Origin of the sequence: Candidatus Pantoea soli, assembly GCF_007833795.1 — a bacterium.
Lineage (GTDB): Bacteria > Pseudomonadota > Gammaproteobacteria > Enterobacterales > Enterobacteriaceae > Pantoea > Pantoea soli.
This window is the reverse complement of sequence record NZ_CP032702.1, coordinates 2,814,381-2,929,723: the sequence shown is the minus strand read 5'-3', so window position 1 is coordinate 2,929,723 and position 115,343 is coordinate 2,814,381. Positions and strand designations below refer to the sequence as shown.

The window sequence follows — 115,343 nt, the reverse complement described above, 5'->3', positions numbered from 1 at the left end:
TTGATATCCATTAAATCGTGCCAGCGGTGTGCCAGGGCGCTGCGCGTGGCCATCTTAATCACCGGAATAGCCGCCAGACCGTAAGGCGTGCCGCGGCCGGTGGTAAACACCTGCAATGTCATGCCGGACGCCATCTGCTGCGTGCCGCAGACAAAATCGCTGGCGGGCGTGGCGGCAAAAATCAGTCCGCGCTGCGTCGGACGCTGGCCGGGTGACAGCACTTCCACAATCGGGCTGCGGCCGGATTTGGCAATCGAGCCGAGCGCTTTTTCCACCACGTTGGCCAGGCCGCCTTTTTTATTGCCCGGCGAGGGGTTGGCGCTGCGGTCGGTTTGTCCCTGGCTGAGATACGCGTCGTACCAGGCCATCTCTTCCAGCAGCCGTTTGCCCACCGCTTCGTTCACCACGCGCGGTGTCAACAGATGAATGGCATCCCGCACCTCGGTCACTTCCGAGAACATCACGGTGGCACCGCAGCGTACCAGCAGATCTGCGGCAAATCCCACGGCCGGATTCGCCGTGACGCCGGAAAAGGCATCGCTGCCGCCGCACTGCAGGCCCACCACCAGCGCCGCGGCCGGGCAGGTTTCGCGCTGACGCTGATTAAGTTTCTGCAAATGGCGCTCTGCCACCTGCAGAATCTCATCCACCATCGCCCCAAAGCCGACGTGTCGTTCATCCTGCAAACGCACGATATCGCGGTCATCCAGTGAAATCGCCTGCACATCCGGCGTGCCTGTCAGTAGCCGCTCCGGCTGTAATTTTTCGCAGCCCAGGCCGACCACCATTACTTCGCCACCAAAATTCGGGTTCAGCGCCAGGTTATGAATGGTGCGAATCGGCACCACGGCGGCCGGGGCATTGATCGCCACGCCGCAGCCATAAAGATGATTCAGCGCCACGACGCCATCGACATTGGGATAGCGCGGCAGCAGGTCGCGTTCAATGATCTGCACGACATAATCCACCACGCCCGCCACGCAGTGCACGCTGGTGGTAATGCCCAGCAGATTGCGCGTGCCCACGCTGCCGTCGGCGTTGCGATAGCCTTCAAAGGTATAGCCTTCCAGCGGCGGCAGCGCAGGGGGCACCTGCGTAGCCAGGGGCAGGGTGTTCAGCGGCGGCGCGTCAGGCAGCGCCACCAGCGACTCGTCAATCCAGCTGCCGCGCGCGATCGGGCGCAGCGCGGTGCCAATGATCTCGCCATAGCGCACAATAGCCCCGTGCAGGGCGATATCACTCAGCGCCACTTTATGCCCCTGCGGCACATGCTCAACCAGCTGCAGCCCGTCGTCGAAGCGCGTACCGGCAGGAAGGCCCCGATCGTTGACCACAATCGCCACGTTATCGGCGTCATGCACCTTAATATAGAGCGGTTTTTCTGTCTGAGGTCGGTTCATTGCTTACCTTCCGGTTCGTCGCGCCGGACTGTGCGGCGCGCCTGAAATGCCTGTCGTCACGTCATCGTTATTTTGCCAGCCCCAGTATAGGCAGCGGGTCACCGCCTGCGCATTGTGCAACTGACCGGCTTTAAGGCGGTTTCAGTGCAGACATTGGGGGCTTTTACCAAATACAAGTGAAGGGAATCACAAAGTGCGCCTGCGCTGTGTGTTTTTTCACCGTTTTGCCGCCGTTATGCGGGGTTCCGTGAGCCACGCCGCAGCCTTATGTGCAGATGCCATAAAATTCGTTCTGCACAACGCCGAAACTCGGGCTTTCTTCCACTGTTTCGCCGCCGGGCTGTTCCTATACTGATTGCCGTTCTTCGACGTTTGGTTATTCGTCACGACGCATCATCGTTTGCCATAACAACAATCGCCGTGTTTAACCCAACATCATTCTGATACCCAACGCGATGTGTATGCAGTCAGAGTGAAAGTAGCGTTCGCTATATTTCAGGAGTGCATCATGAATAGTTACAGCCAGACAGCGGAAGCGGTGCAGAAGCGGACCAACGCCCGCTACTGGATTGTGGTGATGTTATTTATCGTCACCTCATTCAACTACGGTGACCGTGCCACCATCTCCATTGCCGGCTCCGCCATGTCAAAGGAAATCGGCCTCGATTCGGTTGGTCTCGGTTACATCTTCTCAGCTTTCTCATGGGCTTACGTCATCGGGCAAATTCCTGGTGGCTGGCTGCTCGATCGGTTTGGCTCCAAACGCGTCTATTTCTGGAGCATCTTTCTCTGGTCGCTGTTTACCCTGCTGCAGGGCTTCGTCGATCTCTTCAGCGGCTTTGGCATTGTGGTTTCGCTGTTTCTGCTGCGCTTTATGGTCGGGCTGGCAGAAGCGCCCTCGTTCCCGGGGAACAGCCGGATTGTGGCCGCGTGGTTTCCGGCGCAGGAGCGCGGCACGGCGGTCGCCATTTTTAACTCAGCGCAATATTTCGCCACTGTGATTTTTGCGCCAATTATGGGTTGGCTGGTGGCCGAAGTGGGCTGGGCGCATGTGTTCTGGTTCATGGGTGGGCTGGGCATCATCCTGAGCTTTATCTGGCTGAAAGTGATGCACGACCCCAACACCCATCCGGGCGTGAACAAAGCGGAACTGGAGTACATGGAGCAGGGCGGAGCGCTGATCAACATGGATGCCAGAAAGGCGGAGCGCAAAGTGAGCTGGGACGAGAAATGGTTCCAGATCAAACAGCTGCTTTCAACCCGCATGATGTGGGGCATTTATCTGGGGCAGTACTGCGTTAATGCGCTGACTTACTTCTTCATTACCTGGTTCCCGGTGTATCTGGTGCAGGCACGCGGCATGTCCATCCTGAAAGCAGGTATGGTTGCGTCTATTCCGGCCATCTGTGGCTTCCTGGGCGGCGTGCTGGGTGGCGTGATCTCCGATTACCTGATGCGCAAAACCGGCTCGCTGAATATTGCCCGTAAAACGCCGATTGTGCTGGGCATGCTGCTCTCTATCAGCATGGTGATGTGTAACTACACCGAAACGGAATGGGTGGTGGTGCTGTTTATGGCGCTGGCGTTCTTTGGCAAAGGCATTGGCGCGCTGGGCTGGGCGGTGATGGCGGATACCGCACCGAAAGAGATCAGCGGCCTGAGCGGCGGCCTGTTCAATATGTTCGGCAACTTCTCTGGCATCGTCACGCCGATTGCCATTGGCTACATCATCGCCACCAGCGGCTCATTTGAGGGCGCGCTGATCTACGTCGGCATTCACGCCTTTGTTGCCGCCTTCAGCTTCCTGGTGATAACCGGCGATATCCGGCGAATCGAACTTAAACATCGGGCATAAGGAGATCGCATGAATACGCAAAGTACCCCGGTTATTACTGAGATGCAGGTGATCCCGGTGGCCGGTTACGACAGCATGCTCCTGAATATCGGCGGTGCGCACAACGCCTGCTTCACCCGTAACATTGTGGTGCTGACCGACAGCGCCGGGCATACCGGCGTGGGGGAAGCGCCAGGGGGCGAAACCATTTACCAGACGCTGATGGCGGCGATCCCACTGGTCAAAGGCCAGCAGGTGGCACGCATGAACCGTCTGGTGCAGCAGGTGCATAAAGGCAACCAGTCGGCGGATTTCGCCACCTTCGGCAACGGCGCCTGGACCTTTGAACTGCGCGTCAACGCGGTGGCGGCGCTGGAAGCCGCGCTGCTGGATCTGCTGGGGCAGTGCCTCGGCGTACCGGTGGCCGAGCTGCTCGGCCACGGCCAGCAGCGTGAGGAGGTCACAGTGCTGGGCTATCTGTTTTATATCGGCGATCGCCGTAAGACCGACCTCGGCTACCTGAGCGGTGAATCCGCCAGCCACGCCTGGTATCACCTGCGCCATCAGGAAGCGCTGACGGCAGAGGCAGTGGTGCGCCTGGCGGAGGCGGCGCAGGATAAGTACGGTTTCAAAGATTTCAAACTCAAAGGTGGCGTGCTGCCCGGTGAGGAGGAGATCGCGACGGCGGTGGCCCTGAAAAACCGCTTTCCTGATGCGCGCATCACCGTTGATCCCAACGGCGCCTGGCATCTGGCGGAAGCCATCGCGCTGTGCAAAGGCATGGGCGATGTGCTGGCGTACGCAGAAGATCCGTGCGGCGCCGAGCAGGGCTATTCCGGACGCGAGGTGATGGCGGAGTTTCGCCGCGCCACCGGCCTGCCGGTCGCCACCAATATGATCGCCACCAACTGGCGGGAGATGAACCATGCGGTGATGCTCAATGCCGTCGATATCCCGCTGGCCGATCCGCACTTCTGGACGCTGAGCGGTGCCGTGCGCGTGGCGCAGCTGTGCGATGACTGGGGCCTGACCTGGGGCTGCCACTCCAATAACCATTTTGATATCTCGCTGGCGATGTTCACCCATGTGGGTGCGGCCGCGCCGGGCAATCCCACCGCGCTGGATACGCACTGGATCTGGCAGGAGGGCGAACAGCGCCTGACCAAAGCCCCGCTGCAGATCCGCAATGGCAAAATCGCCGTACCGGATAAACCCGGGCTCGGCATTGAGCTGGATTGGGATCGCCTGCAGCAGGCCAGTGCGCTTTATCACTCGCTGCCGGCCGGCGCGCGCAATGACGCCACGGCGATGCAGTATCTGGTTCCCGGCTGGTCGTTCGACCGCAAGCGTCCGGCGTTTGGGCGCCGTCATACATAAGGAGCAGGAAATGAGTCAGACACCGAAAATCACATCCATGCAGGTCATTCCGGTGGCCGGTTACGACAGTATGCTGCTCAACCTGAGCGGTGCCCATGCCCCGTTTTTTACCCGCAACATCGTCATCATCAAAGATAACGCCGGTCAGACCGGCGTCGGGGAGATTCCGGGTGGTGAAAAGATTCGTCAGACGCTGGAAGATGCGGCAGCGCTGGTGGTGGGCAAAACCGTGGGAGAGTACAAAAACGTGCTGAACCTGGTGCGCAGCACCTTTGCCGATCGCGATGCCAGCGGACGCGGCAACCAGACGTTTGATCTGCGCACCACCATTCATGTGGTGACCGGCATCGAGGCCGCTCTGCTCGATTTGCTGGGGCAGCATCTGAACGTGAACGTCGCCTCTCTGCTGGGCGAAGGGCAGCAGCGCGATAGCGTGGAGATGCTTGGCTACCTGTTCTACGTGGGCGATCGCAAAAAAACCGCGCTGCCGTATCAGAGCCAGGAGCAGGATAAGTGCGACTGGTATCGCCTGCGCCATGAAGAGGCGCTGACGCCGGAAGCGGTCGTCCGCCTGGCGGAAGCGGCGTACGAGAAATATGGCTTTAACGATTTCAAACTGAAAGGCGGCGTGCTGCGCGGCGGTGAAGAGGCCGAGGCGGTGACGGCGCTGGCCAGACGTTTCCCGCAGGCGCGCATCACGCTTGATCCGAATGGCGCCTGGTCGCTGAATGAAGCGATTCTGCTTGGCAAGCAACTGAAGGGCGTGCTGGCGTATGCAGAGGATCCCTGTGGCGCGGAGCAGGGCTATTCGGGACGTGAAGTGATGGCGGAGTTCCGCCGTGCCACCGGCCTGCCTACCGCAACCAACATGATTGCGACGGACTGGCGGCAGATGGGCCATACGCTGTCGCTGCAATCGGTGGACATCCCGCTGGCCGATCCGCACTTCTGGACGATGCAGGGCTCGGTTCGCGTGGCGCAGATGTGCCATGACTTCGGACTGACCTGGGGCTCACACTCCAATAACCATTTTGATATCTCGCTGGCGATGTTTACCCACGTCGCCGCGGCCGCACCCGGCGCGATCACTGCCATTGATACCCACTGGATCTGGCAGGAGGGCAATCAGCGTCTGACCAAAGAGCCATTCCGCATCAAAGGCGGCATGGTGCAGGTGCCGCAGAAGCCGGGTCTCGGCGTTGAGCTGGATATGGATCAGGTTATGCAGGCGCACGCGCTGTATCAGAAGCACGGGCTGGGCGCGCGCGATGACGCCCAGGCGATGCAGTTCCTGGTGCCGGACTGGCGATTTGATAACAAGCGTCCGTGCCTGGTGCGCTGATATTCTGCGGCTCGCCGCGGGCGAGCCTGTGCTGACTGACTGGAGCAAAGAACATGAGCAATGCCTGGCCGAATACCTTTCGCCGCCGTTTACTGGCCGGCGACACCCTGATTGGCAGCTGGTGCGCCCTGGCCAATCCACTCACCACCGAAGTGCTTGGACTGGCCGGCTTTGACTGGCTGGTACTGGACGGGGAACACGCTCCCAACGACATCACCACCTTTATTCCCCAGCTGATGGCGCTGAAAGGCAGCCGCAGCGCACCCGTGGTACGTCCTCCCTGCAACGAACCGATCATCATCAAACGTTTGCTGGACATCGGCTTCTACAACTTTCTGATCCCGTTTGTGGAAACCGCAGACGATGCGCAGCGTGCGGTGGCCGCAACCCGCTATCCGCCTGCGGGTATCCGCGGCGTTTCGGTTTCGCACCGCAGCAACATGTACGGCACGCTGCCGGATTACAACGTCACCATCAACGACAACATCAGCGTCATGGTGCAGATCGAAACCCAGCAGGCGGTGGACAACATTGATGCCATCGCTGCAGTGGAAGGCGTGGACGGCATATTTGTCGGGCCAGGCGATCTTTCGGCGGCGCTGGGGTATCTCGGGCAGCCGGCCCATCCGGAGGTGCTGAAAGTGATTCGCTACGTGTTTGACCGCGCCCGTTCCGCGGGCAAACCGGCGGGCATCCTGGCGCCGGTGGAAGCCGATGCACGCCGTTATCTGGAATGGGGTGCCAGCTTTGTGGCGGTAGGCAGCGATTTGGGCGTGTTCCGCCATGCAACCCAGGCATTGTGTGACAAATTCAGGCAGTAACTGACGAAGAGGAAAGGCAATGAAAATTGGATTTATCGGCCTTGGCATCATGGGCAAACCGATGAGTAAAAACCTGGTGAAAGCCGGTTACACGCTGGTGGTGCGCGACCACCATCCCCACAACGAGGCCGAACTGGCTGAGCTGGGCGCAACCGTGGCCAAAACGCCCCGCGAGGTGGCGGAACAGGTTGATGTGGTCATCACCATGGTGCCGAACTCACCGCAGGTGAAAGAGGTGTGTCTGGGCAGCAACGGTATTATTGCCGGAGCAAAACCGGGGCTGGTGGTCATCGACATGAGTTCGATTGCGCCGCTGGCCAGCCGCGAAGTGCATGATGCGCTGGCGGAAAAAGGTATCCGGATGCTGGATGCGCCGGTGAGCGGCGGCGAACCCAAAGCCATTGAGGGCACGCTCTCGGTGATGGTGGGGGGAGATAAAGCGGTGTTCGATCAGTGCTACGACATCATGAAAGCGATGGCCGCGTCCGTGGTGCACACCGGCGACAGTGGAGCGGGCAACGTTACGAAACTGGCTAATCAGGTGATTGTGGCGCTGAATATCGCGGCGATGTCCGAAGCGCTGTCGCTGGCGACCAAAGCGGGCGTCAATCCGGAACTGGTTTATCAGGCGATTCGCGGCGGCCTGGCGGGCAGCACGGTGCTGGATGCGAAAGCGCCAATGGTACTGGATCGTAACTTTAAGCCGGGCTTCCGAATTGATCTGCATATCAAGGACCTGGCTAACGCGCTGGATACCTCCCACGAGATTGGCGCCCAGCTGCCGCTGACGGCGGCGGTGATGGAAATGATGCAGGCGCTGAAAGCCGACGGACAGGGTACGTCCGACCACAGCGCGCTGGCTTGCTATTATGAGAAGTTAGCTCACGTTGAGATTACCCGGTAGGACATGCGTCCGGCCTCTGCGGATGCCGGACCGCTGACTGCCTTAGCCGGACGGCCTGCCGTCACCTACGCGCTCGGATTGCCTATGAAAATTGTCATCGCACCGGATTCATACAAAGAGAGTTTGTCAGCCCTGGAAGTGGCTACCGCGATTGAAGCAGGATTCCGCGAAGTTTTTCCTGCTGCCGAATACGTGAAAATACCGGTTGCCGACGGCGGAGAGGGCACGGTAGAGGCGATGGTGGCCGCCACGCAGGGCAAGCTTGTCCGGCTGACGGTCACCGGACCGTTAGGCAAACCGGTGGACGCCTTTTATGGTCTGGCGGGCGACGAGCGCACCGCGTTTATCGAGATGGCGGCGGCCAGCGGGCTGGAGCAGGTGCCGACGGCGCAGCGCGATCCGCGTGTCACCACCTCCTGGGGCACCGGCGAACTGATTAAAGATGCGCTCGATCGCGGCGTGGATCACATTATTATCGGCCTCGGCGGCAGCGCCACCAACGACGGCGGCAGCGGCATGGTGCAGGCGCTGGGCGCGCGCCTGCTGGATGCGCAGCAAAATGAGATTGGCTATGGCGGCAGCGCGCTGTCTCAGCTGGCGCACATTGATATTTCGGCGCTCGATCCGCGTATTAAGCAGTGCCGGATCGAAGTGGCCTGCGACGTGACCAACCCGCTGACAGGTGCAAAAGGCGCCTCGGCGATTTTTGGTCCGCAGAAAGGGGCCACACCGGAGCTGGTGCAGCAGCTGGATGGGGCGCTGGCGCACTACGCCGGTATTATTCAGCGCGATCTCGATCGGGATGTGCTGCACCTTGCTGGTGGCGGCGCAGCCGGCGGCATGGGTGCCGCGCTGCACGCCTTTTGTCAGGCGGAACTGCGGCGCGGGATTGAGATTGTAACGGAAGCGCTGGGGCTGGCGGAGCAGGTGAAAGATGCCGATCTGGTGATCACCGGCGAAGGCCGGATCGACAGCCAGAGCATCAACGGCAAAGTGCCGATTGGCGTAGCGCAGGTCGCCAGACGGTTTAATAAACCGGTTATCGGTATTGCCGGCAGTTTGACCGCCGATGTTGGCGTGGTGCATGCGCACGGGCTGGATGCCGTTTTCAGCGTGCTGTACAGCATCTGCACGCTGGAAGAGGCGCTGGAGAGCGCTGCGCAGAACGTGCGTCTGACCGCCAGAAACGTGGCCGCCACCCTCAGGGCCGGACAGAGCCTGTAAGGCAGCGCGCCGGGGATTTTCCGCCCCGACGCTGCGCCGGTTCACTGCGCCGGCTGCGAATGGATATCAGCAAGGCGGGAGAGATCGCGCCGCTGCGGTGTCGGCAGGGGGCTGGCGGTGAGGTGCCGCCGGTGACCGGCGGTAACCTGCCGGTTCCTGACGGCGGCCCGCCGTGGCCGCGCTGGCTCAGGCTGAACCCAGCACCTTTCGCGCTTCGCGCGCCACGTTTGCCAGCTCGTCGGTCAGCTCCAGCAGCTCCGGCTCCAGCGCCGCGATATCGCTTTCCTGATGCAGACTCTTCTCCAGCTGATGGCACAGCTGTTTCAGCCGCGGCACGCCGCTGTAGCTGGCGCTGCCGTGCAGCTTATGGATGATCTCACGCAGCCCGGTGACGTCATTGGCTGCCATGCACTCTGCCACGCGTGTCTCCACTTCCGGCAGGAAATCCAGCAGCATCTGCAGCAGGTCACGCGCCAGATCCGGTTTACTGGCTGCCTGCCGCAGCGCCAGCCGCCAGTCCAGAGACGGCGCTATCGCCGACGGCAGCGCCGGGACGGCTGAAACGTTGGGGGCATAGCGATGCAGCAGCTGGCTGAGCTTGGCTTCATCAATCGGTTTTGCCAGATAATCGTTCATGCCGGCGGCAATCAGCTGTTCACGCTCGCCGTCCAGCGCGTGTGCCGTTACCGCCACAATCGGCGTGCTGGCATGCAGCGGCAGGCCGCGGATGATTTCACTGGCACGGATGCCGTCAATATCCGGCATCTGAATATCCATCAGAATGATATCCAGCTTGTGCAGCCGCGCTTCGCGGATCGCCTGCTCCGCGTTGTCGCACAGAATGATGTGCTGCACCTGCTCCTCCAGCAGGGCGCCAATCAGCTTGAGGTTGGCCGGATTATCATCCACTGCCATCACCGTCAGCGGCTGACGGTCGCTATGCGGCGCGGCATCGCTGTGACGCATGTTCAAATCCAGCAGCATCGGCAGCAGACGCGTCAGCGAAACCGGTTTTGCCAGACACCCGGCGATGCCACGCGCGCGCAGGTCATCCGCAAACAGCATCATTTCGCTCGGCAGTGCCAGCAGTACGGAGTCCGCATGGCTGCGCAGACGCTTAATCAGCGCATCCGGCAGCGTGGCCGGGTGCGGATCGCTAACCGGCAGGCCCATCAGCAGCAGCGGGAAAGGCGTCTCAGGCAGATCCTCCAGACGATTGAAATGCTGTACCTGCAGCGGCGTGATGCTCAGCATCTCCTGGACCGCTTTCGCCACCGCCGGATGCGGTTCGATATACGCCAGCGGCGTCGGCTGCAAATCGTCGAGCACGCGCGGGATAGCCGGCGCGTTGGGGTTAAGATCGAGGTGCACATGCACCCAGAAGCTGGAACCCTGATCCTGACGACTGTGGAAGGCAATTTCGCCGCCCATCTCCTGCACCAGTTTCTGGGTAATCACCAGGCCAAGGCCGGTGCCGCCGTGGCGCCGCGTAATGCTGGCATCTGCCTGGCGAAACGCCTGAAACAGCTGAGACTGCTGCTCCGCAGAGATGCCGATGCCGGTATCGTGCACCTGAATCTCCAGCCCGGCGCGCGTCGCGCTCAGGCTGCGCAGCTCAACGCGCAAATCGATGTGGCCGCGCTCGGTAAATTTGATGGCATTGCCGATCAGGTTGATGAGGATTTGCTGCAGCCGCAGCGGATCGCCAATGACGTTATCCGGCACCTGCTTCTCCAGGCACACGGTGATCTCCAGTCCTTTTTCATGGGCTGAGGGCGCCAGCAGCACCAGCGTCTCATCCAGCGTGGCGCGCAGCGGAAACGGGATCGATTCCAGCACCAGCTTACCGGCTTCCAGTTTGGAGAAGTCGAGCACGTCGTTGATAATGCTCAGCAGGTTATTGGCGGAGCGTTCAATGGTGCTCATGTAGTCACGCTGGTTGGTGCTCAGCCGGGTTTTCAGCATCTGGCGGGTAAAGCCGATTACGCCATTCAGCGGTGTGCGCAGCTCATGCGACATATTGGCCAGAAACTCTGATTTGATGCGGGCCGCCTCCTGCGCGCGCTTCTTGGCCAGATCCAGCTCCACGTTCTGAATCTCCAGCTGCTCCAGCGTTTCGCGCAGATCGTAGGTTGCCTGATCGATATTCTGCTGCATCTCTTCGTGATAGGCGGTGAGCGACATCGCCATGGCGTTGATGCCGTTCTTCAGAATGCTGAGTTCACCCAGCATATACCCCTCCACGCGGCTATCCAGCTGACCACGGCGGATGCGGTCCACGGTTGAGACCATGTTGCGAATCGGTCCGGTGACGTCGCGCATCAGGCGGTAGGCAAACAGCATGGCGATACAGAGGCAGAACAGCAGCAGCAGGGTGGCAACAAACACCTCTTTGTATTGCTCCAGCCGGACCGACTGCAAATCCAGTTCAATGGCCACATAGCCCAGCGGATTGCCCGCCGGTTTGGCTTCCTCCTCCGGCGACTCATCACCGGCATAGCGCTCAGAAAGGATGGGCGTGCGCAGCACCATCAGCGTGCCGTGCCGCTCGGCAGAAACGCCTTCCGGCAGCACAGAGATATCCTCTTTCTGCAGCAGCGCCAGGTCCTGGTGATTATTCGAGGTCACATAGACATGATTGTTGTTGTCGAAAACGGTAATGGCACGGACAATATCGGAATGACGGCGGTGCAGCAGACTAACCAGATCGCGGATGGCATCCCGGTTGTGCCACGTCATGCTGTATTCGCTGGAGACCGCCAGCGGTTCGATGATATTGGCACCGGCATCGCGCACCTGATGCTGTAACTCGTTGTAGCGGTGTACCACGAAAAACGTACTGAGCAGCAGGCCAATCATCAGCGTGGGTGCCAGTATCAGAATCATCATTCGCGCCCGCAGGCTGTATTTCGTCATAATTGTGGGCCTGGCGACTCCTGGCATTTTATCCCTGTGCACATCCCGCTGGCGGCTGCGCACCCATTCAACACTGAGAACGTATAACACTATGGCGCAATTCTACTCCGCAAAACAGCGTGTGACGACAAAGCAGCGGATCACCGTCACCATCAGCGAACTGGATCCCTTTGGCCAGGGCGTGGCACGCCACAACGGTAAAGCGCTGTTTGTCAGCGGGGCACTGCCGGGTGAGCAGGCCGAGGTCACGGTGACTGAAGATAAGCGTCAGTTTATGCGGGCAAAAGCGCATCGCATCCTGCAGCCATGTGCGCAGCGTGAAACGCCGCGCTGTGGCCACTTTGGCGTATGCGGCGGCTGCCAGCAGCAGCACGCGGCGGTGGCGTTGCAGCAGGCGAGTAAAGCGCAGGCGCTGAGCCGCATGCTGAGTCAGGAGGGCGCACCGCCGGTTTCGGTTGATACCATCATCAGCGGGCAGCCGTGGGGCTATCGCCGCCGCGCCCGACTGGGTCTGCAGTGGCAGCCCCGGCAGCAGCGCCTGCTGATGGGATTCCGCCAGGCGGCCAGCAACGATCTGGTGGCGCTGCGGCAGTGCCCCATTCTGGTGCCCGAACTTGAGGCGCTGCTTCAGCCGCTGCACCAGTGTCTCAGCAGCTTAAACGCCGTAAGACGTCTCGGCCATGTGGAGCTGGTGCTGGCCGATAACGGTCCGCTGATGGTGCTGCGCCATCTTGATGCGCTGTCCGCCGCCGATCGTGAAAAACTGGAACGCTTTTCGCATGAGCACCGGCTGATGACCTGGCTGGCAGACGGCAGCGACAGCTTACAGCCGCTGCAGGAAGCGATGCCATTTTACCGTTCGTTCGATTTGCAGCTAACCTTCAGCCCGCAGGATTTCATCCAGGTTAACGATGCGGTCAATCAGCAGATGGTGGCCCAGGCGCTGGCATGGCTCGATCTGCAGCCTGACGATCGCGTGCTCGATCTGTTTTGCGGGATGGGCAACTTCACATTGCCGATAGGAAAGTTCGTACAAAATGTAGTGGGTGTGGAGGGTGTAGCAGCATTAGTCCGTCAGGCAGAGTATAATGCTCAGCTTAACAATCTAAGAAATGTCTGCTTCTTCCAGCACAATTTAGAGGAAGAGGTCTCGCGCCAGCCGTGGGCGGCGCAGGGATTTAATAAGGTGTTACTGGATCCGGCGCGCGCCGGGGCCGCGGGCGTGATGTCGCATGTCGTTAAACTTGCGCCAGAACGCGTGGTCTATGTTTCCTGTAACCCCGTAACGCTTGCCCGCGACAGTCAGACATTACTGTCAGCGGGCTACCATCTGGAAAGGGTCGCGATGCTGGATATGTTCCCGCATACCAGTCATCTCGAATCCATGGTGTTGTTCAGCAAAACATAAGCGACGCTTAACGTCGCTATGGCAGGAGAGGATATGGTTGCGGTCAGAAGTGCGCATTTAAATACGGCAGGGGAGTTTGCCCTTGACCAGTGGATAGCCAGCCTGAATATCAGTAATCCCCAGTCGTGTGAGCGGCTGGCGGACGCATGGCGCTACTGTGAAGCCGAAACGCGCGACCATCCCGATCAGGCTCTGCTGCTGTGGCGCGGGATTGAGATGGTGGAGATCCTCACCATGCTCAGCATGGATATCGACAGCCTGCGTGCCGCGCTGCTGTTTCCGCTGGCCAATGCGGAGGTGGTCAGCGAGGAGGAGCTGGAAAAATCCTTTGGTAAAGGCATTGTCTCGCTGGTGCACGGCGTGCGCGATATGGACGCTATCCGCCAGCTGAAGGCGATCCACAACGACTCCATGGCCTCTGCGCAGGTGGACAACGTGCGCCGGATGCTGCTGGCGATGGTGGAAGACTTCCGCTGCGTGGTCATCAAGCTGGCTGAGCGAATTGCGCACCTGCGTGAGATGAAAGATGCGCCGGAAGATGAGCGCGTGCTGGCGGCGAAAGAGAGCACCAATATTTACGCGCCGCTGGCGAACCGCCTTGGCATCGGACAGCTCAAATGGGAGCTGGAAGATTACTGCTTCCGCTATCTGCACCCGGACGAATACAAACGCATCGCGAAGCTGCTGCATGAGCGGCGGATCGATCGTGAGCAATATATCGATAATTTTGTCGAGAACCTGCGCAAAGAGATGCAGAAAGAGGGCGTGCGCGCAGAAGTATACGGCCGCCCGAAACACATCTACAGCATCTGGCGCAAGATGCAGAAAAAATCGCTGGCGTTTGACGAGCTGTTCGACGTGCGCGCGGTGCGTATCGTCGCAGAGCGCCTGCAGGATTGCTACGGTGCGCTGGGCACGGTACATACGCTGTATCGTCATCTGCCGAGCGAGTTCGACGACTATGTCGCCAATCCTAAGCCCAACGGCTATCAGTCTATCCACACGGTGGTGCTGGGGCCGGAAGGCAAAACCGTTGAGATTCAGATCCGCACCCGCCAGATGCACGAAGACGCTGAGCTGGGCGTCGCCGCACACTGGAAATACAAAGAGGGGCCGACGTCGGGCAACGCGCGCGGCGCGGCGGGCCACGAAGAGCGCATCGCGTGGCTGCGCAAGCTGATCACCTGGCAGGAAGAGATGGCCGATTCGGGCGAAATGCTGGAAGAGGTGCGCAGCCAGGTGTTCGACGACCGGGTCTACGTGTTTACGCCGAAAGGTGACGTGGTAGATCTGCCGGCCGGCTCCACGCCGCTCGACTTTGCCTACCATATCCACAGCGATATTGGTCACCGCTGCATCGGGGCCAAAATCGGTGGCCGCATTGTGCCCTTTACCTATCAGCTGCAGATGGGCGACCAGATTGAGGTAATTACCCAGAAGCAGCCCAACCCCAGCCGCGACTGGCTCAACCCCAATCTGGGCTATATCACCACCAACCGCGGCCGCTCAAAAATTCACGCCTGGTTCCGCAAACAGGACCGTGACAAGAATATTCTTGCCGGCCGGCAGATACTGGATAACGAGCTGAGCCAGCTGGATATCAGCATGCGTGAAGCCGAAAAAATCCTGCTGCCGCGCTATAACGTCAGCTCACTTGATGAGCTGCTGGCGATGATTGGCGGGGGCGATATCCGTCTGAATCAGATGGTTAACTTCCTGCAGGCCAAACTGCATAAGCCCAGTGCGGAAGAGGAAGACCGTGAAGCATTGCGTCAGCTGACGCAGAAGTCGCAGCATGCCGCCTCTTCGCGCAAAGAGAGCGGGCGCGTGGTGGTAGAAGGGGTCGGGAATCTGCTGCACCATATTGCGCGCTGCTGCCAGCCGATTCCCGGTGACGATATCGTGGGCTTTATCACTCAGGGCCGCGGCATTTCCATTCACCGCGCGGACTGCGACCAGCTGAGCGAGCTGATCTCCCACGCGCCGGAACGGATTGTTGACGCGGTATGGGGCGAAAGTTACTCCAGCGGCTATTCGCTGGTGGTGCGCGTCACCGCTAACGATCGCAGCGGATTGCTGCGCGATATCACCACCATCCTGGCGAATGAAAAAGTTAACGTGCTGGGCGTTTCCAGCCGCAGCGATACCAAAAAACAGCTGGCGACCATCGATATGGACATCGAAATTTACAACCAGCAGGTACTGGGACGCGTGCTGGCGCGGCTGAATCAGGTGCCGGATATCATCGACGCGCGCCGTCTGCACGGATAACGCGGCCTGCCGTCTGCGGCGGCGCGTGCACCGCCCAAGGTGCCGCGCCGCAGCCCGCTGCGCGGTGTTGCTTTCTGCCTGCGCGGCTCCTGCCATGCGTCCTTTTTTCCGGGCTTGCGGCGCAGGGCGGGGATGAGGGTACAATCGCCTTTTTCCTCACGCCTTAAGGACACCCCCATGACCGCTGTAAACCGCCTGCTCTCTATCATGCAAACCCTGCGCGACCCGGCGCGCGGTTGCCCGTGGGACTGTCAGCAGACCTTCACTTCTATCGCCCCCTACACGCTGGAAGAAGCCTATGAAGTCATTGATGCCATCCAGCGGGCAGATTTTGATGACCTGCGCGACGAACTGGGCGACCTGCTGTTTCAGGTGGTGTTTTATGCGCAAATGGCGGAAGAGCAGCAGCGCTTCAGTTTTGACGACATCTGCCACGCCATCAGCGACAAGCTGGAGCGCCGGCATCCTCACCTCTTTGGTGATGCGCAGGTCAATTCTGCGGCGGAAGTCGGGCAAAACTGGGAAGCCATCAAGCGCGGTGAGCGCGTGGAAAAAGCGCAGCATTCGGCGCTGGACGACATTCCCAAAGCGCTGCCTGCCCTGATGCGGGCGCACAAAATCCAGAAACGCTGTCAGAGTGTCGGCTTCGACTGGGACAGCCTGGGCCCGGTGCTGGAAAAAGTGCATGAAGAGATCGATGAAGTGATGCACGAGGCGCAGCAGGCAGTGGTCGATCAGCACAAGCTGGAAGAGGAGATTGGCGATCTGCTGTTCGCCACCGTCAATCTGTCACGTCATCTTGGCAGCAAAGCGGAGATTGCCCTGCAAAAAGCCAATGATAAGTTCGAGCGCCGCTTCCGTCAGGTGGAAGCGATCCTGCGCGAGCAGGGGCGGGACAATGCCACACTGGACGAGATGGAAGCGGCCTGGCAGCAGGTTAAAGCGCGCGAGCACAAGGCCTGAGTGATACGCACCATGCTGGTGATTATTCCAGCACTGCGCATAAAGTAGCCGCTTACGCTTACTCGATTCAGCTTCGCGGCAACTTTGTGACGTGCGTCAACATTCTGCAACGATCTATCCAGTATGTTACGGGATGCATAGCGTGGGAGGATGGTGTGATTCATCAATTGTGGCTGCGGACGACTTCGGGTATACTGTTTTCCCGTCCTGGTTATTCCACCGTCTTTAAACCTAAACTCTCAGGTTCAGCATGACAACGAATTATATTTTTGTGACCGGCGGGGTCGTTTCCTCTCTGGGCAAAGGCATTGCCGCAGCCTCCCTCGCAGCCATCCTTGAAGCACGTGGTCTGAATGTGACCATCATGAAACTCGATCCGTACATCAACGTCGATCCGGGTACCATGAGCCCTACGCAGCACGGTGAAGTATTCGTCACCGACGACGGGGCCGAGACCGATCTGGATTTAGGTCACTATGAGCGCTTCATCCGTACCCGCATGTCGCGCCGCAACAACTTCACTACGGGTCGTATCTATTCAGAAGTGCTGCGCAAAGAGCGTCGCGGCGACTATCTGGGTGCCACGATTCAGGTGATCCCCCATATCACCAACGCCATCAAAGAACGCATTATTGAAGGTGGCGAAGGTCATGACGTCGTGCTGGTGGAAATCGGCGGAACCGTGGGCGATATCGAATCACTGCCGTTCCTGGAAGCGATTCGTCAGATGGCGGTCGATGTTGGCCGTGAACACACCATGTATATGCACCTGACGCTGGTTCCGTATATGGCAGCGGCAGGTGAGGTGAAAACCAAACCGACCCAGCACTCGGTAAAAGAGCTGCTGTCGATCGGTATTCAGCCGGATGTGCTGATTTGCCGCTCCGACCGCGCCGTACCGGCCAACGAACGTGCCAAAATTGCGCTGTTCTGTAACGTGCCGGAAAAAGCGGTTATCTCGCTGAAAGACGTGGATTCCATCTATAAGATTCCGGGCCTGCTGAAATCGCAGGGGCTGGATGATTACATCTGCAAGCGCTTCAACCTCAGCGCCCCGGAGGCCAACCTGGCCGAGTGGGAGCAGGTGATTTATGAAGAAGCCAATCCAGGCGGCGAAGTCACCATCGGTATGGTGGGCAAATACGTTGAGCTGCCGGATGCGTATAAATCCGTGATCGAAGCGCTGAAGCACGGTGGTCTGAAAAACCGCGTTACCGTGAACATCAAGCTGATCGATTCGCAGGATGTGGAAACGCGCGGCGTGGAAATCCTGAAAGATCTGGATGCGATTCTGATCCCCGGCGGCTTCGGCTATCGCGGCGTCGAAGGCAAACTGCTGACCGCGCAGTACGCCCGTGAGAACAACATTCCTTACCTGGGCATCTGCCTCGGCATGCAGATTGCGCTGATGGAGTTCGCGCGCAACGTGGCCGGGATGGAAGGCGCCAACTCAACGGAATTTGTGCCAGACTGTAAATACCCGGTCGTTGCGCTGATCACCGAATGGCGTGACGAGAACGGCAACGTGGAACAGCGTTCCGAGCAGAGCGATCTGGGCGGTACCATGCGCCTGGGTAGCCAGCAGTGCCAGCTGACCCCGGAAAGTAAGGTGCGCCAGCTGTACGGTTCAGACGTGATTACCGAGCGTCACCGTCACCGTTACGAAGTAAACAATCTGCTGCTGAAGCCGATTGAAGCGGCGGGTCTGCACATTGCAGGCCGTTCCGGCGACGATCAACTGGTAGAGATCATTGAGATCCCGAACCATCCGTGGTTTGTAGCCTGTCAGTTCCACCCGGAATTCACGTCGACCCCGCGTGATGGTCATCCGCTGTTCGCGGGCTTTGTTAAAGCCGCGCAGGAGCACCAGAAGCGTTTAGCGAAGTAAAAGTTTAACGAACAGCGCGCGAACTTTTCGCGCGTTGTTTGTCTTAGGATTGACTAACTTGTACTGAGGAAAATCGAATGTCCAAAATCGTTAAAGTCATCGGTCGCGAAATCATCGACTCCCGTGGCAACCCGACTGTAGAAGCAGAAGTGCATCTGGAAGGCGGTTTCGTTGGTCTGGCTGCGGCGCCATCAGGTGCATCAACCGGTTCCCGTGAAGCACTGGAGCTGCGCGACGGTGACAAGTCTCGCTTCCTGGGCAAAGGCGTAACCAAAGCAGTTGCAGCGGTTAACGGCCCGATTGCTGACGCGGTAAAAGGCAAAGATGCAAAAGACCAGGCGAACATCGATAAGATCATGATCGAGCTGGACGGTACTGACAACAAATCCAACTTCGGTGCAAACGCCATTCTGGCGGTTTCCCTGGCCGCTGCGAAAGCTGCTGCTGCCTCGAAAGGTCTGCCGCTGTATGCACACATCGCAGAACTGAACGGCACCCCAGGCAAATACTCTATGCCACTGCCCATGATGAACATCATCAACGGTGGTGAGCACGCGGATAACAACGTTGATATCCAGGAATTCATGATTCAGCCAGTGGGCGCGAAAAACGTGAAAGAAGCCATCCGTATGGGTTCTGAAGTTTTCCACAACCTGGCAAAAGTGCTGAAAGCCAAAGGCATGAACACCGCAGTGGGTGACGAAGGTGGCTACGCGCCAAACCTGGGTTCAAACGCCGAAGCGCTGGCCGTTATCGCAGAAGCAGTAAAAGCGGCAGGCTACGAGCTGGGCAAAGACATCACCCTGGCGATGGACTGCGCGGCGTCTGAGTTCTACAAAGACGGCAAATACGTGCTGGCGGGCGAAGGCAACAAAGCCTTCACTTCTGAAGAGTTCACGCACTTCCTGGAAGACCTGACCAAACAGTACCCAATCGTCTCTATCGAAGACGGTCTGGACGAGTCAGACTGGGAAGGCTTCGCTTACCAGACCAAAGTGCTGGGCGACAAAATCCAGCTGGTGGGCGACGATCTGTTCGTGACCAATACCAAAATCCTGCGTGAAGGTATTGAGAAGGGCATCGCGAACTCTATCCTGATCAAATTCAACCAGATCGGTTCTCTGACCGAAACGCTGGCCGCGATCAAGATGGCAAAAGACGCCGGCTACACCGCGGTGATTTCACACCGTTCAGGTGAAACCGAAGATGCGACCATCGCTGACCTGGCGGTCGGTACCGCTGCAGGCCAGATCAAAACCGGTTCCATGAGCCGTTCTGACCGCGTAGCCAAGTACAACCAGCTGATTCGTATTGAAGAAGCGCTGGGTGACAAAGCCCCGTTCAACGGTCTGAAAGAAGTAAAAGGCCAGGCGTAATCGCCTGATGATGCGGCGTTAAGGCCGCATTGCCTGAAGGAAAGCCCCGCCTGGTGCGGGGCTTTTGCTTTTTATGGCACGAAGCGGCGGTGAAGCGGCAGAAAAAATCTGCCATAATCGGCGCCTTCAATTTCTGACGTGAGTAAAAAATGTTCTACCCGATTAACGAAATGTTCCAGACACTGCAGGGCGAAGGGTTTTATACCGGCGTGCCGGCCATCTTTATCCGTTTACAGGGATGTCCGGTCGGATGCAGCTGGTGTGACACCAAACATACCTGGGAGAAGCTGGCTAATCGGGAGACCTCACTCGGCGATATTCTGGTGAAAACCGTTGAGAGCGATGCCTGGGGCAGCGCCGATGCCGCCACGCTGATCGACACCATTGCCCGTCAGGGCTGGACGGCGCGCCACGTGGTCATCACCGGCGGTGAGCCAGCGATCTTCGATCTGCGTCCGCTGACTGACGCGCTGGAAGCGGCGGGTTTCCAGTGCCAGATTGAAACCAGCGGCACGCATGAAGTGCACTGCTCGGCAGGGACCTGGGTCACGGTGTCGCCAAAGGTCAATATGCGCGGCGGCTACGATGTATTGCCCCAGGCGCTGCAGCGCGCGGATGAGATCAAACATCCGGTGGCGCGCGAGCGCGATGTGGAAGCGCTGGATGCTCTGCTGGCCGGCCTGCACGATACAAAGCCACGCATTGTGGCACTGCAGCCGATCAGCCGTGGCGAGGCGGCCACCCGCCTGTGCATTGAAACCTGCATCGCCCGCAACTGGCGTCTTTCGATGCAGACGCACAAATACCTGAATATTGCCTGACGCGACTGCGGCGCACCGGTATCGTGCGGCGTGGCTGGCGGCGCAATGCACAACACATTGCGCCGCTGCCTCCGGATTACTGCTTCGCTTTATACGCGTCGAACGCCTGTTTGATTTCGGCTTTCGCTTTCGCCGCGTCTTCAAATCCATTCAGCTCTACCTTTTTACGTCCCTCCGGCAGCTGCTTATACACGCGGAAAAAGGCTTCGAGGCGCGCCCGTTCCATCTGCGGCAGGTCGCTCATCTCTTTAATGTCGTCGTAAGTCGGGTCAATCTTACTGGCGGGCACCGCCACGATTTTATCGTCCACTTCGCCGCCGTCGATCATCTTCAGCACGCCAATCGCCCGCAGCTTGATCAGCGTACCCGGCTGTAGCGGGGCGCGGCTGTAGAAAATCACATCCAGCGGATCGTTATCGCCGCCCAGTGACTGCGTCAGTGAACCGTAGTTAGCCGGATAGGCCACCGGCATCGACTGAAAGCGATCGGCGACGATAAAGCCGGTGCGGGCATCGGTTTCGTATTTGATGGTGCCACCCGCCGGGATTTCGGTGACGGCATAGAACTCCTCCGGCACGTTGGCGGGCTGCGGGAAATCAAGCACGTTTTCAGCCTGAACGGCAGCAGAGGCAGCCATAAAAATGGCAAACAGGGAAAGGCGGTGCAGCAGGTTCATTGTTGATTCTCTTGTATTTTAAAAAGAGACAACAACGTAGAAGGCGTAAATGACAAACAGATGAATGCAGGCAGCGCGGGCCGGGGCGCCAGGCCATCCCCGGTGTAGAATGCTGTCACTGACCGGGGTGGATTAAGCAGGCCTGCGCGCCGCGTGGCGAGGCCGCGGTTAACCTTTGTAGACGCAGCCCGCAGTGCAGGTTTCTTTGATCATCACCGCGCTCAGTTCCGGCAGTACCGGCTTCATCTCATCCCAGATCCATTTGGCCAGCACTTCGCTGGTGGGATTTTCCAGACCGGGAATATCGTTGAGATAGTGATGATCCAGGCGCTCATACAGCGGCTTGAACGCTGCCTTAAGTTCGGCAAAATCCATTACCCAACCGGTATACGCATCCACTTCACCGGTAATTTCCAGTCGCACCAGAAACGAATGGCCGTGCAGGCGACCGCATTTGTGCCCTTCCGGCACGTGAGGTAAGCGGTGGGCCGCTTCAAACTGGAACTCTTTAAACAGCGTGGTAGACATAATGGCCTCAGACGAAAAAACCGCTGAAGTCTACCTGAAATGCAGATTTTTCGCACCCGTTGACCAGCAAAAGGGCATTTTCCGCCTTTAATCGCAGGCGTGTTTATCATAAAAGCATGAATATAAAGCGTTTTGTTTACCACTTTTGCCGATTGATATTACCCAAAAAACCTCTTAGTCGTTTTGGTTATTTAATATGTCGAACCCTTATTTAATCGTTAATATACAGGCCGGTAACCTACCCACTCTTCCGCCGCTTCCCGGTACGGATTTCTGACACTGGAATTTTCAACGCGATGACGACTCAGGCACCCCCAGCAATGCTTCCGCTATCACCGGAGCAACTTACGCGCTTACAGGCGGCGACCACCGATTTCAATCCGACCCAGCTGGCCTGGCTCTCCGGTTACTTCTGGGGCATGGTCAATCAGGCGCCCGGCACCACGGCGACAGCCGCACCGGCACAGACCGCGGCACCCGGCATTACGCTGATCTCTGCGTCGCAGACCGGCAACGCGCGTCGCCTCGCGGAGCAGCTGCGTGACGATTTGCTGGCGGCAAAACTGAACGTCAACCTGGTCAACGCCGGGGACTACAAATTCAAGCAGATTGGCCAGGAGAAACTGCTGGTTATCGTCACCTCTACCCAGGGCGAGGGCGAGCCGCCGGAAGAAGCGGTGGCGCTGCACAAATTCCTGATGTCGAAAAAAGCGCCGAAAATGGATGGCGCAGCCTTTGCCGTATTTGGTCTGGGCGATACCTCGTATGAATTTTTCAGCCAGGCCGGTAAGGACTTTGACAACCGTCTGGCTGAGCTGGGCGCAGAGCGCCTGCTGGATCGCGTGGATGCGGATGTGGAATACAGCGAGCTGGCCAGCGCCTGGCGTTTACAGCTGACCGATATCCTGCGCGCGCGCGCGCCTGCTGCCTCTCCGGCGCAGGCCGCAGCCAGCGCCACCGGCAGCGTCAATCAGGTGGACAGCAGTCCTTACACCAAAGAAGCGCCGCTGACCGCTACGCTGGCGCTGAACCAGAAAATCACCGGCCGCGACTCAGACAAAGATGTGCGCCACATTGAGATCGATTTGGGTGACTCGGGCCTGCGCTACCAGCCAGGCGATGCGCTGGGCGTGTGGTATGAAAATGATGCCGCGCTGGTGCAGGAGCTGCTGCAGCTGGTCTGGCTGAAAGGGGATGAACAGGTTGAGGTGCGTGGCACCACGCTGCCCCTGGCTGAGGCGCTGCAAAAACATTTTGAGCTGACGGTCAACACCCCGCAGATCGTCGAGCAGTACGCGGCGCTGTCGCGCAACGAGTCGCTGCTGGCGCTGGCGGGTGACAAATCCAGACTGCAGAGCTATGCGCAAAGCTTCCCGATTGTCGATATGGTGCGTCAGGCGCCGGCTGAACTGAATGCAGAACAGCTGACCGGCCTGCTGCGTCCGCTGACGCCGCGCCTCTATTCTATTGCCTCGTCGCAGGCGGAGAGCGAAAACGAAGTGCACATTACCGTTGGTGCGGTGCGCTACGAAATTGATGGCCGTCCGCGCGGCGGCGGTGCCTCCACCTGGCTGGCCGATCGTCTTGAAGAGGACGGGGAGATTCGCGTCTTTATCGAGCACAACGATAACTTCCGCCTGCCTGCCAGCCCGGACACGCCGGTCATCATGATTGGGCCAGGCACCGGCATCGCGCCGTTCCGCGCCTTTATGCAGCAGCGTGACAACGACGGCGCAGGCGGTAAAAACTGGCTGTTCTTCGGCAACCCACACTTCACTGACGATTTCCTCTATCAGGTGGAGTGGCAGAAGTATGTCAAAGACGGGCTGCTGACCCATATTGACCTGGCATGGTCGCGCGACCAGGCTGAAAAGGTCTACGTACAGGATAAAATCCGCGCCAGAGGGGCGGAAGTGTGGCGCTGGATTGAAGAGGGCGCACATATTTACGTCTGCGGTGACGCTAACCGGATGGCGAAAGACGTCGAGCAGGCATTGCTGGATGTGGTGGTCGGGCACGGTGGCATGGATCGTGAAACGGCTGATGAATTTTTAAGTGAGCTGCGCATCGCGCGCCGTTATCAGCGAGACGTTTACTAATGAGCGAAAAACACCCAGGGCCGCTGGTCGTTGAAGGCAAGCTTTCTGACGCAGAGCGTCTGAAAAAAGAGAGTAATTATCTGCGCGGCACCATTCTGGAAGATCTGGATGAGGGGCTGACCGGCGGTTTCACGGGCGATAACTTCCTGCTGATCCGCTTCCACGGCATGTATCAGCAGGACGATCGCGATATCCGCGCTGAGCGTGCGGCGCAGAAGCTGGAGCCACGTCACGCCATGATGCTGCGCTGCCGTCTGCCCGGCGGCGTCATCACACCGACGCAGTGGCTGGCCATTGATAAGTTCGCCGCAGAGAAAACCCTCTACGGCAGCATCCGCCTGACCAACCGCCAGACTTTCCAGTTCCACGGCATTCTGAAGAAGAACGTGAAACCCACGCACCAGATGCTGCATGAAGTCGGGCTGGATGCGCTGGCTACCGCCAACGACGTCAACCGCAACGTGCTGTGCACCTCTAACCCGGTAGAATCCGAACTGCATCAGCAAGCCTGGGAGTGGGCAAAGAAACTCTCTGAGCACCTGCTGCCGCAGACGCGCGCCTATGCAGAGATCTGGTGGGATCAGGAAAAGGTGGCGACCACCGATCAGGAGCCGATCCTCGGTGAAACCTATCTGCCGCGTAAGTTCAAAACCACGGTCGTGGTGCCACCACATAACGATGTGGATCTGCACGCCAACGATCTGAACTTTATCGCCATTGCCGAGAACGGCAAGCTGATTGGCTTTAACCTGCTGGTGGGCGGCGGCTTGTCCATTGAGCATGGCAACAAAGCGACCTACGCGCGCACCGCCAGTGAGTTTGGTTTCCTGCCGGTAGAGAAAATCCTTGATGTGGCGGCGGCAGTAGTGACCACGCAGCGCGACTGGGGTAACCGTACCGATCGTAAAAACGCCAAAACCAAATACACGCTGGAGCGCGTTGGGGTAGAGACGTTCAAAGCTGAAGTGGAAAAGCGTGCCGGCCTGACATTTGAACCGATTCGCCCCTACGCCTTTACCACGCGCGGCGACCGGATCGGCTGGGTGAAAGGTATCGATAAAAAATGGCACCTGACGCTGTTTATTGAGAACGGTCGTCTGCTGGATTATCCCGGTCGTCCGCTGAAGCGCGGCATTGCGGAAATCGCGAAAGTGCATCAGGGTGATTTTCGTCTCACCGCGAACCAGAACCTGATCGTAGCCGGCGTGCCGGAAGCGCAGAAAGCGCAGATCGAAGCCATTGCCCGCGAACATGGACTGATGGATGCGATTACGCCGCAGCGTGAAAACTCCATGGCCTGCGTGGCGTTCCCGACCTGTCCACTGGCGATGGCGGAGGCAGAGCGTTTCCTGCCGTCGTTTGTCACTAAAGTGGAAGAGATCATGCATAAACACGGCGTGGGCGACGAACACATCGTATTACGCGTGACCGGCTGCCCGAATGGCTGTGGCCGCGCCATGCTGGCGGAACTGGGGCTGGTGGGCAAAGCGCCAGGGCGTTACAACCTGCACCTGGGCGGTAACCGTATCGGTACGCGAATTCCGCGTATGTACCGTGAAAACATCACTGAAAATGAGATCCTGGCCAGTATTGACGAGCTGGTAGCGCGCTGGGCGACAGAGCGTCAGGCGGATGAAGGCTTCGGTGATTTTGTCATTCGCGCCGGTATCATTAAGCCGGTTGTCGATCCCGCCCGTGATTTCTGGGACCCGGAGGCAGTATGACCTTACCCGATCTCGCTACGCTTAACCGCGGCAGCAAAGTCGATCGCATTATGGCGCTGGCGGAAAGCAACGTGCAGCTGGAAAAACTTTCCGCTGAGCAGCGCGTAAGCTGGGCGCTGGAAAACCTGCCGGGCGCGTTTGTGCTGTCGTCCAGCTTCGGCATCCAGGCCGCGGTGCTGCTGCATATGGTGACGCAGCAGCGGCCCGATATTCCGGTGATCCTGACCGATACCGGCTATCTGTTCCCGGAGACCTATCGCTTTATTGATGAACTGACGCAGCAGCTGAACCTGAACCTGCAGATCTTCCGCGCGGAGACATCGCCCGCCTGGCAGGAAGCGCGCTACGGTAAGCTGTGGGAGCAGGGCGTGGAAGGCATTGAGCAGTATAACCAGATCAACAAAGTGGAACCGATGAACCGTGCGCTGGAGACGCTGGAGGCTGGCACCTGGTTTGCCGGCTTACGGCGCGATCAGTCCGGCAGCCGCGCCAGCCTGCCGGTGCTGGCGGTCCAGCGCGGGGTGTTCAAAATTCTGCCGATTATTGACTGGGATAACCGTCAGGTGCATCAGTACCTGAAGCAGCATGGTCTGAAATACCATCCGCTGTGGGACGAAGGCTATCTCTCGGTGGGCGACACCCATACCACACGCAAATGGGAACCCGGCATGGCGGAAGAAGAGACGCGCTTCTTTGGCCTGAAACGTGAGTGCGGGTTACACGAAGGATAAGTGTGCAGAGCGGCTAAGCGGCCGCATCTGCTGACGGACTCCGGACGTGCAGCCGTGCACGCCCGGATTCAGAGATCTTTTAACCCGGCAAACGCCCCGGCAGCGCGCGTGACATTCACCTTTGTGACCTCATAATGCGCCACGGCGACAAACGGATCTTCTGCCAGAATCCCGTCCAGCCGCGCGCGATCCATCTCTTTTACCAGCAGCATGCCACCGGTGCGCGGATCCTTACGCCCTGCAGCAATAAAGTCACCACAGGCAAAATAGCGATCCAGCCAGTCGATATGCGGCTGCAGCAGCGCTTCCACTTCGTCGATCGGGCGGAAATAGTTCAGATACACCACGTACATGGTTGCTCCTCAGAGTGTCGGATTGGCGAGTTCGCGCAGCAGCGGCAGCAGAATACGCACGCTGTCGCGGGTGCGCTGCGTTATGCGGCTTGGCAGCCAGCGGTCAAGATAGGTCAGGTTGTCACGCGCCGTCTGATGGCGCACGCTGCCATCCGGGAAATGCGGCGAGCGGGCGCGCTGCTGCTGACCATCTTTGTTGCCCAGCGTCCAGTTGGCCGCCGTGACATCCAGCAGCGGTATACCGGCTTTATCAAACGGATTAAGGCCGGGATAGTCGCGTGCCGTCAGCGTATGGCTGGCAGCGGCAATACCGTATTGATGGGCAAGATGCAGCGCGCGCGCGCTGGTCTGCTTGCGTACCGCTGAAGGGGTGTTCATGCCGCTGTTGAAATAGAGGTGATCGCCGGTAATAAGGCTGTTGAGGTCAATGACCAGCAGCGTATCTTTCTTCTCCTGCGCGCTCATGCGGGCCAGATAATCATCCATACCGTGCAGCCCGGCTTCGCCGGCGCTCAGCGCAACAAAACGTACGCCGTAATGCAGCGGGGCGCGGCTCAGCTGCTGCGCCAGCTCCAGCATCACGCCCAGACCGGAGGCGTTATCATCCGCGCCCTGCAGACGCAGCCCGCCGAGATTGCTGTCAGCGTCATGGCGGCTGAGCGGCGTCCAGGTATCCAGATGGGTCACTATCAGGATCTCCTGCGGCACGCTGCCGGCGCGGGCGGCGATCACGGAGGTGGCGGTTACTTTATGCTGTCGCGTTTCGCCGCGTTTTTCCTGCCAGACATAGCCGGTGTTGAACTGACGGGTATTACTCTGGTACCCCATTTGCGTGAACTGCTGCTGCAGATAATCGGCGTTCATCAGTTCGGCCGGGCTGCCGCTCATGCGGCCTGGGAAGTAGGTGGCGATATGGCGCAGCTGCTGTTCAGCAAACTGACCCGGCGCGGCCAGCGCCGCACAGGGCAATCCGCCGCACAGCAGCAGAGCCAGCGCGCTGCGGCGGAGCGTGGCAAAAATCGTGGTTATCATGACATCCCGTCAGGCTGAAAAAATTCTGAGTTAGTATGAAACTGTGACCTGCTTTGCACAAATTGATTCGCAGTGAAACATCAGCAATATCATTTGTTAAGCACAAATTGTTATCAGCAATCCCGGTGCGTTATTCCATTCGGTAACTACTAATGCCAATTCGTAATTTCATCTGCCAGAAGGCGGGGACGTATAGTCGCGTTAACTTATTGTAAAACTGACAAGGTTAACGTGGATTATCTGCCCCTGTTTGCCGATCTCAAAAATCGTCCGGTACTGGTTGTCGGTGGCGGTGAGATCGCTGCGCGTAAAATTGAATTACTGCGTCGTGCCGGAAGCCGTGTGCAGGTGGCGGCGCGTGAGCTGGGTCACGAACTGCAGGCGCTGCTGGCGGTCGGGGCCATTGAATGGATTGCGCGCAGCTTCGACCCGGCACAGCTGGACGGCGTATTTCTGGTGATCGCCGCCACCGATGACAACGCGCTCAACGCCGAGGTCTTTGAGGCCGCTAACGCGCGCCACAAGCTGGTGAACGTGGTGGACGATCAGCCCAAATGCAGCTTCATTTTCCCTTCCATTGTCGACCGTTCCCCCTTAGTGGTGGCGATCTCCTCCAGCGGCACTGCGCCGGTGCTGGCACGTCTGCTGCGGGAAAAAATCGAAGCCCTGCTGCCGGCTAACCTCGGCCAGATGGCAGAGCTGGCCGGGCAGTGGCGCGACAAAGTGAAGCAGCGCTATCGCCGCATGTCCGATCGCCGCCGTTTCTGGGAACGCGCCTTTAACGGGCGCTTCGCCAGTGAGGTGGCGGCGGGCAATATTCAGCAGGCGCGGCAGACGCTGGATCGCGAGCTGGAAAACAGCAGTGATAACCAGGGCGAAATTACGCTGGTAGGTGCCGGCCCGGGTGACAGCGGCCTGCTGACGCTGCGCGGCCTGCAGGTGATGCAGCTGGCCGATGTGGTGCTGTATGACCATCTGGTGAGCGACGAGGTATTAGAGCTGGTGCGCCGCGATGCGGATCGTATCTGTGTTGGCAAACGCGCCGGCGCACATTCGGTGCCGCAGGAAGAGACCAACCAGCTGCTGGTGACGCTGGCGCAGCAGGGCAAACGCGTGGTGCGCCTGAAAGGGGGCGATCCGTTTATCTTTGGCCGCGGCGGTGAAGAGCTGCAGGCGGCAAAAGCGGCTGGCATTCCCTTCCAGGTGGTGCCAGGCATTACCGCCGCAGCAGGCGCCACGGCCTATGCCGGTATTCCGCTGACGCACCGCGACCATGCGCAGAGCGTGATGTTTATTACCGGACACTGCCGTGCGGACGGTGACGGCATTGACTGGCCTTCGCTGGCACGCGCTCGCCAGACGCTCGCCATTTATATGGGCACGGTGAAAGCGGCAGAAATTGCCAGCGGACTGATTGAACACGGCCGCAGCCCGGCGACGCCCGTTGCGGTGATTGGACGCGGCACGCGGCAGGATCAGCAGGTGCTGACCGGCACGCTTGAACAACTTGAGGCGCTGGCAGCCGCCGCGCCGACGCCAGCGCTGTTAGTGATTGGCGAAGTGGTGAATTTGCACGGGCAGTTAGCCTGGTTCCAACATTCGGCACAGCAGGGGGCTCGCGAGTCCGCCGTTGTTAATTTGGCTTGAGGAAAAATTATGGACCAAAATCGTCTTACTCATCTGCGCCAGCTGGAGGCAGAGAGTATCCATATCATCCGCGAGGTGGCGGCCGAGTTCAGCAACCCGGTGATGATGTACTCCATCGGCAAAGACTCCTCGGTGATGCTGCATCTGGCGCGTAAAGCCTTCCACCCGGGCACGCTGCCGTTTCCGCTGCTGCACGTTGATACCGGCTGGAAATTCCGTGAAATGTATGAGTTCCGCGACCGTACGGTAAAAAATATGGGCGCCGAGCTGCTGGTGCATCGCAACCCGGAAGGCGTGGCGATGGGCATCAATCCGTTTGTGCACGGCAGCGCCAAGCACACCGATATCATGAAAACCGAAGGCCTGAAGCAGGCGCTGAACAAATACGGCTTTGACGCTGCGTTCGGCGGCGCGCGTCGTGACGAAGAGAAATCACGCGCGAAAGAGCGTATCTACTCCTTCCGCGACCGCTTCCACCGCTGGGATCCAAAAAACCAGCGCCCGGAGCTGTGGCATAACTACAACGGCCAGATCAACAAAGGCGAGAGCATTCGCGTCTTCCCGCTCTCCAACTGGACCGAACTGGATATCTGGCAGTACATCTTCCTGGAAAACATCGAAATCGTGCCGCTCTACCTGGCCGCCCCGCGTCCGGTGCTGGAGCGCGACGGGATGCTGATGATGGTGGATGACGACCGCATCAATCTGCAGCCGGGTGAAGTGATCAGGCAGCGGATGGTGCGTTTCCGTACCCTCGGCTGCTGGCCGCTGACCGGCGCAGTGGAATCCGACGCGCAGACGCTGCCGGAGATCATTGAAGAGATGCTGGTCTCCACCACCAGTGAGCGGCAGGGGCGCGTTATTGACCGCGATCAGGCCGGGTCGATGGAACTGAAAAAACGTCAGGGTTATTTCTAAGGAGACGCAGATGAATACCATTATTGCACAACAGATTGCCGAACAGGGCGGGGTGGAAGCCTGGCTGACCGCGCAACAACACAAAAGCCTGCTGCGTTTCCTGACCTGCGGTAGCGTGGACGATGGCAAAAGTACGCTGATTGGCCGTCTGCTGCATGACACCCGGCAGATTTATGAAGACCAGCTCTCTTCACTGCACAACGACAGCAAACGTCACGGCACCCAGGGAGAAAAACTCGATCTGGCGCTGCTGGTGGATGGCCTGCAGGCCGAGCGCGAGCAGGGCATCACCATTGATGTCGCTTACCGTTACTTCTCCACCGAGAAGCGTAAATTTATTATTGCCGACACGCCGGGACACGAGCAGTACACCCGTAACATGGCCACCGGCGCCTCCACCTGCGATCTGGCGATTCTGCTGATCGATGCGCGTAAAGGCGTGCTGGATCAGACCCGCCGTCACAGCTTTATTTCAACGCTGCTGGGCATCAAACATCTGGTGGTAGCGATCAACAAAATGGATCTGGTGGACTACCGTCAGGAGACGTTTGAGCAGATCAAACAGGATTACCTCGATTTCGCCGCACAGCTGCCGGAAGATCTGGATATCCGTTTTGTGCCGATGTCTGCGCTGGAAGGGGATAACGTTGCCAGCCCGAGCACCACCATGCCGTGGTACAGCGGCCCGACGCTGCTGGACGTACTGGAAACCGTTGAGCTGAAACGCGTGGTCGATCATCAGCCGATGCGCTTCCCGGTGCAGTATGTGAACCGGCCGAACCTCGATTTCCGCGGCTATGCCGGGACGCTGGCCTCCGGCGTGATCGCCACCGGACAGCGGGTGAAGGTGCTGCCTTCCGGCGTGGAATCCACCGTTGCGCGTATTGTCACCTTTGATGGCGATCTGCAGGAAGCGGCTGCCGGCGAGGCGATCACCCTGGTACTGAAGGATGAGATCGACATCAGCCGCGGCGATCTGCTGGTGGATGCCAGTGCCGACCTGCAGCCGGTGCAGTCGGCGACCGTTGACGTGGTGTGGATGGCAGAGCAGCCGCTGCAGCCCGGCCAGAGCTACGAGGTCAAAATCGCCGGCAAGAAAACGCGCGCGCGGGTGGAAAAAATCCTGCATCAGGTAGAGATCAACACGCTGGAGAAACGCGCTGCGGACAACCTGCCGCTGAACGGTATCGGGCTGGTGGAGATCACCTTTGACGAGCCGATGGTGCTGGATGCCTATCAGCAGAATCCGGTCACCGGCGGTATGATCTTTATCGATCGTCTGAGCAATGTCACTGTGGGTGCCGGTATGATCAATCAGCCGCAGCACGAAGCACGCGCGCCATCCAGCCAGTTCAGCGCCTTTGAGCTGGAGCTGAATGCGCTGGTGCGCCGTCACTTCCCGCACTGGCAGGCACGCGATCTGCGCGATCTGACGGGCGAACAGTAATGGCGCAGCACGACGAAAACGTAGTGTGGCACGACCATCCGGTCACGCGCGCAGAGCGGGAGCAGCAGCACGGCCATCAGGGCGTGGTGCTGTGGTTTACCGGGCTTTCGGGCTCCGGTAAATCCACCGTTGCTGGTGCGCTGGAGCAGGCGCTGCACCGGCTGGGCGTCAGCACCTATCTGCTGGATGGCGACAACGTGCGGCACGGTTTGTGCCGCGATCTCGGCTTCAGCGACGCAGACCGCAAAGAGAACATTCGTCGCGTTGGCGAAGTGGCGAAGCTGATGGTGGATGCCGGTCTGGTGGTACTGACCGCCTTTATTTCACCGCATCGCGCCGAACGCCAGATGGTGCGCGACCTGCTGGAAGAAGGGCAGTTCATTGAGGTGTTTGTCGATACGCCGCTGGCCGTATGTGAAGCGCGCGATCCCAAAGGACTGTACAAAAAAGCGCGCGCCGGTGAGCTGCGTAATTTCACCGGTATCGACAGCGTCTATGAAGCGCCGGAGGCCGCGGAAATCCAGCTGGAAGGGGAACAATTGGTTACAAAACTGACCGGCCAATTGTTAGACCTGCTGCGCCGCCGCGATATCATCAGATCCTGAACCGACAGCGGCAAACGACGCAGGTTTGCCGCGCTTTAGCGTCAACAGGATCTCTATGCAGAACGTAACCCCCATGCTGGCCCGCAAAGATGATCGTCACCCGGATGAGCCCCGCTCATCGCTGCCGGGCGGCGTGACAGGCTTTCTCTCCTACTGGTGTGCGCTGGGCATTCCGTTCCTGCTCTACGGCTCTAACACGCTGTTCTTTTTCCTCTACACCTGGCCCTTTTTTCTGGCGCTGCTGCCGGCTTCGGTGCTGATTGGCATTGTATTCAGCCAGCTGCTGCGCGGACGGCTCTTCTGGTCAGCGATTCTGACCGCGCTGGCGGTCGTGTGCCTGTTCTGGCTGCTATTCTCCTTTCTCTCCGGCTGGTGACCCGCTGCTGATGTGCAAACGCATCGGCAGGTTACAAAAGTTTACCTGCTGCCCGCGGCTGATTGTTACCCCAGCGGGGGCAGATAAATCTGCTTGCGGTCCATTTTCGCTGCCGCAGTGGAGTCCGGCGTCAAGTTATGGGATGATTGAGCCGTTTTTCAGGGGGCGGGGATGGGAAAACTGACGTTACTGCTGCTCGTGCTGCTGGGATGGTTGCAATACTCTCTGTGGCTGGGCAAGAACGGTATCCATGATTACACGCGCGTCAATGAAGACGTGGCGTCACAACAGGCGAATAACGCCAAACTAAAAGCGCGAAACGATCAACTGTTTGCCGAAATTGACGATCTCAATGGCGGTTCAGAGGCGATTGAGGAACGCGCACGCAGCGAGCTGGGCATGATTAAGCCTGGCGAGACTTTCTATCGTCTGGTACCAGACCAGAACAAACGCAATGCGCAATCTGCGCAGAACCAATCACGATAATTACATGAATCAGCTCTCTTCCTCTGCGGACGTCATCGCCGTCGTGCCGGCGGCTGGTGTGGGCAGTCGCATGCAGGCGGCCTGTCCGAAACAATACCTCACCATTGGTCAGTTGACCCTGCTGGAGCACAGCGTGGCACGCCTGCTGGCGCATCCGGCTGTCAGACAGGTGGTGGTGCCGGTCAGCCCTGACGATGGCTGGTTTGACACGCTGCCGTTAGCGCAGGACAGCCGCGTGCTGCGCGTGACCGGCGGCGACACGCGCGCCGAATCGGTACTGGCTGGCCTGCAGGCGATCCGCCACAGTGCGTGGGTGCTGGTTCATGATGCGGCACGCCCGTGCCTGCACCCGGACGATCTGGCCCGGCTGCTGGCAGTGCGCGAGCACAGTAAAACCGGCGGCATTCTTGCCGCGCCGGTGCGCGACACCATGAAGCGCGCTGAGCCGGGGAAACAGGCGATTGCGCATACCGTAGAGCGTGACGATCTCTGGCACGCCCTGACGCCGCAATTTTTCCCGCATGCGCTGCTGACCGCCTGCCTGACGCGGGCGCTGACCGAAGGCGCGACCATCACCGATGAGGCTTCCGCGCTTGAGTACTGCGGCTATCATCCAGCGCTGGTCAGCGGACGCAGCGACAACATCAAGGTCACGCGGCCAGAAGATCTGGCGCTGGCCGCCTTCTATCTTACTCAGATTCAGTTAAAGGAGAGCGCATGATGCGTATCGGTCACGGTTTTGACGTTCACGCTTTTGGCGGCGAAGGTCCGTTAGTGATTGGCGGGGTGCGTATTCCCTTTGAACAGGGCTTTATTGCGCATTCAGACGGTGACGTGGCGCTGCATGCGCTGACCGACGCGCTGCTTGGCGCGGTGGCGATGGGGGACATCGGCAAACTCTTCCCGGATACCGATCCGGCGTTCAAAGGTGCCGACAGCCGTGGCCTGCTGCGTGAAGCCTGGCGCCGGATTGCGCAGAAGGGATATCGCATCGGCAATGTGGATGTGACGATTATCGCGCAGGCGCCGAAAATGCTGCCGCACGTGCCGCAGATGCGTGTCAACATTGCAGAGGATCTCGGCTGTCATATGGATGCGGTCAACGTAAAAGCGACCACCACCGAAAAGCTGGGCTTTACCGGTCGCGGTGAAGGCATTGCCTGTGAGGCGGTAGCGCTGCTGGTGAAGGCATGAGTGCACTGCATTACCTGCACGGTGCACCGCGCGCCAGCGGTATTATCAAAGCCCGGCCGGAAGATTTCGTGGTCATTGAAGATCTGGGTTATCCCTATGATGGCGAAGGGGAACAGCTGCTGGTGCGCATCCGCAAGATCGGCTGTAACACCCGTTTTGTGGCTGAAGCTATCGCGAAATTTCTCGGCGTTCCGCAACGCGATCTCAGCTATGCCGGGATGAAAGACCGTCATGCTGTCACCGAGCAAACGCTCTGTTTCCGCGTGCCGGGAACGGCGATGCCGAATCTGGCAGGCTTCCGACTGGAGGGCGTTGAGATTCTGCAGGTCATTCGCCATAAGCGCAAACTGCGTACCGGTGCGCTGGCGGGAAATGCGTTTCGTCTGGTGGTGCGCGAGGTGTCCGATCGCGCTGACGTGGAGCAGCGGCTGCAACGCCTGCAGCAGCAGGGTGTCCCCAACTACTTTGGCGAGCAGCGTTTTGGCCGCGGCGGCAATAACCTGACGCAGGCGAATTTATGGGCGCAGGAGCAGTTTCGCCCGCGCGATCGCAGCATGAAAGGCCTGCTGCTGTCCGCTGCGCGCAGTCACCTGTTTAACCAGATAGTCAGCGCCCGTTTGCAGCGTGACGGTGCACTGAATCGCGTGCAGGCGGGCGATGCCCTGCAGCTTACCGGGCGCGGCAGCTGGTTTGTCGCTCAGGCTGAAGAGCTGCCTGTGCTGCAGCAGCGGGTTGATCAGCATGAACTGCGGATTACCGCACCGCTGCCCGGCCGGGGTGAGCCGGGTGTTCAGGGCGACGCGCTGGCGTTTGAACAGCAGCAGCTGGCGTCATCCACCGTTCTGCTGGGGCTGCTGACGCGCGAACGCGTGGATGCGGCGCGCCGGGCGGCTCTCGTGGTGCCTGACGCGTTGCATTGGCGCTGGACGGACGCGGCCACGCTGGAGATGCAGTTCTGGTTACCCGCCGGCAGCTTTGCCACCAGCGTGGTGCGTGAACTGCTGAGCAACGGGGCCAGCGCGCCGCTCGGCGACGAGTAACGGCAGGCAGGCTGCCGCCTCGCCTGTGCGCCTTCTGCGGCGGGTCGCGGCTGCGTATTGTTGCAGCAAATGCCGGCCGCGGCGTGATTTACGCCTACCACTTCCCGCGCCTCACCGCTAGAATGCAAACATCCTTGTGCCGCCAGCTTCCCTCTGATTGCACCATAACAGGTGCACCTCTGACGCGGGCTGGCGGGCTGAGGACCGGTTAATGAACAAAGGTCAGGACCAGATGCGGATACTGCTCAGCAACGATGATGGAATTCATGCTCCCGGCATTCAGACGCTGGCTCGCGCCCTGCGTGAGTTTGCGGAAGTGCAGGTCGTCGCGCCCGATCGCAATCGCAGCGGCGCATCAAATTCTCTGACGCTGGAAACGCCCCTGCGTACCTTCACCCATGAAAATGGCGATATCGCGGTACAGATGGGCACGCCGACCGATTGCGTGTTCCTCGGCGTTAACAAGCTGATGCAGCCGCGGCCGGATATTGTGGTCTCGGGCATTAACGCCGGCCCTAACCTGGGCGATGATGTGATTTACTCCGGCACGGTCGCTGCCGCGATGGAAGGGCGTCATCTGGGCTTGCCTGCGCTGGCGGTATCGCTGAATGGCCATCAGCACTACGCCAGCGCGGCCGCAGTGACCTGTACGCTGTTGCGGGCGCTGTCGCACGCTCCGTTACGCACCGGGCGGATCCTGAATGTTAACGTGCCCGATTTACCGCTGGAGCAGATTAAAGGTTTTCGCGTTACCCGCTGTGGCAGCCGTCATCCGGCCGATCAGGTCATCTGCACTGAAGACCCGCGCGGTCAGCCGCTGTACTGGATTGGCCCGCCGGGGCAGAAACTGGATGCCGGTCCGGATACCGATTTTGCCGCCGTGGAGGCGGGCTATGTTTCGCTGACTGCTCTGCACGTGGACCTGACGGCGCACGCCGCGCAGACAGTATTAAGTGACTGGCTGACCGAGGCTGAGGTAAAACTGGCATGGTGAACCGGCGCATCGAGACGCTTTTAGCACAGCTACGTGCCCAGGGCATTGACGATGAGCATCTGCTGAAAGCGATTGCCGATGTGCCGCGCGAACGGTTCATCGACGAAGCCTTTGAACACAAAGCCTGGGAAAACGTGGCGCTGCCGATTGGCAATGGCCAGACTATCTCACAGCCCTACATGGTGGCGCGCATGACCGCGCTGCTGGAGCTGAATCCGGACTCGCGCGTGCTGGAAATTGGCACCGGGTCCGGCTATCAGACCGCTATCCTCGCGCATCTGGTTAATCACGTCTATTCGGTTGAACGCATCAAAGGGCTGCAGTGGCAGGCCAAGCGCCGTCTGAAGCAGCTCGATCTGCATAACATTTCTACCCGGCATGGCGATGGCTGGCAGGGCTGGGCCGCGCGCGGTCCGTTCGATGCCATTATTGTCACTGCCGCTCCCCCCGAAATTCCGACTGCGCTGATAGCGCAACTGGGCGATGGCGGCAAAATGGTGCTGCCGGTTGGCGAGGATCAGCAGGTGCTGAAGCGCTTACGCCGTCAGGGTAAGGACATCACGGAAGAGATCATCGAGCCGGTGCGCTTTGTGCCGCTGGTGCAGGGCGATCTGGCCTGAGCGATTCCTACGTATTTCTTCACAATCGTTACGTGGCATGGCGCAGTTGATATTGTTACTATCCTTGTTAATCAATGCAAAAGACCGCCATTGCCGTTTTGTGCAGTGAATAATGCGGTTATATCCGTTACACAGTTTCATCCAGGATTGCCATCACGGGGGATCAATGAGCACGGGAAGCACAGTATTTCAATTACGCCGTCTGGCGGCACTTTCACTGGTCGGTTTTTGGCTGGCAGGTTGCAGCTCAGGGGATAACACGCAGGCTCCTATCAGCCAGATTGGCAGCAATAATGCCGACAGCGGCATGGCTTCCGCCCCTGCAGGTGGCATGTCCGGTGGTGGCATGCTCTCACCGCAAAACAGCACGGTCCCGGCAATGCCGCACGGTGGAATGTTAAGCGGCGGTACACCTTCGCCAGCACCGTCCGGTGGAATGATTAGTACCAGTAATAATGTAGTGACGGAAAACGGGCGTATTGTGTACAACCGTAATTATGGGAATATTCCGAAAGGAAGCTACGGAGGCGAGACCTACACCGTCAAACGTGGTGACACGCTGTTCTATATTGCCTGGATTACCGGCAACGATTTCCGCGACCTGGCACAGCGCAACAATATTCAGGCGCCTTATGGCCTTAGCGCAGGCCAGACCCTGCAGGTTGGCAACGGCAACGGCCAGACTATTACGGGTGGAAACGCCATCACTGCCGCCGACGCCAGTCAGGGCGGAGTGCCTGGGACAAATGCCCAGACACAAATTAAATCCACCCCTGTTGCACAGCAACCTGTTATTACGTATTCTGATGATTCGGGTTCGACAGGCGGGAAAATGCTGCCGTCGAAAGGGGCAAATAATGTGGCAACGACCACAGCTCCGGTTACCGCACCGCCCACAGTCAGCAGCACAACCAATAGCACAACACCGGTGGGAAGCTGGCGTTGGCCGACTGATGGGAAGATTATCGATAACTTCTCCGCTGCGGAAGGCGGAAACAAAGGTATCGATATCGCCGGTTCGCGTGGACAACCTGTTGTCGCCACTGCTTCAGGAAGGGTGGTGTACGCAGGCAACGCGCTCCGCGGGTACGGTAATTTAATCATCATCAAACACAACGATGATTACCTGAGTGCCTACGCCCACAACGATACCATGCTGGTCCGGGAACAACAGGAAGTTAAGGCGGGGCAAAAGATCGCTACCATGGGTAGCACCGGAACCAGTTCTGTAAGATTGCATTTTGAAATTCGTTACAAGGGGAAATCCGTAAACCCGTTGCGTTATTTACCGCAGCGATAATCCGGCAGAACCTTTGGTGTTCTGCCCTTGGATCACGGGTAGGAGCCGCTTATGAGCCAGAATACGCTGAAAGTTAATGAGTTACACGATGATGCGGAATTCGAGGAGAACGGAGCTGAGGTTTTTGATGAGAAGGCTCTCGTTGAGAACGAACCTGGTGATAACGAAGTAGCGGAAGAAGAGTTGTTGTCACAGGGTGCGACGCAACGCGTGCTGGATGCGACGCAGCTTTACCTCGGCGAGATTGGTTACTCTCCTCTGTTAACGGCGGAAGAAGAAGTCTTTTTTGCCCGTCGTGCACTGCGAGGTGACATCCCTTCTCGTCGCCGCATGATTGAAAGTAACTTACGCCTGGTGGTGAAAATTGCCCGTCGCTACAGCAATCGTGGTCTGGCCCTGCTGGACCTGATTGAAGAGGGTAATCTCGGCCTGATCCGTGCCGTAGAGAAGTTTGACCCGGAACGCGGGTTCCGCTTCTCAACTTACGCCACCTGGTGGATTCGTCAGACTATTGAACGGGCAATTATGAACCAAACCCGTACAATTCGCCTGCCGATTCATATTGTTAAAGAGTTAAATGTTTACCTGCGTACCGCGCGTGAACTGTCGCATAAGCTTGATCATGAGCCGAGTGCGGAAGAGATCGCTGAGCAGCTGGACAAGCCAGTTGATGACGTGAGCCGTATGCTGCGTCTCAACGAGCGTATTACCTCGGTTGATACACCACTGGGTGGTGATTCCGAGAAAGCGCTGCTGGATATCCTGGCCGATGAGAAAGACAACGGTCCGGAAGACACCACTCAGGACGATGATATGAAGCAAAGTATCGTCAAGTGGCTGTTTGAACTGAATGCCAAGCAGCGTGAAGTGCTGGCACGTCGTTTCGGCCTGCTGGGCTATGAAGCGGCAACGCTGGAAGATGTTGGTCGTGAAATCGGGTTAACCCGTGAGCGCGTCCGCCAGATTCAGGTTGAAGGTCTGCGTCGTCTGCGTGAAATTCTGCAGACGCAGGGTCTGAATATCGAAGCACTGTTTCGCGAATAAGCCATAACCAGTGACAAAAACGGTGACCTCAGGGTCACCGTTTTTTTTATGCCTGGCTTCCGGCGGCGAGGCCGGGGCGGGGCTGTCAGCGCCGCGCCCGGCAGCAGGTTATAACAGCGTTTTAAGCCGATAAATCCACTCCAGCGCCTGTTTGGGTGTCAGGCTGTCCGGATCCAGCGCCTCCAGAGCATCCACCGCCGGCGAGGTTTCCGCCACCAGCAACGGCAGCTGCGAGCCCTCAACCGTAGACGCCGCTGAACTGCCTGACAGCGCCTCCAGTTCTTTCAGCTTATGACGGGCGCGCTTAATCACCTCTTTTGGCACGCCGGCCAGTGCCGCTACCGCCAGACCATAACTTTTGCTGGCGGCACCGTCCTGCACGCTGTGCATAAAGGCGATGGTGTCGCCATGTTCAACGGCATCCAGATGCACATTCACCACACCTTCCATTTTTTCCGGCAGCGTGGTCAGCTCAAAGTAGTGGGTAGCAAACAGCGTCATGGCTTTGATGCGGTTAGCCAGGCTTTCTGCGCAGGCCCACGCCAGTGAGAGGCCGTCATAGGTTGACGTGCCACGGCCAATTTCATCCATCAGGACCAGACTGTTTTCAGTCGCGTTATGCAGGATATTGGCGGTTTCCGTCATTTCAACCATGAAGGTTGACCGACCGGAGGCCAGATCGTCCGCCGCGCCCACACGGGTGAAAATGCGGTCGATAGGACCAATCACCGTTTCTTCTGCCGGCACGTAGCTGCCAATCCACGCCATCAGCGCAATCAAGGCGGTTTGACGCATGTAAGTACTTTTACCGCCCATATTGGGACCGGTAATGATCAACATGCGGCGCTGCCGGGAGAGCGACAGCGGATTGGCAATAAACGGTTCTTTCAGCACCTGCTCGACCACCGGATGGCGGCCTGCGGTAATGCGAATTCCGGCTTTTTCCTGCAGTACCGGACGGCAGTAGTTGAGCGTCCAGGCGCGCTCTGCCAGGTTGGCCAGCACATCCAGCTCAGCCAGCGCTGCGGCACTGAGTTGCAGCGCTTCAAGGTGCGGCAGCAGGCGATCGAACAGCTCATCATAGAGGCTTTTCTCCAGTGCCAGCGCTTTGCCCTTCGACGTCAGGACTTTGTCTTCGTACTCTTTCAGTTCGGGGATAATGTAGCGTTCCGCATTCTTCAGCGTCTGCCGGCGCACATAATGAATCGGCACCAGATGGCTCTGGCCACGGCTCACCTGAATGTAGTAGCCGTGCACGGCGTTAAAGCCCACTTTCAGCGTATCCAGCCCCAGCTTTTCCCGCTCGCGGATTTCAAGACGATCGAGATAATCGCTGGCACCGTCGGCCAGCGCCCGCCACTCATCCAGCTCGGCGTTATAGCCCGGCGCAATAACGCCGCCATCTCGCACCAGCACCGGCGGTGATTCGATAATGGCCTGTTCCAGCAGTTCACGCAGTTCATGGAACTCGCCCATCTGCGTACGCAGACTGACCAGCTGAGGGGCGCTGACCCCGGCAAGCAGGCTGTTCAGTTCGGGCAGCTGCTGAAAGGCATGACGCATGCGCGCCAGATCGCGCGGACGCGCCGTGCGCAGCGCCAGACGCGCCAGAATGCGCTCCAGATCGCCCACCTGCCGCAGCACTGGCTGAAGGTCCTGGCTGAGGCTCTGCAGTTCAGCAATGGATTCCTGACGGCGATGAATAGTGTTTACGTCGCGCAGCGGCATGTGCAGCCAGCGTTTCAGCATGCGGCTGCCCATGGGCGTCACGGTCTTGTCCAGCACCGCGGCCAGCGTATTTTCCGTGCCGCCGGCAAGGTTCTGCGTGATTTCCAGATTACGGCGTGTGGCGGCATCCATAATCACGCTGTCCTGCTGGCGCTCCATGCTCAGTGAACGAATATGGGGCAGGGCTGTACGCTGCGTATCTTTGACATACTGCAGCAGGCAGCCGGCAGCGCGCAGCGCCAGATGGGCCTGCTCTACGCCAAAGCCGCTCAGATCGCGCGTGCCAAACTGCAGGGTTAACTGCTGACGTGCGGTATCAATTTCAAACTCCCACAGCGGGCGACGACGCAGGCCACGACGTTGATCGATCAGCTGCATGGCCTGAAAATCTTCCGGATAGAGTAGCTCGGCCGGATTCGTGCGCTGCAGTTCAGCCGCCATGGTTTCCACATCGCCGGGTTCACTCAGGCGGAAGCGACCGGAGCTGATATCCAGGGTGGCGTAGCCGAACCCGCGCTGGCTCTGAAAAATGGCGGCCAGCAGGTTGTCCTGGCGCTCCTGCAGCAGGGCTTCATCGCTGATGGTGCCGGGCGTGACAATGCGCACGACCTTGCGCTCAACCGGACCTTTGCTGAGTGCCGGATCGCCAATCTGCTCACAGATAGCGACAGACTCGCCCAGCTGAACCAGTTTCGCCAGGTAACCCTCAACCGCATGATAAGGCACACCTGCCATGGGAATCGGTTCACCTGCCGAGGCGCCGCGTTTGGTCAGCGAGATTTCCAGCAGCTGCGAAGCGCGTTTGGCGTCATCGTAAAACAGCTCATAGAAATCACCCATGCGATAAAACAGCAGGATGTCAGGATGATCGGCCTTCAGGCGCAGGTACTGCTGCATCATTGGGGTGTGGGCGTCGAAATTTTCTGGTGTACTCATCGGCTTATGATGTCCATTCTATTAAATTTTAATGAGTTAGTGATATTTATTGTTCTCATTGAGTTTCACTTTGTCTCATTTAATCTCATGAAATCCTACATTTAAATGTAGGTTAAAGTGTAGCTTGCCAACCTATAGCCTGGTAAAATATGGCTACTTACAGCACAACCTACATTTCGTTTCATAAATGCGTAGGGAGCATGATAACGGAGTCTTTATGGCAGGAAAACAAGAGGCAAAGCCACTGTCGTTTAAAGCGATTGAAATGATGAAACCAGGTGACAAAGATAAAGCTGATATTGGCGAAAATCGTGGTTTACGTGTCTCGTGTGGTGCTACTGGTGTTAAGTCTTTTTTCTACCGTTACACGAGCCCTGTGACTGGAAAACTTGCTCAGGTCAAAATTGGCAACTTCCCGCAGACTTCTCTCGCCGCTGCACGTCTTAAACTCAACGAATTAAAGCTCCTCCGTCAGGAAGGCCGGTGTCCTGCATCAGAACTCAAGCAGGAAAAACAACTTCGTGCAATCGAGGCTGAACAGGCCAAATTACCTGAATTAACTGTGCAGGGATTAGTTGAACTGTATCTTACCGAGCGTATTGAGGATCGTAAAACGAAGGACGGGAAGATCATTCCCGGAGCCAGAAAGCCGAAAGGGCAGGCCGAGGCCCGTCGTACTCTCTATGGCGACGCCGTTAAAAGCTTAGGAACACGAAATGCTGCTGAGATTACGCGGCAAGATGTAATTAATTTAATCAATGGTATTGTAGCCCGAGGTGCAACCGTACAGGCTGGTAATGTTCTAAGGGAACTTTCACTCGCTTATGAGTTTGCAATTGGCTTGGGGCGCTTTGATGAAAGGTTTGCTAATCCAGCATTGTTAGCAAAATCCAGCTTACGACAGACGAGAATCAAACTCACAAATGGTCGTAGAACACGGGTACTGAGTGAGGACGAGCTTGCAAAATTCCTTAAATGGCTTCCGGGTTCGGCTTATACGGCAACGATCAAAAACGTGTTACGTCTGACTCTCTGGACTGGATGTCGTACCGGTGAAGTCTGCAATATGGCATGGAAGGATGTTGATCTTGAAAAGGGGACCATTCATCTGAGAGAAACTAAAACAGGGGTAGAGCGCTACGTACAGTTATCTGATCAGGCGATCGACTTTCTCAAGATACTACGCCTTACCTCTGACAAATATCTATTTCCTTCGCAGGCTACTAAGAAGCCAATCCAGCAGAAGTATCTAACTGAAAACTCATGGCGTTTACGTGAAAGCGGTCAAATGCTTGATATACTTCATTGGACGCCCCATGACTTGCGGCGTACAGTACGAACGGGGCTATCTCGCTTACAATGTCCAAATGAAGTTGCAGAGGCTGTGCTGGGTCATACACGTGGCGGTGTTGAAGGGATTTATAATCTTTATAAGTATGATGCGGAGTGTCGGAAGTGGTTGCAGGTATGGGCTGATTATTTAGATTTTTTGTCTAAAACGGTGGTTGAAAATAATTAGTTAATCACTTTTTTGACTTATCTTATTATTTTATTAAAGTGAATTAAATAGGAAGAATGTTTATATGAAAATATTTTTGAACGGAAAAAATAAAATAAATTTAAAGAATTATATATTATTGCAAGCTACTGATTGGGATGATTACTCCTATAAGTCTACATTTTTGTTGTCATTTTTTTATGAAGATAATTTAGTACCAATTGGTGAACTGAAAATTATTGATAACACTTTAGAGATCGGACGCGTGCAGTTTGATAATGGGTGCGATAAACTCCCTGATAATTTCTGTTCCCTCGGGCAAAGTAAGCAATATTACTTAAACATTAGAGGGTTAGGCCTTCAATATGAGAAACTGATTCTTGAATCATTGAATGATTGTGCTTATGATAAAATCATTTTTGATGCATTTAGTGAGTTGTCGCAATTTAAAACATCCGCAGTTCGCTTTAGCCCAGCAGAACAGGCCTTGGAATTTGCTAAGAAAATGTTTAATAGACAAGTAGATACTAATGATGAAAATTGTCATGTGTTTGACTTTTCGACCACCCTGAAAGGATTTTCGGCTCCCTATGATCTAAGTTTTTATTTCCAGGAGCAGAAAACGAGTATTATACCATCTAATATAAATGTAATTATTGGGAGAAATGGAACAGGTAAAACACAACTTCTTTCTGATATAGCACGTACAATTTCAGGTTACGGCTTCGATGACAAAATTGAGCTTATAAAGGCTAGGGAAAAGAGGTTTAATAACACAAAGCCAGATTTTGGGAATGTAGTGGTTGTATCTTATTCAGCATTCGACAACTTTGAAATTCCGGGTAAAAATGAAGCTGAGCAAAAAGAGATTGAAGAACAAGGGCATATATTTGGCTATAAATATTGCGGCCTTAGAGAACGAGTGGAAAATTCAACTGAGTATAGGCTGAAAAATATTTCCGAGATTACCAATGAATTTAAAGTTGCTTATGAAAAAATTATACTCGAAAAAAAAATTGAACAATGGAATGAATGCATAAAACCTATTATTTCCGATCAGTCATTTTCTGAATTAGATCGAAATGTTTTGTTAGAAAAATTTGATAGGCTTAGTTCAGGTCAGAAAATTGTTTTATCCATTTTGGCAAATATATTTGAACATATAGAAGACAATTCATTGGTGATAATTGATGAGCCAGAGACGCACCTTCATCCGTCTCTTATCGCTTCATTTATGCACTCAATTAGATCTATTTTAACTCACTTCAACTCATATTCTATCATAGCTACCCATTCTCCTGTGATTTTACAGGAAACACCATCAAAATTTGTTCAACTTTTAAGAGGTAATTATCTTAAACCTAAGGTTGGGAAACTAAAAAAAGAATCGTTTGGAGAAGAAATATCCAACCTAACTGAGGATGTCTTTAATGTTTCTTTTGAAGAGTCTAATTTTTACTCAATTTTATCAAAGCTTTCTTCGGAAGGGTATACACTAAAAGAAATCGAAGTAATGTTTGGCAAAAAACTAGGAATGACTGCAAAGTCATTTCTTACAAATTTAAATTAATGGTGGAGCTATGAGAAATATACCTCTGCCAATCGAAAACGATAAAAACAATCTTGACCTTATAGTCGAGGATAAAACTGATAAATATGCCACCCCTATCCGTAATATTATATCTAGAATAAAAAATGCATACGATAGCTATGAAGCCAATAAACTTAGCTTAGAAAGCTTGCGACCAATAGGGCTATCTACTGAAGAAAGTGATTCTATTTTACATGCTTATAACGTTAAAACTAAAACATTTAAAATAATCTCTGCGAGATTATTTAATCCAGACTTGCCGGATTTTGATGAATGTCCTTATTGCGGGATCAGTGAGCCCAGTACATTAGACCATTACCTTCCTAAAGAAAGTTACCCTGAATTTTCAGTATTATCAAAAAATCTTATACCTATATGCTCAGTCTGCAATACAATATACAAGAAGTCTAAATTTTTATTGAACAATGAAAGAATATTCATACACCCATACTATGATATTTTCCCAAATGAGAGATTTATTAATATTTCTATTGTTGTGGGTAATAAAATACAATTAGATTTTTCTTCGCTAGGATATGCTGGGTATGCTTATTTTTCTGGGATTTTTGCAAGGCATTTTTCTAACCTTAACCTTAGAGCTAGATTCAAAAGAAAATCAGCTTCGGAAATTTGTAGGATGAGAGCTAGTTTGATTCGTGTTTATAGCAGAAGAGGAGCATATCAAGATGTATCATCTTTGTTATTGTCTCAGTCAAATGATTTTAAAGATTCATATGGAGTCAACCATTGGAAGGTGATCTTGTATTTAGAATTATCTCGGAATGTTGACTTTTGCAATAATGGCTTTGTGAAGGATGTTGAGTAAATATATATGCTCTGTATTGTTTAGATATAGAGCATATATTTCACTTAAGTACGCGGTATACTATGGTGTGATGAGATGTGTAAAAATTTTCGCAAAAGGTTCTGGTGATTATTTTATCTGAAACAAATATTTAAAGTTGGTTAAAAATGTTACAAACCAGATACATTTATATAGAACAGACCTTTCCCCTCATCAGTTTTTTGAACCCGGTAGGTGATCGGCAAAGAATTTTTCAGCCCTGGTTTTGTGAATGTTAAATCAGCAGCACACTGATAAACGTCAAGGCCTGATTCATGGCTTATTGTTCTGACATTTTCCACTGTAATCCGCACATCCTTATCCAGTGTCATGGCTTTCTCTATTGTCTTTCTGGCAATATCCACGACCAGTTTTTTTGCATCATCACTACCGCATTTTGGCGTTTTCTCGCCACAGCCAGCCAACAACAAACTAGCTGTTATTAATACCAGAAGTATTGTTCTTTTCATTTATAGTTCCTTCGTTAATTAATGATACTTTTATTTCTTATTAAACAGGCCATTCATAGCACCTGTCGCAGAAGACCCGCAGTATCCTTCGCAACCACGAGTCATCACGCTGGTTTTCCCATTATTCATCTCACTGAGCACGGCAACACACTGGCTGGTTTTGTCATTCCAGATCCAACGGCGTTTCTGATTCTCACCAGCAGCTATTTGTTGTGCTGTACCGTCCATGTTGCAGGTCCCTGAGCCGTCTTTGGTTGATGCGTTGATGCTGAATTCCGCATTACCGTTCCCAGGTTTTAGCGTTAAGACAGCACCCGGCTTAGCGTATTGAGCTGCGATTGCCGGGAGGGCTAAGGCTGTCAGTACTAATGCAGCAACTATTCTTTTCATCATTAAATATCCTGTTAGCTGATACGAATGTTTTTGGTGATTTTCCCAAGTGCCAGCGGCCTGCGTTTTTCCACAAAGAAATACACAACGTTGCAAGCGGATTTACGGTGATTCCCCCGACCGAGAGAGGGCCAGTTACGGAAAGATTCGATCTGTTCTTCTGAATAGGGCGTGTCAGAGAAGTCAAACAGTACAAGCAGTGCTTTGCCGTCGTGCTTCATCAACTTCTTCACTTCCGTGCTGTTGACGGTTGCGGAGACATTGGAACGAGCTGCTGTTGGCTTACGGACTGCAAACTCAACGGCCACATCGTCAATCACAAAGTCAATGAAACCATGCCCGGATACCGTTCCTGGTAGCCTGCTTTTGACTTCTGGCGAGACGTAATCCGCAAACCAACCCAGTAAATAGCAACGTACTAATGGCAAAAGTTCCCGCTCGCTACATTCATTCAGACGCAGTGTTTTGACAAATTCACGCCAGTAAAGGGAGCTGAAAAAGTACTCAAAGCAATCCGTTATCTCAGTAATGGTGGTTGCCACAATGTTCCCCTTTTTTGTCCACCTTTGTTCTAAGGCTCATCTGCTGGTCACTCAGCTCGCCAGCCTTAGTCTTTTTGCTCTATAAGTGAGTATTTATTGGATTTTAAGGTCATTAGTGATGTTCATGCAAGAGTAAAAAAGACCCAAACTTCCGCTTATGGACGGACGGGAGAATAAATGATGGTTAAACTGGTGGCAGATTCAGCTGATAAGCTGGTGGGACAGCGTATTCAGAGCAGACGTAAAGAAGCCGGGTTAACCGCAGCTGAACTTGCAGAAATTATCGATATATCTCAGCAACAACTTTCCCGCTATGAACGAGGAACGAATAAGATCAATGTTGCGCATTTAGTTAAAATTGCAATGTCTCTAAAGACACCAATAAGTTGGTTCTTTATTGATTGCATGGAGAATCTGAATGTTTCTAATATCCCGCCTGACTATCTATCTGGGCTCGATAAAGAATTAAAACAACGACTCGATCAAGTCTGGAACAAATTGGATTACGGCAAAAGGAAAAGCCTTCTCCTGTTTTTAGATGAATTCATAAAATAAATTTAAAATTAGTTTCTGTGTGAAATTATTTGTTTTATGAATATATTCCTGGTAAAATGTCATTACTGGATAGTGTCATATTATTCAGTAACTGATGCATAAACTAATAGCCAACTTAGCGTTTCATTTTATATCCCTTCTGGCGGGAGGACGTCCATCGTCTGAAAATTCAGTATGGGTTAGGTTTAATTAGTATTTGTGTCATCAGCCCAAACGCATATTTACCGGAATAAATACAATGAATATTATCCGTCAGGAAGGGCTGTCCATGCCCGTAAGTCAGGAACTCATTAATATTATACTGGCTGAACTCAGTAAAAAGCCGCCAGTTAAACCGAATATTCGTGCTGTCACATTGCTGTTCAAAGATATCAATTACAGCGCTGAAAATGGTGGGTTTCATCCGGTCGAAATAAGGCTTATCTCCCGCAATGATGAATGGTATTTCGACTACATTACTGACTTCAAATATATGGGAACAGATCCGGAGCTCGAAAAGGAAATCGATATCAGCTGGAGCCAGCGCTATGTCTTCCTGTCCTATGCCGGTGATTTACCCCCAGGGGAAGGGCGCGACATTTTTGCGCTCTGGCAGAGAAACTTCGTTCATTACCACTTCCTGAATATCTACACCCTCACCGTTATGTGGGAAAGCTAATCCCGCCACACTGACAGCTAATTATTGATGGAGACATTATCTGTGACTGCTAACAGAGGGATACACGCGTCTGTACAGGGAGAGCTTGACTGTCTTTGCGGTGCGTACTGTGTGGTGAATATGCTGAGCTGGCTGTATGACGGTCGGGTGAAACGAAAACCACTCATGAACCGACTTCTTCTGGCCTATCAGCAACGCTGGCCTTTGCATGAATGGCTGACCGAAGGGATAGATGAAAACCGGCTCGACTGGCTGATTGCGCAGGTACTCCGGAAAGGTCACTACCACCGCCAGTTTCCGGTCCAAATCAGCAAACCTTTCGAGGGAAGTCGCGGCCTTGTGGAAGGGCGGGTTTTCAGTGAAATGAGGCGGTTTCTGGCGGTCACAGACCACTCCCGCCTGATTATGCTCAGCGACCAGTTTCACTGGTCCCTTGTCACCAGAATGGACGAAGAAACGCTCTGGTTCTTCGACAGCAACGGGCGAACCTCCATGCCCCGCAAAGCCTTCTCCTTACGTGCTGGCGCGACCCGCCGCCAGCTGTTTCCCGAAGCCATTTACTTCATCGAACGGGAGTTCTGAACATGACGACGTTTACCCTGCGTGAAACCCGCATCCTGGACCAGGCCCGCAACATTATCAGCCGGTGCTACCAGCGTGGCGTCCAGCTTTGCTCTCCTGATGATGTACGGCGGTGCGTGATGTATGAAATGGCCCTGCTGGAGCATGAGGAGTTTGGCATCATCCTGCTCGATAACCAGCACCAGTTTCTGCATCGGGAAATGCTGTTCCGGGGCTCGTTAAATACGGTCAGCGTTCATCCCCGGGAGGTAATCAAGCAGGTACTCAGGCATAACGCCGCCGCTGTCATCCTTGTGCATAACCACCCCAGCGGCGAGGCTGAACCCAGCAAGTGCGATATCCAGATAACTAAGCGGCTGCAGGAGCTACTGCAAATGCTGGATGTGCGGTTGCTGGACCACTTTATTGTGGCCGGGGCTGAGACGGTGTCACTGGCTGAACGAGGGCTGGTGTGATGCAGACAGTTACCTGGTTTAATACATGTTATAGCAGGTTAAACGCATGAGAAGGGCTGCGCTGCGCCAGGTCTCGCCGGTAGTGGAAACCATGCTGGATGCCTATATCAGCGGTCTTGCCCCGTCGGGACGGCGGGGTATCACCAGCCTGTTAAACCGTAGTGCCAGCATACTCAAACGCGGTGCGGATGCGGCCAGTTATCCCTGGGAGCAACTTAGCTTCGCCGCTGTAGCTAAAGTACGTGCGGCACTGCTGGATGGCGGTTACGCCGTGTCATCGGTCAACATGGCACTGTCAGCACTCCGGGGCATTGCGCAGACGGCCTTTAACCTCAATTGCCTGGAGGCGGACACCCTTGCCCGTATCCGCGCAGTTAAGCGCGTCAATGGCGATAACCAGCGTAAGGGCAGGGCACTCAGCCGGGAGGAGGTTCGTGCACTTGTTCAGGCCGCTAAACGGCATCCGCAACGTATCCGCTGCTGTCGTGATGTCGCCATTGTAATGGCCCTATGCGGTGCGGGTTTGCGGGCCGGGGAACTGGTCAGCCTTGAACGCCGGGACTATGACAATGGCATCCTTACAGTGAGGCAGGGGAAGGGGCGTAAATACCGTGAGATACACGTGGCGGCAGCGGTAGATAAAGCCATCCGCGCATGGATTACAGCCAGTGGCGCGAAAGAGGCCGGGGATGCCTTGTTTAACCGTATTCAGCGCAACGGCAGGGTTGCCAGCCAGCCGCTGACAACGACCGGTTTAACCGGCATCCTGGAGCAGTTACAGCAGAACTCTGGCATAGCGCGTTTTACACCTCATGACATGCGCAGGACTTTCATTACGCGCTTGTTAGAACAGGGCGTGGATATTAACACTGTACGCCAGCTGGCAGGGCATAGTGACATATCCACGACTACTCGCTATGACTGCCGTGGGGATAAGGTAAAAGTCAGAGCCAGCCGACGCATTCAGTGCTACTAGAACACTCCCTTCTCTTACTCAATAATTAGCGGCTACCGTCGAAGCGAGCAGGTGCGGGACTGGCGGTGATTTTGATGTAATGCTTCAATGCCGGTGGACGCGAAACGCCCCGTGGATCGCCGATGAACGGGAGTTTCATAAAGGGCATCGCTGGTATTTCAACCCGCCATGTTGTATCACCAATAAAGCTGAATTCAACTGCATTAGGTTGTATGTTCAGGTCCGTAAACGATCCTGTCAGATATGCGCCACCCAACGTCAGTATCTCTTTCACACCCTCATTCAGATCGAGCAGTGCTATTTTAAGCGCTTCTTCATAGGGAACGTCATCGGTAAGAAATAACAGCAGCCGTTTATCATCAACCTGAACAGCAGCTTCTATCACCTGTACAGGAACCATAATGCCCGTACCTTTTCCTCCAATCAGGACTTCATATTTTCCCATTGATGTCGATGTAGGTTCTTCCCTGAGCTGAAGTGTAACGTTGTCCAGTAGATTAAACATAGTTAGTCCCAGAATCCGCTGATTTCCCATGCGGCAATAGCACCGCCAACAAAAGCACCAATAACCACGCAGACAGGTGCGCCAGGACCACACATCAGCCCCGCCAGCGCTCCTCCACCCCACGCACCTGCAATCCCGGCGCTACTGATGGCAAGTTGCCGTTGAGTTTCGAGAACTCTGTCCTCAGCTTCATAGATCTGGTAAACAGCTACTGCAAGCGAAAGGAATATCAATCCGCGTCCGGCACCGGACAAACGCTGCATTTTAATATTTACTTCATGGTTGGACTTGCCGGCCGATTGCACCACGGCGCTGTAAACCGCGTTTTTCTGTGAAACAGAAAGATTATTAAAGTTAACTTTGTCGCCGTACACCGCCTTTGTTTTATAGGCTATCAGTTCATTCAGCGTCTTGCCCTGAGCCTTCATTTTTGCGCCAGTGCTTTGCCTACAGGTGTACTTCGGTAGCGGATGAGCTCCATCAGAAGGTTACGCGTCTGGTTCGCTTCTTCTGCCGCTTTTTCCCAGCTAATGATGCCGCGTGAAGCTTTGTCGTAAAGATCATCAGACATAGCTTTGATGCGGCGTGAGTACTCAAGTCTGAGCTTTGGATCAACATACAATACGCCCGAAGCAGCGTTCACATCGCCCTGTAGCGTTGCGATTGCCTGGTCTAGCTTTTTCTTTCCTTCACCATCAAGAGATGCAAGTAAAGCAGTATCCATAGCGCTTTCACCTTGTATGTGTAGATCTAAAAATAGTAGCAACGAAGCGATGGATTTGAAATGGCTTATGGGAGACTATCAAATGCCAGGAAATCTCAAACTACAGTCATTCCTTGTCCCCCAAGGGATTCGCACGTGTTCTTCGCTTTTTGAGCTGGTTGTCCTAGCCGTTCTAACGACTGCTACGGACTCCTGGAGCTCTTTTTCTCTGGGATCGTTTGTTCAACTTATCTAAATATTGTCTTAGAAGTTCGCCAGGCTGTGACCCATCCGCAAATAGCACGCGGACATCTCTTTTTTCCCAACGCGATATTTTGAAATTAATAGCGGTCAACGGTTTTGTTGAATACAGATCATCAGGAGTGGGATAACCAGCTTGATTTAAATAAGCAACGATCTCTGTAAGAGATTTGCCCTTGTCCTTCATTGTCGTAATCCGCTGAAAGATGTCATACAGTGCTTGTGCTTTAACCGTTTTCGGTGGCGGCAAAGCATCATAGATAGGGGGCATCGCACGCGATTTCTCCAGAATATTGTAAGTAGCTTCAATGCAATAACTTAATGTCTGGTTTAATGGGTCTCCGCTCTTTTTCCCTTCTCTAGCCCATTCCGGATAAAGCACAGAAGCGATAAATTGCAGCTTTCGTAGCGAATCTGCTCCAATCTTAGGGTAAATTGGGATTAAATCCTTTTCCTGCATGTAACTTATCCTTTCTGTAGATGATCATATCTGTTTATTCGTTAATGAATACTCTGCATCGCCCACCAAGAAGTTGGAAGAAAAAAATACTCGATATTATGTGATGCAAATCACAAAACGTTGATATTTTTTTAGGGCCAATAATTCGAGCCTTCAATAGGCAAACGATTGCTAATAGAAGGGTTTGAAACTCCTTTCTTTTTAATTACAGGAGTGTCTCAAAACCATGCCGTAGGATCTTCCTGTCAGATTTCAGGAGGAACCATGGCAATAAAACGCTTGTTGAAAATTCACGAGGTTTTGCACCGTTGCAGCATATCAAGATCGTCACTTTATCGCTTGATGGCTAAAGGATACTTCCCATCCCAGGTTCTATTATCACCCGAAGGACGCGGAGTCGGTTGGCTTGAAGAAGATATTGAAGGCTGGATCGCCAGTCGTAAACCTGTCAATGAGGTGAAGTTTAAATGAAAACATACAGGAATTATCCACGTAATGTTACAACCCAAATGGCCTTCCGCCCAGAACTGGAAAAGCTGGCAAAGAAGATCCGTGAGGTAATGCCGAACTTCGAAACGAAAGAAGATGCTCTAAAAGAAAATGCAATACGCGTGGGTACGTTACGTTCAGCTGGCCGGAAACTTGACAAGAAAGTTTGCCAACAACTGGCTGACAAACTGGAAAGTTGTTCTCCGGAAGAGCCATGCGGAAGTATGGCATGCAGTATTTGCCAGCATATTCGTCGATTAATTCATATTCCTGGATGGCAATCTTATATCGAAGAGCATCAGGATGAGTATGTTGCTGTAACGCTTATTTCTTACGTAGATATGGTACCAAATAAAAAATTATTAGGCTGGGATTTCGATGCGATGAAAGAGCGTTATCGTAAGGCTATTTCTCGTATCGGATTTAGCTTGCCAGTTATTGGTGGTTTCGAAATGGACTACCACAACTACAGCCACGCTCCAGAAACGAGTCACTGGATGCCACATTTCCATCTATTGGTTCCCAATGAACCAGAAAAAATTGAGAGGCTGCATCACTACATGCTGAGGGGTAAAAATCTGCATGCTCGTAATGGACGCAAGAATCGACCTTTCAGGAAAGATCGTATTGATAACCCAGTTCGAGCATTGAGTTACTGCATATCAGGAATATGGATGGAGCACGTATGGTTTCGTAACGAAGAAAAGGAGGTGAAGAAACGCCGTAACCCAATACGTATAAGCGATGAGCGTATTTTTGCCAAATCACTTGTGAAGCTTGATCGCATGAGCGATGGACAACTCACATTTGGGGTAAATGTCCAGGCTATGCGGAAGAAGATATCAAGTTGATGCCACTAACTCGCTGGTTAGACGCATCGGGAGCATGAGCTGAGCCTATTATACGCATAACACTGTTTAGTTTTTATCTAACCTGGCAATGTAATTAGAAATAGCAATCATCAAAAGTGATTTGGTGATTGGCGTGTTTTCCCCAAAAATAATTAGGATATGATAATGACGGTAAGAAAGAATTTACCTGTGCGGTTGATTGCGCTTTCTGAAATGAAATCTAATATACATTCCTATCGTATAGTGAAGGTTAAAAATTGTTATAGTAATAAATTTCGGACAATTTTAATTCCTTCGCGGTTGGTTTATGATAAGCGAAAACTTATAGAGGTATTACTCAATAACGGGCTTGCTGCGGATCTCGACGTGAAAGAAATGAACGAAGTATTTGATGAGATAAAGCGTACCCCAAATATCTCTGTTCCGCTGCTAATTCGTCCTGGTTTTTTCGAGCAAAAAGGCGAATTATGTTATGCAACAGGAAATGGAAAAATTATTGGTGATTATGAGGGGTTATCACCGAGACCTTACCCCGAAACTAAATCATTTAAAAATGACTGGCATCGTAAAGGTCGTCTGGTGGAATGGCAAGATAATGTTGCAACCGCTGCTATTCATAGCCCTCAGATTATGTTGTCATTATGTAGCTCCATTGCCGGTTTTTGTACCTTTTATATAAATATAGAATCAGGAGGTTTCCACATATATGGTGATAGTTCTAAAGGAAAAAGCACAGCTGTAATGGTTGCAGCTTCTGTTTATGGTGGAAGCGAATATGTTAGTGACTGGAATACAACAGAAGCTGCATTTGAAGAGTTAGCTGAATCCCGCAATCATTCCTTAGTTCTGCTGGACGAACTTGTTATGATTGATACAAGTGCTAAGGATTCTGCGCAAAAAAGGCAAAAGCTTGTTTATGCATTGGCATCCGGCCACGGAAAAGCGCGTTCAGGTAGCTATCAATCAAACAAAGCAGAATGGCGGCTTACTGTAGTCAGTAATGGCGAAAGTGCAATGGAACAGCACGCACTTGAGGGTGGTCAGAACAGGAAAAATGGAGAAAAGGCACGTCTGGTGGATGTTCCGGCAGACAGCGGCTACGGGATGGGGCTTTTCAGAACTATACCTGATGATCTATCTCCAAGCACGTATGCTGAAAGTATCATTGAGGCATGCGGACTTTATCATGGAATTGCTGGACCACTGTTTGTCAAAAAACTTCTTAGGAAAGATAAGTCTGTAGTTACTGCACTGCTTGAGGAACGAATGCAGCGTTTTTTAAATGCTATGAAAGTTGACGGTAATAATGGTCTGGAAAAGCGAATAGCTAAGCGTTTTGCATTTTCTTTCGCCGCTGGAAGTCTTGCTGCAAAATTTAAAATATTTCCATTTGGTGATGATGTAATCATGGAGGCAATCGCTTTTTGCTATATGAAAGCAGTTAGCGATGGCTCTGTTTTAAATGATTTTTTTAGCGAGAGATTGGAGTTTGAATTAAAAAATGCAACTTTCCAACCTTGTTACGAAAACTTGGATTCCAACGATTTAAACGATAAAAATGTTATTGAATATGAATTCAAAAATAAGAAGGATGATAGTAAAATAAAAGTACTGGCGGTAAAGGCGTCTTTCTTTAAAGAAAACCTTTTAGTTTCTTATGATTTGGCGATCTCTATCCTGAAAAAGCAAGGAAAGTTGCTACCAGATGCCTCGGGAAAGGCTACGCGACAAATAAATCACAAAGGTAGGAACTTAAAAAGGCGTTATTGTCTCATTATGTAAAATACCAGAAGAATTTTTATATTTTGATATGCCATCCGAGATTTTATATTGGATGGCATATCATTTTAACTGTTTTAATTAACACCCAAAGCTTTATATACCGCATCAACCGGGTCTGAGTAAAAGCTGACCTGGAACTTCGTAAATAGCTCTGTTGGCACTGTAGGGATGTCCATTGCTGATGCCATAGGTAGCAATACGCGCTTCGCGCCGCTATCAAATGCCACCTGAAGGCATGCGGCCAGATCCTGCACCGGGTTAATTACACCGCCAAGCGTCATGTTACCCAGCACCACCATTTGTTCTTGGACAGGTTTAGCCAGCAACACTGAACAGAAAGCAATCAGTGCCGCAAGGCTGGTTGATATGCTTGGGCCGGTACTATGGAGTTCCACAGCATGCAGATGATATTCATGGTCCGAGAATTTTGCACTGGCACTGATACGGCTTAGATTTCCTTTGAAATAATCAAAGCCCACGCGGATAGCTTCTTTAGCGGCTGTGTTTGAACCAATCCCGGAAACCGAATGTTTACCATTTCCGGCGGTCATCTGTGTTTCGAATCGATACAGCCCGGTCATGTTACTTTCGGCCTGGGTAACCAAGTGGACAACGCCGGGTTTTGGCATACCCGCAGGGATGAGCTCACTGCCACCTTGTTCCGGCACGCTAACAAAAAACTCTTCCAGCGTTTCGTTATCGATATAGCTAAAGTTCACATCAAAAAATTCCAGCCCACCCAGTTTTTTAAGCTGTTCTTTGACGCGACGGCGGGCTTCCAGCGCGTATGTAAGGCAAACACGCACGTCCTCTTTGCTATAACTGCCGTGAGGATGGAGTAGCTTGAGTAATCCCGAAACGGTACGGCGGACGGCGATCACATCACGTTGATTAAGGTTGTTACCCAGTTTAAAGAATTTATCAATTGCATCGGAAAAGCTGCGCTTACGCATCTCCCGCATATATTCAGCGAGATAATCGGTAATCAGCCCGTAGCGATTGGTAAAGAATTCCGGGCGCATTTTCGGGATCTCCCAGCCAGGAATATAGGCATGGAAGCGATCGAAAAATGCGGTATCGATCATTGCTGCCGGGAACGGAGCCAGCAGATGACTGGTTTTAACCAGCGTATCTACGCTCTGGTTGATATTACCGACAAACACCATAGAAGCTTTGCCTTCGATGGAATCTCTGCCACGGGAAAAAGAACCGGATGCCATGTAATCTTTCATGATTTGCACGCCGTCCCGGTCTTTAAAAGTGATCCCGGCGACTTCATCGAATGCGACGACATCCCACATGCCCACTAAACCTACCTGCCGGCTGGCCATGTTATAGAACAGGTTGGCTACGGTCGTTTGCCCACCGGAAACCAGCAATGAGTTTGGCGAACATTCTTTATAAATATGGCTTTTACCTGTGCCGCGAGGTCCAAGCTCACAAACGTTGTAGTTATTTTCTACAAAAGGGATCATGCGGGTGATCAGGTGCCACTTTGTTCGCTGCTCAATGTTGGCAGGCTCCATACCCACTGAACGTAGCAGCACGTCGATCCACTGATCGCAACTAAAGTGAGTCCGCGCGTTGAAGACTTCATCCATATCCATATTGGGCATCTGGATAGGTTTCAGTGTCATCAGTGAGAAAGGCGAAGTTTTTTGCCCTTCCTCGAAGTAATAGTTAACGGTGATCATGCACCAGATACCGCCAGTCAGCAGTTTCTCGTTATCTTTGACCATCTGGGAAGGGACCAGCGCATCTTTAATGCCAAGGTTGGAAAGCTGGGCTTCGTAAACATCTTTCTTCTGGTTCAGTCTTACTGAAACTTTGTCGATGATTTTGTAAGAGCCACGCTCGCGGATCAGTGATTTCACCTTCTCCGCTTCATCCGGGCGAACATAGTTATCAGAAAGGATACGCTTAACGTTCTGCAAACCTTGCTCAACAATACTGTCATCATCGGATGCGCAATACATACCGAGCAGGTACTCCAGTACGTAGACGGGGACGTTCGCTCCTTCTTTGAGTTGCTTCGTCAGATCCTTACGTACCACACGCCCCCGAAAATGCTGGTTCAGTAATGCATCCAGGTCTTGCCCTTCGGTTGAGACGAGTTCCCCTTCGGATACGGCTGGAATGGGTAAATCATTATGGTTTTGCATATCGCCTCACTTAAAAGAAATCATCCTGAAACGCCAGATCGATAATGACAGGGTACTTCTGATAACCGGTTTCGGTTTGCGCATCTTCCAGCATCAGCCAGTACTGATTCCGCCGATTAAAGTTCGCGCCGATTAGCTTTAACGTGACATCGCGCACTCGTTTGTCCATGGCGTCGTTATCACTGTCGAAGCTCACTTTCTCTTTACCCGACACGACATTATTTGCTTCATCAACGATAAAGATATTTAACGTTCGGGGTTCGTAAAATTCACCAACAGGATGTGTCTGAAGCAGGCTCACTTTATCAATATTGTTCACCAGCTTGATCACGGGATGGTAAGCAACAATATCGACCGGGCGACGCTGCGGTTGTTTTTCTGCGGCTGTTTTTTGCAACGCTTTTACCTGAAGCACAGGGACGCAGACTTCCTGCAACATGGCACCACCGTGAACAAAACGCGCGCCGCCGGAAAAGTGGAAACGCTGCACGCCTTTTGGCAACAGGAATTCACTCTCATCCGCAACACCAGCGGTATCAGCCAGTTTACCTTTCCAGCAAAAATCGTCGGCAGGGAGCTGATGGCCGATAATAAAACGCTTGTGGTTTTTAATCGTATTTTCCGGCTTGATAGCCAGAGTCGTTTTATCCTGCGTGGAGAGCTGTTGTTGCTGGAACAAAAAGCCATGATCGGCGGTGACAATAATACGCGTGGCATGGAGACGGTTAATGACGCGGGTCACCAGATCTTTTAATTCGTCAACTGCGCTACGGCACGCTTCGAAAGTTTTCTCTTCCGTTGATGCACTGTCTCCCATCGCATCGATGGTGTTATGCCAGATGTAGACGACCTCAGCATCACGAATAATATCCCGGCCTTCCTGATTCTTCCATTTCAGCAGGTCGTCGGATTTTACCCCCATCCCTTTAAATTTTTTCAGGATAGTATCTCTGTTGGGTATGCCGGAAGTCGACAAGCCATCGGCATAAACAATATCGTTGTTACCTTTCTGGTAACTTAATTGCTCATGCGGCAGCAATGCCGCCATGCCTAACTGGGTATAGCTTGGTAATACGCCGGTCTGGGAACGCAACTCCGCGCTAAAGCGCTTCTCTTTATTGATCTGGTTGCTTAGCTCTTCGGCAACTTCATAACGCAGCGCATCTGAAATGATCACGAAGACACGCTTGATCTGCGGGTTATTAAATTGCGGTCTGACAACCTCTTTGTAAAAGTCCTGCTGCCGGGGAATGCCGGGAATGCGCCACTCCTGTATGCGTTTTTCAGCTTCCAGCACTTTATTCCAGCTGCGGCTCAGCTCCGCCAGATACCAGTTGGAATAGAGCGCTTCGATATAATCATCCAGGCTTTTAAGGATCATTGCGCCTTTACTGTGTACTAACAGCGCAGATTCGTTAAACAGGCGATAGGCCTGATCGAAGCGGAACAGCTCTTCACAATAGGCTTTCCAGAAGGTTGCGCTATCCGGATAGTGGAAACCATCAATATAGCGATTACGTAAATGCAACAGGCGCTCTGCCTGGCGCAGCGCATCGTAGATGGCGTAATACTCCTGCCGCGTCTGACACCAGTATTTGCTCTGGCGCTCGGAAAGTAATTTCTTAAAGGCTTCGCGATCCAGCGTGGTGCTCTCTTCCTGTAACTGGGTAACCAACGCACGGATAATCGTCTGCTCAATACTTTCTGTGGTTTCGCATTCATGCAGAACGTAGGGAGAGCTCTGACGATAGTGATCTTCGGGATGTAGTGCTTCTTGTATCCACCGGGCGCAGTAATCGTAGGCCGCTTTATAGCGACGGTCGGCGCGCCAGCTCACCATAAACGCTAATGCTGAGGCCCGGCCTGATGGTGTGAGCAGGACATTTTTCTCCAGCCATTCGCGCTGTTGCGGATCGGCCTGCGCAGACAGGTCGGTGCAAAATAATTTCAGGATCAGGTTTTCCAGTGACGGTTGTTCCGTCTGATAACCCAGCTCATCGTGCGCTATTTTCCATAATACACTGTCGAGATCGTGGCGCTTGAGCATCGCCTGGGTGTTTTCCAGCTCACTGTCGTCATCTTGTTGCTGGTTCACATACTGATTAATCAGGCTGAACAGGATATCCTCTGTTTTAAAGGATTTAGCTCCCGCAATGACAGCCAGCATTTTTTTATCCAGTGAATCTTCTGTTTCCTGTTCGGTGATCCACTGCTTCAGAGCCTGCGGGCGTTTGCCTTTAAAAAATGATTTACGACGTTGAATATGATCCCGCAGGCTAAGCTGCGGAATACCTAATGCATTAAGCGTAATCGCCGCAAAGTCGGCATGAAATTCCGTGCTGTAAAGTCGGATATCACGCAGCCAGTCAAGCTCCGGAGATGGTACATCATGCGGGAACCACAGCAGGAACTGCTGCTCAGGTTCGTCAATTTCAATACGTTTTTTAGTTGCCAGCTGCGAGGCGTTGCTTATATTGAGCAGAGTGACGTTTTCAAGCGCCAGTTGATCAAGCTCTTCAACAAAACGTTGGTCAGGATCGTGCCAGAAAACGATGCGATAGTCGGTGAATTTTGCTTTAATTCCGGCAATAAGTTCCTGATTTTGCAAGGTCACAATCCCATGTTGTTACAGTGAATCCAGTGTAGAAAAACAGAACTACGATGCGTACGAGTTCTGACTTTATATATGAGCGTTGGGTTTGTCTTTCATGACATCACGCATCAGCATTTTATCATGATCTGCTGCCAGGGTTGAGATGAATAAGTAAAGCACCACCGGTGGTATACCGATGGTGCAAGGGAGATTAGATAATTTCAGGTGCGTTACCGGTAATAGCTTTGACATCGGCTAACAGATCGCCAAATTTGCCGTAGTTAACCTTTACGCCATCATCCAGATCGAGGGTGATGCGCATATCAGCGTAGTGGCGTAAGCGGTCATCGAAGCTTCGCAGTTCGTTAAACTTCTTGTTTAAGCTATCGCGTTCGCGCTTCAGCCGCGTCGCTTCGCCACCGGAAGATGTGTCGATCTGCTCATTCAGACGATCGATATTCGCCTGATAACGCGCCAGAAGTGGCACTACGTACTCGGTACGCATTCTCGCCAGCGTCGCGTCATTATAACGATGCAGATAGACCAGGCACTCAAACGCTTTTTCTTTACCGGAGCTAAACAGCCAATAGATCGGGCGTTTTTTATACATCTTCAGATGATCTTTCCAGAACTGTGTGGAAAGGTAACGACGAATGGTATCCAATGCAGATTCGCCTTTTTTGGGGCTGATGGCATACAAACAGAGGCTTTCGGCAATAAATTCGAGGTTTTCCTGCAGGTGTTCTTCGCCCCAAACGGTAAGGACAAACTCTTTAACGCGGGAGGTCACATCGTCGTCAAACCAGGCATCATCCATTAGCGGCAGTATACCATCGTCATCAGCGGGGAAGGTTTTGTATGCACCTTCGGCGACAAGATCGGCAAAGCCTTGGTTGCCTTCGTGAGCATAGATCAGGCCTTCGCGATCGAGGGAGTAGCGACCCATCATGCAGCCGATGGAGTAAGAAATAATCTCAACAGTATTATCCGAAACTAAGCGGGAATTTAATTCGGCATCATTAAGGTTTTCGCCGTATCTATAATAAGGATTGGATAGAAGTGTAATATCACTCTTATCTATAGAAACACCAATTTCTTCTTGTAATGAATATTGTTCAACAAATAAGTAATTGTTTTCTTCCTCTAGATAAATACATTTTTTCATTATTTTGTCAGCTTGGTCTCTCCAAGCCAAGTATTCATTTTTCATCGATGGGCATTGTGTTTTATGACAAACGATGTGGCCTTTATAATCCCAAGATAGCTCATGCGAGTCCCAGTCTTTTTTATATATATCTAATATTTCTTTTGTGTTATTTTTTATTTCTTCTTCTTTGCTTTTTTGCAGCGAGATGAAAGGTATTCGTGAGATATCTCCGATGTTAAAATTCATTGTGGGGCATAAAAATGACAGGAATGACTGAGCGACCTTAGAGTTCATATAGGCAAGTAGTATTAGGTTGTCTTTTGAAAAGGCCATAGGCCCCTTTCCTTCAAATATTCCATATTCATCATGATACCTCATAGAGAATTTTCCGGAAGAAATGTCATTCCAAGTTAACCCCGGCTGAAAGTAGTGGTTAGGGTTTCTTATAACTGCACCTGGATAATTTTTTAGATCTGCACCATTATTTTCCCAATTGATAATATTTATTTTATTCCCAAACCAACGACGAAACTCTCCACCTTTAGTAAGTGGATACCATTTTTTTTGACTGGATATGTTTTTTTTCTTTTCAGTGTTTATTTTGCTGTAAGATACTTCATACCAGTTTCTTAGAAATAAATCATTATTTCCTGTTGATAAGCCTTTTTTTGCTTGAGCAATTTTACCAAAAGGCTTGCCATTTAAGAACATGTTTTTGAATGAGTCTTTAATCCAATAAGCTATTGGATTTCCAGGTATTTTTTTGAGCTCAATTGTGTTTGAACTTTTCAAGCGATCATTTTTTATTGGGAATGATTTTGGGAATCCTTTTTCATTTATGTCATCGTTTTCAATATATGAAAACGACCCATTATAAGCTGGAATATAATTTTTTCGAAAAACTGTCGCGTTTGTTCCAAAGGCAATTTTCATCACGCCATTGCTCATATGTACCATCGTCTCAATAGTGTAATTATCAAGAATATTTGCACGCATGTTTTCAAAACTGGAAAGGAACATCCATGAATGCATTGTCACCATTGAGTTGAAACCAGCTTTTTTTAACCATAGGAAACCACGCTCAATAAACATCGCAAACAAATCAGATTTACTATTCGGGAAATTGTTTCTGGCGAAATCTTTTAGTTCGCTGTTCATTCCCTTACTACCCATATACGGCGGGTTCGCCACTACCGCATCATAGCGTTGTGCCAGTATCCACGCTTGCTGAATATACGGAATAAATGCCTTCGCCGCTGCCCTTTGCTGAATATCGCCTTCCTGCTCCAGTCGATAGAGAGCATCCAAAAAGGTTTTCAGTTCTGCTTCTTCCTCATGCGGCACCTGAATAAGCGACCCCAGCGTTTTGGCATGGACAAATAATTTCAGTGTGCGCATCAGCAGCTGATATTCCGGGCTGTCTGTATGCGCCAGCTCGGTATTGTCGGCAAACATATCGCCGATAGTGCCGGTCTGGCTTTGCTGATGAAAGTTCAGCTGCTGCCACAGTTTAGCGATATCCAGATGCAGGCTCTCCTGCAGGGAGAGAATATTCAGTCTTACCTCGCGAGAGAATATCCGGCGGTCATCCTGACGCGCCATCATCATTAAGGCAAAGCCGGAAAGCTGGGCGGCGCGATCGTCGATATCAAGGCCGAAGATATTATTTTCCAGGATCAGCTGCGGAATATCACGCCCACGGTAACCGCGCTCTTCATAAATATTTTTCAGCACATTGTAGGCTTCAATAAGAATATGTCCGGAGCCGCAGGCCGGGTCGATTACTTTGATGCTTTCCGGTTCAATACTGGACGGGGTAATCGTTGCCAGCTGCGCCAGAACTTCCGGCGTTTGTTCCGCAGGCTCAATATAGTAAGCCATTTTGCTTTTCAGCGGCGAATCCGGGTAGGTCTGTAACCACTGGCGACCGACAGAGTTCTGCACCAGATACTGCACGATCCAGTTCGGCGTAAACAGCTGGGTGGCGGCAGGGATATCTTCGCTTTTTACCACCTTGCCGATAACCGCATCTTTTTTCTCGGAGATATAGAACTGATACAGCCAGCCGATCACTTCGACCTGATCCCAGTCTTCTGGCGGGATATCGTCCACCAGATTACGCAAGATAGAGTCGGTACGGGTCAGGTTATCCGGCAGCAGCAGTTCAGCTTCATCGTCAACTGCCTCAAACAAAAACGGCATGGCGCGATGCAGCGCATGGCACTGGCCCAGCAGTAGCTCGCGATAAAGGTCCTCATCCTGATTACCGGAAAGTTTCATCTCTACCAGACGTGCTTTGTCGAGCCCCAGGCTTTCGGCCACTTCCGGCACATGATCCAGCACCTCAAAACCCGTTGGGTTATCAGGGTGGGATAATACGTGGAAACCGTGATCGAGATAGCCGTGCCGTTCCATATAACGGATTGCGCACAGGCGGTTAAACCAGGTATAGGCGCTGCGCTCGACCAGCACATCAAAACCCTGTTCGCGTGCGCATTTCGCCAGTTTTTCACGGCGGGGGAGGGATGATTTGTGATAGTCAAACTGCCCGTAACGCACCGTCTCGCCAATGATTTCAGCATCAACAACCTGTAAGTGACCTTTTTTATCTATGGTGATACCCAGCGTCGTGAGCTTATCGATCACCGCATCACGGAATTGATTACGTGCCTTCGGGGCATATTTTTTGATGTTATTGGTGTTCATAGAAAATCCTGCAAAGGGCAGCAGGACGCTGCCCTGAAATGGGTTTACTGAAGGCGAATACGATCGCCAGCTTCAATGGTTGCCAGCAGCGTTTTACGCAGCGTTTCCAGGGCTTTTTCGACCTGTTCGGCCGTTTCCAGCACCTCGCTACCCGTCGCTTTGCGCATTTCACCCGATACATTTACCAGGTGAGTTTTCTTCGGCACCGGCTGGATAGCGGCTGGTTTCTCAGCGGTATAGGGTTGCTGCGGTTCAGCTGCATGTTTCGCCTCATTTGCCGCGCGCAGCTGTGCTTGCTGTTTTTTGCGTAGCTCATCGATCCACTGGTTGACCTGTTTGTCCGCTTCCGTTTGTAACGCAATAGTTTCATGCTGTTCGGCAAGGATTTCAGGAATGGAGTGATTCTCTTCTGCACGCTTACGCGCTTTTTGCATCGGCAACAGAACGCGGTTTTGCAGCTCCGCAGTGGCATGCGCTTCAAGCAACCGCTGGCGGGTTTCTTCAATACGCGTATCGATACGCTCTAATGCATGCATGCGGTGCTGTTCAACAAGCTGTTGGTTAACACGCTGCACCTGCTCAATAAGCGGCGTAATACGGTTCAGATGTTTATAGGGCTCTGGCATCTGCCAGATGCTTTCCAGCTCAGTGAGTGCTTTTAACGCATCAGCATCTTTTTCCAGCGCGCTACGGTTGGATTTAAAGCTGCCCTGTAATGCGGCTCCCAGCTTCTGCCAGGTGTTAAACTGCTTGCGGTAGAAGTCGACTAGGTCTTCACGATCTTCACTGAAATCCAATAGTGCATCAGCCTGGGTCGTGACCTTTTCAACCAGCGCGAAGTCTTCTTTCTCATTCAGTATCGAGTTGAGCAGACGCAGGCCTTCATCAATCTCCTGTTTGCCTGGGTTGTTGCCCCCTTCGGCTTTGGCTTTGAAAACATCCAGCTCTTGTTTCCATGCACCTAGCACAGAACGAATATGTTCAACCAGCGCCGGTTCTTCACGTTCATTAAACGGCTGTTGGGCCACGTCCGCCATGATTTTGGCGGCTTTGAGGATCTGCGCTTCATCGTGGCGGCGAATTTTATGCAGACGTAGCTCGCTATGGCGGCGGCTGTTATTAAAGAGATCCCACGCCTGTTTTAATTCGAGATTGTTATTCTGCTGGCTGAAGCTGATTTTGCGTTTTTGCGCCAGTCGGGCCACCAGCAGTTTAACTTCATCTTCTGGCCAGCCATAAGGGCGACGCGCAAAATGGTTGAGCACATCACGCAGGTAAACCGGCTTGTGGTAATCAATACCCATACTGATCCAGTTTTCCACTTCGCGCAGGGCGTCGCGATTGGATTCTTCCATCTCGCCCAGATTCAGCTCCGTATCATTTTCCACCGTCAGAAAGGCATGGATCTCACGGTTAATATCGCCGTTAAAGGGGTGCAGCATTTTCAACTTGCCGAACGTGTTTTCAATCACATACCGGTAAGCTTCATCCACAATACTGTTTGGCGTGGAGGATTTTTTCGGTAAGCGTTCACCAATCGCCCACAGTTCCGCCTCAGCCAGCAGGGACTCTATCTGTACACGTAACATTTTTTCACGCGCGTTATTTTCGCGTGCTTTCTCAGACAGCAGGCTGGCTTGCTCAGGACGTTGACCCGCATTGTCTTTGAGGAATTTCTCCGTCTGCACAACGAGATCGATGTCAGTCCAGACGCGGGAATCTTCAGGCAGACGAATCAATACACAACCATTTCCTTCTGCGGTATACGGGCGGCAGGCTGCATCACTGCTGTAAAAATCATACGTAGGATCTTTAGGTGTAATAATCTTCACCACCAGATCGTTAAGCATTGCGCCGTCTAGCGGGTGACCGTTGAGGAAACGGCTAATATCGAAGTCTTGCCTGTTTTCCGGGTAGCGGTAGCGCTTATTCTTCAGAATGTCATCAAAGATGATTGATGCGAGCTTTTTATTGATCGCTGAAAAATCCACTTCAACGTTGCGGATTTCGTTTTCAATCTCTTTCTCTTCGTTGGTCAGGAAGACATATTTATCTTCCACACGGGCAATCAACATCTCCCGTTCCAGCTTATTCAGGCTATTCTCAACGCGACGGCGCAGCTCAACCTTGTCGGTATCAATCTTATCAATTGAGAGCGTAACCAGGTTATCGAGAGTACTTTTCAGCACATCGACATAACGGATCAGGAACAACGTTTTCAGCAGGTTACCATCAAACTCGTCAAGCACGCCATTTTGACAGGCCTGGGTAATGGTCCGGCTTACCGCCGGTTCCAGGAAACTTTCAATGGCTGCGTAGAAGCGCCAGAACGGCACTAGGGAGTCGAGACCTTGTATGGAAATTTGCTGGGCTGCAGTCTGGAAAGCTTCCAGTTGCGAACGTTCACCCATTGCTAACTGTTTGCCGGCAGCACCTTTGGTGCGGATGGACTCAAATACTTTTTGCAGAATCTGGTAATGCCACGGGACAAACGGGTAGTTATCAATAAACTCTTCTTCACTGGTATACGGGCGCAGCGAAGCTGTTGTCGTTGGATCAAACGCCAGCTGGTTACGCAAAATATCGCCTTTCTCCTGCCACACTTTCGCCAGCGCAGCTTTTGCCGCATCGGTTTTTACCAGCAAACGTTTCTGGATAACTTCCGAGGTGTTGGAACTGGAAAGCTGCAAACGTGTGGAGAAACGGCCCTGAATTTTAGAGAAATCTTGCCCGTCGCGACTGCTCATACCGCCAATGGCTGCATTGATATCTGCCTGCGAGGTAACAATCACCCACGCGCGCCCGCCGCAGATCACACCGAGGTTTTCGGTAATGGTCTGCAACTTAAGCATCATCTGTGTGTTTTTACCGATGAACTGGCCGACTTCATCCACCATAAAGAGAAGGTTTTTACCGTTCTCATCCAGCCACTCTTTTACCCACTGGCAAAAATTATTGATATCCAGCGGGAAATTTTTATCCAGCTGTTCAACCCACTGGCGTGAGGCATCAATACTTTGTCCGGTTGCCTGACTTAAGGCCTCAGCCATCTCATCGCTTATGAAGTAGTAAGAGTCGCGCTCATCTTCCCAGCTCGAGCCGTTGATCTTTAGAAAAGCTTCTTTAAACGTTTTGTACTGACCGCGTTTATCCAGCTCGCGCTCAAGATGAGCAATATGCGGGAAGTCTGCGCAATAACCGACGCGCTCGTTAAACACTTTCAGGAAGACTTTAAGGATGGCGTCTTCTTTATCATCGACATTGGCGCGGGAATCGATATTGAACAGGATGACTTCGGTAGGGTGATGCACTGCTTTATTGATATCAGCCAGAAACAGCGCATCTTTGATTTTGTCTGCGAAGAAGGAGTAGGCATCGCGTTCTGAGCCATCGTGGTTGACTTTTCTGTTAGACAGCAAATACGAAAGAATCTTGATAAAGTGTGACTTACCGGAGCCGAAGAAGCCTGAAACCCATACGCCAATTTTATTCTCCATTCGAATACGCTCCGGGCCTGTTGCCGGAACATATGATTCGAAGAAGTGGCGCAGGTGGCCTTCTAACTCGCGGGTAATAACGTATTCATCAAGCTCTATCCACGCGCTGGCATCATCTGTCTGTTCGGCTTTTACGACGCCATTAATGTTACGTTTTAATGGTTTTTCAAAAATCTGTTCAATATCCATGCTGTGCTCTTCAATGAGGATTCAATGTTGCCGCTGGTCCATGCTCGGGCACCAGTCTGAAGGCGCGATAATAATTACGTGAATCAATACCTGCTAAAGGAGAAAGGTCATAGCCGCTGTAAGTGCCAGGGTAGAACATCAATAAAGGAGTGAAACCCATAACATCCTGCAATGCGCTCATCAGTTCATGCCCACGAACTAACGGCCAGGCATTCCCCATACCGGTAAGAATGACGAATTCCTGTGCAGGAAGATCGACTTTCTGGGCAATATAATCGGCAATTTTTTTCTGATTAAGTGGGCCGGCAAGCTGCTTTTTCAGAGCCTCCGGGCCGACTTTCACTTCTTGCTGACAAACGCGTTCAAACAATCCGCGCTCGGTCAACATATCGATAATGACCTGAAAAACATTAAGGTGCGTAAAGTGGTGATCCTTTTCCAGGTTACGCAGCAGGTATTTCAGATGCTCACGAACCTGCAGTTCATACTGCGCAGGGTAATCAAAGATCCAGAAACCAATCTCATTACCTGAGCCATTATTTTTAAGAAAACGATCTTCCTCAATGCGGCTCTGAATCTGTGAAAGGCGGTAGTCAAGAACGGGATCGATCACCGTTTACCCTCCAGAATAGAAATCAAATCCTGTTGCCCAAGGCGTTGCAGCACTTCTTTAGTTTCCGGCAATAAAAAAAGTGGCTGCAGATTGCGACGGCGCGGTGTATCGAGATAACCCACCTCAGCAAGCGCTTTCACAAGATTGTTACCCATTTTAGTAATGGATGAGTCTGAGTAACTGGTAAGCACTGGGTACTGGCGTATGTGGTTAGTAACAAATTCACTCCAGCTATCACTTGGCAATTTCTCTTTAAATTGCCTGCGCAGGTCATTCACCGTTTCGTCCAGAAAATCTTTCACTATTGGAGAGTGCAATATCAGGGCGATAAACAGTAGTTGAACACGTTCCCGCTCACTCCCTTCCGCAATCAACCTCCATGCGCCTTTATCCAGCATCATCAAGCGCAACCGGATCGTGGTTGCATAACGTTTTGCAGTATTAGAGGAGGAAGCCTGAAGGATGTTCTGCTCAACGATCTGTTGTTGCCAGCTGTTTTCATCCGGGTCGGACAACATCAGTTCCGCAATGACACGACTCTCCTTGCTCATCAGCGGCCCGCCCAGCAGGTCCCCAATCCATTTTTTGTCGTTATTCATCATTATCATTACCCCCAGAAAACTGCAAACCAGCCCGCAAAAAACAAAGAGAGATTGTAATGGTTAGGCGGGGGGATGTCATGGTGTGAATAGCAAGGAAACTACAGAGATTGACTGGCATTTTTAGCCATCAGGCACAGGAAAAGTCAAAAGATGTGCTGCTCATTATACGAAATTTTTATCGTTAAAAAGGTCTGAACCAGTGCGGAGCACCCTGGTGGTTTTGCTCACACTCTGTTGTCAGAGAAGCAGCGTTTACCGAAGTCGTTACCAGGGGCATGCAGTTCTCTGTCATCGTTGATATAATGTAATCAGTGAATTTGTTAATCAGGAGTCGCTATGAGCAACAACAAAAAAACGCAGGTAGGTTATGTAAAACCGTCTCGTACAGACATTGTGCGTTCTGTGGCGACGTCAACGGCTGTTGAAACAGGCCAGCCTTCCGCCAGGGTTGAAGCTTCGCTGGAAGCCGCACGCAAAAAGTTCGCCCATCTTCGCCTTGCCTAATCCTTTCTTAATGCCTTACTGACCCAGTGTTTCATCGGCTCGTAGTCCATTGATAGGCCTGCATGAATAGCCGATATATACTGGGTTTTGTTTTGCTCCCAGCTTTGATAATCCAGCGGTTTGTACCCTCCCTGAACGGCCATCACGTCGGCTAGCAGTCGCGACAGGCGTCCATTTCCCTCTCTGAATGGGTGGATGAGTATCAACTCGACATGAGTTATGGCGATAGCGGTGATGAGTTGTTCTTCGTCCATACCGCTACATGGCGTGTATTGAGCCAGATACTTGCTGTCGAATTCGTTCAGCAGTTTTGGCAACTGCGCTGAGGGGGCAAACATAAAGCCGCCTTTGCTGATATTGACTGTTCTTTCGTGTCCAGCCCACTCGTAGATGTTACCTAACCAGCGGCGGTGCCAGCTTTTTAGCAGGGCTACGCTGAGCTGTCCTTCCGGGAACTGTTCTTCAAAAACGGACTGGTAGAGTTGTTCTAACAGGACAAGTTCAGCCTCATTCATCTCATCAGAAGTAGCGATTCCCAGCTTGTTAGCCAAAACTTGCTCGCCGGATTCTTTCTCATACTGGCCTTCACTGCTGGATACATGGTATCGGCTCATGGAGATGCCCTGTGTTATTAGAGGGATGGAAAAACAGAGGGATTATAATGCTGGATGAGGACAGCAAACAATAATCGTAAAATCAGACACTTAAATAAGTGTAGGTTAAAATGTAGCTTTTATAATTTAGTGGAAAATAACCGTTATTAATCAGTTACATCACACCAATGCATCATGGGCGTATGGGCGCTGAAGTCCATCGGCTCTGCTCCTTTCATCGTGTTCTCACTCACTCTGTACTCTTTTCCTTACCGGGGCTGGTCAGTGCAGCCGGGATACACCGTTACCCCACGGGCAGATAACGAAAGGGCAGATGTTACCATTTTTGCGGCGGCGGCTTCACCCGACACTGGCATTTCTGGCTGCTGACCATAACAAATTGCCGGGCGCAGCAAAAACCCCATTCTGCAGCAAAAAGTAAAGTCTGGAACGGTATCGCAAAATGGTGCGCTAAGCGGGAAGCATCCCACGAAAACGGATGTAAATTTAATACATTGCTCTGTAAGTCGTTTCGCTGAACGATTACCATGACGGCTTCTGGTTTTACCTGGCTGATGGATATCCGATGCGTTTTAAGGTTGCTCTTCTTCCGCTAATTTGTCTGCTTGCTGCCTGCAGCAGCAAGCCCGCCCCTCAGCAGCAGGCCGCCGTTGTGCCGGCCCCGAAAGGGGGATTCCTGCTTGAGCCTTCACATGCTATTCAGCCGATGTTTGGCGATTTTGCCGGCAATCCGGCGGCTGAACAGTTTATCGACCAGATGGTGACAAAACACGGCTTTAATCGCGACCAGCTGCATGCCGTCATTGGCCAGGCAAAACGTCTTGATTACGTGCTGCGTCTGATGGACCAGCAGGCACCCTCCTATACTCCGCCAGCCGGACCAAATGGTGCCTGGATTCGCTACCGTAATAAATTCATTACGCCGGACAACGTGCAAAACGGGGTCGCTTTCTGGAATCAGTATCAGGATGCGCTGCAGCGTGCGCAGCAGGTATATGGCGTGCCGCCGGAAATTATCGTCGGCATCATTGGTGTGGAAACGCGCTGGGGCCGGGTGATGGGGAAAACCCGTCTGCTGGATGCGCTGGCGACGCTCTCGTTCAGCTATCCACGCCGCGCGGCGTATTTCAGCAGTGAGCTGGAAACCTTCCTGCTGATGGCCCGTACTGAACAGGATGACCCTCTGGATCTGCGCGGTTCATTTGCCGGGGCGATGGGGTATGGGCAGTTTATGCCTTCGTCCTATAAGCAGTATGCTGTTGATTTCAACGGGGACGGGCACATTAACCTGTGGGATCCGGTGGACGCCATTGGCAGCGTCGCCAACTACTTTAAAGAGCATGGCTGGCGCGCTGGTCAGACCGTGGCCGTGCCCGCCAGCGGTCAGGCTCCGGGGCTGGAAAACGGCTTTAAGACGCTCTATCCGGTCAGCACACTGGCGGCGAATGGTCTGTCACCGCAGGGATCGCTGCAGGGGAACAACCAGGCCAGCCTGCTGCGTCTTGACCTTGGCACCAGCTATCAGTACTGGTACGGCCTGCCAAACTTTTACGTGATTACGCGGTACAACCACAGTACACATTACGCCATGGCGGTGTGGCAACTGGGCGAAGCGGTCGCGAAAGCGCGTCAGGGTGGCATGCTTTAATGCTGTCCATATAAAGTGTGAGGGTATAAGATGTCGCCTCTTTTGCGGCGTCATCTTTCCGCCGCTTTATCTCTGAGGACCATTATGAGCGCTTTACCCGCATGCCCGGCCTGTCAGGCTGATTACACCTGGCAGGATGGCGAAAACCTGAATTGCCCATCCTGCGGACACATCTGGTCTGCCAGCCAGACTGACAGCAGCGATGCCCTTGTCGTACGTGACGCCAACGGTAATTTGCTGGCCGATGGTGACAGCGTGACGGTCGTAAAAGATCTGAAAGTAAAAGGCAGTTCCTCCACGCTGAAAATCGGTACAAAAGTAAAAGGGATTCGTCTGGTTGAGGGCGACCACAACATCGACTGCAAAATCGATGGCTTTGGTCCGATGAAGCTCAAATCAGAATTTGTGAAAAAGAACTGATGCCAGGACGGCGCTTCAGCCGTCCTGATACCCCTTCGCGTTATATTTCTTCTGGCTGCCGTGCGTAACCGTGACGGCGCCCATGCTGGCGCATGTCGCACATTTCTCTTCCCGTTATCCTGATAAATGAGAGTAAGGTGAAGCTCTTGTCACTCTACAGGAGCGTTGCCATGCAAGACTGGAACCCCCAGCTGTATCGTCAGTTTGAATCAGAACGTACCCGGCCCGCGCGCGAGTTGCTGGCGCGTATCCCGCTTGATGAGGTTCACACCGCCGCCGATCTGGGCTGTGGTCCCGGCAACAGTACGGAACTCCTGGCGCAGAAATGGCCGCACGCGCGTATCACCGGTATCGACAGCTCAGAAGCCATGCTGATGCAGGCACGTGAGCGATTACCTGACTGTGAGTTCCAGCTGGCGGATATCCGCCGCTGGCAGGCAACGCAGCCGCAGCAGGTGATTTATGCCAACGCGTCTCTGCAGTGGCTGACCGATCATCCTGTACTGTTGCCGCATCTGGTCAGCCAACTGGCCGGGGGCGGGGTGCTGGCGATTCAGATGCCGGATAACCTGGATGAACCTTCCCACCGCGTAATGCGCGAAACTGCCGCGCTGGCACGCTGGCAACCCTGTATTCCGGCAGAGACCGCAGAGCGTAAGCGCTTGCTTTCTGCCGATCGCTACTATGATTTATTAAGTGATGCAGGTTGTCAGGTAGATATCTGGCGTACCACCTACTATCACCCCATGGCGGATGCACAGGCGATTATTACCTGGCTGCGCGCCACCGGACTGCGTCCGTACCTGGCAAGCCTGGATGAGAAGCAGCAGAGCGACTTTCTGCATGAATATCATCAGGCATTAACCTCGGCCTATCCGGCGCGCAGTGATGGTCAGGTTTTGCTGGCCTTCCCGCGTCTGTTTATGGTGGCGGTGAAAACGCGCTGAAGATGCCGGAACCGGGCGCGCAAAAAAAGCCGCGCGCCGTTGAAAAGAGCTTTTTGCCGCACCATTTACTGTTAACGTTAAGCGCCAGAACAGGAGAGGGCGATGAACGATCAGGCACTACAGCGGTTAAGCCGGCAGATTGGCGAACAGTTGACACAACGGCAGGCTACCGTGACGGCAGCAGAATCCTGCACCGGAGGCTGGATTGCCAAGGTGTTTACCGATATCAGCGGCAGCTCTGCCTGGTTTGAGCGCGGCTTCGTGACGTACAGCAATGAAGCCAAGCAGCAGCTGGTGGGTGTGCAGGCCGGCACGCTGGCACAGTACGGCGCAGTCAGTGAGCAGACAGTACAGGAGATGGCCAACGGCGCACGCAAGGCTGCCGGTGCGGACTATGCGATTGCCGTAAGCGGCATTGCCGGGCCAGACGGCGGCACGCCTGAAAAACCTGTGGGCAGCGTCTGGTTTGCCATTGCGGGACCGGCGCAGCGTACGGTCACGCAACTGCAGGTTTTTAAAGGCGATCGTGACGCGGTACGGCGCCAGTCAGTCGGCTTTGCCCTGCAGACGCTGCTGGATGAATTTCTGACAAATTAAGCTTGATACTGTATGACTATACAGTATAATTAGCACCAACAGAACGAGCGGGCATCTGACCATGCCGGCTCACCCGGGCACGATTAGGAGTGAAAATGGCGATTGACGAGAACAAACAGAAGGCTTTAGCTGCCGCGCTGGGCCAGATTGAGAAACAATTTGGTAAAGGCTCCATCATGCGCCTAGGTGAAGACCGCTCGATGGATGTTGAAACCATTTCTACCGGTTCACTGTCTCTGGACATTGCGCTGGGCGCTGGCGGCCTGCCAATGGGTCGTATCGTTGAAATTTACGGACCTGAATCGTCCGGTAAAACCACGTTAACACTGCAGGTGATTGCGGCTGCACAGCGTAAGGGCAAAACCTGTGCCTTTATCGATGCTGAGCATGCGCTTGATCCGGTATACGCTAAAAAGCTTGGTGTCGACATCGATAACCTGCTCTGTTCACAGCCGGATACCGGTGAACAGGCGCTGGAAATCTGTGATGCGCTGGCACGCTCAGGTGCCGTTGACGTTATCATCGTCGACTCCGTGGCTGCCCTGACGCCAAAAGCAGAGATTGAAGGCGAAATCGGTGACTCACATATGGGCCTTGCGGCGCGTATGATGAGCCAGGCGATGCGTAAGCTGGCAGGTAACCTGAAGCAGTCCAATACGCTGCTGATCTTCATCAACCAGATTCGTATGAAAATTGGTGTGATGTTTGGTAACCCGGAAACAACCACCGGCGGTAACGCTCTTAAATTCTACGCTTCTGTGCGTCTGGATATCCGTCGTATCGGCGCGATTAAAGAAGGCGATGAAGTGGTGGGCAGCGAAACCCGCGTAAAAGTGGTGAAAAACAAAATCGCTGCGCCGTTTAAACAGGCGGAATTCCAGATCATGTACGGCGAAGGCATTAACACCTTCGGTGAGCTGGTTGACCTGGGCGTGAAACACAAGCTGGTAGAGAAGGCCGGTGCGTGGTACAGCTATAACGGCGACAAAATCGGACAGGGTAAAGCGAACGCGACAAACTTCCTGAAAGAGAATCCGGCGATTGCCAATGAAATCGACAGCAAGCTGCGTGAAATGCTGCTGACCGGTGCCACAGCGGAAGCGGGCGCGGCGGAAACCTCCGCTGACGAGTACGAAGCCGCCAGCGAAACCAACGAAGATTTCTGATATATCCAACGGGAGCAGCGATGCTCCCGTTTTGCTTTTTCCCGCCTGCACTTCCTCTCGCTGTTTTCCTGTTTTACCCTGCATGCCAGTCATAACAAGGTGTAACTTATGTCAACCCCATCTCCAGCGGCACCGGTGCCGACATTTTCCCGTTTGCTGGATCGCGCCATGCGGATACTTTCACAGCGCGACCACAGCCGGGATGAACTGAAACGCAAGCTGCAGCTCTCCGGACAGCGCGCAGCGTATCTGAATCAGCAGGAAAACGTGCCCATTCCGGACGAACTGCTGGAAAAAGTACTGGACTGGTGCCAGGAAAACAGCTGGCTTAATGACCAGCGCTTTACTGAGCGCTTTATTCAGAGCCGGGCCCGCAAAGGTTATGGTCCGCAGCGGGTCAGAATGGAGCTGCAGCAGAAGGGGATTGATCGCGAAGCGATCAATCAGGCGCTGGCGGAAACGGAGGTTGACTGGACCCGGTGCGCGGCAGATGTCGCCCGGCGTAAATTTGGTGAGCCGCTGCCGCAAAGCTGGGCGGAAAAAAGCAAAGTTCAACGCTTTCTGATGTCGAAGGGCTTTATGATGGAAGATATTCAGGCGATTTTCAGAAATATTGACGACTGAAAGCGATGGGGGTTTTACTTCCCATTGAAGAAAATTTATCTTATTCCCACTTTTTGTTCCTTAGTCAGCGGTGGGCCGGACGCATGCGGTTTGCCAGCGAAAGGGAACGTTCGTTAGCGTGATTCCAGGAATTTTATGAGCAAGAGCACTGCTGAGATCCGTCAAGCGTTTCTCGACTTTTTTCATAGCAAGGGACATCAGGTTGTAGCCAGCAGCTCCCTCGTACCAAACAACGACCCGACGCTGCTGTTTACCAATGCGGGGATGGTGCAGTTTAAAGACGTCTTCCTGGGTCAGGATAAGCGTGACTATGCGCGCGCCACGACGTCACAGCGCTGCGTACGCGCCGGTGGTAAACATAACGATCTGGAAAACGTGGGCTATACAGCACGCCACCACACCTTCTTTGAAATGCTGGGCAACTTCAGTTTTGGTGACTACTTCAAGAAAGAAGCCATTGCTTATGCCTGGGAACTGCTGACGGGTGAGCAGTGGTTTAAGCTGCCGAAAGAGCGTCTGTGGGTGACCGTGTATGAAACCGACGACGAAGCTTTCGACATCTGGGCTAACGATATCGGCGTACCGCGTGAGCGTATTATTCGCATCGGCGATAACAAAGGCAGTGCGTATGCCTCAGACAACTTCTGGCAGATGGGTGATACCGGCCCCTGCGGTCCCTGCACGGAAATCTTCTACGATCACGGCGACCATATCTGGGGTGGCCCGCCGGGCAGCCCGGAAGAAGATGGCGATCGCTATATCGAGATCTGGAACATCGTGTTCATGCAGTTCAACCGTCAGGCGGATGGCACTATGGAGCCGCTGCCTAAGCCTTCTGTTGATACCGGTATGGGGCTGGAGCGTATTGCTGCGGTACTGCAGCACGTTAACTCCAACTACGAAATTGACCTGTTTGCGAAACTGATCAAGGCAGTGGCCGAGGTCACTGGCGCGACCGATCTGAGCAACAAATCGCTGCGCGTTATTGCAGACCACATTCGTTCCTGCGCCTTCCTGATTGCTGACGGCGTCATTCCTTCGAACGAAAACCGGGGTTATGTGCTGCGTCGCATCATTCGCCGCGCTGTGCGCCACGGTAACATGCTGGGTGCTAAAGAAGCCTTCTTCTATAAACTGGTTGCGCCGCTGATTGAGGTCATGGGCGCTGCCGGCGACGATCTGAAGCGCCAGCAAAAGCACGTAGAAAATGCGCTGAAGAATGAAGAAGAGCAGTTTGCCAAAACCCTTGAACGCGGTCTGGCGTTGCTGGATGAGGAACTGGCTAATCTGAAAGGCGATACGCTGGATGGCGAAACCGTGTTCCGCCTCTATGATACGTTCGGTTTCCCGGCGGATCTGACGGCGGATGTCTGCCGCGAGCGTAACCTGAAAATCGATGAGGCCGGCTTCGAAGCCGCAATGGAGCAGCAGCGCCAGCGTGCCCGTGAAGCCAGCGGTTTTGGCACCGATTACAACAGCGTCATCCGCTTTGATACAGCGACCGAATTTAAAGGTTATGATCATCTGCAACTGGATGCGACCGTGCAGGCGCTGTTCGTTGATGGCCAGCAGGTTGAGCAGATTAGCGCGGGCCAGGATGCGGTAGTGATCCTCAACGAAACGCCATTCTACGGCGAATCGGGCGGGCAGGTGGGCGATACCGGCGTCCTGACCGGGCAAAATGCTGAATTTAGCGTGCAGGACACGCAAAAGTATGGCAAAGCCTTCGGCCATATCGGTAAGCTGAACCACGGTCAGCTGCGCGTCGGTGATAACCTGCATGCGCAGGTGGATGAAGAGCGTCGGGCGCGTATCGTGCTGAACCACTCTGCAACCCACCTGATGCATGAGGCGTTACGTGAAGTGCTGGGCGATCATGTTGGCCAGAAAGGTTCTCTGAACAATGATAAATATCTGCGTTTCGACTTTTCACACAATGAAGCGATGAAGCCTCAGCAGATTCGTGAAGTGGAAGATCGTGTTAACGCGCAGATTCGTCGTAACCTGCTGATCCAGACTGATGTAATGGATCTGGAAGAGGCGAAAGCGCGTGGCGCGATGGCTCTGTTCGGCGAGAAATACGAGCAGCGTGTTCGCGTGGTGAGCATGGGCGAATATTCGGTTGAGCTGTGTGGCGGTACGCACGCCGCGCGTACCGGAGATATCGGTCTGTTCCGTATTCAGTCTGAATCCGGCACGGCAGCGGGCGTGCGTCGTATTGAAGCGCTGACCGGTGAAGCGGCGATCGCACAACTGCATGCGCAGAGCGATCAGCTGCACGACATCGCTCAGGTGGTGAAAGCCAACAGCAGTAACCTGAACGAAAAAGTACGCGGACTGGTGGATAACGTACGCGCACTGGAAAAAGAACTGCAACAGCTGCGCGATCAGCAAGCGGCGCAGGAAAGCGCTTCACTGAGTAGCAAAGCGGTTGACGTTAAAGGCACGAAACTGCTGGTGAGTGAACTCAGCAATGTCGAGCCGAAAATGCTGCGTACGATGGTGGACGATCTGAAAAATCAGCTGGGGTCCGCAATCATCGTGCTGGCAACCGTTGCAGAAGGGAAAGTCTCACTCATTGCCGGCGTGACCAAAGATCTGACCGACCGGGTAAAAGCGGGCGAGCTGATTGGGGAGCTTGCTGCGCAGGTAGGCGGTAAAGGCGGCGGACGTCCTGATATGGCACAGGCTGGCGGGACGGATGCACAGGCACTGCCGGGTGCGCTGGCAGGGGTTCAGGACTGGGTAAGCAACCGGCTGTAACGAAATAATATTAAGCATCGAGACGAGCGCCGGGACAGTTGTTCCGGCGTTTTTTAACGCGATGAACACCAGGTAATGACAAAGTCCGGTCGATGTAGTGTATTTCGGCTAAACTAATTATCAGCGGAATGTATTGGCATGGCGATACACAATGGTGTATTTGTCATAGGCATTGTTCAGCGGTATATGATGGATATGGCCGGGAACCCGAACAGGCCCGACTCTTTTAATCTTTCAAGGAGCAAAGAATGCTTATTCTAACTCGTCGAGTTGGTGAAACCCTCATGATTGGCGATGAGGTAACTGTAACGGTGCTGGGTGTTAAAGGTAACCAGGTCCGTATTGGCGTCAACGCGCCCAAAGAAGTTTCGGTGCATCGCGAAGAGATCTATCAGCGTATTCAGGCCGAAAAAACTCAAGCCACGGGTTACTAACGTATTCAGCGCCTCGCTGTATAGCGAGGCGCTACCCTTTTTGCCTCTCTTCCTCTGACTTTCTTCCCTTTCCGCCAGGTTTCTTTCTCACTGATTTGTTTTCCGTACCGGGCTTTTACTGTTGATTACTCACCCTTTTTGCTGGTAAATCACCCTGATTGTGCGTCATTTGCGCAGTTGAACGCATGTCAGGAAAAAGTCGGGAAAAATTGTTTGACTTATAAGTCCGGGAAAGTAATATGTGCGCCACGCAGTGCCGATGAGCAGAAACAACGTTCAGCAGCACGGTTCGCAAGAACGCGTAAGGTGAGGTGGCCGAGAGGCTGAAGGCGCTCCCCTGCTAAGGGAGTATGCGGTCAAAAGCTGCATCCGGGGTTCGAATCCCCGCCTCACCGCCATTTTCCGATGCATCCATAGCTCAGCTGGATAGAGTACTCGGCTACGAACCGAGCGGTCGGAGGTTCGAATCCTCCTGGATGCACCATTCGGAACAGAAGTAAGAGTGAACGAGCAGTTCCTTTCATGGTGAGTTGTCAGCACCCTGCGTTATACAAGAATTATTCAATGCATCCATAGCTCAGCTGGATAGAGTACTCGGCTACGAACCGAGCGGTCGGAGGTTCGAATCCTCCTGGATGCACCATTCTTGCTATCATTCCCAGGTTGATTTCAGTTAGTCCATCGTAAGAAAATCTCGCAATGCATCCATAGCTCAGCTGGATAGAGTACTCGGCTACGAACCGAGCGGTCGGAGGTTCGAATCCTCCTGGATGCACCATTCTTGCTCTCATTCCCCGGTTAATGTCAGTCAGTTCATCGTAAGAAAATCTCGCAATGCATCCATAGCTCAGCTGGATAGAGTACTCGGCTACGAACCGAGCGGTCGGAGGTTCGAATCCTCCTGGATGCACCACCTTCTGATAAAGATGAAACGAGCCTCAGTGTGGCTAACGTATTCTGCGTTCAGGCAGCACGAAGAAGAACGTTGCTTCAGCAGCGGCCCGCAGGGCGAGGCAAACGCGCACTCATCCTCCTGAATATTCCCTCTCTGCAATAAAGCGAGTGACCCCGCGATCTGACGCGAATAACGCTCGTTTAAGCGATATAACATACACTTCTGCACGCCCCGTGTTTCCGCATTACGCCATTCCCTGAGCACTGAATCCTGATATCCACGCGCAGGCCGATGCCGCGAACGGATGTGTTATCCCGGTATGGTTTCCTGCGCTGTGGTTGCCCGTTCTGCGGAATTCTCATCTGTACCCCTGGCGAGACGACAGCTGTGCCGGTTTCCGCCCGGCAGGCGCACCAGTAACAGATAAACAAAAAACGCTGATTTAACCGCCATTTATCCCCGGTCGCGCACTCTCACCTTTTTCTGAAAACGAAAATTGTTAATGCTTTCAAAGCATTTGCGGTTAAGCCTGCCTGGCGACAACCTGACCGCATTACGCTAAAGTAAGGTCTCATTTTGTGGCGCTAATGGAGTGACAATGTACGACCACTACGACGCCCTGATTTTCGATATGGACGGCACTATTCTGGATACGGAGCCGACACATCGAAAGGCCTGGCAGCAGGTGCTGAGTCGCTACGGTTTCACCATGGATGAGAAAAAAATGGTGGGGTTTAATGGCGCACCGTCCTGGCAGCTGGCGCAGTTTATTCTGGAGCAGAATCATGCGCAGCACGATCCGCATCTGCTTGCGGCAGAAAAAACCGCCGCATTAAAAGCCATGCTGCTGGAGGATGTGCGCCCGTTACCGCTGATGGAGGTGGTGAAAGCCTATCACGGCCGGCGTCCGCTGGCGGTGGGTACCGGCAGTGAACATAGCCTGGCAAAAATGCTGCTGGAAGCGCTTAACGTCTATCATCTGTTTGATGCCGTGGTCGGTGCGGATGATGTCCGGCGTCACAAGCCACAGCCTGATACCTTCCTGCGCTGCGCAGAGCTGATGGGCGTCGCGCCCGGGCGCTGTGTGGTTTTTGAGGATGCCGACTTTGGCATCCAGGCAGCGCAAGCAGCGGGCATGGATGTGGTTGATGTCCGTTTACTGTGAGTGAATTCCTGACCTATGGTTCGCTACTTGTCAGCAGTTTTCTGAGCGCCACGCTGCTTCCCGGCAGCTCAGAAGCGTTGCTGATTGCTTTACTGATCGCCCGGAAAGGGGAGATCTGCGGATTGTTATTGGCTGCATCAGTGGGCAACACGCTGGGCGGCCTGATCAACATTCTTCTTGGTCGCCTTTTGCCACCAAAAGGGCAGGGGCGATGGCACAACACAGCAATAACGTGGCTGCATCGATGGGGTCCTGCTGCGCTGATTTTCAGCTGGCTGCCGCTGGTGGGCGACCTGCTCTGCGTTTTTGCAGGCTGGTTACGCTTTGCCTGGCTGCCGTGCGCACTGTTTTTGGCTCTGGGGAAAACGCTGCGTTATATCGTCATCGCGATAGCTACCGTGCAGGGTATGCACGGCTGGCATTGATTCGCACAGATTCGAGGCTACGGTTAACATTATGCTGAACAAAAATAAATTATTCACACAGCGGGAGGTTAATGTGATCCCGGACGTATCAAAAGCGCTCTCCTGGCTGGAAGCGCATCCGGACGCGTTGAAGGGTATCGGCCGTGGCATTGAACGTGAGACCCTGCGCGTCCGGCCCGATGGTCATCTGGCGACTACCGGTCATCCTGCTTCGCTGGGCTCGGCGCTGAAGCATGACTGGATTACCACGGATTTTGCCGAAACGCTGCTGGAATTTATCACGCCTGTTGATAAGAATATCGACCGCTCTCTCGCCTTCCTGCGTGACATTCATCGTCACGTGGCACGTGAACTGGGAGAAGAGCGCATGTGGCCGTTCAGTATGCCGGGCTATGTTGAGGATGTGGAAAACATCGAGCTGGCGCAATACGGCACCTCTAACGTCGGTAAAATGAAAACGCTGTACCGGCAGGGCCTGAAAAACCGCTACAGCGCACTGATGCAGATCATTTCCGGCGTGCATTATAACTTCTCGCTGCCGCTCTCCTTCTGGCAGGAGTGGGCCGATGTCAAAGATGCGGAAAGCGGTAAAGAGACCATCTCCGCAGGCTATCTGCGTCTGATTCGCAACTATTATCGTTTCGGCTGGGTGATTCCGTATCTGTTTGGCGCCTCGCCGGCTATCAGCTCTTCCTTCCTGCAGGGCCGCGAAAGCAAGCTGCCGTTTGAAACGGACGGTAAAGACACGCTGTGGCTGCCCTATGCGACGTCGCTGCGTCTGAGCGATCTGGGTTATACCAACAAATCGCAAAGCAGCCTGGGTATTACCTTTAACTCACTTGAAGGCTATGTCAAAGCGCTGAAGGCGGCGATCAAAACCCCATCGGCAGAGTATGCCGCGATGGGCACGAAAGATGCGGATGGCAACTGGCTGCAGCTGAACACCAACGTTCTGCAGATTGAAAACGAGCTGTATGCGCCAATCCGGCCGAAGCGCGTGACCCGTTCCGGTGAAGCGCCTTCGGATGCGCTGCTGCGCGGTGGCATTGAATATATTGAAGTACGCTCTCTGGATATTAACCCCTTCTCGGCGATTGGCGTCGATGCGGACCAGGCACGCTTCCTCGATCTGTTCCTGATTTGGTGTACGCTGGCCGATGCGCCGGAGATGAGCTCCGGGGAGCTGCAGTGCAGCCGTAAGAACTGGAATCGCGTCGTGATGGAAGGACGTAAACCGGGCCAGGTGATCGGTGTTGGCTGCAGTGATACCGAACAGCCGCTGGTGGATGTGGGCAAAGCGCTGTTTGCCGATCTGCGCCGCGTTGCTGAAGTGCTGGACAGCCATGACAGCAGCACTGAATATCAACAGGTCTGCGATCAACTGGTAGCATCGTTTGACGATCCTGAGCTAACCTATTCGGCGCGTATCCTTCACGCGATTAAAGAGAATGGACTAACGGGTGCCGGCGTGGCACTGGCTGAACAGTATCGTCATCTGCTGTGCGAAGAGCCGCTGGAAATTCTCAGCGAAGAGGATTTCAGCCGTCAGGCGCGGGAATCTGTGCTGGCACAACAGCAGCTGGAAGAGAGCGATACGCTGGATTTCGAGCGCTACCTGGCGGAGCGTGAAGGCTAGAAAAGAAAATGGCCACATCACTGTGGCCTAAATTAACATCTCTGTTGTCAGGGATGATGATAACAAATGCGCGTCTTTCATATATTCAGACGCTGGACGAACAGAAAAGTTTCATCGATTTTAAAAAATTCTCAAAACAGGAGGTGACGTATGCCACTACTGGACAGTTTCACTGTTGATCACACCATCATGGGCGCACCCGCAGTACGCGTGGCGAAAACCATGAATACTCCGCATGGCGATACCATCACCGTTTTCGATCTGCGTTTCTGCCGTCCGAATATCGATATTCTGACCGAGCGCGGTATCCACACGCTGGAGCACCTGTTTGCCGGCTTTATGCGTAATCACCTGAACGGTGACGGTGTGGAAATCGTGGACATCTCGCCAATGGGCTGCCGTACCGGCTTCTATATGAGCCTGATTGGCGCACCGGATGAGCAGCGCGTTGCCAAAGCGTGGAAAGGCGCAATGGAAGATGTGCTGAAGGTGAAAGATCAGAGCCAGATTCCGGAACTGAACGAATACCAGTGCGGTAGCTACAAGCTGCACTCGCTGGATGAAGCACAGCAGATTGCCCGTAACGTACTGGCGCATGAGATTGGCGTTAACCGTAACGAAGATCTGAAACTGCCCGCTGAGAAGCTGAAAGAGCTGCACATCTGACCGTCGTGCAGGCCAAAAAAACGCCGCGTAAATCGCGGCGTTTTTTTTCAGGAACCCACTGAGGTTTTCAGTGGCTGATGGGGCGTGATGCGCACCTGTTTAACCATATTGTCCTGCACATCAAGGATATCGATGTTGTAATTGCCCAGCTGCACGCGCGTTTTCTGCCGCGGGATCTCTTCCAGCGCCTCCAGCAGCATACCGTTGATGGTTCGCGCTTCTTCTTCCGGCAGCGTCCAGTTAAACGCCTTATTGATTTCCCGCACGTTGGCGCTGCCTTCAATCAGCACGGAACCATCATTCTGCGGCATCACTTCTTCTGCCAGTGAAGGAGACATGGAGGTGGTGAAATCGCCAACAATCTCTTCAAGGATGTCTTCAATGGTCACCAGGCCTTTGATGTCGCCGTACTCATCAACCACCAGCCCGACCTTCTTCTTATTGCGCTGAAATTTCACCAGCTGCACGTTAAGCGGCGTGCCTTCCGGCACATAGTAAATTTCATCCGCTGCGCGCAACAGTCGCTCTTTATTAAACTCTTTTTTCTCGGTCATCATGCGCCAGGCTTCGCGCACCCGCAGCATACCGACGGTGTCATCCAGCGAATCGCGGAACAGGACGATACGCCCATGCGGCGAGTTACTGAGTTGCCGCTCAATGGATTTCCATTCATCGTTGATGTTAATGCCGACGATTTCGTTGCGTGGCACCATGATGTCATCGACGCTCACTTTCTCCAGATCCAGCACCGACAGCAGCATATCCTGATTACGGCGCGACATCAGCGTGCGCGATTCGTAAACGATGGTGCGCAGCTCCTCTTTGCTCAGCGCAGAGCTGATAGAGCCATCAGCTTTGATGCCCACCATGCGCATCAGAATGCGCGTGATGGTATTAAGCAACCACACCAGCGGCAGCATGACATACTGCAGCGGCGTCAGCAGAAAGCTGCTGGGATAGGCCACTTTCTCCGGATAGAGCGCGGCGATGGTTTTTGGCAGCACCTCAGCAAATACCAGCACGACGAAGGTCAGAATACCGGTGGCAATCGCCACGCCGGCATCGCCATACAGACGCATCCCCACAATGGTGCCGAGCGCAGAGGCGAGAATGTTGACGAGGTTATTGCCGATCAGCACCAGGCTAATCAGACGATCGGGGCGGCGCAGCAGTTTTTCCACGCGGCGCGCGCTGCGGTTGCCGCTTTTGGCTTTATGGCGCAGTTTGTAACGATTGAGCGTCATCATGCCGGTTTCGGAGCCGGAAAAATAAGCTGAAACCAGTACCATGATGACCAGCGTAATGATTAGCGTGGTGGTTGAAACATGTTCCAACGCAAAAATTCCTTTAGTGAGAGGTGAGCAGATGCTGAAGCATGCGGCTGCCGAAGTAGGCCATGGTCAGCAGCAGCGCACCGCCGCAGTTAAACCAGACCACACGGCGTCCGCGCCAGCCTTCGCGGTAGTGTCCCCACAGCAGTACGATATACACGAACCAGGCAATGATAGAGAGCACCGCTTTATCGATATTTTCCGCGCTGAACAGGTTGTTCATAAAGAACAGGCCAGTGCAAAGCACCAGCGTCAGCAGCACCACACCAATCTGCGTGATGTGAAACATTTTGCGCTCTATGCTGAGCAGCGGCGGCATATCCTGGGTAAACGCCAGCTTTTTATTCTTTAACTGGTAGTCGATCCACGCCAGCTGCAGCGCGTAGAGGGCAGCGATAATCAGCGTAGCATACGCGAACAGCGACAGGCCGATGTGGATCATCATGCCCGGCGTGGTTTCCAGATGCGTAATAAACGCATTCGGCACAAAGGTGGCAAACGCAAGGTTGATCAGGGCAAAGCCGTAAACGATCGGTAACAAAAGCCAGCCGCGATTGCGTGACGCCACGATCGTCATGATCGCGCAGATCAGCAGGCTGACCAGCGAGCCGATATTCAGCAGGCTGAGATTTTGTCCGTTATCGAAAGCAAAAATGCGCTGCTGCAGCGCAACAGCGTGGGCAATCAGCGCCACACAGGCGGAAAAGACGGCAAATCGCCGCCAGCCCCCGTTACGTTTCAGCAGGCTGGGGATGATCAATGCAAGACTGAGGGAGTAGGCGAACAGCGCCACGATCGCGAAAACGAACATAGATCCTTTCAGGTGTCGGTCAGATAAGGAAAAAAGCAGTATAGCGCCAGCGGCAGCAGGCTCCAAACGATCTCAGGGTCAATTGCAGAGATCGGCCTGGCTTCGTGTTATAATCCGCCGCATTGTGTCGCCCTGGCGGCCTCGCTACGCCATTAAGTGAGAGAGCATGTTTGATAATTTAACCGATCGTTTGTCGCAGACCCTGCGCAATATCAGCGGCCGCGGAAGGCTGACCGAAGACAACATCAAAGATACGCTGCGCGAAGTGCGCATGGCGCTGCTTGAGGCAGACGTTGCGCTGCCGGTGGTGCGTGAATTCATCAACCGCGTAAAAGAAGCGGCGGTGGGTCAGGATGTGAATAAAAGCCTGACGCCAGGCCAGGAATTCATCAAGATTGTCCGCAATGAACTGGTTGCGGCGATGGGCGCAGAAAACAACGCGCTGAACCTGAACGCCCAGCCGCCAGCGGTTGTGCTGATGGCCGGCCTGCAGGGCGCGGGTAAAACCACCAGCGTCGGTAAGCTGGGTAAATTCCTGCGTGAAAAGCACAAGAAAAAAGTGCTGGTGGTCTCGGCTGACGTATATCGCCCGGCGGCGATCAAACAGCTGGAAACGCTGGCTCAACAGGTTGGTGTGGATTTCTGCCCGTCCGATCTGAGCCAGAAGCCAGTCGATATCGTGCAGAACGCGCTGAAGGAAGCAAAGCTGAAGTTCTACGATGTGCTGCTGGTGGATACCGCCGGTCGTCTGCACGTGGACGAAGCGATGATGGACGAGATCAAACAGGTGCATGCCGCGATTAAGCCGGTGGAAACCCTGTTTGTCGTCGACGCCATGACCGGTCAGGATGCCGCTAATACGGCGAAAGCGTTTAACGAAGCGCTGCCGCTTACCGGTGTCATTCTGACCAAGGTCGACGGTGATGCCCGCGGCGGTGCGGCGCTGTCTATTCGCCATATCACCGGCAAGCCGATCAAATTCATGGGGATGGGCGAGAAGACCGATGCGCTGGAAGCCTTCTATCCGGATCGTATCGCGTCGCGCATCCTTGGCATGGGCGACGTGCTGTCGCTGATTGAAGATATCGAAAGCAAAGTGGATCGCGAGCAGGCAGAAAAGCTGGCGAAAAAACTGAAAACCGGCGATGGCTTCGATCTGAATGACTTCCTTGAGCAGCTTAAGCAGATGCGTAACATGGGCGGCATGGCCAGTCTGATGGGCAAACTGCCCGGCATGGGCCAGCTGCCGGATAACGTGAAATCGCAGATGGATGACAAAGTGCTGGTACGCATGGAAGCCATCATCAATTCGATGACGCGGAAAGAGCGTGAAAAGCCGGAAATCATCAAAGGCTCGCGCAAACGTCGTATTGCTACCGGCTCCGGTATGCAGGTGCAGGACGTTAACCGCCTGCTTAAGCAGTTCGACGATATGCAGCGCATGATGAAGAAAATGAAGAAGGGCGGCATGGCTAAAATGATGCGTGGCATGAAAGGCATGATGCCGCCTGGATTCCCTGGCCGCTAAGGCGGTCACCGAAAAGCCGGAAATTTGATGTGCTCAGGTTGCTTTTTGCGCCAAAATGAGTAAAATTTTCGGGCTTTTTATATCGCGCTCGGGCCCCGTTCCTCGATGGGGCCCGAGTGCTTTATTAACTAATGAGGATGTTATGGTAACAATTCGTTTGGCACGTCACGGCGCTAAAAAGCGTCCGTTCTATCAGGTCGTCGTCACTGACAGCCGCAATGCGCGTAACGGTCGTTTCATCGAGCGCGTAGGTTTCTTCAACCCGATCGCTTCTGGTCAGGCTGAAGGTCTGCGTCTGGATCTGGACCGTATTGAGCACTGGGTTGGCCAGGGCGCAACGCTTTCTGATCGCGTTAACGCGCTGATCAAAGAAGCAAAAAAAGCAGCTTAATCTGTCACGGTGGTGAGCATGAGCAGTAAACCTGCCGCACAGCCTCCTGTTAACCCGGTGGTACTGGGCAAAATGGGAGCCGCTTACGGAATTCGGGGTTGGCTCAAAGTGTTTTCCTCCACTGAAGACGCTGAAAGCATCTTCGACTACCAACCCTGGTTCATCCAGCGTGCCGGTCAATGGCAGCAGGTCGAACTGGAAGGTTGGAAGCACCACAATCAGGACCTGATCATCAAAGTCAAAGGCATTGACGATCGGGACGCCGCGGCGCAGTTAACCAACAGTGAAATCACGGTTGACTCGACGCAGCTACCGCCGCTGGAAGAGGGCGATTACTACTGGAAAGACCTTATGGGTTGCAAAGTAGTTAACCTCGACGGCTACGAGATGGGCAAAGTCATTGATTTGATGGAAACCGGCTCGAACGACGTGCTCGTCGTAAAGGCAAACCTGAAAGATGCATTCGGTGTACAGGAGCGGTTAATACCGTTTCTTGATGAACAGGTTATCAAGAAAGTCGATCTCGCTACTGGCACTATTGAAGTAGACTGGGATCCTGGTTTTTGATCTCCGGACAATCCGGTAACGTAACGGCGAACGCGATGTGGATTGGTGTTATCAGCCTGTTTCCAGAGATGTTTCGCGCTATTACCGAGTACGGGGTAACTGGCCGGGCAGTAAAAAATGGCCTGCTCAACATTGAAAGCTGGAGTCCGCGTGACTTCACGCATGACCGGCACCGTACCGTGGACGATCGTCCTTACGGCGGCGGACCGGGAATGTTGATGATGGTGCAACCCTTACGGGATGCCATCCATGCAGCGAAAGCGGCGGCAGGAGAAGGCGCTAAGGTGATTTATCTTTCACCTCAGGGTCGCAAACTTGACCAGCAGGGCGTTTGCGAACTGGCGACCAACCAGAAGCTGATTCTGGTGTGTGGTCGCTATGAAGGGATTGATGAGCGCGTGATTCACACTGAGATTGATGAAGAATGGTCAATCGGTGATTACGTACTCAGTGGCGGTGAGCTGCCAGCAATGACGTTGATTGATTCAGTAGCCCGGTTTATTCCTGGCGTACTGGGTAAACAGGCGTCAGCCGATGAGGATTCGTTCTCGGACGGTTTGCTGGATTGCCCGCACTATACCCGTCCTGAAGTGTTAGAGGGGATGGAGGTTCCGTCAGTTTTACTGTCGGGCAACCATGCCGATATTCGCCGCTGGCGCCTGAAACAGTCGCTGGGCCGTACCTGGCTAAGAAGACCTGAACTTCTGGAAAACCTGGCTCTGACTGAAGAGCAAGCACGGTTGCTTAATGAGTTCCAGCAGGAACATCGGCAGCAACAAAACGATGAGGTGGAAGAGTAATCTTCCCTGACTATCAGTTTACCCAGGATATGAGATTTAATTATGAGCAACATTATCAAGCAACTTGAACAAGAGCAGATGAAGCAGGACGTACCTTCATTCCGTCCGGGTGATTCCGTGGAAGTGAAAGTATGGGTCGTTGAAGGTTCTAAAAAACGTCTGCAGGCATTCGAGGGCGTGGTTATCGCTATTCGTAACCGCGGTCTGCACTCTGCATTCACTGTTCGTAAGATTTCTAACGGCGAAGGCGTTGAGCGTGTCTTCCAGACTCACTCTCCGGTAATTGACAGCATTACTGTCAAACGTCGTGGTGCTGTGCGTAAAGCCAAACTGTACTACCTGCGTGAGCGTACTGGTAAGTCTGCTCGTATCAAAGAGCGTCTTAACTAAGAGCTCGCGTAAGCGACATCTCAAGTTAATAGCAAACAAGGGGTTGGCCAAATGGCCAACCCCTTTTTTTTATGGGCGCAATCGGTGATAAACCGCCGCAGTCACCTAGCCGCTCTCCGTCGTCATCAAACCCTGGCACTCATCAGCCTGCGTAAAGCCACTGCACACGGCGGCTGGCAGGATTCTCTGTTACTGCCAGCCTTTCCAGTGCGGTGAGGTGCGGTTGGCGAAAGGCCAGCGCCATCAGCTGTATCACTACCGCGTGGTGACGCCCTGGTGCTGAGCTGCTCTGCGTATCGGCCAGCGGCATCAACTGTGCCACTACCGCGTGGCGACGCTCCGGTGCTGAGCTGCTCTGCGTATCCGGTAATCCATTGAACTGGTCTCAGCCACCCGAGTGCAAAATGCAAACCGGTTCTGCGGATAAAGGCGGCTGCAGCATCAGTCATTGCAATATTCTCTGCTTCCGGCTTCCGGCTTCCGGCTTCCTGCGCTGCAGTTGCGTGAGGGGGATCCAGCATCTCGCGGCAGCGGGTTGATAATGCGGATGCGTCCTTACCAGCCATAGCTGAAGTGCGACGCCTTAACGGCCTGAGCAAATCCGTGCCCCTAAACGGGCGACGTCTGATACAGGCAACGGATACGAGTGATCCTGTTAAAACCTGGCTGAATAACAGGAGGTTAGTCTCAAAAGAACAACGTTGGCAGATTAGAAAATCATTATTGTAAAATATTATTTACACAAACATCGTGCTCGTGGCGTGGCTGTTTATTTTTAATTTTTTGATTTAATTAAATAAATTTGTAGTTAACGCTACGCGTATTTAGATATGGTAATAAAAGTGTACATCGATGGATTGATATAGATACAAGCTATGATAGAGTAACGCCTGTCCTCAGCGAGGATCACTAACCGCATAACGAGTTAACAAGGATCGCCATCATGCAAAAAGACGCGCTGAATAATGTGCACATCGCCGACGAACAGATCTTAATCACGCCGCAGGAGCTAAAAGCGAAGTTTCCGCTGACGGCAGAACAGGAAGCCCGTGTTGCCGCTTCCCGGCAGACCATTGCTGACATTATTGCCGGCCGCGATCCGCGTCTGCTGGTGGTATGTGGCCCCTGTTCGATCCACGATCCCGAAGCCGCACTGGAATACGCTCGTCAGTTGCAAACTCTTTCTGCACAGTTGAAGGATCAGCTGTACATCGTTATGCGCGTCTATTTTGAAAAACCCCGTACCACCGTTGGCTGGAAGGGGCTGATCAACGATCCTTATATGAATAACTCGTTTGATATGGAAGCGGGCCTGCACATTGCGCGTCAGCTGTTAGTGAATCTGGTTGAGATGGGGCTGCCGCTGGCGACAGAAGCGCTCGATCCCAACAGTCCGCAGTACCTGGGCGATCTGTTTAGCTGGTCCGCGATTGGTGCACGTACCACGGAATCGCAGACGCACCGGGAAATGGCTTCCGGCCTTTCCATGCCGGTTGGTTTCAAAAACGGAACCGATGGCAGCCTGGGTACCGCCATCAATGCCATGCGCGCCGCAGCCATGCCGCATCGCTTTGTGGGTATCAATCAGGCAGGGCAGGTGTGCCTGCTGCAAACCCAGGGGAATCCGGATGGGCATGTGATTCTGCGCGGCGGCAAAACGCCCAATTACGGTCCGGAAGATGTCGCGCAGTGTGAAAAAGAGATGGTGAAAGCGGGACTGCGTCCGGCCTTGATGATAGATTGCAGCCATGGCAATTCTAACAAAGACTATCGCCGTCAGCCTGGCGTAGCCGAATCGGCTATCGCGCAGATTAAAGATGGAAATCGTTCCATTATTGGCCTGATGCTGGAAAGTCACATTCATGAAGGCAACCAGTCTTCTGAACAGCCGCGTAGCGAGATGAAATACGGCGTTTCTGTCACCGATGCCTGCATCAACTGGGAAACGACCGAAACCTTGCTGCGTGAAATCCATCGGGATCTGCAGGGAGTGCTGTCGGCGCGTCTGTCACACGAGGTGTAATGAGTCATGGTGGCTGAACTGACCGCGCTGCGCGATCAAATTGATGAAGTGGATAAAGCTCTGCTTGGGCTGCTGGCAAAAAGGCTGGCGCTGGTGGCTGAAGTCGGAGAAGTAAAAAGCCGTTATGGCCTGCCTATTTATGTGCCTGAGCGTGAGGCCAGTATGCTGGCTTCGCGTCGTCAGGAGGCCGAAGCGCTGGGTGTGTCACCGGATTTAATTGAAGACGTGCTGCGGCGTTTGATGCGTGAATCTTATGCGCACGAAAACGAAAAAGGCTTCAAAACGCTTTGCCCGACGCTGCGTCCGGTGGTGATTGTTGGCGGCAACGGCCAGATGGGGCGGCTGTTTGAAAAGATGCTTACGCTCTCGGGCTATACCGTGCGCATTCTGGATAAGGATGACTGGCATCAGGCCGGGACGTTGTTAAGCGATGCCGGTATGGTGATCATCAGCGTACCGATTCACCTCACCGAGCAGATCATTGGCAGGCTGCCGGCGTTGCCGGAAGACTGCATCCTGGTTGACCTGGCGTCGGTCAAAAATCGCCCGCTGCAGGCAATGCTGGCCGCACACAGTGGCCCGGTGCTCGGCCTGCATCCGATGTTCGGACCGGACAGCGGCAGCCTGGCCAAGCAGGTGGTGGTGTGGTGTGATGGCCGCCAGCCGGAAGCGTATCAGTGGTTCCTGGAGCAGATTCAGGTATGGGGCGCGCGGCTGCATCGCATCAGTGCCGTTGAGCACGACCAGAATATGGCCTTTATCCAGGCGCTGCGCCACTTCGCGACGTTCGCCTATGGCCTGCATCTGGCGGAGGAGAACGTGAATCTCGATCAGCTGCTGGCGCTCTCTTCGCCAATTTACCGGCTCGAGCTGGCCATGGTCGGGCGTTTGTTTGCCCAGAACCCGCAGCTTTATGCGGACATCATCATGTCGTCGGAAAGTAATCTGGCGCTGATCAAACGTTATTATCAGCGCTTTGGCGAAGCGATTGCTTTACTGGAGCAGGGTGATAAACAGGCGTTTATCACCAGCTTTGAGCGGGTGGCGGACTGGTTCGGCGATTATGCTCAGCGCTTCCTGGTTGAAAGCCGCAGCATGTTGCGTTCGGCCAACGACAGCCGGCAGTAAAAGAAAAGGCATCCGCATGGATGCCTTTTTACTTAGCTGCGCGGTTCAACGGGTACCACGTTCTCACCCGGATAACAGCCTAGCACCTTCAGCGAACGGGTCAGGCCGCGCAGCTCGTCAATGGCCTGCTGCATCGCCGCCGATTGCAGATTGCCCTGCACATCAATATAAAACATCTCTTCCCATGGATTGCCATGAATCGGGCGGTTTTCCAGCTTGCTCATAATCAGATTGTGATTACGCAGCACCAGCAGCGCTTCAACCAGCGCACCTGCCTGCTGGCCGGTAGCCATAATCAGCGTGGTTTTCGCCGGTACCTGGCTGGACACTTCAATCGGTTTACGGGCCAGTACGATAAAGCGCGTGTGATTCTGCTGCTGATTAGCCAGATTACGTTCCAGCACCTGCAGACCATACAGCTCGCCGCCGGCTTCGCTGCCCAGCGCGGCCACTTTCGGGGAATGCATGGCCGCCACTTTTTCCATCGCCGCAGCGGTGCTCTCGGTATATTCGATTTTCCACTGCGGGAAGCGATTAATAAACTGACTGCACTGCTGGAAAGGTTGCGGATGACTGTAGACGGTTTCAATCTGCTGCAGGTCAGTGTGGCCATTCACCAGCACACAATGTTCGATAGGAATAGTCAGCTCACCGACAATCGACAGTGAGGTGTGCTGCAGCAGATCGTAAACGTCATTGATGGAGCCGGAGCTGGTGTTTTCAATCGGCATCACCGCGTAATCCGCCTGGCCGCTCTCGACCTGCTGAATAATGTCATAGAATTTCAGGCAGCCCATTTCTACCATCGAGTCAAAATGGCGTGAAGCATATTTACGCGCTGCAAGATGCGAGTAGGAGCCTTTAGGCCCGAGGAAGGCAATACGCGGCGACAGCGCATGAGGATGGTTAAGGTTTTTCTGCAGCAGCGCCTGCTGCGTCAGCACCGAGTCTTCAATAATCAGCTGAAACAGGCGGGTGATGTAATGTGCATCCAGCTGATGATGTTTACCCAGCGTAATCAGATTCTCCAGCAGCGCACGCTCGCGTTCCACATCGCGAATCGGGCGGTGCCTGGCGAGTTTGGCGTGTGCTACCTCAACAGCCAGCGCGCGGCGTTCTGCCAGTAGCGTCAAAAGCTGGGTATCAACGGCGCTGATTTTATCGCGCAGGGCCAGCAGCGGATTTTCGGGGGTCATAGGGCTCACCTGTAAAATGTCCAATAAAAAAGCCTCCCGGCTGGGAGGCTTTGTTGTTCGTCTTCGCATTCATTTTCACATGACGAATCGCCTCCCGTTCAGGGGAAGGTAAAAAAGAATGCGAAGAAAAACGGCAGATGTTTCATTGTGATGTCCGGCAGAAAGTTGACCTGAGAGTAACCGCACTGCTTAAAAGCTGTCAATAAAAAACGCGCCCGCAGGCGCGTTGCTGAACAAGAAGACATTATCCTGCCGGCGAAAAATCTTTTACGCTGGTGGCCGCCCGGCGCGCTTCCGGTTTGTGCTGCGCTTTATTGAGCTGGCGCTCGAGCTTGGCGATCAGGTCATTAATGGCCGTATACATATCATCGTGTTTCGCGCTGGCAACCAGCGTACCGTTTGGCGTGTTAATGGTGGCGTCGGCCACGAATTCTTTCGGCTCTTTCGATAACACAATGTGCGGATTTATCAGGTGGGTTTGCCATTTTTCCAGCTTGGCGAGACGGTCTTCGACATGGTTGCGGATAGCCGCAGTGATTTCCATTTGTTTGCTGGTAATGTTCAGAATCATAGTTAAACCTCTCTGTCATTTCCGTCTGGGTAGGTCCAGCATACCGCGGAGTACAGGAATTTGTGTGATCTGGATCACATTGAAATGTCACATTTTGTCAATGCCGCTAAATTGTGAGAAAGGCCGGGGAACAGGCGTAAAAAGCTTGAAGGCACTGCGGGAAGGGCGCAAGATTGACGGGATAACCGCAGCGGAAACCAGCAGATTCGGCTTCTGCGCGCATGAAAAAGCAGCCCGGAGGCTGCTTTTTTTGTGACACTGAACGGACTTAACTGTTGTTGGCTGCGATGATTTTCGCCACTTTGTCCGCTTCGGCTGTCAGCTGCAGCTGGCGATAGGCATTTTCCATCAGCGGCAGCGCATCATGCGTAGCCTGCGTATCCGGATAATCACGCATCATGCCTTCCACACGATTAACGACAGCGACATAGGCGCCCCGTTTGGTATAGAATTGCGCCACTGAAAGCTCATATTTCGCCAGACGATCTTTCAGGAACGTCAGACGCTTCTGCGCATCTGCCGCATACTGGCTGTTTGGATAGCCACGCAGCAGCTGCGAGAAATCACGAAACGCGTCACGCGCGTGTGTCGGATCGCGGTCAGAGCGGTCAATCCCGAAGAAGCCCTGCAGCGCAGAGTCATCCAGCGCCATGTCCGTCAGACCTTTCATATAGATGACGTAGTCGATATTCGGATGGGTCGGGTTCAGACGCATAAAGCGGGAAATTGCCGCTTGCGCCAGAGGCAGGTCGGCATTTTTGTAGTACGCGTAGATTAAATCCAGCTGCACCTGCTGCGAATAAGGACCAAACGGATAACGGTTATCCAGCGCTTCCAGTTGCTTAATCGCTGCTTTAAAGTTACCGTCCTGCAGCTTTTGCTGGGCTGTCGCATAAATTTCAGACGGCGGGCTGTCCGGGACCGGGTCCGATGAACCGGAGCAGCCAGCCAGGGCCAGGCTCAGGCTCAGTGTGGCTGCAGCCACCAGATGTTTCATACGCGTCATGACGAAATGATTATCCTCAAAGTGTTATGGCGGAAGCTGTCCGTATAGCTCCCGGTAATGACCAGGTACGATAGCACATTATATTAAACGGCATCGCCGTGAAAACCCAACGTTAACGAAGAAGCTGTATATGGCACAACAAGTTCAACTCACCGCAACGGTGTCCGAAGCACAACTTGGACAACGCTTAGATCAGACTTTGGCGGAATTGTTCCCTGATTATTCACGTTCCCGCATAAAAGAGTGGATCCTCGAGCGCCGCGTCAGCGTCAACGGCACCATCATCGATAAACCCAAAGAGAAAGTGTTTGGCGGTGAGCAGGTTGCGATTGAGGCGGAGATCGAAGAAGAGCAGCGCTGGGAAGCGCAAAACATTCCGCTCAATATTGTTTATGAAGATGACGACATTCTGGTCATCAACAAACCCCGTGACCTGGTGGTGCATCCTGGCGCAGGGAATCCGGACGGGACGGTGCTGAACGCCCTACTGTATCACTACCCGGCGATTGCCGATGTGCCCCGCGCCGGTATCGTGCATCGTCTTGATAAAGACACTACGGGCCTGATGGTGGTAGCGAAAACGGTTCCGGCTCAGACGCATCTGGTGGAGACGCTGCAGCTGCGTGAAATCACCCGTGAATATGAAGCGGTAGCGATTGGCACCATGACGGCGGGCGGCACGGTTAATGAGCCGATGGCGCGTCACTCAACCAAGCGTACGCACATGGCGGTTCATCCGATGGGGAAACCGGCTACCACGCACTACCGCATCATGGAGCATTTTCGTGCCCATACGCGGCTACGTCTGCGGCTGGAGACCGGGCGCACGCACCAGATCCGTGTCCACATGGCGCATATCAATCATCCGCTGGTGGGCGATCCGCTGTACGGTGGCCGTCCGCGCCCGCCAAAAGGTGCGTCGGAAGCCTTCATTAATACGTTACGTGGGTTCGACCGTCAGGCACTGCACGCCACAATGCTGCGTCTTTACCATCCCATTACCGGCATTGAAATGGAGTGGCATGCACCGCTGCCGCAGGACATGGTGGAGTTAATTGATGCGCTGAAAGCCGATACAGAAGAGTTTCGCGATCAGATGGACTGGCTATGAGTGCATGGATCATCCCGGACTGGCCAGCACCTTCGCGCGTCCGGGCGTGTTCCACTACCCGTCAGGGCGGTGTCAGCGCTGCGCCGTGGGATTCACTGAACCTTGGGGCGCACGTCGGCGACAGCGCAACGCATGTCATGCAGAATCGTCAGCGTCTGGCAGTGGCACAGCTACCTGCCATGCCACAGTGGCTGGAACAGGTGCACGGAAACGCAGTGGTGCGCCTGCCTGCCAGCGAGGCCGCACCGCGTGCCGATGCCGCCATTACCCGGGAAAGCGGCGTGGTGTGCGCGGTGATGACGGCTGATTGCCTGCCGGTGCTGTTTTGCCGGCGTGCTGGAGCAGACGCTGGCGCATTTTCACTGCGCACCCGATGAAATTCATGCCTGGCTGGGGCCAGCAATCGGTCCGCAGGCGTTTGAAGTCGGCGCTGAAGTGCGCAGCGCGTTCATGGCACAGGATTCGCGTGCCAGGCAGGCGTTTCGTCCGTGCGGCAGCAAATATTTTGCGGATATCTGGCTGCTGGCACGTCAGCGTTTGCAGGCCGCCGGTGTGCACTCTATCAGTGGTACGCTGCGCTGTACCTACAGCGAAAGCGCGGATTTTTTCTCCTTCCGGCGTGATGGCATAACCGGGCGTATGGCAACTTTGATTTGGCTGCGATAACCTTACGCCGCAAGACGATCCAGTAAGCGTATTTTTTGCTCACAACTCAGGTCATTAACCTTGAAAATTTGAGGGAAGACCTCATTTAATCTCCAGTAGCATTTTGACCTGTAATGGGAGGAATTATGCGTCTGGATCGTCTTACTAATAAGTTCCAGCTGGCGCTTGCCGATGCACAGTCCCTTGCTCTGGGACACGATAACCAATTCATTGAACCCCTTCATGTGATGAGCGCGCTGCTCACCCAGGAAGGCGGATCGGTGCGCCCGCTGTTAAGTGCCGCAGGTGCCGATGTGGCTGGCCTGCGTACCAGCATTGAACAGGCCATTAACCGTCTGCCGCAGGTAGAAGGCACTGATGGCGATGTTCAACCCTCAGCCGATTTAGTCCGGGTACTGAACCTGTGCGACAAGCTTGCGCAAAAGCGCGGCGACAACTTTATATCATCTGAATTATTTGTTCTGGCGGCCCTCGACTCACGCGGCTCCCTGGCGGATTTGCTGAAATCTGCTGGCGCATCCCCGGAAAAAATCAGTAAGGCCATCGAGCAACTGCGTGGAGGAGAGAACGTGAACGATCAGGGGGCGGAAGATCAACGCCAGGCACTGAAAAAATACACTATTGATCTGACTGAGCGCGCCGAATCCGGCAAGCTCGATCCGGTCATTGGTCGCGATGAAGAGATTCGCCGCACTATTCAGGTGCTGCAACGCCGGACTAAAAATAACCCGGTGTTGATCGGTGAGCCCGGCGTGGGTAAAACCGCTATTGTGGAAGGCCTGGCACAGCGCATCATAAATGGCGAAGTACCGGAAGGTCTGAAAGGGCGTCGCGTACTGGCGCTGGATATGGGCGCGCTGGTGGCCGGCGCGAAATATCGCGGTGAGTTTGAAGAGCGCCTGAAAGGCGTGCTGAGCGATCTGGCGAAGCAGGAAGGGAATGTCATCCTGTTTATTGATGAATTGCACACGATGGTAGGGGCGGGCAAAGCTGACGGCGCAATGGATGCCGGCAACATGCTGAAGCCTGCGCTGGCGCGTGGTGAACTGCACTGCGTGGGTGCGACTACGCTGGATGAATATCGCCAGTACATTGAGAAAGATGCCGCGCTGGAGCGACGTTTCCAGAAGGTGTTTGTGGCTGAACCCAGCGTTGAAGATACCATCGCCATTCTGCGCGGTCTGAAGGAGCGGTACGAGCTGCACCATCATGTGCAGATCACCGACCCGGCCATCGTGGCGGCAGCTACGCTTTCGCATCGTTATATTGCCGATCGTCAGTTGCCGGATAAGGCCATTGACCTGATCGATGAGGCGGCATCCAGCATCCGACTGCAGATCGACTCGAAGCCGGAACCCCTGGATCGCCTTGACCGCCGTATTATTCAGCTGAAACTGGAACAGCAGGCACTGAAGAAAGAGTCTGATGACGCCAGCGTGAAGCGTCTGGAGATGCTGGAAGCAGAGCTGGAACAGAAAGAGCGCGAATACGCCGAACTGGAAGAAGAGTGGAAAGCGGAAAAAGCCTCACTCACTGGCACGCAGAATATCAAAGCAGAGCTTGAGCAGGCCCGTCTGGCAATGGAGCAGGCGCGGCGCGTCGGCGATTTGGGACAGATGTCTGAATTGCAGTACGGCAAAATCCCGGAGCTGGAAAAGCAGCTGGCAGCGGCAACGCAGTCTGAAGGCAAGACCATGAAGCTGTTACGCAACCGCGTGACTGACGTGGAAATTGCCGACGTGCTGGCCCGCTGGACCGGTATCCCGGTGGCGCGCATGATGGAAGGGGAGCGAGACAAGCTACTGCGCATGGAGCAGGAGCTGCATGCGCGGGTGATTGGCCAGAATGAGGCGGTTGATGCGGTATCGAATGCAATTCGCCGCAGCCGTGCGGGTCTGTCTGACCCGAACCGGCCAATCGGTTCTTTTCTGTTCCTTGGTCCGACCGGGGTGGGTAAAACCGAGCTGTGCAAAGCGCTGGCAAACTTCCTCTTTGACAGTGATGACGCCATGGTGCGTATCGATATGTCAGAATTTATGGAGAAACATTCAGTCTCGCGTCTGGTGGGCGCACCTCCGGGTTACGTGGGCTATGAAGAAGGTGGCTATCTGACGGAAGCGGTCCGCCGCCGTCCGTATTCGGTGATTCTGCTGGATGAGGTTGAAAAAGCGCATCCTGACGTATTCAACATTCTGTTGCAGGTGCTGGATGATGGACGCCTCACCGATGGCCAGGGCCGCACGGTGGATTTCCGTAATACCGTTGTCATTATGACGTCGAACCTCGGTTCGGATCTGATTCAGGAGCGTTTCGGCACGCTGGATTATCCGGCAATGAAAGAGACGGTGATGTCGGTAGTCGGGAACCACTTCCGTCCGGAATTTATCAACCGTATCGACGAAGTGGTTGTCTTCCATCCGCTTGGCGAGAAACACATTGCTTCAATTGCGCAGATTCAGCTGCAGCGGCTGTATCAGCGACTGGAAGAACGCGGCTTCCAGCTGCATATCACGGATGATGCGCTGAAATTGCTGGCAGAGAATGGCTATGACCCGGTTTATGGTGCGCGGCCGCTTAAACGTGCGATTCAGCAACAGATTGAAAACCCACTGGCGCAAAAAATTCTTTCTGGCGCGCTGTTGCCAGGCAAAACCGTGGAAATGGACGTCGAAGACGGCGTGATTACGGCAAAACAGTAACGGTAAGTGATGATAAACGGGCCTGCGGGCCCGTTTTTTGTGGCTGTTTCACAAGAATTAGCCGGTTTTTGCAACGTCTTGCCTGGAAAGTGAGCGGTTGCGCAGAAAGTTGAAATTAGCGCTTGTCAGCGGAATCGAAGTCCCTATAATGCGCCACCACTGAGACGGCAAAGCGGCAACGCAGGCGGCTCAGCAGGGCGTGAAGCGATTCACCCCGCCGGAGAAAAACCTCTGAAAAAGAGGTTGACTCTGAAGGAGGAAAGCGTAATATACGCCACCTCGCGACAGCAGGCAGTACGCCGCGTCGCACCGCTCTTTAACAATTTATCAGACAATCTGTGTGGGCACTCACGGGATTGATATCACAAGCCTCCGGGCTTGAAAAAATATCAAGACTCTGCTGAGTGAACACGTAATTCATTACGAAGTTTAATTCACAGAGCATCGCTGCACTCGTTGCAGCAAATCAAACTTTAAATTGAAGAGTTTGATCATGGCTCAGATTGAACGCTGGCGGCAGGCCTAACACATGCAAGTCGGACGGTAGCACAGAGGAGCTTGCTCTTCGGGTGACGAGTGGCGGACGGGTGAGTAATGTCTGGGAAACTGCCCGATGGAGGGGGATAACTACTGGAAACGGTAGCTAATACCGCATAACGTCGCAAGACCAAAGTGGGGGACCTTCGGGCCTCACACCATCGGATGTGCCCAGATGGGATTAGCTAGTAGGTGGGGTAACGGCTCACCTAGGCGACGATCCCTAGCTGGTCTGAGAGGATGACCAGCCACACTGGAACTGAGACACGGTCCAGACTCCTACGGGAGGCAGCAGTGGGGAATATTGCACAATGGGCGCAAGCCTGATGCAGCCATGCCGCGTGTATGAAGAAGGCCTTCGGGTTGTAAAGTACTTTCAGCGGGGAGGAAGGCGGTAAGGTTAATAACCTTGCCGATTGACGTTACCCGCAGAAGAAGCACCGGCTAACTCCGTGCCAGCAGCCGCGGTAATACGGAGGGTGCAAGCGTTAATCGGAATTACTGGGCGTAAAGCGCACGCAGGCGGTCTGTTAAGTCAGATGTGAAATCCCCGGGCTTAACCTGGGAACTGCATTTGAAACTGGCAGGCTTGAGTCTCGTAGAGGGGGGTAGAATTCCAGGTGTAGCGGTGAAATGCGTAGAGATCTGGAGGAATACCGGTGGCGAAGGCGGCCCCCTGGACGAAGACTGACGCTCAGGTGCGAAAGCGTGGGGAGCAAACAGGATTAGATACCCTGGTAGTCCACGCCGTAAACGATGTCGACTTGGAGGTTGTGCCCTTGAGGCGTGGCTTCCGGAGCTAACGCGTTAAGTCGACCGCCTGGGGAGTACGGCCGCAAGGTTAAAACTCAAATGAATTGACGGGGGCCCGCACAAGCGGTGGAGCATGTGGTTTAATTCGATGCAACGCGAAGAACCTTACCTGGCCTTGACATCCAGAGAACTTAGCAGAGATGCTTTGGTGCCTTCGGGAACTCTGAGACAGGTGCTGCATGGCTGTCGTCAGCTCGTGTTGTGAAATGTTGGGTTAAGTCCCGCAACGAGCGCAACCCTTATCCTTTGTTGCCAGCGGCTCGGCCGGGAACTCAAAGGAGACTGCCGGTGATAAACCGGAGGAAGGTGGGGATGACGTCAAGTCATCATGGCCCTTACGGCCAGGGCTACACACGTGCTACAATGGCGCATACAAAGAGAAGCGACCTCGCGAGAGCAAGCGGACCTCATAAAGTGCGTCGTAGTCCGGATTGGAGTCTGCAACTCGACTCCATGAAGTCGGAATCGCTAGTAATCGTAGATCAGAATGCTACGGTGAATACGTTCCCGGGCCTTGTACACACCGCCCGTCACACCATGGGAGTGGGTTGCAAAAGAAGTAGGTAGCTTAACCTTCGGGAGGGCGCTTACCACTTTGTGATTCATGACTGGGGTGAAGTCGTAACAAGGTAACCGTAGGGGAACCTGCGGTTGGATCACCTCCTTACCTGAAGATACCTTCCCGCGCAGTGCTCACACAGATTGTCTGATAGAAAAGTAACGAGCAGAAAAACCTCTACAGGCTTGTAGCTCAGGTGGTTAGAGCGCACCCCTGATAAGGGTGAGGTCGGTGGTTCAAGTCCACTCAGGCCTACCATATTCGCACTCATGCTGCGTTATGTCTCCGGCTCGCATAGTTCACTATGCTTCGCGGAAACATGCCCTGCCTGAGCACGAATGATATTCCTCAGGGAATATACTCGGTTGAGTGGTAGTAGACGGTTTCTGCAGTGACTGCATGGGGCTATAGCTCAGCTGGGAGAGCGCCTGCCTTGCACGCAGGAGGTCAGCGGTTCGATCCCGCTTAGCTCCACCATACAGTCCTGAAAAACACTTCAGAGTGTGCTGCATAAGCATACTGCGAAGTATTTGCTCTTTAACAATCCGGAACAAGCTGAAAATTTGAAACGAACGCGCCGCGTATTTCCCCGTAACAGGAAATAAGGCGGAGCGTCCGGGTCCGAGATTTTCGCGATTCACATGCGCAAAACGCCTGTGGGTTGTGAGGTTAAGCGACCAAGCGTACACGGTGGATGCCCTGGCAGTCAGAGGCGATGAAGGACGTGCTAATCTGCGAAAAGCGACGGTAAGGTGATATGAACCGCTACAGCCGTCGATGTCCGAATGGGGAAACCCAATGCATTTATGCATTATCGTTAACTGAATACATAGGTTAACGAGGCGAACCGGGGGAACTGAAACATCTAAGTACCCCGAGGAAAAGAAATCAACCGAGATTCCCCCAGTAGCGGCGAGCGAACGGGGAGGAGCCCAGAGCCTGAATCAGCTTGTGCGTCAGTGGAAGCGTCTGGAAAGGCGCGCGATACCGGGTGACAGCCCCGTACACGAAGACGCACAGGCTGTGAGCTCGATGAGTAGGGCGGGACACGTGGTATCCTGTCTGAATATGGGGGGACCATCCTCCAAGGCTAAATACTCCTGACTGACCGATAGTGAACCAGTACCGTGAGGGAAAGGCGAAAAGAACCCCGGCGAGGGGAGTGAAACAGAACCTGAAACCGTGTACGTACAAGCAGTGGGAGCCTCTTTATGGGGTGACTGCGTACCTTTTGTATAATGGGTCAGCGACTTATATTCTGTAGCAAGGTTAACCGCATAGGGGAGCCGAAGGGAAACCGAGTCTTAACCGGGCGCTAAGTTGCAGGGTATAGACCCGAAACCCGGTGATCTAGCCATGGGCAGGTTGAAGGTTGGGTAACACTAACTGGAGGACCGAACCGACTAATGTTGAAAAATTAGCGGATGACCTGTGGCTGGGGGTGAAAGGCCAATCAAACCGGGAGATAGCTGGTTCTCCCCGAAAGCTATTTAGGTAGCGCCTCGTGAACTCATCTCCGGGGGTAGAGCACTGTTTCGGCTAGGGGGCCATCCCGGCTTACCAACCCGATGCAAACTGCGAATACCGGAGAATGTTATCACGGGAGACACACGGCGGGTGCTAACGTCCGTCGTGAAGAGGGAAACAACCCAGACCGCCAGCTAAGGTCCCAAAGTCATGGTTAAGTGGGAAACGATGTGGGAAGGCACAGACAGCCAGGATGTTGGCTTAGAAGCAGCCATCATTTAAAGAAAGCGTAATAGCTCACTGGTCGAGTCGGCCTGCGCGGAAGATGTAACGGGGCTAAACCATGCACCGAAGCTGCGGCAGCGACGCGAATGCGTTGTTGGGTAGGGGAGCGTTCTGTAAGCCGCAGAAGGTGGCCTGTGAGGGCTGCTGGAGGTATCAGAAGTGCGAATGCTGACATAAGTAACGATAAAGCGGGTGAAAAGCCCGCTCGCCGGAAGACCAAGGGTTCCTGTCCAACGTTAATCGGGGCAGGGTGAGTCGACCCCTAAGGCGAGGCCGAAAGGCGTAGTCGATGGGAAACAGGTTAATATTCCTGTACTTGGTGTTACTGCGAAGGGGGGACGGAGAAGGCTAGGTTATCCGGGCGACGGTTGTCCCGGTTTAAGCGTGCAGGTGTGAAGACCAGGCAAATCCGGTCTTCTTTAACACTGAGGCGTGACGACGAGGCTCTACGGAGCTGAAGTAACTGATGCCCTGCTTCCAGGAAAAGCCTCTAAGCTCCAGGTAACACGAAATCGTACCCCAAACCGACACAGGTGGTCAGGTAGAGAATACCAAGGCGCTTGAGAGAACTCGGGTGAAGGAACTAGGCAAAATGGTGCCGTAACTTCGGGAGAAGGCACGCTGGCGCGTAGGTGAGGGGACTTGCTCCCGGAGCCGAGGCCAGTCGAAGATACCAGCTGGCTGCAACTGTTTATTAAAAACACAGCACTGTGCAAACACGAAAGTGGACGTATACGGTGTGACGCCTGCCCGGTGCCGGAAGGTTAATTGATGGGGTTATCCGTAAGGAGAAGCTCTTGATCGAAGCCCCGGTAAACGGCGGCCGTAACTATAACGGTCCTAAGGTAGCGAAATTCCTTGTCGGGTAAGTTCCGACCTGCACGAATGGCGTAATGATGGCCAGGCTGTCTCCACCCGAGACTCAGTGAAATTGAAATCGCTGTGAAGATGCAGTGTACCCGCGGCAAGACGGAAAGACCCCGTGAACCTTTACTATAGCTTGACACTGAACATTGAGCCTTGATGTGTAGGATAGGTGGGAGGCTTTGAAGCGCGGACGCCAGTCCGCGTGGAGCCATCCTTGAAATACCACCCTTTAATGTTTGATGTTCTAACGTAGGCCCGTTATCCGGGCTGCGGACAGTGTCTGGTGGGTAGTTTGACTGGGGCGGTCTCCTCCCAAAGCGTAACGGAGGAGCACGAAGGTTGGCTAATCCTGGTCGGACATCAGGAGGTTAGTGCAATGGCATAAGCCAGCTTGACTGCGAGAGTGACGGCTCGAGCAGGTGCGAAAGCAGGTCATAGTGATCCGGTGGTTCTGAATGGAAGGGCCATCGCTCAACGGATAAAAGGTACTCCGGGGATAACAGGCTGATACCGCCCAAGAGTTCATATCGACGGCGGTGTTTGGCACCTCGATGTCGGCTCATCACATCCTGGGGCTGAAGTAGGTCCCAAGGGTACGGCTGTTCGCCGTTTAAAGTGGTACGCGAGCTGGGTTTAGAACGTCGTGAGACAGTTCGGTCCCTATCTGCCGTGGGCGCTGGAGAATTGAGGGGGGTTGCTCCTAGTACGAGAGGACCGGAGTGAACGCACCGCTGGTGTTCGGGTTGTCATGCCAATGGCACTGCCCGGTAGCTAAGTGCGGAAGAGATAAGTGCTGAAAGCATCTAAGCACGAAACTTGCCCCGAGATGAGTTCTCCCTGACCCCTCGAGGGTCCTGAAGGGACGTTGAAGACGACGACGTTGATAGGCCGGATGTGTAAGCGCAGCGATGCGTTGAGCTTACCGGTACTAATGACCCGTGAGGCTTAACCTTACAACGCCAGAGGCGTTTTGCGGTACCCGGAAAAATTTTCAGCCTTGTTCACGGACTGGTCTGCGCGGCTTCGGCGGCGCGGACGAAACAGAATCTGCCTGGCGGCACTAGCGCGGTGGTCCCACCTGACCCCATGCCGAACTCAGAAGTGAAACGCCGTAGCGCCGATGGTAGTGTGGGGTCTCCCCATGCGAGAGTAGGGAACTGCCAGGCATCCAACAGGTGAAGAAGCCCTGAACGCGAGTTCAGGGCTTTTTTACGTCCGCGCGCCGGGAAAAAGCGCCCCCGCGGGCGCGAAAAGTCCCGCGCGGCGCGGCCCGATCGGGTAAACGGTGGCCGGATTAACCCGGCAGAGGCCCGCCCGCCGCACGCAGGCAGCCGGCGGGCGATAAAGGCTGTCACCTGCGCCGGCCGGAAGATGCCCGGCCCCCTCACTGACTCATACTGTAATCGGCCGGAAAGTGTCCGGCCTCCTTACTTGCTCAGGGCATTCAGAAGGTGTGCGCCGCGCCGGCGCGCGATAAAGCCTGTCAGGACTGTCACCCGTCCCGGCCGGAAAGTGTCCGGCCTCCGTACTCATTCAGGGCATTCAGCAGGTGCCGCCACGCCGGTAGCGCGATAAATCCGGCCGTCTGACCAGGCCGGGAAATATCCGGCCTCCTTATTTGCTCAGGACATTCAGAAGGGCCATGCCAGCTGCGTAATGAAGGCGGCCATCTGCGCCGGCCGGAAAATGCCCGCCCCCTCACTGACTACACTATAATCATGCAGCAGGTACCGCCACGACATTGCGCAGTAAAGACGGTCGTCTGACCAGGCCGGGAAATGTCCGGCCTCCTTACTTTCCCAAAGCATTCAGAAGTTGTGCGCCAGCGCATGATAAAGCCTGCCACCTGTACCAGCAGGAAAACGTCCAGCGCCGCTCACTGACTCAAAGCATTCAGCGGGTGCGCGCCGCGCTCGCGCGTGATAAAGGTGTCTACCGGCGCAGATAGCCCGGTTCGCAACGATGATCACCTGCTCAGTCTGGCAGGTTTTACCCGCGCCAGTGCTGTTCTTCAACGGGATATTTATCATCAGCCATTACCTGACCGCCGGATAAGCTAGATGTCCGCTTTTCAGACGCACCACGAAACCTTACCAACGAAAAACGCTGCAGCGGACGGATGTCCGTATTGGCCGTCTCCTTCAGTAACCAGTCAGTCCATAAGGGGCTGAAAACCAGCGCTTACGTTATGCCACAGGCAAAGCGAACTGCTGCACCTCCGCTGTTTCAGCAGAAACCTCCATCTTCGTCACATTTTGCTCTTCACACCCAGAGACAATTCCCCCGTCGCGTCAGCAAATGCTTTACTGATCCTTTAGCGTCTGTTCTTCACAAGGAAATGAGGTAAAACATGACTGATTCACCACAACAAAACGTGCCGGCGGCGACAAGCAGGCAGCGGATTTGGGCTATTGTCGGCGCATCCTCCGGGAACTTGGTCGAATGGTTCGACTTCTACGTTTATTCTTTTTTCTCCCTCTATTTCGCCCATGTCTTTTTCCCGGCGGGTGATACCACAACACAGCTGTTACAGACTGCAGGCGTGTTTGCGGCGGGCTTTCTGATGCGCCCGATTGGCGGCTGGTTATTTGGTTATATTGCCGACCGTCACGGCCGTAAAGCATCTATGCTGATCTCCGTCTGCATGATGTGTTTCGGATCGCTGGTCATTGCCTGTTTACCGGGATATAGCGAAATCGGCATTACGGCTCCGGTGGTACTGCTGCTGGCGCGTATGTTTCAGGGTTTATCAGTGGGAGGCGAATACGGTACCAGCGCGACCTATATGAGCGAAGTGGCACTTGAAGGGCGTAAGGGGTTTTATGCGTCTTTTCAGTATGTCACGCTGATCGGCGGTCAGCTGCTGGCTGTGCTGACCGTTGTCGTGCTGCAGCATCTTCTCAGTGATGAAGCGTTGCGCAGCTGGGGCTGGCGCATTCCCTTTTTCGCGGGGGCGCTGCTGGCTGTCGTCGCGCTGTGGCTGCGTCGTTCGCTGAATGAAACGTCGGATAAAAAGCATCGGCAGCATCGCGATGCCGGCAGTATTTTTGGCCTGCTGCGTAATCACGCAAAAGCGTTTCTGATGGTGCTGGGGTTCACCGCCGGCGGATCGCTGAGTTTCTATACTTTTACTACCTACATGCAGAAATACCTGGTCAACACCGCCGGCATGGACGCGCGCAGCGCCAGCACGCTGATGACGGGTGCTTTGCTGGTCTTTATGCTGATTCAGCCGATTATTGGCGCACTGTCGGATAAAATTGGCCGGCGTTCTTCCATGATGATCTTTGGCGCCGGCGCGGCAATCTGCACGGTCCCGGTTCTGATGATACTGCAAAATGTTCAGAGCAGCTGGCTGGCTTTTGCGCTGGTTATGCTGTCGCTGATTATCACCAGCTTCTATACCGCGATCAGCGGAATCCTCAAGGCCGAAATGTTTCCGCCTGAAGTGCGTGCGCTCGGGGTTGGCTTGTCTTATGCGGTGGCAAATGCCATCTTTGGCGGCTCGGCAGAGTATGTTGCGTTGCTGCTGAAAAAAGAGGGAATGGAGACCAGCTTCTTCTGGTACGTCTCGGCGATGGGCGGACTGGCTTTTCTGATCTCGCTGATGCTGCACCGCAAGGGCAAAGGTATTGCACTGTGACTACTGGCTGAGATTCCATAATGCGACACCGCTGGCCGCACCGGCAACGTCCCAGCTGAAATCCTTCCAGCTCCAGCCGCTCCCTGCCGGGCGGCTGTCATAAAACTCTTTACCGGCTCCGAAGCCGAGCGAGAACATAAAGCCGAAGCGCAGATTTTGTCCGCGCCCCTGATGCTGATGCTGCGAGAGTTCGCTGCCGGCAGCGGCCAGCGCGGCAGAGGAGAAAAAGTGCTCCGCTTTATCCTTGCCGGTCCAGCTGTCCTGCGCCATGTGCGCACATCCGCTACACAATAAAACCGCACAGAGGATAAGCGCCCGCATGGTTTACAACAGCCGGCTAATCAGTCGATCGATACGGATTCTTCGCAGACGACGAATCAGTTTCCGCACTTTGGCCGGATAATCAGAAATGCTCTCCAGCTCGTGGAAATGTTTCACTACCGTGGTGTGCTGGCGGATTAACGTCAGCTCTTTTTCCCGCTGTTCCGCCAGTTCGTTAAGCGGATCGTGGATCAAAACGGCATTCTCCAGATCCAGCCGCCAGGCGCGCGGATTCAGGTTATTACCGGTGATCATCATCCACTCGTCATCAACCCAGATGCCTTTCAGGTGATAGCTATTTTCACCATCTTTCCACAAGCGCACGGTTAGCTGACCGTTGTTGACGTAATACTGCAAGCGGCTCAGGAAGCGACGCAGATTGATTTCATACAGATACGGTAGCGCACCAATAATTTTGAACGGCTCGCCCGGCGGGATATAAAAATCGTTCGCGGTTTTATCTCCGACGATAATTTCCACTTCCCGGCCCTGACGCAGCAGCTGGATCAGATTGCGTACCAGAATGGCAGGCAGATTGAAATAGGGCGTACACAAGGTCAGCTTGCGTTCTGCACACGGCATCAAATGGAAGATGGTTTTGTTCAGCAGGCTGCGTTTGCCTAAGCCGACCAGTGGCGTTACCGTCAGGGATTCGTTGCCGGCGTTTCCGGTGAACTGATAGTTGAAGCTGCGCAATTCCTGACGGAACTGACGTGTTTCATTTTTGATTTCCGGGCTGGAGGGGCGTTCGGCCTGATCGAGGCGGTTAACCGCTTCTGACTGCTTCAGGTTCTCGCCAATCCACTCGTACATGGTGTCGGCCAGCTGCGGATTGCGAATAAGCTGGTAGCGATCGTAGCGATACCGGTCGTGCTGATGCAGATAAACATCATTCAGGCTGGCACCGCTGTAAAGCAGGGTGTCATCAATGATGAAGCCTTTCAGATGCAGTACACCCAGCGCTTCCCGCGTATTAACCGGGATGCCGTAGACCGGAATCGCTATCTCCGGATGCTGCGCTGCCATCTCGCAATACCAGTCTGCATTGGTCACGCCGCGCGCAGCGCCAATACGGCCACGCTGTGCCCGATGCCAGTCTACCAGAATGCTGATATCCAGTTCCGGCCGCGCCTGGCGTGCTGCATATAACGCCTGCATTACCGCACGTCCGCCGTCATCATTTTCCAGATACAGCGCGGCAATACAGATGCGTTTCTCCGCTGCTGCAATTTTCTTCAGCAGGGTCTCGCGGAACTCGGCAGGCGAGTAAAGCGTTGTCACATCCGACACGGATTGTGACAGTTTAGGCAGCTGTGCGAGGTGTTGTTGGTATTTATTACGGTTAAATTTAGACAACATCACAGTGCGCGTCTTCTCTGTTCATCGCATGGCCTTTTGCCATCAAATCATAGTCCTAACGATAAAGGATAACATCAACCAGCCTGTTAAGGAGTTTTTTTACCTTTCTCTACAGGGCAGTCGCGGGTGTCAGCTAAAGGTAAATTGAGGCTGACAATGCCGTCATCCAGCTGAATATCCACGCGAAAATTGAGTTTTCGCGCCAGGGTAATCATGCCGGTGTTATGTGGCATGGTGATACCGTTCAATTGTTGCAGGCCATGATCGCGGGTGTAGCGAATCATCTTTTCCAGTAAGCGCCTGCCCATGCCCAGGCCTTTCAGATCAGAGCGCACCAGCACGGAGAACTCGGCATCAATGTTGTCGGCATCGGAGATGGCTCGCGTCACGCCAATAATTTCCCCGCCTCCGTCTGTCTGACGCACCGCCACTATCGCCATTTCCCGGTCATAATCGATTTGCGTCATATTGGCCAAATCTTCATGCGTGAATTCGTTAATTTCACTGAAATAGCGGTAGTACAAATCCTCTTTCGTCACCTGCGCAATAAAGGCGCGCAGCCGGGGCTCATCTTCCGGCAGAATCGGCCGAAACAGGCAAATCTGGCCATCTTTCAGCTGCACCTGCTCTTCCAGATGATGCGGGTAAGGGCGGATTGCCAGCCGCGCCTCGTTATCACCCCTGAAGGGGGCAAGCTGAAGCGTGACGTCAAGCAGCGTAAACTCATCAGCGGTGGCCAGCAGCGGATGAATATCCAGACGCCGGATCTCCGGGCAATCCACCACCAGATTGGACACCTGTACCAGCAGCTGGCTGAGACCGGCAATATCCAGAGGGCGCAGCGCGCTACGGCTGCGTACTTTGCCACTTTTCATTGCCTGAATGACCAGATAGCGCGCCAGCGTCATGTTGAGCGGAGGCAGGGCCACCGCTGCCTGTTTTTCCGGCTGCCACTCAACGCCACCTTCACCCAGCAGAATAATCGGGCCAAACAGCGGGTCCTGTTCCACCACCACCCGCAGTTCCTGCGCACCCGCGCGATTTGCCATGCTTTGCACCAGCAGGCCATCAATGCGGGCCTGCGGATGGGTATTCCGTACGCGATCGATCATTGCGCCGGCAGCCTGTTCCACCTCAGCGGCGCTGCGCAGATAGAGCATCACGCCCTGCACCTCAGATTTATGGGCAATATCCGGTGAACGCAATTTCAGCGCCACCGGATAACCGATTTGATCGGCAATAGTGGCCGCCTCACGGCTGTCGCTGGCGATCCAGGTGGGCAGGGTGGCGAGACCGTAAGCCTGCAGTACCGGCTGCACCTCATGCGTATCCAGGGTGGTAACGCCATTATCCAGCGCCTGCTGAATCAGCTGGTGCGCCTCGGTGCTGTTTTGCGTCAGTCCCGGCGGCAGCGCCGGCGTTTCCCTGAGCTGTTTCTGATTGCGGCGGTACTCCACCTGGTGCATAAAGGCCGTCACCGTGCCTTCCGGCGTCCGCCAGGTCGGGATGCCCGCCTGGGTAAAGGCACGGCGCGCGGCCTGTGAGGAGTACTCTCCGCACCAGTTGGTCAGAATGGTCACCTGCCTGCCGCGCGGGTGGCGGGCGATGGCGGCGATAATCTGCTCCGCAGTATCACTTGCCGGCGCCACAGCGCTGGGAGAGTGGATAATCATCAGTGCATCAAGATCGTGACTGTGAAGCAGGCATTCGATACAGGCAACATAGAGTGCAGGCGTCGCGCCATCCTTTAAATCGAGGGGGGTACCGCGCCCGACGCCTTCCGGCAACAGCGCCGCTAACGCCTGCAGCGTCTCGTCTCCCGGTGTGGCCAGCTTGCCGTTACGCGCATAGAGTTCATCCAGCGCCATCGCGGCCGGTGCCGCCCCGTTGCTGATAATCATTAACCGATCGCCGCGCAGCGGGCGCATATGGCTGAGGGATTCAACGGCGGAAAACAGCTCATGTGTGTCCTGTACGCGCAGCAAACCGGCACGCTGTATGGCTGCATCCCAGGCGGCATCCAGGCCGCTTTCCGTGCCCATCATGGCCTGTGCCTGATGGCTGCGCCCGCTTTTGATCACCAGAATCGGTTTATTGCGTGACGCGCTGCGCGAGGCCGACACAAAGCGCCGTGCGTCACTGAGATGTTCAAGATAAAGCAGGATTGCGCTGGTTTTGCCGTCACGGGCAAGGAAGTCCAGCAGATCATCGACATCAATATCCAGGCTGTCGCCCAGCGCGATAAACCACGAAAACCCGAGATTGCGCTGCTGCGCCCAGTCAAGAATGGTATTGGAGACCGCGGCCGACTGGGAAATAAACGCAATGCGTCCCCGGGCAATCGGGACGGGCGAAAAGCTGGCATTCAGCTCCTGCCACGGGGCGAGCAGCCCGAGACTGTTTGGTCCCAGCAGGCGGATCTGCCACTGGCTGGCGCAGGCTTTCAGCGCCTCATGCTGGCTGGCCGGTGCCGAAAGGATAATGCAGGCTTTGCAGCCTTTCTCTCCCAGCTGCTGCAGCAGTTCAAGGTTACGCTTTGCATGCGTGCAGATGACGGCGAGATCGGGGGCGAAGGGCAGGCTGGCGATATCCGGCCAGGCCAGCACGCCGCTTACCGCTTTATAGGCGGGCGTCACCGGCAGCACCGGGCCGTTAAACCCGCCCGCCAGCAGGTTACGCATCATAAAATAACCGGCGCGGCCCGGCTTTGCCGAGGCGCCAATTACTGCGATTGATTTAGGTCGTAACAGCGCTTCCAGTCCACGTTGGCTCATCATCCGCTCCTGCTATCGGGATTGGCATGATTGTAAACGCTTTTGCCTGCCTTGCCGATTCGGTGACGTCAGGCTGCGAGCCAGCTTCAGAAATCTGTCTGCTGTGCGTGAACAGGGTGGTGCGGTTTACCTGCCAGATACGCATGACGAAAATGTTCAAAATGCTGCTGCAGCGCCGCCGCCGCCGTGGCGTCACCCGCCTGTGCCAGCAGCGCAGCGGCCACTTCGGCGGTGCAGTGCTGGCCAACACCATGTGCTTCGCGCAGGGTATAGCGTGAAGGGGTGCTGACATTCAGAGACATCACCGGAAAGCGATCCAGCCACGGGCTTTTGCGAAACATCTTGCGCGCTTCACTCCAGGTGCCATCCAGCATAATAAACAGCGGCGGTTTGCCGTCGATGGGCGGATGGGTCAGTACCGTGCGATCGGCATCCGCATAGGCGGCAGGAAACACCACGACCGGCTGATAATCACCGGTGTTAACGGCGGCAAGCATCGCCGCGTCCGGTTCCGTACGTGACCAGCCAAACGCCAGCGTATCCGGCAGGATATCGGCGATCAGGCGCCCGGTGTTACTGGGTTTCATCGGCTCGGAATCAAACATCACCAGGCAAAACCGGCTGCGCGCCTGCTGCGGCTGCAGCGTGGCACACAGGCAATTTTTCTGCGGCAGCAGGCAGCGCTGACAGCGCAGCACGCGGTTGCCGCGCGCCAGAAACGGACGCGTGGCACGGGCTAAACGTTGCGCACGTAAGCGCAGGACGGCATTTTCAGACATAAATAAGCAGGCAGGAAAAAACGCCAGTGTAATAGAAGAGAAAAAACAAGGCCAGCACGCGGCTGGCCTGAAGGTCAGAGTGACTCGTCCAGCCACTCGTTGAACGGCGCTTTTGGCATCGCGCCATTCAGGATGTCGACCATCTCCCCGTTCTTAAACAGCATGATGGTAGGGATGCTGCGGATGCGAAAGCGTGAGCTCAGGGCGGGTTCCGCTTCGGTGTTAACCTTTACAAAACGTACTTTGCCACGACGCTCGTCGGCAACTTCTTTAAACACCGGCGCGAAGTTAACACACGGGCCGCACCAGGGCGCCCAGAAATCCACCACTACCGGCAGATCGTCCTGTAAAAACTTATCCAGCGTGGCAGCCGTGGCGTTGGCCACATCGCCCGTAAACAGTTCATCGCCGCAGCGGCCACATTTGGCGCCATCAGCGATACGCGTCTCAGGAACGCGGTTAGTTGCCTGACAGGAGGCACATACAGTATTCATCGTCACCTCAGACCGGACCGGTAAATCTCATCATTGCCGGACATTATGAAAAGGTTGGATGCTATGCTCAATCTGGATTACCCGATAGGTTCAATAGTTGATAGCTAAGCGCCGATACATCAGGTAATCTTCGCGCTCTCAATGCTGGAGGAACAGATGAACGACGAATTTAAAGGCAAAAGCGGCAAGGTAAAAGTGATGTATGTACGTGATGAGGAGAGCGGTCAAAAGCCCAATCCCCGTACCGGCAGAGGCGGCCGTTCCGCTCCGCGCCAGGAAGAGAGTCGTCGTTCGGGTCCTCGCAGTGCACGTAATAATGAAGAAACCAGCCGGGGTCGCGCACCGCGTAGCGAAGAGAGCGGCCGCGCGCGTACCGCACGCAGCAGCGACGATCGCAGCCGCCGTAACGATCGTGACGATCGCGGTTTCAGTGATTCACCGTGGCGCACCGTGTCACGCCCGCCGGTAACGGCAGGAGAAACGCCGCGCGACGATGAAAACAGCAGCAAGCCGGTAATCGATCCGGAGCAGATCCGCCGTCAGCGTCAGGAAGAGACGCGCGTGTACGGTGAAAACGCCTGTCAGGCGCTGTTCCAGAGCCGCCCGGAAAGTATTGTTCGCGCCTGGTTTGTACAGAGCGTGACGCCGCGCTTCCGCGAAACCCTGCGCTGGCTGGCGGCGAACCGCAAAGCCTATCACGTGGTGGAGGATGCCGAGCTGGCTAAAGCTTCCGGGACAGAACACCACGGCGGCGTGTGCTTTATTATTAAAAAGCGTGTTGGCATGGCGGTATCGGAGTGGCTGAAGCAGGCAGGCAGCAAAGATTGTGTGCTGGCGCTGGAAGATGTCAGCAACCCACACAACCTGGGTGCCATTATGCGCAGCTGCGCCCACTTTGGCGTGAAAGGTCTGCTAGTGAATGACGCCGCGCAGCTGGAATCCGGTGCCGCAGTGCGTACCGCAGAAGGCGGTGCAGAGCATGTTCAGGCAATCAGCGGCGAGGATTTCGCGGCCAGCCTGGCTGCGTTCCGTAAAGCCGGTTATACCATCGTGACTACCTCCAGCCATACGGGCACACCGCTGGCAAAAGCTGAGCTGCCCGCCAGAATGGTGCTGGTGCTGGGCCAGGAGCGTGAAGGTCTGTCCGACAGCGCTTTCCAGCAGGGTGATATCAGCCTGTCGATTGGCGGAACCGGCAACGTTGAAAGCCTCAATGTCTCCGTCGCCACCGGGGTTCTGCTTGCCGAATGGTGGCGTCAGAACGCATAAAAAAAACGGGCCGCTCAGGCCCGTTTTTGTGTCTGCCGATCAGTGAGCGCCACCGCCACCGCCGCCAGCACCAAACGGCGGACGCGCAAACCACACCAGCACCAGCAGAATCAGGAACACTCCCGCCGAAGCCCAGAAAATCTCATTAGCGGAGATAATCAGGCCCTGATTGGTGATCTGCTGCGCAATCCACGCCGAAGCCTGCTGATGCGTCATGCCCATACCTTGCAGCTGATCGTACATCTGCTGCGAATTCACGTTGTATGGCGTAACGGATTCGCTGAGATAGCTGTGATGCATTGATTCGCGA

At 54.1% G+C, this 115,343-nt stretch carries 96 protein-coding genes, 7 tRNA genes, 3 rRNA genes, 1 pseudogene and 1 other annotated feature (2 of these 108 cut by a window edge); of the genes and pseudogenes, 74 read left to right on the top strand and 33 right to left on the bottom strand.

Annotation, left to right across the window (positions count from 1 at the left end):
- Window positions 1–1,400: the 5' portion of a galactarate dehydratase gene (gene garD / locus D8B20_RS13655; RefSeq protein ID WP_145889366.1), read on the bottom strand. 160 nt of this gene lie to the left of the window's left edge; 1,400 of the gene's 1,560 nt are visible here — the first part of the coding sequence; it begins with the start codon at window positions 1,398–1,400; its stop codon lies beyond the left edge, outside the window.
- Window positions 1,401–1,908: 508 nt separating this feature from the next.
- Here garD and D8B20_RS13650 point away from each other — a divergent pair.
- The 6 genes from D8B20_RS13650 (at window position 1,909) to D8B20_RS13625 (ending at window position 8,902) form a co-directional block, all read left to right on the top strand.
- A complete protein-coding gene (locus tag D8B20_RS13650) occupies window positions 1,909–3,255 on the top strand; it encodes an MFS transporter (RefSeq protein WP_145889365.1) in 1,347 nt (448 codons plus the stop codon).
- A 9-nt stretch (window positions 3,256–3,264) separates the two neighbouring features.
- Window positions 3,265–4,611 carry an enolase C-terminal domain-like protein gene (locus D8B20_RS13645; RefSeq protein WP_145889364.1) on the top strand — a complete coding sequence of 449 codons (1,347 nt, stop codon included), beginning with the start codon at window positions 3,265–3,267 and terminating at the stop codon, window positions 4,609–4,611.
- A 10-nt stretch (window positions 4,612–4,621) separates the two neighbouring features.
- On the top strand, window positions 4,622–5,953 hold the full coding sequence (gene gudD / locus D8B20_RS13640; RefSeq protein ID WP_145889363.1) for a glucarate dehydratase: 1,332 nt from the start codon (window positions 4,622–4,624) through the stop codon (window positions 5,951–5,953).
- A gap of 53 nt (window positions 5,954–6,006) precedes the next feature.
- Window positions 6,007–6,774 (top strand): 2-dehydro-3-deoxyglucarate aldolase, encoded by a 768-nt coding sequence (gene garL, locus D8B20_RS13635; protein ID WP_145889362.1) that lies wholly within the window; start codon window positions 6,007–6,009, stop codon window positions 6,772–6,774.
- A 19-nt stretch (window positions 6,775–6,793) separates the two neighbouring features.
- Window positions 6,794–7,678 carry a 2-hydroxy-3-oxopropionate reductase gene (gene garR, locus D8B20_RS13630; protein ID WP_145889361.1) on the top strand — a complete coding sequence of 295 codons (885 nt, stop codon included), beginning with the start codon at window positions 6,794–6,796 and terminating at the stop codon, window positions 7,676–7,678.
- 84 nt (window positions 7,679–7,762) lie between these two features.
- Complete coding sequence (locus tag D8B20_RS13625) at window positions 7,763–8,902, top strand: glycerate kinase (protein ID WP_145889360.1); 1,140 nt, start codon at window positions 7,763–7,765, stop codon at window positions 8,900–8,902.
- A 186-nt stretch (window positions 8,903–9,088) separates the two neighbouring features.
- Here the strand turns inward: D8B20_RS13625 and barA are convergent, their stop codons facing one another.
- The gene (barA, locus tag D8B20_RS13620; protein ID WP_145889359.1) at window positions 9,089–11,818 is read right to left on the bottom strand and encodes a two-component sensor histidine kinase BarA; all 2,730 of its coding nucleotides are present in this window, start codon (window positions 11,816–11,818) and stop codon (window positions 9,089–9,091) included.
- Window positions 11,819–11,909: 91 nt separating this feature from the next.
- Between barA and rlmD the strand changes: the two genes are divergently transcribed.
- The 6 genes from rlmD (at window position 11,910) to queE (ending at window position 20,545) form a co-directional block, all read left to right on the top strand.
- On the top strand, window positions 11,910–13,226 hold the full coding sequence (gene rlmD / locus D8B20_RS13615; RefSeq protein WP_145889358.1) for a 23S rRNA (uracil(1939)-C(5))-methyltransferase RlmD: 1,317 nt from the start codon (window positions 11,910–11,912) through the stop codon (window positions 13,224–13,226).
- Between the two features lie 33 nt (window positions 13,227–13,259).
- Entirely contained in the window at window positions 13,260–15,497 is a 2,238-nt protein-coding gene (relA, locus tag D8B20_RS13610; RefSeq protein WP_145889357.1) for a GTP diphosphokinase, read from the top strand.
- Window positions 15,498–15,674: 177 nt separating this feature from the next.
- Window positions 15,675–16,460 carry a nucleoside triphosphate pyrophosphohydrolase gene (mazG, locus tag D8B20_RS13605; protein WP_145889356.1) on the top strand — a complete coding sequence of 262 codons (786 nt, stop codon included), beginning with the start codon at window positions 15,675–15,677 and terminating at the stop codon, window positions 16,458–16,460.
- A gap of 250 nt (window positions 16,461–16,710) precedes the next feature.
- Window positions 16,711–18,348: a glutamine hydrolyzing CTP synthase gene (pyrG, locus tag D8B20_RS13600; RefSeq protein ID WP_145889355.1), complete on the top strand. Its 1,638-nt coding sequence runs from the start codon at window positions 16,711–16,713 to the stop codon at window positions 18,346–18,348.
- A gap of 77 nt (window positions 18,349–18,425) precedes the next feature.
- Complete coding sequence (gene eno, locus D8B20_RS13595; protein WP_145889354.1) at window positions 18,426–19,724, top strand: phosphopyruvate hydratase; 1,299 nt, start codon at window positions 18,426–18,428, stop codon at window positions 19,722–19,724.
- 149 nt (window positions 19,725–19,873) lie between these two features.
- Complete coding sequence (queE, locus tag D8B20_RS13590; RefSeq protein WP_145889353.1) at window positions 19,874–20,545, top strand: 7-carboxy-7-deazaguanine synthase QueE; 672 nt, start codon at window positions 19,874–19,876, stop codon at window positions 20,543–20,545.
- Window positions 20,546–20,621: 76 nt separating this feature from the next.
- Here the strand turns inward: queE and D8B20_RS13585 are convergent, their stop codons facing one another.
- Both D8B20_RS13585 and queD read right to left on the bottom strand, forming a co-directional pair.
- On the bottom strand, window positions 20,622–21,221 hold the full coding sequence (locus D8B20_RS13585) for an inorganic diphosphatase (RefSeq protein ID WP_145889352.1): 600 nt from the start codon (window positions 21,219–21,221) through the stop codon (window positions 20,622–20,624).
- Window positions 21,222–21,389: 168 nt separating this feature from the next.
- Window positions 21,390–21,752, bottom strand: coding sequence for a 6-carboxytetrahydropterin synthase QueD (queD, locus tag D8B20_RS13580; RefSeq protein WP_145889351.1), 363 nt, complete (start codon window positions 21,750–21,752; stop codon window positions 21,390–21,392).
- A 293-nt stretch (window positions 21,753–22,045) separates the two neighbouring features.
- Here queD and cysJ point away from each other — a divergent pair, with 293 nt between their 5' ends.
- From cysJ to D8B20_RS13565, 3 genes are read left to right on the top strand one after another with little or no spacing between them, the layout of a single operon-like run.
- Window positions 22,046–23,848 (top strand): NADPH-dependent assimilatory sulfite reductase flavoprotein subunit, encoded by a 1,803-nt coding sequence (cysJ, locus tag D8B20_RS13575; RefSeq protein ID WP_145889350.1) that lies wholly within the window; start codon window positions 22,046–22,048, stop codon window positions 23,846–23,848.
- Window positions 23,848–25,572, top strand: coding sequence for an assimilatory sulfite reductase (NADPH) hemoprotein subunit (gene cysI / locus D8B20_RS13570; RefSeq protein ID WP_145889349.1), 1,725 nt, complete (start codon window positions 23,848–23,850; stop codon window positions 25,570–25,572). Before cysJ ends, cysI begins: the two co-directional genes overlap by 1 nt.
- Window positions 25,569–26,303, top strand: coding sequence for a phosphoadenylyl-sulfate reductase (locus D8B20_RS13565; RefSeq protein WP_145889348.1), 735 nt, complete (start codon window positions 25,569–25,571; stop codon window positions 26,301–26,303). Before cysI ends, D8B20_RS13565 begins: the two co-directional genes overlap by 4 nt.
- 68 nt (window positions 26,304–26,371) lie before the next feature.
- On the opposite strand, the gene D8B20_RS13560 is transcribed toward D8B20_RS13565, so the two are convergent.
- Entirely contained in the window at window positions 26,372–26,656 is a 285-nt protein-coding gene (locus D8B20_RS13560; protein WP_145889347.1) for a YciI family protein, read from the bottom strand.
- Between the two features lie 9 nt (window positions 26,657–26,665).
- Complete coding sequence (locus tag D8B20_RS13555; protein WP_145889346.1) at window positions 26,666–27,688, bottom strand: aminopeptidase; 1,023 nt, start codon at window positions 27,686–27,688, stop codon at window positions 26,666–26,668.
- A 231-nt stretch (window positions 27,689–27,919) separates the two neighbouring features.
- On the opposite strand from D8B20_RS13555, the gene cysG reads away from it, so the two are divergent.
- From cysG to rpoS, 13 genes are all read left to right on the top strand, one after another.
- The gene (gene cysG / locus D8B20_RS13550) at window positions 27,920–29,335 is read left to right on the top strand and encodes a siroheme synthase CysG (RefSeq protein WP_145889345.1); all 1,416 of its coding nucleotides are present in this window, start codon (window positions 27,920–27,922) and stop codon (window positions 29,333–29,335) included.
- A 9-nt stretch (window positions 29,336–29,344) separates the two neighbouring features.
- The gene (cysD, locus tag D8B20_RS13545; protein ID WP_145889344.1) at window positions 29,345–30,253 is read left to right on the top strand and encodes a sulfate adenylyltransferase subunit CysD; all 909 of its coding nucleotides are present in this window, start codon (window positions 29,345–29,347) and stop codon (window positions 30,251–30,253) included.
- A gap of 10 nt (window positions 30,254–30,263) precedes the next feature.
- Window positions 30,264–31,700 (top strand): sulfate adenylyltransferase subunit CysN, encoded by a 1,437-nt coding sequence (gene cysN, locus D8B20_RS13540; protein WP_145889343.1) that lies wholly within the window; start codon window positions 30,264–30,266, stop codon window positions 31,698–31,700.
- Entirely contained in the window at window positions 31,700–32,305 is a 606-nt protein-coding gene (gene cysC, locus D8B20_RS13535; RefSeq protein WP_145889342.1) for an adenylyl-sulfate kinase, read from the top strand. Before cysN ends, cysC begins: the two co-directional genes overlap by 1 nt.
- A 55-nt stretch (window positions 32,306–32,360) precedes the next feature.
- Window positions 32,361–32,681 carry a DUF3561 family protein gene (locus D8B20_RS13530; RefSeq protein ID WP_145889341.1) on the top strand — a complete coding sequence of 107 codons (321 nt, stop codon included), beginning with the start codon at window positions 32,361–32,363 and terminating at the stop codon, window positions 32,679–32,681.
- Between the two features lie 171 nt (window positions 32,682–32,852).
- On the top strand, window positions 32,853–33,167 hold the full coding sequence (gene ftsB, locus D8B20_RS13525; RefSeq protein ID WP_145889340.1) for a cell division protein FtsB: 315 nt from the start codon (window positions 32,853–32,855) through the stop codon (window positions 33,165–33,167).
- A 4-nt stretch (window positions 33,168–33,171) separates the two neighbouring features.
- Window positions 33,172–33,888 (top strand): 2-C-methyl-D-erythritol 4-phosphate cytidylyltransferase, encoded by a 717-nt coding sequence (ispD, locus tag D8B20_RS13520; RefSeq protein ID WP_145889339.1) that lies wholly within the window; start codon window positions 33,172–33,174, stop codon window positions 33,886–33,888.
- The gene (gene ispF / locus D8B20_RS13515) at window positions 33,888–34,361 is read left to right on the top strand and encodes a 2-C-methyl-D-erythritol 2,4-cyclodiphosphate synthase (RefSeq protein ID WP_145890588.1); all 474 of its coding nucleotides are present in this window, start codon (window positions 33,888–33,890) and stop codon (window positions 34,359–34,361) included. The genes ispD and ispF overlap by 1 nt, the downstream gene beginning before the upstream one ends.
- Window positions 34,358–35,401, top strand: coding sequence for a tRNA pseudouridine(13) synthase TruD (gene truD, locus D8B20_RS13510; protein ID WP_145889338.1), 1,044 nt, complete (start codon window positions 34,358–34,360; stop codon window positions 35,399–35,401). The genes ispF and truD overlap by 4 nt, the downstream gene beginning before the upstream one ends.
- Window positions 35,402–35,633: 232 nt before the next feature.
- Window positions 35,634–36,395 (top strand): 5'/3'-nucleotidase SurE, encoded by a 762-nt coding sequence (gene surE, locus D8B20_RS13505; RefSeq protein ID WP_145890586.1) that lies wholly within the window; start codon window positions 35,634–35,636, stop codon window positions 36,393–36,395.
- Window positions 36,389–37,015 carry a protein-L-isoaspartate(D-aspartate) O-methyltransferase gene (locus tag D8B20_RS13500; protein ID WP_145889337.1) on the top strand — a complete coding sequence of 209 codons (627 nt, stop codon included), beginning with the start codon at window positions 36,389–36,391 and terminating at the stop codon, window positions 37,013–37,015. The genes surE and D8B20_RS13500 overlap by 7 nt, the downstream gene beginning before the upstream one ends.
- Window positions 37,016–37,181: 166 nt before the next feature.
- Entirely contained in the window at window positions 37,182–38,315 is a 1,134-nt protein-coding gene (gene nlpD / locus D8B20_RS13495; RefSeq protein WP_145889336.1) for a murein hydrolase activator NlpD, read from the top strand.
- A gap of 51 nt (window positions 38,316–38,366) precedes the next feature.
- Window positions 38,367–39,359: an RNA polymerase sigma factor RpoS gene (rpoS, locus tag D8B20_RS13490; RefSeq protein WP_021507339.1), complete on the top strand. Its 993-nt coding sequence runs from the start codon at window positions 38,367–38,369 to the stop codon at window positions 39,357–39,359.
- Window positions 39,360–39,467: 108 nt separating this feature from the next.
- On the opposite strand, the gene mutS is transcribed toward rpoS, so the two are convergent.
- Complete coding sequence (gene mutS, locus D8B20_RS13485) at window positions 39,468–42,023, bottom strand: DNA mismatch repair protein MutS (protein ID WP_145889335.1); 2,556 nt, start codon at window positions 42,021–42,023, stop codon at window positions 39,468–39,470.
- A gap of 217 nt (window positions 42,024–42,240) precedes the next feature.
- Here mutS and D8B20_RS13480 point away from each other — a divergent pair, with 217 nt between their 5' ends.
- The 3 genes from D8B20_RS13480 (at window position 42,241) to D8B20_RS13470 (ending at window position 45,938) form a co-directional block, all read left to right on the top strand.
- A complete protein-coding gene (locus tag D8B20_RS13480; protein WP_145889334.1) occupies window positions 42,241–43,542 on the top strand; it encodes a tyrosine-type recombinase/integrase in 1,302 nt (433 codons plus the stop codon).
- A 64-nt stretch (window positions 43,543–43,606) separates the two neighbouring features.
- On the top strand, window positions 43,607–45,091 hold the full coding sequence (locus D8B20_RS13475; protein ID WP_145889333.1) for an AAA family ATPase: 1,485 nt from the start codon (window positions 43,607–43,609) through the stop codon (window positions 45,089–45,091).
- A 10-nt stretch (window positions 45,092–45,101) separates the two neighbouring features.
- Entirely contained in the window at window positions 45,102–45,938 is an 837-nt protein-coding gene (locus D8B20_RS13470) for a hypothetical protein (RefSeq protein ID WP_145889332.1), read from the top strand.
- 149 nt (window positions 45,939–46,087) lie between these two features.
- Here D8B20_RS13470 and D8B20_RS13465 read toward each other — a convergent pair whose 3' ends face one another.
- Genes D8B20_RS13465 through D8B20_RS13455 form a run of 3 tightly spaced genes read right to left on the bottom strand, consistent with a single transcriptional unit; the run spans window position 46,088 to window position 47,358 of the window.
- Window positions 46,088–46,426 (bottom strand): hypothetical protein, encoded by a 339-nt coding sequence (locus D8B20_RS13465; RefSeq protein ID WP_145889331.1) that lies wholly within the window; start codon window positions 46,424–46,426, stop codon window positions 46,088–46,090.
- A 30-nt stretch (window positions 46,427–46,456) separates the two neighbouring features.
- The gene (locus D8B20_RS13460; protein WP_145890584.1) at window positions 46,457–46,816 is read right to left on the bottom strand and encodes an acyl-CoA dehydrogenase; all 360 of its coding nucleotides are present in this window, start codon (window positions 46,814–46,816) and stop codon (window positions 46,457–46,459) included.
- Window positions 46,817–46,830: 14 nt separating this feature from the next.
- On the bottom strand, window positions 46,831–47,358 hold the full coding sequence (locus D8B20_RS13455) for a hypothetical protein (RefSeq protein WP_145889330.1): 528 nt from the start codon (window positions 47,356–47,358) through the stop codon (window positions 46,831–46,833).
- 177 nt (window positions 47,359–47,535) lie between these two features.
- Here D8B20_RS13455 and D8B20_RS13450 point away from each other — a divergent pair, with 177 nt between their 5' ends.
- The 5 genes from D8B20_RS13450 (at window position 47,536) to D8B20_RS13430 (ending at window position 50,584) form a co-directional block, all read left to right on the top strand.
- Window positions 47,536–47,913 (top strand): helix-turn-helix domain-containing protein, encoded by a 378-nt coding sequence (locus D8B20_RS13450; protein WP_370664113.1) that lies wholly within the window; start codon window positions 47,536–47,538, stop codon window positions 47,911–47,913.
- A gap of 238 nt (window positions 47,914–48,151) precedes the next feature.
- Window positions 48,152–48,571, top strand: a complete 420-nt coding sequence (locus D8B20_RS13445; protein WP_039079231.1) for a DUF2787 family protein — start codon at window positions 48,152–48,154, stop codon at window positions 48,569–48,571.
- Window positions 48,572–48,691: 120 nt separating this feature from the next.
- Window positions 48,692–49,153, top strand: a complete 462-nt coding sequence (locus D8B20_RS13440; protein ID WP_145889329.1) for a hypothetical protein — start codon at window positions 48,692–48,694, stop codon at window positions 49,151–49,153.
- A gap of 2 nt (window positions 49,154–49,155) precedes the next feature.
- Window positions 49,156–49,608, top strand: a complete 453-nt coding sequence (radC, locus tag D8B20_RS13435) for a RadC family protein (RefSeq protein WP_145889328.1) — start codon at window positions 49,156–49,158, stop codon at window positions 49,606–49,608.
- Window positions 49,609–49,654: 46 nt separating this feature from the next.
- Window positions 49,655–50,584, top strand: a complete 930-nt coding sequence (locus D8B20_RS13430) for a tyrosine-type recombinase/integrase (RefSeq protein ID WP_145889327.1) — start codon at window positions 49,655–49,657, stop codon at window positions 50,582–50,584.
- Between the two features lie 25 nt (window positions 50,585–50,609).
- On the opposite strand, the gene D8B20_RS13425 is transcribed toward D8B20_RS13430, so the two are convergent.
- The 4 genes from D8B20_RS13425 to D8B20_RS13415 all read right to left on the bottom strand — a co-directional run bounded on the left by D8B20_RS13425 (window position 50,610) and on the right by D8B20_RS13415 (window position 52,513).
- On the bottom strand, window positions 50,610–51,089 hold the full coding sequence (locus D8B20_RS13425; RefSeq protein WP_261388029.1) for a hypothetical protein: 480 nt from the start codon (window positions 51,087–51,089) through the stop codon (window positions 50,610–50,612).
- Window positions 51,090–51,091: 2 nt separating this feature from the next.
- The gene (locus tag D8B20_RS21835; RefSeq protein WP_261388028.1) at window positions 51,092–51,517 is read right to left on the bottom strand and encodes a hypothetical protein; all 426 of its coding nucleotides are present in this window, start codon (window positions 51,515–51,517) and stop codon (window positions 51,092–51,094) included.
- A complete protein-coding gene (locus D8B20_RS21830; RefSeq protein ID WP_261388027.1) occupies window positions 51,514–51,813 on the bottom strand; it encodes a hypothetical protein in 300 nt (99 codons plus the stop codon). Before D8B20_RS21830 ends, D8B20_RS21835 begins: the two co-directional genes overlap by 4 nt.
- 172 nt (window positions 51,814–51,985) lie before the next feature.
- Entirely contained in the window at window positions 51,986–52,513 is a 528-nt protein-coding gene (locus tag D8B20_RS13415) for a hypothetical protein (RefSeq protein ID WP_145889326.1), read from the bottom strand.
- 264 nt (window positions 52,514–52,777) lie between these two features.
- Between D8B20_RS13415 and D8B20_RS13410 the strand changes: the two genes are divergently transcribed.
- From D8B20_RS13410 to D8B20_RS13400, 3 genes are all read left to right on the top strand, one after another.
- Complete coding sequence (locus D8B20_RS13410; protein ID WP_145889325.1) at window positions 52,778–52,984, top strand: helix-turn-helix transcriptional regulator; 207 nt, start codon at window positions 52,778–52,780, stop codon at window positions 52,982–52,984.
- Window positions 52,981–53,853, top strand: a complete 873-nt coding sequence (locus tag D8B20_RS13405) for a hypothetical protein (RefSeq protein ID WP_145889324.1) — start codon at window positions 52,981–52,983, stop codon at window positions 53,851–53,853. The genes D8B20_RS13410 and D8B20_RS13405 overlap by 4 nt, the downstream gene beginning before the upstream one ends.
- 165 nt (window positions 53,854–54,018) lie before the next feature.
- Complete coding sequence (locus D8B20_RS13400) at window positions 54,019–55,635, top strand: DUF927 domain-containing protein (RefSeq protein WP_186454377.1); 1,617 nt, start codon at window positions 54,019–54,021, stop codon at window positions 55,633–55,635.
- Between the two features lie 74 nt (window positions 55,636–55,709).
- Here the strand turns inward: D8B20_RS13400 and brxL are convergent, their stop codons facing one another.
- From brxL to D8B20_RS13370, 6 genes are all read right to left on the bottom strand, one after another.
- Window positions 55,710–57,797 (bottom strand): protease Lon-related BREX system protein BrxL, encoded by a 2,088-nt coding sequence (gene brxL, locus D8B20_RS13395; RefSeq protein ID WP_145889322.1) that lies wholly within the window; start codon window positions 57,795–57,797, stop codon window positions 55,710–55,712.
- A gap of 10 nt (window positions 57,798–57,807) precedes the next feature.
- Window positions 57,808–60,405 (bottom strand): BREX-1 system phosphatase PglZ type A, encoded by a 2,598-nt coding sequence (pglZ, locus tag D8B20_RS13390; protein WP_145889321.1) that lies wholly within the window; start codon window positions 60,403–60,405, stop codon window positions 57,808–57,810.
- 196 nt (window positions 60,406–60,601) lie between these two features.
- A complete protein-coding gene (gene pglX, locus D8B20_RS13385) occupies window positions 60,602–64,243 on the bottom strand; it encodes a BREX-1 system adenine-specific DNA-methyltransferase PglX (RefSeq protein WP_145889320.1) in 3,642 nt (1,213 codons plus the stop codon).
- A 44-nt stretch (window positions 64,244–64,287) separates the two neighbouring features.
- A complete protein-coding gene (gene brxC, locus D8B20_RS13380) occupies window positions 64,288–67,929 on the bottom strand; it encodes a BREX system P-loop protein BrxC (protein WP_145889319.1) in 3,642 nt (1,213 codons plus the stop codon).
- 10 nt (window positions 67,930–67,939) lie between these two features.
- Window positions 67,940–68,542: a BREX-1 system protein BrxB gene (gene brxB / locus D8B20_RS13375; RefSeq protein ID WP_110812234.1), complete on the bottom strand. Its 603-nt coding sequence runs from the start codon at window positions 68,540–68,542 to the stop codon at window positions 67,940–67,942.
- Window positions 68,539–69,141 carry a DUF1819 family protein gene (locus D8B20_RS13370; RefSeq protein WP_145890579.1) on the bottom strand — a complete coding sequence of 201 codons (603 nt, stop codon included), beginning with the start codon at window positions 69,139–69,141 and terminating at the stop codon, window positions 68,539–68,541. Before D8B20_RS13370 ends, brxB begins: the two co-directional genes overlap by 4 nt.
- A 339-nt stretch (window positions 69,142–69,480) precedes the next feature.
- On the opposite strand from D8B20_RS13370, the gene D8B20_RS21650 reads away from it, so the two are divergent.
- The gene (locus tag D8B20_RS21650; RefSeq protein ID WP_165688927.1) at window positions 69,481–69,648 is read left to right on the top strand and encodes a hypothetical protein; all 168 of its coding nucleotides are present in this window, start codon (window positions 69,481–69,483) and stop codon (window positions 69,646–69,648) included.
- On the opposite strand, the gene D8B20_RS13365 is transcribed toward D8B20_RS21650, so the two are convergent.
- Window positions 69,645–70,262, bottom strand: a complete 618-nt coding sequence (locus D8B20_RS13365) for a Fic/DOC family protein (protein ID WP_145889318.1) — start codon at window positions 70,260–70,262, stop codon at window positions 69,645–69,647. The two genes, D8B20_RS21650 and D8B20_RS13365, sit on opposite strands and share 4 nt — an antisense overlap.
- Before the next feature lie 565 nt (window positions 70,263–70,827).
- On the opposite strand from D8B20_RS13365, the gene mltB reads away from it, so the two are divergent.
- The 17 genes from mltB to luxS all read left to right on the top strand — a co-directional run bounded on the left by mltB (window position 70,828) and on the right by luxS (window position 83,648).
- Window positions 70,828–71,910: a lytic murein transglycosylase B gene (gene mltB / locus D8B20_RS13360; RefSeq protein WP_145889317.1), complete on the top strand. Its 1,083-nt coding sequence runs from the start codon at window positions 70,828–70,830 to the stop codon at window positions 71,908–71,910.
- A gap of 84 nt (window positions 71,911–71,994) precedes the next feature.
- Window positions 71,995–72,330, top strand: coding sequence for a zinc ribbon domain-containing protein YjdM (locus D8B20_RS13355; protein WP_145889316.1), 336 nt, complete (start codon window positions 71,995–71,997; stop codon window positions 72,328–72,330).
- A gap of 170 nt (window positions 72,331–72,500) precedes the next feature.
- Window positions 72,501–73,277 (top strand): trans-aconitate 2-methyltransferase, encoded by a 777-nt coding sequence (tam, locus tag D8B20_RS13350; RefSeq protein WP_145889315.1) that lies wholly within the window; start codon window positions 72,501–72,503, stop codon window positions 73,275–73,277.
- A gap of 102 nt (window positions 73,278–73,379) precedes the next feature.
- Window positions 73,380–73,874 (top strand): nicotinamide-nucleotide amidase, encoded by a 495-nt coding sequence (gene pncC / locus D8B20_RS13345; RefSeq protein ID WP_145889314.1) that lies wholly within the window; start codon window positions 73,380–73,382, stop codon window positions 73,872–73,874.
- Between the two features lie 95 nt (window positions 73,875–73,969).
- Entirely contained in the window at window positions 73,970–75,040 is a 1,071-nt protein-coding gene (gene recA / locus D8B20_RS13340) for a recombinase RecA (RefSeq protein ID WP_145889313.1), read from the top strand.
- A gap of 108 nt (window positions 75,041–75,148) precedes the next feature.
- Window positions 75,149–75,664 (top strand): regulatory protein RecX, encoded by a 516-nt coding sequence (locus D8B20_RS13335; RefSeq protein WP_186454376.1) that lies wholly within the window; start codon window positions 75,149–75,151, stop codon window positions 75,662–75,664.
- Between the two features lie 135 nt (window positions 75,665–75,799).
- Window positions 75,800–78,427 (top strand): alanine--tRNA ligase, encoded by a 2,628-nt coding sequence (gene alaS, locus D8B20_RS13330; protein WP_145889312.1) that lies wholly within the window; start codon window positions 75,800–75,802, stop codon window positions 78,425–78,427.
- 248 nt (window positions 78,428–78,675) lie between these two features.
- On the top strand, window positions 78,676–78,861 hold the full coding sequence (gene csrA / locus D8B20_RS13325) for a carbon storage regulator CsrA (protein WP_145889311.1): 186 nt from the start codon (window positions 78,676–78,678) through the stop codon (window positions 78,859–78,861).
- Window positions 78,862–79,166: 305 nt separating this feature from the next.
- Window positions 79,167–79,259 (top strand) — tRNA-Ser (locus D8B20_RS13320).
- Window positions 79,260–79,268: 9 nt separating this feature from the next.
- Window positions 79,269–79,345 (top strand) — tRNA-Arg (locus D8B20_RS13315).
- A gap of 82 nt (window positions 79,346–79,427) precedes the next feature.
- Window positions 79,428–79,504: transfer RNA gene (locus D8B20_RS13310), tRNA-Arg, on the top strand.
- Window positions 79,505–79,562: 58 nt separating this feature from the next.
- Window positions 79,563–79,639 (top strand) — tRNA-Arg (locus tag D8B20_RS13305).
- A gap of 58 nt (window positions 79,640–79,697) precedes the next feature.
- Window positions 79,698–79,774, top strand: a tRNA-Arg gene (locus D8B20_RS13300).
- A 580-nt stretch (window positions 79,775–80,354) separates the two neighbouring features.
- On the top strand, window positions 80,355–80,921 hold the full coding sequence (gene yqaB, locus D8B20_RS13295) for a fructose-1-phosphate/6-phosphogluconate phosphatase (RefSeq protein ID WP_145889310.1): 567 nt from the start codon (window positions 80,355–80,357) through the stop codon (window positions 80,919–80,921).
- Window positions 80,918–81,346: a YqaA family protein gene (locus D8B20_RS13290; RefSeq protein WP_145889309.1), complete on the top strand. Its 429-nt coding sequence runs from the start codon at window positions 80,918–80,920 to the stop codon at window positions 81,344–81,346. Before yqaB ends, D8B20_RS13290 begins: the two co-directional genes overlap by 4 nt.
- Before the next feature lie 31 nt (window positions 81,347–81,377).
- Window positions 81,378–82,982, top strand: a complete 1,605-nt coding sequence (gene gshA / locus D8B20_RS13285; RefSeq protein ID WP_145889308.1) for a glutamate--cysteine ligase — start codon at window positions 81,378–81,380, stop codon at window positions 82,980–82,982.
- Window positions 82,983–83,132: 150 nt separating this feature from the next.
- The gene (gene luxS, locus D8B20_RS13280; protein WP_145889307.1) at window positions 83,133–83,648 is read left to right on the top strand and encodes an S-ribosylhomocysteine lyase; all 516 of its coding nucleotides are present in this window, start codon (window positions 83,133–83,135) and stop codon (window positions 83,646–83,648) included.
- 47 nt (window positions 83,649–83,695) lie between these two features.
- Here luxS and D8B20_RS13275 read toward each other — a convergent pair whose 3' ends face one another.
- Together D8B20_RS13275 and D8B20_RS13270 are read right to left on the bottom strand one after the other, a co-directional pair.
- Window positions 83,696–84,982 carry an HlyC/CorC family transporter gene (locus tag D8B20_RS13275; RefSeq protein WP_145889306.1) on the bottom strand — a complete coding sequence of 429 codons (1,287 nt, stop codon included), beginning with the start codon at window positions 84,980–84,982 and terminating at the stop codon, window positions 83,696–83,698.
- A 13-nt stretch (window positions 84,983–84,995) separates the two neighbouring features.
- The gene (locus tag D8B20_RS13270) at window positions 84,996–85,790 is read right to left on the bottom strand and encodes a cytochrome C assembly family protein (RefSeq protein ID WP_145889305.1); all 795 of its coding nucleotides are present in this window, start codon (window positions 85,788–85,790) and stop codon (window positions 84,996–84,998) included.
- 166 nt (window positions 85,791–85,956) lie between these two features.
- Here D8B20_RS13270 and ffh point away from each other — a divergent pair, with 166 nt between their 5' ends.
- The 7 genes from ffh (at window position 85,957) to tyrA (ending at window position 92,617) form a co-directional block, all read left to right on the top strand.
- Window positions 85,957–87,318: a signal recognition particle protein gene (ffh, locus tag D8B20_RS13265; RefSeq protein WP_145889304.1), complete on the top strand. Its 1,362-nt coding sequence runs from the start codon at window positions 85,957–85,959 to the stop codon at window positions 87,316–87,318.
- Between the two features lie 142 nt (window positions 87,319–87,460).
- Window positions 87,461–87,709 (top strand): 30S ribosomal protein S16, encoded by a 249-nt coding sequence (gene rpsP, locus D8B20_RS13260; RefSeq protein ID WP_007893313.1) that lies wholly within the window; start codon window positions 87,461–87,463, stop codon window positions 87,707–87,709.
- 18 nt (window positions 87,710–87,727) lie between these two features.
- Window positions 87,728–88,276 carry a ribosome maturation factor RimM gene (gene rimM / locus D8B20_RS13255; RefSeq protein WP_145889303.1) on the top strand — a complete coding sequence of 183 codons (549 nt, stop codon included), beginning with the start codon at window positions 87,728–87,730 and terminating at the stop codon, window positions 88,274–88,276.
- Window positions 88,277–88,311: 35 nt separating this feature from the next.
- Window positions 88,312–89,076 (top strand): tRNA (guanosine(37)-N1)-methyltransferase TrmD, encoded by a 765-nt coding sequence (gene trmD, locus D8B20_RS13250; protein WP_186454375.1) that lies wholly within the window; start codon window positions 88,312–88,314, stop codon window positions 89,074–89,076.
- 42 nt (window positions 89,077–89,118) lie between these two features.
- Entirely contained in the window at window positions 89,119–89,466 is a 348-nt protein-coding gene (rplS, locus tag D8B20_RS13245) for a 50S ribosomal protein L19 (protein WP_008458168.1), read from the top strand.
- A gap of 943 nt (window positions 89,467–90,409) precedes the next feature.
- Window positions 90,410–91,489 carry a 3-deoxy-7-phosphoheptulonate synthase gene (locus D8B20_RS13240; protein ID WP_145889301.1) on the top strand — a complete coding sequence of 360 codons (1,080 nt, stop codon included), beginning with the start codon at window positions 90,410–90,412 and terminating at the stop codon, window positions 91,487–91,489.
- A 6-nt stretch (window positions 91,490–91,495) separates the two neighbouring features.
- The gene (tyrA, locus tag D8B20_RS13235) at window positions 91,496–92,617 is read left to right on the top strand and encodes a bifunctional chorismate mutase/prephenate dehydrogenase (protein ID WP_145889300.1); all 1,122 of its coding nucleotides are present in this window, start codon (window positions 91,496–91,498) and stop codon (window positions 92,615–92,617) included.
- Window positions 92,618–92,649: 32 nt separating this feature from the next.
- Here the strand turns inward: tyrA and pheA are convergent, their stop codons facing one another.
- The 4 genes from pheA to bamD all read right to left on the bottom strand — a co-directional run bounded on the left by pheA (window position 92,650) and on the right by bamD (window position 95,390).
- Window positions 92,650–93,813, bottom strand: coding sequence for a bifunctional chorismate mutase/prephenate dehydratase (pheA, locus tag D8B20_RS13230; RefSeq protein WP_145889299.1), 1,164 nt, complete (start codon window positions 93,811–93,813; stop codon window positions 92,650–92,652).
- Between the two features lie 22 nt (window positions 93,814–93,835).
- Window positions 93,836–93,960, bottom strand: a sequence feature (Phe leader region).
- Window positions 93,912–93,959 (bottom strand): pheA operon leader peptide PheL, encoded by a 48-nt coding sequence (gene pheL, locus D8B20_RS13225; RefSeq protein WP_100703679.1) that lies wholly within the window; start codon window positions 93,957–93,959, stop codon window positions 93,912–93,914. (Overlaps the previous feature by 48 nt.)
- Before the next feature lie 97 nt (window positions 93,961–94,057).
- Entirely contained in the window at window positions 94,058–94,384 is a 327-nt protein-coding gene (gene raiA / locus D8B20_RS13220) for a ribosome-associated translation inhibitor RaiA (RefSeq protein ID WP_145889298.1), read from the bottom strand.
- A gap of 268 nt (window positions 94,385–94,652) precedes the next feature.
- The gene (bamD, locus tag D8B20_RS13215) at window positions 94,653–95,390 is read right to left on the bottom strand and encodes an outer membrane protein assembly factor BamD (protein ID WP_145889297.1); all 738 of its coding nucleotides are present in this window, start codon (window positions 95,388–95,390) and stop codon (window positions 94,653–94,655) included.
- 130 nt (window positions 95,391–95,520) lie between these two features.
- Here bamD and rluD point away from each other — a divergent pair, with 130 nt between their 5' ends.
- From rluD to D8B20_RS13170, 9 genes and pseudogenes are all read left to right on the top strand, one after another.
- Window positions 95,521–96,501, top strand: coding sequence for a 23S rRNA pseudouridine(1911/1915/1917) synthase RluD (gene rluD, locus D8B20_RS13210; protein WP_145889296.1), 981 nt, complete (start codon window positions 95,521–95,523; stop codon window positions 96,499–96,501).
- A 95-nt stretch (window positions 96,502–96,596) separates the two neighbouring features.
- Window positions 96,597–97,167: pseudogene (locus D8B20_RS13205) on the top strand (laccase domain-containing protein).
- Between the two features lie 125 nt (window positions 97,168–97,292).
- On the top strand, window positions 97,293–99,866 hold the full coding sequence (gene clpB / locus D8B20_RS13200; protein ID WP_145889295.1) for an ATP-dependent chaperone ClpB: 2,574 nt from the start codon (window positions 97,293–97,295) through the stop codon (window positions 99,864–99,866).
- Window positions 99,867–100,341: 475 nt separating this feature from the next.
- Window positions 100,342–101,883 (top strand): 16S ribosomal RNA (locus D8B20_RS13195).
- Between the two features lie 73 nt (window positions 101,884–101,956).
- Window positions 101,957–102,033 (top strand) — tRNA-Ile (locus D8B20_RS13190).
- A gap of 143 nt (window positions 102,034–102,176) precedes the next feature.
- A tRNA-Ala gene (locus D8B20_RS13185) sits at window positions 102,177–102,252 on the top strand.
- A gap of 190 nt (window positions 102,253–102,442) precedes the next feature.
- Window positions 102,443–105,347 (top strand): 23S ribosomal RNA (locus D8B20_RS13180).
- Between the two features lie 97 nt (window positions 105,348–105,444).
- Window positions 105,445–105,560 (top strand): 5S ribosomal RNA (gene rrf / locus D8B20_RS13175).
- Together the 16S, 23S and 5S rRNA genes with 2 tRNA genes alongside form the textbook arrangement of a ribosomal RNA operon.
- A gap of 1,184 nt (window positions 105,561–106,744) precedes the next feature.
- On the top strand, window positions 106,745–108,037 hold the full coding sequence (locus D8B20_RS13170) for an MFS family transporter (RefSeq protein ID WP_145889294.1): 1,293 nt from the start codon (window positions 106,745–106,747) through the stop codon (window positions 108,035–108,037).
- On the opposite strand, the gene D8B20_RS13165 is transcribed toward D8B20_RS13170, so the two are convergent.
- The 5 genes from D8B20_RS13165 to trxC all read right to left on the bottom strand — a co-directional run bounded on the left by D8B20_RS13165 (window position 108,038) and on the right by trxC (window position 113,764).
- Entirely contained in the window at window positions 108,038–108,358 is a 321-nt protein-coding gene (locus tag D8B20_RS13165) for a YfiM family lipoprotein (RefSeq protein ID WP_145889293.1), read from the bottom strand. It lies immediately after the preceding gene.
- A gap of 3 nt (window positions 108,359–108,361) precedes the next feature.
- Entirely contained in the window at window positions 108,362–109,717 is a 1,356-nt protein-coding gene (gene pssA, locus D8B20_RS13160) for a CDP-diacylglycerol--serine O-phosphatidyltransferase (protein ID WP_145890575.1), read from the bottom strand.
- 86 nt (window positions 109,718–109,803) lie between these two features.
- Complete coding sequence (locus D8B20_RS13155) at window positions 109,804–112,491, bottom strand: bifunctional acetate--CoA ligase family protein/GNAT family N-acetyltransferase (protein WP_145890573.1); 2,688 nt, start codon at window positions 112,489–112,491, stop codon at window positions 109,804–109,806.
- Between the two features lie 86 nt (window positions 112,492–112,577).
- Window positions 112,578–113,270: a tRNA-uridine aminocarboxypropyltransferase gene (locus tag D8B20_RS13150; RefSeq protein WP_145889292.1), complete on the bottom strand. Its 693-nt coding sequence runs from the start codon at window positions 113,268–113,270 to the stop codon at window positions 112,578–112,580.
- 74 nt (window positions 113,271–113,344) lie between these two features.
- Window positions 113,345–113,764, bottom strand: coding sequence for a thioredoxin TrxC (gene trxC, locus D8B20_RS13145; protein ID WP_145889291.1), 420 nt, complete (start codon window positions 113,762–113,764; stop codon window positions 113,345–113,347).
- Between the two features lie 156 nt (window positions 113,765–113,920).
- On the opposite strand from trxC, the gene D8B20_RS13140 reads away from it, so the two are divergent.
- Window positions 113,921–115,033, top strand: a complete 1,113-nt coding sequence (locus D8B20_RS13140) for a tRNA/rRNA methyltransferase (RefSeq protein ID WP_145889290.1) — start codon at window positions 113,921–113,923, stop codon at window positions 115,031–115,033.
- Window positions 115,034–115,072: 39 nt separating this feature from the next.
- Here D8B20_RS13140 and emrB read toward each other — a convergent pair whose 3' ends face one another.
- Window positions 115,073–115,343, bottom strand: the final stretch of a protein-coding gene (gene emrB, locus D8B20_RS13135) for a multidrug efflux MFS transporter permease subunit EmrB (RefSeq protein ID WP_145889289.1). It continues 1,265 nt past the right edge of the window; 271 of the gene's 1,536 nt are visible here — the last part of the coding sequence; the start codon falls outside the window, past its right edge; the stop codon is at window positions 115,073–115,075.

Coding starts and splice junctions, on each gene's coding strand:
- D8B20_RS13650 (WP_145889365.1), top strand. CDS start 1,909: ATGAATAGTTACAGCCAGACAGCGGAAGCGGTGCAGAAGCGGACCAAC.
- D8B20_RS13645 (WP_145889364.1), top strand. CDS start 3,265: ATGAATACGCAAAGTACCCCGGTTATTACTGAGATGCAGGTGATCCCG.
- gudD (WP_145889363.1), top strand. CDS start 4,622: ATGAGTCAGACACCGAAAATCACATCCATGCAGGTCATTCCGGTGGCC.
- garL (WP_145889362.1), top strand. CDS start 6,007: ATGAGCAATGCCTGGCCGAATACCTTTCGCCGCCGTTTACTGGCCGGC.
- garR (WP_145889361.1), top strand. CDS start 6,794: ATGAAAATTGGATTTATCGGCCTTGGCATCATGGGCAAACCGATGAGT.
- D8B20_RS13625 (WP_145889360.1), top strand. CDS start 7,763: ATGAAAATTGTCATCGCACCGGATTCATACAAAGAGAGTTTGTCAGCC.
- barA (WP_145889359.1), bottom strand. CDS start 11,818: ATGACGAAATACAGCCTGCGGGCGCGAATGATGATTCTGATACTGGCA.
- rlmD (WP_145889358.1), top strand. CDS start 11,910: ATGGCGCAATTCTACTCCGCAAAACAGCGTGTGACGACAAAGCAGCGG.
- relA (WP_145889357.1), top strand. CDS start 13,260: ATGGTTGCGGTCAGAAGTGCGCATTTAAATACGGCAGGGGAGTTTGCC.
- mazG (WP_145889356.1), top strand. CDS start 15,675: ATGACCGCTGTAAACCGCCTGCTCTCTATCATGCAAACCCTGCGCGAC.
- pyrG (WP_145889355.1), top strand. CDS start 16,711: ATGACAACGAATTATATTTTTGTGACCGGCGGGGTCGTTTCCTCTCTG.
- eno (WP_145889354.1), top strand. CDS start 18,426: ATGTCCAAAATCGTTAAAGTCATCGGTCGCGAAATCATCGACTCCCGT.
- queE (WP_145889353.1), top strand. CDS start 19,874: ATGTTCTACCCGATTAACGAAATGTTCCAGACACTGCAGGGCGAAGGG.
- D8B20_RS13585 (WP_145889352.1), bottom strand. CDS start 21,221: ATGAACCTGCTGCACCGCCTTTCCCTGTTTGCCATTTTTATGGCTGCC.
- cysJ (WP_145889350.1), top strand. CDS start 22,046: ATGACGACTCAGGCACCCCCAGCAATGCTTCCGCTATCACCGGAGCAA.
- cysI (WP_145889349.1), top strand. CDS start 23,848: ATGAGCGAAAAACACCCAGGGCCGCTGGTCGTTGAAGGCAAGCTTTCT.
- D8B20_RS13565 (WP_145889348.1), top strand. CDS start 25,569: ATGACCTTACCCGATCTCGCTACGCTTAACCGCGGCAGCAAAGTCGAT.
- D8B20_RS13560 (WP_145889347.1), bottom strand. CDS start 26,656: ATGTACGTGGTGTATCTGAACTATTTCCGCCCGATCGACGAAGTGGAA.
- D8B20_RS13555 (WP_145889346.1), bottom strand. CDS start 27,688: ATGATAACCACGATTTTTGCCACGCTCCGCCGCAGCGCGCTGGCTCTG.
- cysD (WP_145889344.1), top strand. CDS start 29,345: ATGGACCAAAATCGTCTTACTCATCTGCGCCAGCTGGAGGCAGAGAGT.
- cysN (WP_145889343.1), top strand. CDS start 30,264: ATGAATACCATTATTGCACAACAGATTGCCGAACAGGGCGGGGTGGAA.
- cysC (WP_145889342.1), top strand. CDS start 31,700: ATGGCGCAGCACGACGAAAACGTAGTGTGGCACGACCATCCGGTCACG.
- D8B20_RS13530 (WP_145889341.1), top strand. CDS start 32,361: ATGCAGAACGTAACCCCCATGCTGGCCCGCAAAGATGATCGTCACCCG.
- ftsB (WP_145889340.1), top strand. CDS start 32,853: ATGGGAAAACTGACGTTACTGCTGCTCGTGCTGCTGGGATGGTTGCAA.
- ispD (WP_145889339.1), top strand. CDS start 33,172: ATGAATCAGCTCTCTTCCTCTGCGGACGTCATCGCCGTCGTGCCGGCG.
- ispF (WP_145890588.1), top strand. CDS start 33,888: ATGCGTATCGGTCACGGTTTTGACGTTCACGCTTTTGGCGGCGAAGGT.
- truD (WP_145889338.1), top strand. CDS start 34,358: ATGAGTGCACTGCATTACCTGCACGGTGCACCGCGCGCCAGCGGTATT.
- surE (WP_145890586.1), top strand. CDS start 35,634: ATGCGGATACTGCTCAGCAACGATGATGGAATTCATGCTCCCGGCATT.
- D8B20_RS13500 (WP_145889337.1), top strand. CDS start 36,389: ATGGTGAACCGGCGCATCGAGACGCTTTTAGCACAGCTACGTGCCCAG.
- nlpD (WP_145889336.1), top strand. CDS start 37,182: ATGAGCACGGGAAGCACAGTATTTCAATTACGCCGTCTGGCGGCACTT.
- rpoS (WP_021507339.1), top strand. CDS start 38,367: ATGAGCCAGAATACGCTGAAAGTTAATGAGTTACACGATGATGCGGAA.
- mutS (WP_145889335.1), bottom strand. CDS start 42,023: ATGAGTACACCAGAAAATTTCGACGCCCACACCCCAATGATGCAGCAG.
- D8B20_RS13480 (WP_145889334.1), top strand. CDS start 42,241: ATGGCAGGAAAACAAGAGGCAAAGCCACTGTCGTTTAAAGCGATTGAA.
- D8B20_RS13475 (WP_145889333.1), top strand. CDS start 43,607: ATGAAAATATTTTTGAACGGAAAAAATAAAATAAATTTAAAGAATTAT.
- D8B20_RS13470 (WP_145889332.1), top strand. CDS start 45,102: ATGAGAAATATACCTCTGCCAATCGAAAACGATAAAAACAATCTTGAC.
- D8B20_RS13465 (WP_145889331.1), bottom strand. CDS start 46,426: ATGAAAAGAACAATACTTCTGGTATTAATAACAGCTAGTTTGTTGTTG.
- D8B20_RS13460 (WP_145890584.1), bottom strand. CDS start 46,816: ATGAAAAGAATAGTTGCTGCATTAGTACTGACAGCCTTAGCCCTCCCG.
- D8B20_RS13450 (WP_370664113.1), top strand. CDS start 47,536: ATGATGGTTAAACTGGTGGCAGATTCAGCTGATAAGCTGGTGGGACAG.
- D8B20_RS13445 (WP_039079231.1), top strand. CDS start 48,152: ATGAATATTATCCGTCAGGAAGGGCTGTCCATGCCCGTAAGTCAGGAA.
- D8B20_RS13440 (WP_145889329.1), top strand. CDS start 48,692: ATGCTGAGCTGGCTGTATGACGGTCGGGTGAAACGAAAACCACTCATG.
- radC (WP_145889328.1), top strand. CDS start 49,156: ATGACGACGTTTACCCTGCGTGAAACCCGCATCCTGGACCAGGCCCGC.
- D8B20_RS13430 (WP_145889327.1), top strand. CDS start 49,655: ATGAGAAGGGCTGCGCTGCGCCAGGTCTCGCCGGTAGTGGAAACCATG.
- D8B20_RS13425 (WP_261388029.1), bottom strand. CDS start 51,089: ATGTTTAATCTACTGGACAACGTTACACTTCAGCTCAGGGAAGAACCT.
- D8B20_RS21835 (WP_261388028.1), bottom strand. CDS start 51,517: ATGAAGGCTCAGGGCAAGACGCTGAATGAACTGATAGCCTATAAAACA.
- D8B20_RS21830 (WP_261388027.1), bottom strand. CDS start 51,813: ATGGATACTGCTTTACTTGCATCTCTTGATGGTGAAGGAAAGAAAAAG.
- D8B20_RS13415 (WP_145889326.1), bottom strand. CDS start 52,513: ATGCAGGAAAAGGATTTAATCCCAATTTACCCTAAGATTGGAGCAGAT.
- D8B20_RS13410 (WP_145889325.1), top strand. CDS start 52,778: ATGGCAATAAAACGCTTGTTGAAAATTCACGAGGTTTTGCACCGTTGC.
- D8B20_RS13405 (WP_145889324.1), top strand. CDS start 52,981: ATGAAAACATACAGGAATTATCCACGTAATGTTACAACCCAAATGGCC.
- D8B20_RS13400 (WP_186454377.1), top strand. CDS start 54,019: ATGACGGTAAGAAAGAATTTACCTGTGCGGTTGATTGCGCTTTCTGAA.
- brxL (WP_145889322.1), bottom strand. CDS start 57,797: ATGCAAAACCATAATGATTTACCCATTCCAGCCGTATCCGAAGGGGAA.
- pglX (WP_145889320.1), bottom strand. CDS start 64,243: ATGAACACCAATAACATCAAAAAATATGCCCCGAAGGCACGTAATCAA.
- brxC (WP_145889319.1), bottom strand. CDS start 67,929: ATGGATATTGAACAGATTTTTGAAAAACCATTAAAACGTAACATTAAT.
- D8B20_RS13370 (WP_145890579.1), bottom strand. CDS start 69,141: ATGAATAACGACAAAAAATGGATTGGGGACCTGCTGGGCGGGCCGCTG.
- D8B20_RS21650 (WP_165688927.1), top strand. CDS start 69,481: ATGAGCAACAACAAAAAAACGCAGGTAGGTTATGTAAAACCGTCTCGT.
- D8B20_RS13365 (WP_145889318.1), bottom strand. CDS start 70,262: ATGAGCCGATACCATGTATCCAGCAGTGAAGGCCAGTATGAGAAAGAA.
- mltB (WP_145889317.1), top strand. CDS start 70,828: ATGCGTTTTAAGGTTGCTCTTCTTCCGCTAATTTGTCTGCTTGCTGCC.
- D8B20_RS13355 (WP_145889316.1), top strand. CDS start 71,995: ATGAGCGCTTTACCCGCATGCCCGGCCTGTCAGGCTGATTACACCTGG.
- tam (WP_145889315.1), top strand. CDS start 72,501: ATGCAAGACTGGAACCCCCAGCTGTATCGTCAGTTTGAATCAGAACGT.
- pncC (WP_145889314.1), top strand. CDS start 73,380: ATGAACGATCAGGCACTACAGCGGTTAAGCCGGCAGATTGGCGAACAG.
- recA (WP_145889313.1), top strand. CDS start 73,970: ATGGCGATTGACGAGAACAAACAGAAGGCTTTAGCTGCCGCGCTGGGC.
- D8B20_RS13335 (WP_186454376.1), top strand. CDS start 75,149: ATGTCAACCCCATCTCCAGCGGCACCGGTGCCGACATTTTCCCGTTTG.
- alaS (WP_145889312.1), top strand. CDS start 75,800: ATGAGCAAGAGCACTGCTGAGATCCGTCAAGCGTTTCTCGACTTTTTT.
- csrA (WP_145889311.1), top strand. CDS start 78,676: ATGCTTATTCTAACTCGTCGAGTTGGTGAAACCCTCATGATTGGCGAT.
- yqaB (WP_145889310.1), top strand. CDS start 80,355: ATGTACGACCACTACGACGCCCTGATTTTCGATATGGACGGCACTATT.
- gshA (WP_145889308.1), top strand. CDS start 81,378: ATGCTGAACAAAAATAAATTATTCACACAGCGGGAGGTTAATGTGATC.
- luxS (WP_145889307.1), top strand. CDS start 83,133: ATGCCACTACTGGACAGTTTCACTGTTGATCACACCATCATGGGCGCA.
- D8B20_RS13270 (WP_145889305.1), bottom strand. CDS start 85,790: ATGTTCGTTTTCGCGATCGTGGCGCTGTTCGCCTACTCCCTCAGTCTT.
- ffh (WP_145889304.1), top strand. CDS start 85,957: ATGTTTGATAATTTAACCGATCGTTTGTCGCAGACCCTGCGCAATATC.
- rpsP (WP_007893313.1), top strand. CDS start 87,461: ATGGTAACAATTCGTTTGGCACGTCACGGCGCTAAAAAGCGTCCGTTC.
- rimM (WP_145889303.1), top strand. CDS start 87,728: ATGAGCAGTAAACCTGCCGCACAGCCTCCTGTTAACCCGGTGGTACTG.
- trmD (WP_186454375.1), top strand. CDS start 88,312: ATGTGGATTGGTGTTATCAGCCTGTTTCCAGAGATGTTTCGCGCTATT.
- rplS (WP_008458168.1), top strand. CDS start 89,119: ATGAGCAACATTATCAAGCAACTTGAACAAGAGCAGATGAAGCAGGAC.
- D8B20_RS13240 (WP_145889301.1), top strand. CDS start 90,410: ATGCAAAAAGACGCGCTGAATAATGTGCACATCGCCGACGAACAGATC.
- tyrA (WP_145889300.1), top strand. CDS start 91,496: ATGGTGGCTGAACTGACCGCGCTGCGCGATCAAATTGATGAAGTGGAT.
- pheA (WP_145889299.1), bottom strand. CDS start 93,813: ATGACCCCCGAAAATCCGCTGCTGGCCCTGCGCGATAAAATCAGCGCC.
- raiA (WP_145889298.1), bottom strand. CDS start 94,384: ATGATTCTGAACATTACCAGCAAACAAATGGAAATCACTGCGGCTATC.
- bamD (WP_145889297.1), bottom strand. CDS start 95,390: ATGACGCGTATGAAACATCTGGTGGCTGCAGCCACACTGAGCCTGAGC.
- rluD (WP_145889296.1), top strand. CDS start 95,521: ATGGCACAACAAGTTCAACTCACCGCAACGGTGTCCGAAGCACAACTT.
- clpB (WP_145889295.1), top strand. CDS start 97,293: ATGCGTCTGGATCGTCTTACTAATAAGTTCCAGCTGGCGCTTGCCGAT.
- D8B20_RS13170 (WP_145889294.1), top strand. CDS start 106,745: ATGACTGATTCACCACAACAAAACGTGCCGGCGGCGACAAGCAGGCAG.
- D8B20_RS13165 (WP_145889293.1), bottom strand. CDS start 108,358: ATGCGGGCGCTTATCCTCTGTGCGGTTTTATTGTGTAGCGGATGTGCG.
- pssA (WP_145890575.1), bottom strand. CDS start 109,717: ATGTTGTCTAAATTTAACCGTAATAAATACCAACAACACCTCGCACAG.
- D8B20_RS13155 (WP_145890573.1), bottom strand. CDS start 112,491: ATGAGCCAACGTGGACTGGAAGCGCTGTTACGACCTAAATCAATCGCA.
- D8B20_RS13150 (WP_145889292.1), bottom strand. CDS start 113,270: ATGTCTGAAAATGCCGTCCTGCGCTTACGTGCGCAACGTTTAGCCCGT.
- trxC (WP_145889291.1), bottom strand. CDS start 113,764: ATGAATACTGTATGTGCCTCCTGTCAGGCAACTAACCGCGTTCCTGAG.
- D8B20_RS13140 (WP_145889290.1), top strand. CDS start 113,921: ATGAACGACGAATTTAAAGGCAAAAGCGGCAAGGTAAAAGTGATGTAT.